Source organism: Phytobacter sp. MRY16-398 (assembly GCF_003925915.1).
Classification (GTDB): Bacteria; Pseudomonadota; Gammaproteobacteria; order Enterobacterales; family Enterobacteriaceae; genus Phytobacter; species Phytobacter diazotrophicus.
Genome location: NZ_AP018756.1, coordinates 1,780,288 through 1,895,630, shown reverse-complemented (window position 1 = coordinate 1,895,630; position 115,343 = coordinate 1,780,288). Strand labels below are relative to the sequence as shown.

At 53.4% G+C, this 115,343-nt stretch carries 106 protein-coding genes, 1 tRNA gene, 1 pseudogene and 1 riboswitch (1 of these 109 running past the window's edge); of the genes and pseudogenes, 54 read left to right on the top strand and 54 right to left on the bottom strand.

The annotated features are described in order from the left end of the window. Positions 1-156, bottom strand: the 5' portion of a protein-coding gene (locus tag MRY16398_RS09035; protein WP_125124195.1) for a hypothetical protein. Its footprint begins 48 nt before the window's first position; 156 of the gene's 204 nt are visible here — the first part of the coding sequence; the start codon lies at positions 154-156; the stop codon falls past the left edge of the window. A 25-nt stretch (positions 157-181) separates the two neighbouring features. Between MRY16398_RS09035 and MRY16398_RS09030 the strand changes: the two genes are divergently transcribed. The 10 genes from MRY16398_RS09030 to yegS all read left to right on the top strand — a co-directional run bounded on the left by MRY16398_RS09030 (position 182) and on the right by yegS (position 16,666). Then, on the top strand, positions 182-1,270 hold the full coding sequence (locus tag MRY16398_RS09030) for a fimbrial protein (protein ID WP_079496314.1): 1,089 nt from the start codon (positions 182-184) through the stop codon (positions 1,268-1,270). 194 nt (positions 1,271-1,464) lie between these two features. Beyond that, a complete protein-coding gene (locus tag MRY16398_RS09025; RefSeq protein ID WP_125124194.1) occupies positions 1,465-2,706 on the top strand; it encodes an MdtA/MuxA family multidrug efflux RND transporter periplasmic adaptor subunit in 1,242 nt (413 codons plus the stop codon). Then, entirely contained in the window at positions 2,706-5,828 is a 3,123-nt protein-coding gene (locus MRY16398_RS09020; RefSeq protein WP_108700967.1) for an MdtB/MuxB family multidrug efflux RND transporter permease subunit, read from the top strand. The genes MRY16398_RS09025 and MRY16398_RS09020 overlap by 1 nt, the downstream gene beginning before the upstream one ends. Then, positions 5,829-8,906, top strand: a complete 3,078-nt coding sequence (gene mdtC / locus MRY16398_RS09015; protein WP_079496311.1) for a multidrug efflux RND transporter permease subunit MdtC — start codon at positions 5,829-5,831, stop codon at positions 8,904-8,906. Next, entirely contained in the window at positions 8,903-10,318 is a 1,416-nt protein-coding gene (mdtD, locus tag MRY16398_RS09010) for an MFS transporter (RefSeq protein ID WP_041851987.1), read from the top strand. Before mdtC ends, mdtD begins: the two co-directional genes overlap by 4 nt. Beyond that, a complete protein-coding gene (baeS, locus tag MRY16398_RS09005) occupies positions 10,315-11,796 on the top strand; it encodes an envelope stress sensor histidine kinase BaeS (protein ID WP_125124193.1) in 1,482 nt (493 codons plus the stop codon). The genes mdtD and baeS overlap by 4 nt, the downstream gene beginning before the upstream one ends. Further along, on the top strand, positions 11,793-12,515 hold the full coding sequence (baeR, locus tag MRY16398_RS09000) for an envelope stress response regulator BaeR (protein ID WP_071195733.1): 723 nt from the start codon (positions 11,793-11,795) through the stop codon (positions 12,513-12,515). Before baeS ends, baeR begins: the two co-directional genes overlap by 4 nt. Further along, a complete protein-coding gene (locus tag MRY16398_RS08995; protein ID WP_125124192.1) occupies positions 12,512-14,017 on the top strand; it encodes a HEAT repeat domain-containing protein in 1,506 nt (501 codons plus the stop codon). Before baeR ends, MRY16398_RS08995 begins: the two co-directional genes overlap by 4 nt. 133 nt (positions 14,018-14,150) lie before the next feature. After that, positions 14,151-15,512, top strand: a complete 1,362-nt coding sequence (gene trhP, locus MRY16398_RS08990) for a prephenate-dependent tRNA uridine(34) hydroxylase TrhP (protein WP_125124191.1) — start codon at positions 14,151-14,153, stop codon at positions 15,510-15,512. Between the two features lie 254 nt (positions 15,513-15,766). After that, positions 15,767-16,666 (top strand): lipid kinase YegS, encoded by a 900-nt coding sequence (yegS, locus tag MRY16398_RS08980; RefSeq protein WP_041851991.1) that lies wholly within the window; start codon positions 15,767-15,769, stop codon positions 16,664-16,666. A 136-nt stretch (positions 16,667-16,802) separates the two neighbouring features. Here yegS and fbaB read toward each other — a convergent pair whose 3' ends face one another. The 3 genes from fbaB to thiM all read right to left on the bottom strand — a co-directional run bounded on the left by fbaB (position 16,803) and on the right by thiM (position 19,691). Further along, a complete protein-coding gene (fbaB, locus tag MRY16398_RS08975) occupies positions 16,803-17,855 on the bottom strand; it encodes a class I fructose-bisphosphate aldolase (RefSeq protein ID WP_041851992.1) in 1,053 nt (350 codons plus the stop codon). 250 nt (positions 17,856-18,105) lie between these two features. Further along, the gene (gene thiD / locus MRY16398_RS08970) at positions 18,106-18,906 is read right to left on the bottom strand and encodes a bifunctional hydroxymethylpyrimidine kinase/phosphomethylpyrimidine kinase (RefSeq protein ID WP_041851993.1); all 801 of its coding nucleotides are present in this window, start codon (positions 18,904-18,906) and stop codon (positions 18,106-18,108) included. Then, positions 18,903-19,691, bottom strand: coding sequence for a hydroxyethylthiazole kinase (gene thiM / locus MRY16398_RS08965; protein ID WP_125124190.1), 789 nt, complete (start codon positions 19,689-19,691; stop codon positions 18,903-18,905). The genes thiD and thiM overlap by 4 nt, the downstream gene beginning before the upstream one ends. A gap of 34 nt (positions 19,692-19,725) precedes the next feature. Beyond that, a riboswitch (TPP riboswitch) is annotated at positions 19,726-19,823 on the bottom strand. A gap of 1,007 nt (positions 19,824-20,830) precedes the next feature. On the opposite strand from thiM, the gene MRY16398_RS08960 reads away from it, so the two are divergent. After that, entirely contained in the window at positions 20,831-21,163 is a 333-nt protein-coding gene (locus tag MRY16398_RS08960) for a hypothetical protein (RefSeq protein ID WP_041851995.1), read from the top strand. Positions 21,164-21,349: 186 nt separating this feature from the next. Next, positions 21,350-21,763 carry a hypothetical protein gene (locus MRY16398_RS08955; protein WP_125124189.1) on the top strand — a complete coding sequence of 138 codons (414 nt, stop codon included), beginning with the start codon at positions 21,350-21,352 and terminating at the stop codon, positions 21,761-21,763. Positions 21,764-21,945: 182 nt separating this feature from the next. Here MRY16398_RS08955 and MRY16398_RS08950 read toward each other — a convergent pair whose 3' ends face one another. Next, positions 21,946-22,191, bottom strand: a complete 246-nt coding sequence (locus tag MRY16398_RS08950) for a hypothetical protein (RefSeq protein WP_041851996.1) — start codon at positions 22,189-22,191, stop codon at positions 21,946-21,948. A 382-nt stretch (positions 22,192-22,573) separates the two neighbouring features. Between MRY16398_RS08950 and MRY16398_RS08945 the strand changes: the two genes are divergently transcribed. The 3 genes from MRY16398_RS08945 (at position 22,574) to MRY16398_RS08935 (ending at position 24,576) form a co-directional block, all read left to right on the top strand. Beyond that, the gene (locus MRY16398_RS08945; protein WP_041851997.1) at positions 22,574-23,590 is read left to right on the top strand and encodes a zinc-binding alcohol dehydrogenase family protein; all 1,017 of its coding nucleotides are present in this window, start codon (positions 22,574-22,576) and stop codon (positions 23,588-23,590) included. A 212-nt stretch (positions 23,591-23,802) separates the two neighbouring features. Continuing rightward, positions 23,803-24,135, top strand: coding sequence for an RcnB family protein (locus MRY16398_RS08940; RefSeq protein ID WP_071195711.1), 333 nt, complete (start codon positions 23,803-23,805; stop codon positions 24,133-24,135). 15 nt (positions 24,136-24,150) lie between these two features. Continuing rightward, entirely contained in the window at positions 24,151-24,576 is a 426-nt protein-coding gene (locus MRY16398_RS08935; RefSeq protein WP_041851999.1) for a GNAT family N-acetyltransferase, read from the top strand. Positions 24,577-24,593: 17 nt separating this feature from the next. Here the strand turns inward: MRY16398_RS08935 and apbC are convergent, their stop codons facing one another. Continuing rightward, positions 24,594-25,703: an iron-sulfur cluster carrier protein ApbC gene (apbC, locus tag MRY16398_RS08930; protein WP_071195710.1), complete on the bottom strand. Its 1,110-nt coding sequence runs from the start codon at positions 25,701-25,703 to the stop codon at positions 24,594-24,596. Positions 25,704-25,879: 176 nt separating this feature from the next. Here apbC and metG point away from each other — a divergent pair, with 176 nt between their 5' ends. Together metG and MRY16398_RS08920 are read left to right on the top strand one after the other, a co-directional pair. Next, positions 25,880-27,910, top strand: a complete 2,031-nt coding sequence (gene metG, locus MRY16398_RS08925; RefSeq protein ID WP_071195709.1) for a methionine--tRNA ligase — start codon at positions 25,880-25,882, stop codon at positions 27,908-27,910. An 86-nt stretch (positions 27,911-27,996) separates the two neighbouring features. Next, the gene (locus tag MRY16398_RS08920) at positions 27,997-28,455 is read left to right on the top strand and encodes a YehR family lipoprotein (RefSeq protein ID WP_041852002.1); all 459 of its coding nucleotides are present in this window, start codon (positions 27,997-27,999) and stop codon (positions 28,453-28,455) included. A 39-nt stretch (positions 28,456-28,494) separates the two neighbouring features. Here MRY16398_RS08920 and MRY16398_RS08915 read toward each other — a convergent pair whose 3' ends face one another. The 5 genes from MRY16398_RS08915 to MRY16398_RS08895 all read right to left on the bottom strand — a co-directional run bounded on the left by MRY16398_RS08915 (position 28,495) and on the right by MRY16398_RS08895 (position 32,243). Continuing rightward, positions 28,495-28,971 carry a YehS family protein gene (locus MRY16398_RS08915; RefSeq protein ID WP_125124188.1) on the bottom strand — a complete coding sequence of 159 codons (477 nt, stop codon included), beginning with the start codon at positions 28,969-28,971 and terminating at the stop codon, positions 28,495-28,497. A gap of 82 nt (positions 28,972-29,053) precedes the next feature. Then, positions 29,054-29,398 (bottom strand): helix-turn-helix domain-containing protein, encoded by a 345-nt coding sequence (locus tag MRY16398_RS08910; protein WP_071195707.1) that lies wholly within the window; start codon positions 29,396-29,398, stop codon positions 29,054-29,056. After that, complete coding sequence (locus MRY16398_RS08905; RefSeq protein WP_125124187.1) at positions 29,395-29,736, bottom strand: type II toxin-antitoxin system RelE/ParE family toxin; 342 nt, start codon at positions 29,734-29,736, stop codon at positions 29,395-29,397. The genes MRY16398_RS08910 and MRY16398_RS08905 overlap by 4 nt, the downstream gene beginning before the upstream one ends. A gap of 105 nt (positions 29,737-29,841) precedes the next feature. Further along, entirely contained in the window at positions 29,842-30,561 is a 720-nt protein-coding gene (btsR, locus tag MRY16398_RS08900) for a two-component system response regulator BtsR (protein ID WP_041852006.1), read from the bottom strand. After that, positions 30,555-32,243 (bottom strand): sensor histidine kinase, encoded by a 1,689-nt coding sequence (locus tag MRY16398_RS08895; protein WP_041852007.1) that lies wholly within the window; start codon positions 32,241-32,243, stop codon positions 30,555-30,557. Before MRY16398_RS08895 ends, btsR begins: the two co-directional genes overlap by 7 nt. Positions 32,244-32,463: 220 nt before the next feature. Here MRY16398_RS08895 and mlrA point away from each other — a divergent pair, with 220 nt between their 5' ends. Then, positions 32,464-33,195: an HTH-type transcriptional regulator MlrA gene (gene mlrA / locus MRY16398_RS08890; RefSeq protein WP_041852008.1), complete on the top strand. Its 732-nt coding sequence runs from the start codon at positions 32,464-32,466 to the stop codon at positions 33,193-33,195. A 58-nt stretch (positions 33,196-33,253) separates the two neighbouring features. Then, positions 33,254-33,367: a protein YohO gene (locus MRY16398_RS08885; RefSeq protein WP_075203650.1), complete on the top strand. Its 114-nt coding sequence runs from the start codon at positions 33,254-33,256 to the stop codon at positions 33,365-33,367. Here MRY16398_RS08885 and MRY16398_RS08880 read toward each other — a convergent pair. The 5 genes from MRY16398_RS08880 to bglX all read right to left on the bottom strand — a co-directional run bounded on the left by MRY16398_RS08880 (position 33,342) and on the right by bglX (position 39,545). Then, positions 33,342-34,079: an ABC transporter permease gene (locus MRY16398_RS08880; protein WP_041852009.1), complete on the bottom strand. Its 738-nt coding sequence runs from the start codon at positions 34,077-34,079 to the stop codon at positions 33,342-33,344. The two genes, MRY16398_RS08885 and MRY16398_RS08880, sit on opposite strands and share 26 nt — an antisense overlap. After that, complete coding sequence (locus MRY16398_RS08875; RefSeq protein WP_041852010.1) at positions 34,063-35,010, bottom strand: ABC transporter ATP-binding protein; 948 nt, start codon at positions 35,008-35,010, stop codon at positions 34,063-34,065. Before MRY16398_RS08875 ends, MRY16398_RS08880 begins: the two co-directional genes overlap by 17 nt. After that, on the bottom strand, positions 35,007-36,161 hold the full coding sequence (locus tag MRY16398_RS08870; protein WP_125124186.1) for an ABC transporter permease: 1,155 nt from the start codon (positions 36,159-36,161) through the stop codon (positions 35,007-35,009). Before MRY16398_RS08870 ends, MRY16398_RS08875 begins: the two co-directional genes overlap by 4 nt. Before the next feature lie 2 nt (positions 36,162-36,163). Beyond that, positions 36,164-37,075, bottom strand: coding sequence for a glycine betaine ABC transporter substrate-binding protein OsmF (gene osmF / locus MRY16398_RS08865; RefSeq protein WP_041852012.1), 912 nt, complete (start codon positions 37,073-37,075; stop codon positions 36,164-36,166). A 172-nt stretch (positions 37,076-37,247) separates the two neighbouring features. Next, entirely contained in the window at positions 37,248-39,545 is a 2,298-nt protein-coding gene (gene bglX / locus MRY16398_RS08860; RefSeq protein ID WP_041852013.1) for a beta-glucosidase BglX, read from the bottom strand. Between the two features lie 174 nt (positions 39,546-39,719). On the opposite strand from bglX, the gene dld reads away from it, so the two are divergent. Then, positions 39,720-41,426 carry a D-lactate dehydrogenase gene (gene dld, locus MRY16398_RS08855; RefSeq protein WP_125124185.1) on the top strand — a complete coding sequence of 569 codons (1,707 nt, stop codon included), beginning with the start codon at positions 39,720-39,722 and terminating at the stop codon, positions 41,424-41,426. Between the two features lie 137 nt (positions 41,427-41,563). Continuing rightward, positions 41,564-42,118 (top strand): GNAT family N-acetyltransferase, encoded by a 555-nt coding sequence (locus tag MRY16398_RS08850; protein WP_041852015.1) that lies wholly within the window; start codon positions 41,564-41,566, stop codon positions 42,116-42,118. Here the strand turns inward: MRY16398_RS08850 and pbpG are convergent, their stop codons facing one another. Beyond that, on the bottom strand, positions 42,119-43,057 hold the full coding sequence (gene pbpG / locus MRY16398_RS08845) for a D-alanyl-D-alanine endopeptidase (RefSeq protein WP_071195698.1): 939 nt from the start codon (positions 43,055-43,057) through the stop codon (positions 42,119-42,121). 171 nt (positions 43,058-43,228) lie between these two features. Further along, positions 43,229-43,816, bottom strand: a complete 588-nt coding sequence (locus MRY16398_RS08840) for a Yip1 family protein (protein ID WP_041852017.1) — start codon at positions 43,814-43,816, stop codon at positions 43,229-43,231. A 179-nt stretch (positions 43,817-43,995) separates the two neighbouring features. Between MRY16398_RS08840 and MRY16398_RS08835 the strand changes: the two genes are divergently transcribed. Beyond that, a complete protein-coding gene (locus tag MRY16398_RS08835) occupies positions 43,996-44,577 on the top strand; it encodes a DedA family protein (RefSeq protein ID WP_041852018.1) in 582 nt (193 codons plus the stop codon). On the opposite strand, the gene MRY16398_RS08830 is transcribed toward MRY16398_RS08835, so the two are convergent. Continuing rightward, the gene (locus MRY16398_RS08830; RefSeq protein ID WP_172600700.1) at positions 44,578-45,345 is read right to left on the bottom strand and encodes an SDR family oxidoreductase; all 768 of its coding nucleotides are present in this window, start codon (positions 45,343-45,345) and stop codon (positions 44,578-44,580) included. It abuts the gene before it with no gap. A gap of 115 nt (positions 45,346-45,460) precedes the next feature. Here MRY16398_RS08830 and MRY16398_RS31380 point away from each other — a divergent pair, with 115 nt between their 5' ends. Next, positions 45,461-45,544: a small membrane protein YohP gene (locus MRY16398_RS31380; protein WP_090085588.1), complete on the top strand. Its 84-nt coding sequence runs from the start codon at positions 45,461-45,463 to the stop codon at positions 45,542-45,544. Between the two features lie 56 nt (positions 45,545-45,600). Here the strand turns inward: MRY16398_RS31380 and MRY16398_RS08825 are convergent, their stop codons facing one another. The 5 genes from MRY16398_RS08825 to MRY16398_RS08805 all read right to left on the bottom strand — a co-directional run bounded on the left by MRY16398_RS08825 (position 45,601) and on the right by MRY16398_RS08805 (position 51,558). After that, positions 45,601-46,995, bottom strand: a complete 1,395-nt coding sequence (locus MRY16398_RS08825; protein ID WP_041852020.1) for a glycoside hydrolase family 1 protein — start codon at positions 46,993-46,995, stop codon at positions 45,601-45,603. A gap of 15 nt (positions 46,996-47,010) precedes the next feature. Next, a complete protein-coding gene (gene bglF / locus MRY16398_RS08820; RefSeq protein WP_125124184.1) occupies positions 47,011-48,870 on the bottom strand; it encodes a PTS beta-glucoside transporter subunit IIABC in 1,860 nt (619 codons plus the stop codon). A gap of 141 nt (positions 48,871-49,011) precedes the next feature. Further along, positions 49,012-49,845, bottom strand: coding sequence for a transcriptional antiterminator BglG (bglG, locus tag MRY16398_RS08815; protein ID WP_041852022.1), 834 nt, complete (start codon positions 49,843-49,845; stop codon positions 49,012-49,014). A gap of 152 nt (positions 49,846-49,997) precedes the next feature. After that, positions 49,998-50,936, bottom strand: a complete 939-nt coding sequence (dusC, locus tag MRY16398_RS08810; protein ID WP_125124183.1) for a tRNA dihydrouridine(16) synthase DusC — start codon at positions 50,934-50,936, stop codon at positions 49,998-50,000. A gap of 79 nt (positions 50,937-51,015) precedes the next feature. Beyond that, a complete protein-coding gene (locus MRY16398_RS08805) occupies positions 51,016-51,558 on the bottom strand; it encodes a GNAT family N-acetyltransferase (RefSeq protein WP_108700953.1) in 543 nt (180 codons plus the stop codon). A gap of 95 nt (positions 51,559-51,653) precedes the next feature. Here MRY16398_RS08805 and MRY16398_RS08800 point away from each other — a divergent pair, with 95 nt between their 5' ends. The 5 genes from MRY16398_RS08800 to sanA all read left to right on the top strand — a co-directional run bounded on the left by MRY16398_RS08800 (position 51,654) and on the right by sanA (position 55,635). Then, a complete protein-coding gene (locus MRY16398_RS08800; RefSeq protein WP_041852025.1) occupies positions 51,654-52,550 on the top strand; it encodes a LysR family transcriptional regulator in 897 nt (298 codons plus the stop codon). 137 nt (positions 52,551-52,687) lie between these two features. Beyond that, a complete protein-coding gene (locus tag MRY16398_RS08795) occupies positions 52,688-53,086 on the top strand; it encodes a CidA/LrgA family protein (RefSeq protein ID WP_125124182.1) in 399 nt (132 codons plus the stop codon). After that, positions 53,083-53,778, top strand: a complete 696-nt coding sequence (locus MRY16398_RS08790; RefSeq protein WP_041852027.1) for a CidB/LrgB family autolysis modulator — start codon at positions 53,083-53,085, stop codon at positions 53,776-53,778. Before MRY16398_RS08795 ends, MRY16398_RS08790 begins: the two co-directional genes overlap by 4 nt. A gap of 129 nt (positions 53,779-53,907) precedes the next feature. Next, positions 53,908-54,792, top strand: coding sequence for a cytidine deaminase (gene cdd, locus MRY16398_RS08785; protein WP_041852028.1), 885 nt, complete (start codon positions 53,908-53,910; stop codon positions 54,790-54,792). Positions 54,793-54,918: 126 nt separating this feature from the next. Further along, a complete protein-coding gene (gene sanA / locus MRY16398_RS08780) occupies positions 54,919-55,635 on the top strand; it encodes an outer membrane permeability protein SanA (RefSeq protein WP_041852029.1) in 717 nt (238 codons plus the stop codon). Between the two features lie 18 nt (positions 55,636-55,653). Here the strand turns inward: sanA and MRY16398_RS08775 are convergent, their stop codons facing one another. Together MRY16398_RS08775 and MRY16398_RS08770 are read right to left on the bottom strand one after the other, a co-directional pair. Beyond that, positions 55,654-56,079: a hypothetical protein gene (locus MRY16398_RS08775; RefSeq protein WP_041852030.1), complete on the bottom strand. Its 426-nt coding sequence runs from the start codon at positions 56,077-56,079 to the stop codon at positions 55,654-55,656. A gap of 227 nt (positions 56,080-56,306) precedes the next feature. After that, entirely contained in the window at positions 56,307-56,534 is a 228-nt protein-coding gene (locus MRY16398_RS08770) for a phage domain protein (protein ID WP_041852031.1), read from the bottom strand. Positions 56,535-56,954: 420 nt separating this feature from the next. Between MRY16398_RS08770 and MRY16398_RS08765 the strand changes: the two genes are divergently transcribed. The 3 genes from MRY16398_RS08765 (at position 56,955) to MRY16398_RS08755 (ending at position 61,100) form a co-directional block, all read left to right on the top strand. After that, on the top strand, positions 56,955-57,839 hold the full coding sequence (locus MRY16398_RS08765; protein ID WP_041852032.1) for an SDR family oxidoreductase: 885 nt from the start codon (positions 56,955-56,957) through the stop codon (positions 57,837-57,839). Between the two features lie 220 nt (positions 57,840-58,059). Beyond that, positions 58,060-59,175 carry a fimbrial protein gene (locus MRY16398_RS08760; RefSeq protein WP_125124181.1) on the top strand — a complete coding sequence of 372 codons (1,116 nt, stop codon included), beginning with the start codon at positions 58,060-58,062 and terminating at the stop codon, positions 59,173-59,175. Positions 59,176-59,294: 119 nt separating this feature from the next. Then, positions 59,295-61,100: a glycoside hydrolase family 15 protein gene (locus MRY16398_RS08755; RefSeq protein ID WP_125124180.1), complete on the top strand. Its 1,806-nt coding sequence runs from the start codon at positions 59,295-59,297 to the stop codon at positions 61,098-61,100. Positions 61,101-61,697: 597 nt separating this feature from the next. Here MRY16398_RS08755 and mglC read toward each other — a convergent pair. The 7 genes from mglC to MRY16398_RS08720 form a co-directional block, all read right to left on the bottom strand. Continuing rightward, positions 61,698-62,708, bottom strand: a complete 1,011-nt coding sequence (mglC, locus tag MRY16398_RS08750) for a galactose/methyl galactoside ABC transporter permease MglC (protein ID WP_039079977.1) — start codon at positions 62,706-62,708, stop codon at positions 61,698-61,700. 15 nt (positions 62,709-62,723) lie between these two features. Next, positions 62,724-64,244, bottom strand: a complete 1,521-nt coding sequence (gene mglA / locus MRY16398_RS08745; RefSeq protein ID WP_039079976.1) for a galactose/methyl galactoside ABC transporter ATP-binding protein MglA — start codon at positions 64,242-64,244, stop codon at positions 62,724-62,726. 84 nt (positions 64,245-64,328) lie between these two features. Next, positions 64,329-65,327 (bottom strand): galactose/glucose ABC transporter substrate-binding protein MglB, encoded by a 999-nt coding sequence (gene mglB / locus MRY16398_RS08740; protein WP_039079975.1) that lies wholly within the window; start codon positions 65,325-65,327, stop codon positions 64,329-64,331. Between the two features lie 291 nt (positions 65,328-65,618). Further along, positions 65,619-66,644, bottom strand: a complete 1,026-nt coding sequence (galS, locus tag MRY16398_RS08735; RefSeq protein ID WP_125124179.1) for an HTH-type transcriptional regulator GalS — start codon at positions 66,642-66,644, stop codon at positions 65,619-65,621. Between the two features lie 154 nt (positions 66,645-66,798). After that, positions 66,799-67,959: a DUF418 domain-containing protein YeiB gene (gene yeiB / locus MRY16398_RS08730; RefSeq protein ID WP_103245454.1), complete on the bottom strand. Its 1,161-nt coding sequence runs from the start codon at positions 67,957-67,959 to the stop codon at positions 66,799-66,801. A 21-nt stretch (positions 67,960-67,980) separates the two neighbouring features. Continuing rightward, entirely contained in the window at positions 67,981-68,646 is a 666-nt protein-coding gene (folE, locus tag MRY16398_RS08725) for a GTP cyclohydrolase I FolE (protein ID WP_039079972.1), read from the bottom strand. A gap of 124 nt (positions 68,647-68,770) precedes the next feature. After that, positions 68,771-69,898: a YbfB/YjiJ family MFS transporter gene (locus MRY16398_RS08720; protein WP_079496542.1), complete on the bottom strand. Its 1,128-nt coding sequence runs from the start codon at positions 69,896-69,898 to the stop codon at positions 68,771-68,773. 149 nt (positions 69,899-70,047) lie between these two features. Here MRY16398_RS08720 and fghA point away from each other — a divergent pair, with 149 nt between their 5' ends. Continuing rightward, on the top strand, positions 70,048-70,884 hold the full coding sequence (gene fghA, locus MRY16398_RS08715; protein ID WP_039079971.1) for an S-formylglutathione hydrolase: 837 nt from the start codon (positions 70,048-70,050) through the stop codon (positions 70,882-70,884). A 248-nt stretch (positions 70,885-71,132) separates the two neighbouring features. Next, positions 71,133-73,118, top strand: coding sequence for a ligand-gated channel protein (locus MRY16398_RS08710; RefSeq protein ID WP_125124178.1), 1,986 nt, complete (start codon positions 71,133-71,135; stop codon positions 73,116-73,118). Between the two features lie 71 nt (positions 73,119-73,189). Here the strand turns inward: MRY16398_RS08710 and MRY16398_RS08705 are convergent, their stop codons facing one another. The 6 genes from MRY16398_RS08705 to yieE form a co-directional block, all read right to left on the bottom strand. Further along, positions 73,190-74,659, bottom strand: coding sequence for an amino acid permease (locus MRY16398_RS08705; RefSeq protein WP_125124177.1), 1,470 nt, complete (start codon positions 74,657-74,659; stop codon positions 73,190-73,192). Between the two features lie 242 nt (positions 74,660-74,901). Next, the gene (locus tag MRY16398_RS08700; RefSeq protein ID WP_107223796.1) at positions 74,902-75,639 is read right to left on the bottom strand and encodes an amino acid ABC transporter ATP-binding protein; all 738 of its coding nucleotides are present in this window, start codon (positions 75,637-75,639) and stop codon (positions 74,902-74,904) included. Then, positions 75,620-76,276, bottom strand: a complete 657-nt coding sequence (locus tag MRY16398_RS08695; RefSeq protein WP_039079967.1) for an amino acid ABC transporter permease — start codon at positions 76,274-76,276, stop codon at positions 75,620-75,622. The genes MRY16398_RS08700 and MRY16398_RS08695 overlap by 20 nt, the downstream gene beginning before the upstream one ends. Then, complete coding sequence (locus MRY16398_RS08690; RefSeq protein ID WP_039079966.1) at positions 76,276-76,941, bottom strand: amino acid ABC transporter permease; 666 nt, start codon at positions 76,939-76,941, stop codon at positions 76,276-76,278. Before MRY16398_RS08690 ends, MRY16398_RS08695 begins: the two co-directional genes overlap by 1 nt. A 9-nt stretch (positions 76,942-76,950) precedes the next feature. Continuing rightward, positions 76,951-77,736 carry a transporter substrate-binding domain-containing protein gene (locus MRY16398_RS08685; RefSeq protein ID WP_039079965.1) on the bottom strand — a complete coding sequence of 262 codons (786 nt, stop codon included), beginning with the start codon at positions 77,734-77,736 and terminating at the stop codon, positions 76,951-76,953. A 177-nt stretch (positions 77,737-77,913) separates the two neighbouring features. Further along, positions 77,914-78,780 (bottom strand): DNA-binding transcriptional regulator YeiE, encoded by an 867-nt coding sequence (gene yieE / locus MRY16398_RS08680; RefSeq protein ID WP_125124176.1) that lies wholly within the window; start codon positions 78,778-78,780, stop codon positions 77,914-77,916. A gap of 120 nt (positions 78,781-78,900) precedes the next feature. Between yieE and MRY16398_RS08675 the strand changes: the two genes are divergently transcribed. The 3 genes from MRY16398_RS08675 (at position 78,901) to MRY16398_RS08665 (ending at position 82,095) form a co-directional block, all read left to right on the top strand. Continuing rightward, the gene (locus tag MRY16398_RS08675) at positions 78,901-79,953 is read left to right on the top strand and encodes a YeiH family protein (protein WP_108700948.1); all 1,053 of its coding nucleotides are present in this window, start codon (positions 78,901-78,903) and stop codon (positions 79,951-79,953) included. Between the two features lie 183 nt (positions 79,954-80,136). Then, positions 80,137-80,994: a deoxyribonuclease IV gene (nfo, locus tag MRY16398_RS08670; protein ID WP_125124175.1), complete on the top strand. Its 858-nt coding sequence runs from the start codon at positions 80,137-80,139 to the stop codon at positions 80,992-80,994. Then, entirely contained in the window at positions 80,995-82,095 is a 1,101-nt protein-coding gene (locus tag MRY16398_RS08665; protein ID WP_125124174.1) for a sugar kinase, read from the top strand. Between the two features lie 34 nt (positions 82,096-82,129). Here the strand turns inward: MRY16398_RS08665 and MRY16398_RS08660 are convergent, their stop codons facing one another. The 6 genes from MRY16398_RS08660 to fruB form a co-directional block, all read right to left on the bottom strand. Further along, positions 82,130-83,380 carry a NupC/NupG family nucleoside CNT transporter gene (locus MRY16398_RS08660; protein WP_039079960.1) on the bottom strand — a complete coding sequence of 417 codons (1,251 nt, stop codon included), beginning with the start codon at positions 83,378-83,380 and terminating at the stop codon, positions 82,130-82,132. A 96-nt stretch (positions 83,381-83,476) separates the two neighbouring features. Beyond that, positions 83,477-84,412: a pseudouridine-5'-phosphate glycosidase gene (locus tag MRY16398_RS08655; protein ID WP_071195680.1), complete on the bottom strand. Its 936-nt coding sequence runs from the start codon at positions 84,410-84,412 to the stop codon at positions 83,477-83,479. Beyond that, the gene (locus tag MRY16398_RS08650; protein ID WP_039079958.1) at positions 84,405-85,340 is read right to left on the bottom strand and encodes a pseudouridine kinase; all 936 of its coding nucleotides are present in this window, start codon (positions 85,338-85,340) and stop codon (positions 84,405-84,407) included. Before MRY16398_RS08650 ends, MRY16398_RS08655 begins: the two co-directional genes overlap by 8 nt. Positions 85,341-85,639: 299 nt before the next feature. Continuing rightward, on the bottom strand, positions 85,640-87,328 hold the full coding sequence (gene fruA / locus MRY16398_RS08645; RefSeq protein ID WP_071195679.1) for a PTS fructose transporter subunit IIBC: 1,689 nt from the start codon (positions 87,326-87,328) through the stop codon (positions 85,640-85,642). A 15-nt stretch (positions 87,329-87,343) separates the two neighbouring features. Beyond that, positions 87,344-88,282: a 1-phosphofructokinase gene (fruK, locus tag MRY16398_RS08640; RefSeq protein ID WP_039079956.1), complete on the bottom strand. Its 939-nt coding sequence runs from the start codon at positions 88,280-88,282 to the stop codon at positions 87,344-87,346. Then, entirely contained in the window at positions 88,282-89,412 is a 1,131-nt protein-coding gene (gene fruB, locus MRY16398_RS08635; RefSeq protein WP_039079955.1) for a fused PTS fructose transporter subunit IIA/HPr protein, read from the bottom strand. The genes fruK and fruB overlap by 1 nt, the downstream gene beginning before the upstream one ends. 381 nt (positions 89,413-89,793) lie before the next feature. Here fruB and MRY16398_RS08630 point away from each other — a divergent pair, with 381 nt between their 5' ends. Both MRY16398_RS08630 and MRY16398_RS08625 read left to right on the top strand, forming a co-directional pair. Next, positions 89,794-90,180: an isocitrate lyase/phosphoenolpyruvate mutase family protein gene (locus MRY16398_RS08630; protein WP_232034389.1), complete on the top strand. Its 387-nt coding sequence runs from the start codon at positions 89,794-89,796 to the stop codon at positions 90,178-90,180. Positions 90,181-90,229: 49 nt separating this feature from the next. Further along, positions 90,230-90,367: pseudogene (locus MRY16398_RS08625) on the top strand (MGMT family protein); the annotation flags it as partial. On the opposite strand, the gene MRY16398_RS08620 reads toward MRY16398_RS08625, so the two are convergent. Then, positions 90,364-90,618 carry a YkgJ family cysteine cluster protein gene (locus MRY16398_RS08620; protein ID WP_071195677.1) on the bottom strand — a complete coding sequence of 85 codons (255 nt, stop codon included), beginning with the start codon at positions 90,616-90,618 and terminating at the stop codon, positions 90,364-90,366. The pseudogene MRY16398_RS08625 and the gene MRY16398_RS08620 overlap by 4 nt on opposite strands. A 145-nt stretch (positions 90,619-90,763) precedes the next feature. Between MRY16398_RS08620 and yeiP the strand changes: the two genes are divergently transcribed. Next, positions 90,764-91,336: an elongation factor P-like protein YeiP gene (gene yeiP, locus MRY16398_RS08615; protein ID WP_039079953.1), complete on the top strand. Its 573-nt coding sequence runs from the start codon at positions 90,764-90,766 to the stop codon at positions 91,334-91,336. Between the two features lie 68 nt (positions 91,337-91,404). On the opposite strand, the gene uxuA is transcribed toward yeiP, so the two are convergent. Continuing rightward, positions 91,405-92,595: a mannonate dehydratase gene (gene uxuA / locus MRY16398_RS08610; RefSeq protein ID WP_039079952.1), complete on the bottom strand. Its 1,191-nt coding sequence runs from the start codon at positions 92,593-92,595 to the stop codon at positions 91,405-91,407. Positions 92,596-92,798: 203 nt separating this feature from the next. On the opposite strand from uxuA, the gene MRY16398_RS08605 reads away from it, so the two are divergent. The 9 genes from MRY16398_RS08605 to yejF all read left to right on the top strand — a co-directional run bounded on the left by MRY16398_RS08605 (position 92,799) and on the right by yejF (position 104,471). After that, a complete protein-coding gene (locus MRY16398_RS08605; RefSeq protein WP_125124173.1) occupies positions 92,799-94,265 on the top strand; it encodes a mannitol dehydrogenase family protein in 1,467 nt (488 codons plus the stop codon). 115 nt (positions 94,266-94,380) lie between these two features. Next, on the top strand, positions 94,381-95,358 hold the full coding sequence (locus tag MRY16398_RS08600; protein WP_107223799.1) for a CobW family GTP-binding protein: 978 nt from the start codon (positions 94,381-94,383) through the stop codon (positions 95,356-95,358). 42 nt (positions 95,359-95,400) lie between these two features. Beyond that, positions 95,401-96,093, top strand: a complete 693-nt coding sequence (locus tag MRY16398_RS08595; RefSeq protein ID WP_039079950.1) for a phosphatase PAP2 family protein — start codon at positions 95,401-95,403, stop codon at positions 96,091-96,093. Positions 96,094-96,527: 434 nt separating this feature from the next. Beyond that, the gene (mepS, locus tag MRY16398_RS08590; RefSeq protein WP_039079949.1) at positions 96,528-97,091 is read left to right on the top strand and encodes a bifunctional murein DD-endopeptidase/murein LD-carboxypeptidase; all 564 of its coding nucleotides are present in this window, start codon (positions 96,528-96,530) and stop codon (positions 97,089-97,091) included. Positions 97,092-97,284: 193 nt separating this feature from the next. After that, positions 97,285-98,841, top strand: coding sequence for a cyclic di-GMP phosphodiesterase (locus MRY16398_RS08585; protein WP_125124172.1), 1,557 nt, complete (start codon positions 97,285-97,287; stop codon positions 98,839-98,841). Positions 98,842-98,936: 95 nt separating this feature from the next. Then, entirely contained in the window at positions 98,937-100,745 is a 1,809-nt protein-coding gene (locus MRY16398_RS08580) for an extracellular solute-binding protein (protein ID WP_125124171.1), read from the top strand. A 9-nt stretch (positions 100,746-100,754) separates the two neighbouring features. Next, a complete protein-coding gene (locus tag MRY16398_RS08575) occupies positions 100,755-101,855 on the top strand; it encodes a microcin C ABC transporter permease YejB (protein WP_039079946.1) in 1,101 nt (366 codons plus the stop codon). Then, a complete protein-coding gene (locus tag MRY16398_RS08570) occupies positions 101,855-102,880 on the top strand; it encodes a microcin C ABC transporter permease (protein ID WP_125124170.1) in 1,026 nt (341 codons plus the stop codon). Before MRY16398_RS08575 ends, MRY16398_RS08570 begins: the two co-directional genes overlap by 1 nt. A 1-nt stretch (position 102,881) precedes the next feature. Further along, positions 102,882-104,471, top strand: coding sequence for a microcin C ABC transporter ATP-binding protein YejF (yejF, locus tag MRY16398_RS08565; RefSeq protein ID WP_107223790.1), 1,590 nt, complete (start codon positions 102,882-102,884; stop codon positions 104,469-104,471). A 3-nt stretch (positions 104,472-104,474) separates the two neighbouring features. Here yejF and MRY16398_RS08560 read toward each other — a convergent pair whose 3' ends face one another. The 3 genes from MRY16398_RS08560 to rsuA all read right to left on the bottom strand — a co-directional run bounded on the left by MRY16398_RS08560 (position 104,475) and on the right by rsuA (position 107,073). Then, complete coding sequence (locus tag MRY16398_RS08560; protein WP_039079943.1) at positions 104,475-104,819, bottom strand: YejG family protein; 345 nt, start codon at positions 104,817-104,819, stop codon at positions 104,475-104,477. Positions 104,820-105,155: 336 nt separating this feature from the next. After that, complete coding sequence (locus MRY16398_RS08555; protein WP_125124169.1) at positions 105,156-106,349, bottom strand: Bcr/CflA family multidrug efflux MFS transporter; 1,194 nt, start codon at positions 106,347-106,349, stop codon at positions 105,156-105,158. A 16-nt stretch (positions 106,350-106,365) separates the two neighbouring features. Continuing rightward, on the bottom strand, positions 106,366-107,073 hold the full coding sequence (gene rsuA, locus MRY16398_RS08550; RefSeq protein ID WP_039079941.1) for a 16S rRNA pseudouridine(516) synthase RsuA: 708 nt from the start codon (positions 107,071-107,073) through the stop codon (positions 106,366-106,368). A gap of 154 nt (positions 107,074-107,227) precedes the next feature. On the opposite strand from rsuA, the gene MRY16398_RS08545 reads away from it, so the two are divergent. Both MRY16398_RS08545 and rplY read left to right on the top strand, forming a co-directional pair. Next, the gene (locus MRY16398_RS08545) at positions 107,228-108,988 is read left to right on the top strand and encodes a DEAD/DEAH box helicase (protein ID WP_125124168.1); all 1,761 of its coding nucleotides are present in this window, start codon (positions 107,228-107,230) and stop codon (positions 108,986-108,988) included. Between the two features lie 127 nt (positions 108,989-109,115). Continuing rightward, positions 109,116-109,400, top strand: coding sequence for a 50S ribosomal protein L25 (rplY, locus tag MRY16398_RS08540; protein ID WP_039079939.1), 285 nt, complete (start codon positions 109,116-109,118; stop codon positions 109,398-109,400). Between the two features lie 266 nt (positions 109,401-109,666). Here rplY and yejK read toward each other — a convergent pair whose 3' ends face one another. After that, on the bottom strand, positions 109,667-110,671 hold the full coding sequence (yejK, locus tag MRY16398_RS08535; RefSeq protein ID WP_039079938.1) for a nucleoid-associated protein YejK: 1,005 nt from the start codon (positions 110,669-110,671) through the stop codon (positions 109,667-109,669). A 132-nt stretch (positions 110,672-110,803) separates the two neighbouring features. Between yejK and MRY16398_RS08530 the strand changes: the two genes are divergently transcribed. The 4 genes from MRY16398_RS08530 to iraP all read left to right on the top strand — a co-directional run bounded on the left by MRY16398_RS08530 (position 110,804) and on the right by iraP (position 113,637). Further along, positions 110,804-111,031: a YejL family protein gene (locus MRY16398_RS08530; protein ID WP_039079937.1), complete on the top strand. Its 228-nt coding sequence runs from the start codon at positions 110,804-110,806 to the stop codon at positions 111,029-111,031. Positions 111,032-111,049: 18 nt separating this feature from the next. Further along, positions 111,050-112,810 (top strand): LPS biosynthesis-modulating metalloenzyme YejM, encoded by a 1,761-nt coding sequence (gene yejM, locus MRY16398_RS08525; RefSeq protein WP_125124167.1) that lies wholly within the window; start codon positions 111,050-111,052, stop codon positions 112,808-112,810. A 76-nt stretch (positions 112,811-112,886) separates the two neighbouring features. After that, positions 112,887-112,963 (top strand) — tRNA-Pro (locus MRY16398_RS08520). A 326-nt stretch (positions 112,964-113,289) separates the two neighbouring features. Beyond that, positions 113,290-113,637 (top strand): anti-adapter protein IraP, encoded by a 348-nt coding sequence (gene iraP / locus MRY16398_RS08515; RefSeq protein WP_039079935.1) that lies wholly within the window; start codon positions 113,290-113,292, stop codon positions 113,635-113,637. Positions 113,638-113,658: 21 nt separating this feature from the next. On the opposite strand, the gene MRY16398_RS08510 is transcribed toward iraP, so the two are convergent. The 3 genes from MRY16398_RS08510 to MRY16398_RS08500 form a co-directional block, all read right to left on the bottom strand. After that, positions 113,659-114,222 (bottom strand): hypothetical protein, encoded by a 564-nt coding sequence (locus tag MRY16398_RS08510; protein WP_125124166.1) that lies wholly within the window; start codon positions 114,220-114,222, stop codon positions 113,659-113,661. Continuing rightward, positions 114,219-114,620, bottom strand: a complete 402-nt coding sequence (locus MRY16398_RS08505) for a septal ring lytic transglycosylase RlpA family protein (RefSeq protein WP_079496270.1) — start codon at positions 114,618-114,620, stop codon at positions 114,219-114,221. Before MRY16398_RS08505 ends, MRY16398_RS08510 begins: the two co-directional genes overlap by 4 nt. A 291-nt stretch (positions 114,621-114,911) precedes the next feature. Next, a complete protein-coding gene (locus tag MRY16398_RS08500; protein WP_125124165.1) occupies positions 114,912-115,163 on the bottom strand; it encodes a hypothetical protein in 252 nt (83 codons plus the stop codon). Between the last annotated feature and the right edge of the window lie 180 nt (positions 115,164-115,343).

Sequence of the window (115,343 nt, the reverse complement as noted above, 5' to 3'; positions counted from 1 at the left end):
AACCAAAGGCAGTTTTTTTGCCGATACAATATCTATCCGAGACCCCATAGTAGCGCATAATCCCATAAGCTTTTCATTCCAGTTCATATCACTACCCGGCCATATATTCATATTAAAAATAATACCATACCTGTTACGGCTGAATTTAATTGCCATAAATATTATCGCTTAAGGAGAAGTAATGATAATACGAACGTGGTTTTTTATGATTGTAGTCAGCCTGTTTGTTTTTTGTTCCAATACGCTAGCGGCGTGTTATTTTTATGGCGTTGGCACAATGTCCGGAACACAAAAATTCACTGTCCCCGTCTCGCTGACGTTATCGGTCCCCCCCGGCATTCAAAATGGGCAAACTATTTATCAGCAAAATATTAACCTGCAAAACATCAGAGAATTAATGATTAAGTGTGATACCAGTGGGCAATTTTTGTTTGATTATGATTATCTGGCAACCCCGAAACCCGCCTCGACTTTGAACAGTAAAATTTACGAAACGGGTGTTCCAGGAATTGGGATAAAATTTTCGGCATCCGGCCAGGACTTTCCCTCAACGCAGAACAATACGGATTGTAGCAATACGAACTTATGCAAATACCGTTATGGCTGGAATGCCATATCCTCATTTTCTTTAGTTAAAATCGCCGACAATATCGCCGCGGGTGTCATCACCGGAAGCAATCTGCCGACCGTCAGCTATAACTTTGGGCAAGAAGGCAACCTGGTCAACATCTATCAATTCTCGTTCACCGGGAATATCCATATTTCTGTTCCTACCTGCGATATTTCGCTTGCCAGTCAACATATGACGGTGCAAATGGGCAAACACTATAAAGGCAATTTTGCCGGGGTCGGCACTGGAACAGACTGGAAAGACGCCAGTATTATTCTGATTAACTGTACACAATTTTACGGTAATAGCAGTGCAGGCGACAGCGGCGCCACTTTTAATGGGACCAGCACCACCTACTCTATTGCGCCAAACAGAGCGGAGTTGACACTTAAGGTTCTGAGCGGAATCGAAGACGCAGCCAATGGCATTATGAAAATTGACGAACATCCACAAAAAGCGACAGGGGTTGGCATTCAGCTTTCCACCACACGTAGCACAAGCGGCAAGGTGGATCTCAATAATCCGCTCATCTATCCGCTACCACAGGACGGCTCTTCCACGATCGCTATCCCGCTCTATGCTCGCTACGTTCAGACCAAAAATAAGGTACAAGGCGGTGTCGCCAACGGCAGACTCGAATATACCATCACTTATCAATAATCGGCGACCTGGCGAGAACGACGTCAGGTTTCGAATTTCCCCGTTTTTTTCATCGGAAAAACACCCTAACGCAAATTAAACTCTCAGAAAGACGTTTCCAGACAGTACTTCATATTATCTCCATTTTTCTGACGCCTGCCCTCACTAAACTAGTATTATTTCAGGCAATGTTTCTGGATGAGATACGAATAAAGATGAAAGGCAGAAAGTCTTCCCGCCTGGTGATAGCAGCAGTGGTGGTCATTGCGGGCATTGCCGCTATTTGGTACGGGTTCAGCCATAAGGAAACAACGCCTGCAGCCGGGGCAACAAACGGGCAAACGCAGCGTCCGGGAGCGGGCGGTGGTCGTCATGGTATGCGTGGTGGTGCGCTGCCACCGGTACAGGCAGCAACGGCAACGCAGCAGGCAGTCCCGCAATATCTTACGGGCCTTGGGACGGTAACGGCCGCCAACACGGTAACTGTGCGCAGCCGCGTGTCCGGGCAGTTACAGGCCATTCATTTCCAGGAAGGCCAGCAGGTGAAAGCTGGCGACCTCCTTGCGGAAATTGACCCGAGCGCTTTTAAAGTCGCACTGGCACAGGCCGAGGGGCAGTTAGCGAAAGACAAAGCCACCCTTGCCAATGCCCAACGCGATCTCGCCCGTTATCAGCAACTGGTTAAAACCAATCTGGTCTCTCGTCAGGATCTGGATACCCAGCAGGCGTTAGTCAGCGAAACCCAGGGCACCATCAAAGCCGATGAAGCATCTGTTGCCAGCGCCCAACTCCAGCTCGACTGGAGCCGCATTGTCGCCCCTATCGACGGACGCGTCGGCCTCAAACAGGTGGATATCGGCAACCAGATCTCCAGCAGCGATACCACCGGCATTGTGGTGCTGACCCAGACGCACCCCATTGATCTGGTGTTCACCCTGCCGGAAAACGACATCGCCACCGTTATCAAGGCGCAAAAAGCCGGGCAAACGTTAAGTGTCGAAGCCTGGGACCGTACGAACAAACAGAAACTTACCACCGGCACGCTATTAAGCCTCGATAACCAGATTGATGCCACCACAGGGACTATCAAGCTGAAAGCCCGCTTTGATAACCAGGATGACACCCTTTTCCCGAACCAATTTGTGAATGCGCGCATGCTCGTCTCTACCCAGCAAAACGCGGTTGTCATCCCGACGGCCGCCCTGCAGATGGGTAACGAAGGGAATTTCGTCTGGGTGCTCAACGATAAAAACCAGGTCAGCAAACACACGGTGACGCCGGGTATTCAGGACAGTCAAAAAGTGGTGATCGCCGCGGGGCTTTCCGCCGGTGACCGCGTGGTGACGGATGGGCTCGATCGCCTGACCGAAGGGGCGACAGTGGAAGTGGTCGACGCCAAAAACGCTGACCAGATGCCCGCCAAACGCGAGCGTCCGTCGAAAGGAGCGCAGTCCTGATGCAACTGCTTCCGCCAGGCAGAACCGGCGGCCCGTCGCGCCTGTTCATTATGCGCCCTGTCGCCACCACCCTTTTAATGGTGGCGATTTTGCTCGCCGGGATCATCGGCTACCGCTTCCTGCCTGTCTCCGCGTTGCCGGAAGTGGACTACCCCACCATTCAGGTCGTGACGCTCTACCCCGGCGCAAGCCCGGATGTGGTGACGTCTGCGATTACCGCCCCGCTGGAACGTCAGTTTGGTCAGATGTCGGGCCTCAAGCAGATGTCATCGCAAAGCTCCGGCGGCGCATCGGTAATTACGCTCCAGTTCCAGTTAACGCTGCCGCTTGATGTCGCCGAGCAGGAAGTGCAGGCGGCAATGAACGCCGCTAACAGCCTGCTGCCCTCTGACCTGCCTAACCCACCGGTGTACAGCAAGGTAAACCCAGCGGACCCGCCGATCATGACCCTGGCCGTCACCTCCTCCGCCATGCCGATGACGCAGGTTGAAGATATGGTGGAAACCCGCGTGGCGCAGAAAATCTCGCAGGTCTCGGGCGTCGGCCTCGTCACGCTTGCCGGGGGGCAGCGCCCTGCCGTGCGTGTCAAACTCAATGCGCAGGCGGTGGCGGCCCTTGGGTTGACCAGCGAAACGGTCCGCACCGCGATCAGCAACGCGAACGTGAATTCCGCTAAAGGGAGCCTCGATGGCCCGGCCCGCGCCGTCACCCTGTCCGCGAATGACCAGATGCAATCCGCCGAGGAGTACCGGCGACTGATTGTGGCGTATCAGAATGGTGCCCCCATCCGCTTAGGCGACATCGCAACCGTTGAACAGGGGGCGGAAAATAGCTGGCTTGGGGCGTGGGCCAACAAACAGCAGGCGATTGTCATGAACGTTCAGCGCCAGCCGGGCGCAAACATCATCAACACCGCCGACAGTATCCGCGCCATGCTGCCGCAACTGACCAGCAGCCTGCCGAAATCGGTTGAGGTGAAAGTGCTGTCAGACCGCACCACCAATATCCGCGCCTCGGTCTCCGATACCCAGTACGAACTGATGCTGGCTATCGCGCTGGTGGTCATGATCATCTATCTGTTTCTGCGTAATGTCCCGGCCACGATCATTCCGGGCGTCGCCGTGCCGCTCTCGCTGATAGGCACCTTCGCGGTCATGGTATTCCTGGATTTCTCCATCAATAACCTGACGCTGATGGCGCTCACCATCGCCACCGGTTTTGTGGTGGATGACGCCATCGTGGTCATTGAGAACATATCGCGCTATATCGAAAAAGGCGAGAAGCCGCTGGCTGCCGCTCTTAAAGGGGCTGGCGAGATCGGCTTTACCATCATCTCGCTGACCTTCTCGCTGATTGCCGTACTGATCCCACTGCTGTTTATGGGCGATATCGTCGGGCGACTGTTCCGCGAATTTGCCGTTACCCTGGCGGTGGCGATTTTAATCTCGGCAATTGTCTCGCTAACTCTGACACCGATGATGTGCGCACGCATGTTGAGCGCGGAATCGTTGCGTAAACAGAACCGTTTTTCCCGCGCGTCGGAGCGTTTTTTCGAACGGGTGATTGCCGCTTACGGTCGGCTGCTCGCCAAAGTGCTCAACCATCCATGGCTGACGCTGAGTGTCGCTATAACAACCCTGCTACTGTCCGTTTTGCTGTGGATAGTGATCCCAAAAGGCTTCTTCCCGGTGCAGGATAACGGCATCATCCAGGGGACGTTACAGGCACCGCAGTCGGCGTCGTTTGCCAGCATGGCGGAGCGCCAGCGCCAGGTCTCGGATATCGTGCTCAAGGATCCGGCAGTGCAAAGCCTTACCACCTTTGTCGGTGTGGATGGCACCAATCCGGCGCTCAACAGCGCGCGTCTTCAGATCAACCTTAAACCGCTCAGCGAACGTGACGATCGCGTGCCGGTGGTGATTGAACGTTTACAGCAGTCGGTGGCGAAAATCCCCGGCGCAGCGCTCTATCTGCAGCCAACGCAGGATTTGACCATTGATACCACGGTCAGCCGCACGCAATATCAGTTTACCCTGCAGGCAAACTCACTGACGGCCCTGAGCGAATGGGTGCCACAGTTGATGGACAAATTGCAGGCATTGCCACAGCTCGCTGATGTCAGCAGTGACTGGCAGGATCAGGGGTTGGTGGCGTATGTCAATGTGGATCGCGACAGCGCCAGCCGCCTTGGTATCAGCATGTCCGATGTGGACAATGCCCTGTACAACGCCTTCGGTCAGCGTCTTATTTCCACGATCTATACCCAGGCGAATCAGTATCGCGTGGTGCTGGAACACAACACCACGCAAACGCCGGGGCTGGCGGCGCTGGATAATATCCGCCTTGCCAGTAGCAGCGGCGGTACCGTGCCACTGAGCTCGATAGCCAAAATCGAGCAGCGTTTCGCACCACTGTCGATTAACCACCTGGATCAGTTCCCCTCCACCACCATCTCCTTTAACGTGGCGGAAGGTCACTCTCTGGGCGAAGCAGTGCAATCGATTATCGACAGCGAGAAGACGCTCAACCTGCCGACCGACATCACCACCCAGTTCCAGGGCAGTACCCTGGCGTTCCAGGCCGCGCTCGGCAGCACCGTCTGGCTGGTGGTTGCCGCCGTGGTGGCGATGTATATCGTGCTGGGCGTGTTGTATGAGAGCTTTATTCACCCGGTCACCATTTTGTCTACCCTGCCAACCGCAGGGGTCGGAGCTCTGCTGGCGCTGATGATTGCCGGGAGCGAACTGGACGTTATCGCCATCATCGGTATCATTTTGCTGATTGGTATCGTCAAGAAAAACGCCATCATGATGATTGACTTCGCCCTCGCCGCCGAACGTGAAGAGGGGATGTCGCCACGCGATGCCATCTTCCAGGCCTGTCTGTTGCGTTTTCGTCCGATCCTGATGACCACGCTGGCAGCGTTGCTGGGCGCGCTGCCGCTGATGCTGAGTACCGGCGTTGGGGCGGAACTGCGCCGTCCGTTGGGGATTGGCATGGTGGGCGGTTTGATGGTGAGCCAGGTGCTGACGCTGTTCACCACCCCGGTTATCTATCTGCTTTTTGACCGACTCGCGCTCTCTCTGCGTCGCCGCTTCCCGCGCCGTGAAGAGGAGGCGTAAATGAAGTTTTTCGCCCTCTTCATTTACCGCCCGGTGGCAACGATACTGATCTCCGTTGCCATTACGCTCTGCGGCGTTCTGGGTTTCCGGCTGTTGCCGGTAGCCCCGCTGCCGCAGGTGGATTTCCCGGTCATCATGGTCAGCGCCTCCCTGCCTGGAGCCTCGCCGGAAACCATGGCCTCGTCGGTTGCGACCCCGCTGGAGCGTTCGCTTGGGCGTATCGCCGGGGTCAACGAAATGACGTCGTCCAGTTCGCTTGGCAGCACGCGTATCATTCTGGAGTTTAACTTTAACCGCGATATCAACGGCGCAGCGCGTGATGTCCAGGCGGCGCTGAACGCGGCGCAAAACCTGTTGCCGAGCGGTATGCCAAGCCGTCCGACCTATCGCAAAGCCAACCCGTCTGCCGCACCGATTATGATCCTGACGCTCACCTCCGATACCTATTCGCAGGGTGAGCTGTATGATTTCGCCTCTACGCAACTGGCGCAAACCATCTCGCAGATCGACGGCGTCGGAGATGTCGATATCGGTGGGAGTTCGCTGCCCGCCGTGCGCGTTGGCTTAAACCCGCAGGCGCTGTTTAACCAGGGTGTCTCGCTGGATGCGGTGCGCACCGCCATTACCCAAGCCAACGTTCGTCGCCCACAAGGGGCGATTGAAGACGCAACCCACCGCTGGCAGGTGCAGACCAATGACGCGCTGAAAACCGCTGCCGCTTACCAGCCGTTAATCATCCATTACAAAAATGGCGCAGCCGTCCGTCTGAGTGATGTCGCGTCGGTGACTGACTCGGTTCAGGATATTCGTAACGCCGGGATGACCAACGCTAAACCCGCCATTTTGCTGATGATCCGCAAACTGCCGGAAGCCAACATCATTCAGACGGTGGACAGCATCCGCGCTCGCCTGCCGGAATTGCAAAAGACCATTCCGGCGGCGATTGACCTGCAGATTGCCCAGGACCGCTCGCCGACTATCCGTGCCTCCCTCGCGGAAGTAGAACAGTCGCTGGTGATCTCGGTCGCGCTGGTTATCCTGGTGGTCTTCCTGTTTCTGCGTTCCGGCCGGGCGACGCTGATTCCCGCAGTGGCAGTCCCGGTGTCGCTGATCGGTACTTTCGCCGCCATGTACCTGTGCGGTTTTAGCCTTAATAACCTCTCGCTGATGGCGCTGACCATCGCCACCGGTTTCGTGGTCGATGACGCCATCGTGGTTCTGGAGAATATTTCCCGTCACCTGGAAGCGGGCATGAAACCGCTGCAGGCGGCACTGCAGGGAACGCGGGAAGTCGGCTTTACGGTGCTCTCGATGAGTATATCGCTGGTCGCGGTGTTCTTGCCGCTCTTGCTGATGGAAGGGCTGCCGGGGCGCCTGCTGCGGGAGTTTGCCGTCACCCTTTCGGTTGCTATCGGCATTTCACTGGCTATCTCGCTCACTCTGACGCCGATGATGTGCGGTTGGTTGCTGCGTAGCCGCAAAACCCCGACCGCCACGCGCAACAAGGGCATTGGTCGCCTGCTTCTCGGCCTACAGCGTGCCTATGCAAAATCACTCAAATGGGTGTTAAACCACGCGCGCCTGGTGGGGCTGGTTCTGATTGGCACCATCGCGCTGAATATTTGGATGTATATCAGCATTCCAAAAACCTTCTTCCCGGAGCAGGACACCGGCATCCTGATGGGCGGTATTCAGGCGGATCAGAGTATTTCGTTCCAGGCGATGCGCATTAAGTTGCAGGACTTTATGAAAATCATCCGCGACGATCCCGCCGTCGATAACGTGACGGGCTTTACCGGCGGTTCGCGGGTCAACAGCGGCATGATGTTTATTACCCTTAAGGCACGCAGTGTACGCAATGAAACCGCCCAACAGGTTATCGACCGTCTGCGAGGAAAGCTCGCCAAAGAGCCGGGGGCCAGTCTGTTTTTGGTGGCGGTTCAGGATATCCGCGTGGGTGGACGGCAATCCAATGCCAGTTATCAGTACACGCTGCTCTCCGACGATCTTAGCGCCCTGCGTGAGTGGGAGCCGAAAATCCGCAAAGCGCTCGCCTCGCTGCCGGAGCTGGCGGACGTGAACTCCGACCAGCAGGATAACGGCGCGGAGATGAACCTGACTTATGATCGCGAAAGCATGTCACGCCTGGGGATCAACGTACAAGAGGCCAACAGTCTGCTGAACAACGCCTTCGGCCAGCGGCAAATTTCCACCATCTACCAGCCGCTTAACCAGTACAAAGTGGTGATGGAAGTCGATCGACGCTATACCCAGGACATTAGCGCGCTGGATAAGATGTTTGTCATTAATAGCGAGGGCAAACCTATTCCGCTGTCCTATTTTGCCCGCTGGCAACCGGCGAACGCCCCACTGGCGGTCAACCATCAGGGGCTATCGGCGGCGTCCACGATTTCGTTCAACCTGCCCACAGGGATGTCGCTATCCGAAGCGAGTGACGCAATTGACCGCGCCATGACCCAACTGGGAGTGCCTTCGACGGTGCGCGGCAGTTTCGCCGGAACTGCGCAAGTCTTTCAGCAAACTATGAATTCGCAGGTGATCCTGATTATCGCCGCCATCGCGACGGTCTATATCGTGCTGGGTATTCTCTATGAGAGTTACGTACATCCGTTGACGATCCTCTCGACCCTGCCCTCAGCGGGTGTCGGGGCGCTACTGGCGCTGGAGCTGTTTGGCGCGCCCTTTAGTCTGATTGCGTTGATAGGCATTATGCTATTGATTGGTATAGTGAAAAAGAATGCCATCATGATGGTGGATTTTGCGCTTGAAGCCCAACGGAAGGGAAATCTGAACGCGGAAGAGGCGATTTTCCAGGCCTGTCTGCTGCGTTTCAGACCCATAATGATGACCACACTGGCGGCGCTGTTTGGCGCGCTTCCGCTGGTGATTTCGGGTGGCGACGGTTCCGAACTGCGCCAGCCGCTGGGGATAACCATTGTTGGCGGTCTGGTAATGAGTCAATTGCTGACACTGTATACCACCCCGGTGGTGTACCTGTTCTTTGACCGCCTGCAACGCCGATTTGCCCGTAAACGCAGAGAGCCTGTAACAGAGTGACAGAACTACCCAAAAATGTGCGTTGGCAATTGTGGATTGTGGCGTTTGGCTTCTTTATGCAGTCGCTGGACACCACGATTGTCAACACCGCCCTGCCCTCAATGGCGCGAAGTCTGGGAGAAAGCCCGCTGCATATGCATATGGTGGTGGTCTCCTACGTGCTGACCGTTGCTATCATGCTGCCTGCCAGTGGCTGGCTGGCAGATCGCGTCGGGGTGCGTAATATCTTCTTTACCGCCATCGTTCTCTTTACCCTGGGTTCGCTGTTTTGCGCCCAGGCCAACACGCTCAATGAACTGGTAATGGCCCGTATATTACAAGGCGTTGGCGGCGCGATGATGGTGCCCGTCGGCAGGCTGACGGTGATGAAAATTGTCCCACGTGACCAATACATGGCGGCAATGACCTTCGTCACCCTGCCCGGCCAGGTAGGGCCACTGCTCGGCCCGGCGTTAGGTGGCATTCTGGTGGAATATGCCTCCTGGCACTGGATCTTCCTGATTAACCTGCCCGTTGGCGTGGTGGGGGCGATAGCCACCCTGTGGTTAATGCCCAACTACACCTTACAAACCCGTCGTTTTGATCTCTTTGGCTTTTTGCTGCTGGCGTCGGGGATGGCAACGTTGACGCTGGCGCTCGACGGGCAAAAGGGGCTCGGAATTTCACCACTGCTGCTCGGCCTTCTGGTGGCGGGCGGCGTGCTGGCGATTGTTATCTATCTGCTGCATGCCAAAGGCAATGCGGGAGCGCTGTTTAATCTGCGCCTGTTTCGTACGCCGTCATTCTCCCTTGGTCTGTGCGGCAGTTTCGCCGGGCGCATAGGCAGCGGCATGCTGCCCTTTATGACGCCGGTCTTTTTGCAGATTGGTCTGGGTTTTTCGCCGTTTCATGCCGGGCTAATGATGATTCCGATGGTCATCGGCAGTATGGGAATGAAACGGATTGTCGTTCAGTTAGTCAACCGCTTTGGCTACCGTCGCGCGCTGGTGTGTTCAACGCTGGGTCTGGCGGCCGTCAGTCTGCTGTTTATGGGAACGGCGCTGATGGGCTGGTACGCTCTGCTGCCCTTTGTACTGTTCGCGCAGGGCATGATCAACTCCATGCGTTTTTCCTCCATGAACACCCTGACACTGAAAGACCTGCCCGATGAACTGGCAAGCGGCGGCAACAGCCTGTTATCAATGATCATGCAGCTTTCTATGAGTATCGGCGTCACCGTCGCCGGGCTGCTACTGGGGCTGTTCGGCCAGCACAATCTGTCCGCCGACAGCGGCGTTGCCCATCACGTCTTTCTTTATACCTACCTGTGCATGGCGTTCATTATCGCCCTGCCCGCTTTTATCTTTGCCCGAGTCCCGAATGATGTCAGTCAGAACGTGGTCATTTCCCGGCGCAACAGGAGTCAATCATGAAAATCTGGCGACCCGGTATTACCGCTAAGCTCTTTCTGGCTATTTTCGCCACCTGTATCGTGCTGCTTATTAGTATGCACTGGGCCGTGCGCATCAGCTTCGAACGGGGTTTTATCGACTACATTAAACGCGGCAACGAACAGCGTCTGCAGTTGCTCAGCGATGCCCTGAGTGAGCAATACGCCCAGCATGGAGACTGGGGCTTTTTACGCAATAACGACCGCTTTATCTTCCAGATCCTGCGTTCATTCGAGCGAGACAACGAGCGTGAGGGTGGGCCAGGTGGCCCTGGGCCAGGGCCGGAACATGGTGATAATCATGAGCATGAGCCGCCGCCAGGCCCTCCGCCAGAACCCGGTAATGGCATGCCGCCACACGGCTGGCGGACACAATTTTGGGTGACTGACGCATCGGCGGAAGTGCTTGTTGGGCCACGTAGCCCGGTACCGCCCGACGGGACACGGCGAGCCATTACGGTTAATGGTCAGCCTGTCGGCTGGGTGATCGCCTCGCCGGTGGAGCGCCTGACGCGCAATACCGATATTAACTTTGACCGTCAGCAGCGGCGCACAAGCTGGATGATTGTCGCGCTCTCGACCCTGCTGGCCGCGCTGGCCACCTTCCCACTGGCCCGCGGCCTGCTCGCGCCGGTCAAACGGCTGGTTGACGGTACGCATAAGCTGGCCGCCGGGGATTTCTCCACCCGCGTTAACCCAGGCAGCCAGGATGAGTTGGGCAAGCTGGCGCAGGACTTTAATCAGCTCGCCAGTACGCTGGAGAAAAATCAGCAGATGCGCCGTGATTTTATGGCGGATATCTCCCACGAGTTGCGTACACCACTGGCGGTACTGCGCGGCGAACTGGAGGCCATTCAGGATGGGGTACGGCAATTTACACCGGAGTCGGTGACGTCTTTACAGGCGGAAGTCGCCACCTTAACCAAGCTGGTGGACGATTTGCATCAGTTGTCCATGTCAGATGAAGGCGCGCTGGCTTACCAGAAAAGGCCGGTGGATGTCATTTCATTACTGGAGGTGGCAGCCGGAGCGTTTCGTGAACGTTACGCCAGTCGCAATCTGACTATCGACATGACGCTACCGGAGCACGCCGTGGTTTTTGGCGACCCGGATCGTCTGATGCAACTGTTCAATAATCTGCTGGAAAACAGTCTGCGCTACACCGATAGCGGCGGCGGTATGCACATCTCCGCAATGACAGAGGGCAATATGCTTACCCTCGATTTTGCCGATAGCGCGCCCGGAGTCAGCGATCTGCAGTTAGGCCGATTATTTGAACGCTTTTATCGCACCGAAGGTTCGCGCAACCGCGCCAGCGGCGGCTCCGGCTTAGGTCTGGCAATCTGCCTGAATATTATCGAAGCCCACGGCGGCAAGGTCCGCGCCGCGCATTCGCCTTTTGGTGGGGTTAGCATTAAAGTTGAATTACCCCTGGAACGGGACACAGCGAGAAACGTATGACTGAGTTACCTATTGATGAAAACACCCCACGCATTTTGATCGTGGAAGACGAGCCAAAGCTGGGTCAGTTGCTGATTGATTATCTGCGTGCGGCAAGTTACGCGCCATCGCTGATTAACCATGGCGATCAGGTACTGTCGTATGTGCGCCAGACGCCGCCGGACCTGATCCTGCTTGATCTGATGCTCCCCGGCACCGACGGGCTGACACTGTGCCGTGAAATCCGTCGTTTCTCCAATATTCCCATCATTATGGTGACGGCAAAAATCGAAGAGATTGACCGTCTGCTGGGACTGGAGATCGGTGCTGATGACTATATCTGCAAACCCTACAGTCCGCGCGAAGTGGTGGCGAGGGTGAAAACGATCCTGCGCCGCTGTAAGCCGCAGCGTGAAATACAGGCGCTGGACGCAGAAAGCCCGCTTATCGTTGATGAAGGTCGCTTCCAGGCAAGCTGGCGCAGCAAGCTGCTGGATTTAACGCCAGCGGAATTTCGTCTGCTGAAAACCCTCTCCAGCGAACCGGGGAAGGTATTCTCGCGCGAACAGTTGCTCAATAACCTCTATGACGATTACCGCGTGGTGACTGACCGCACTATCGACAGCCATATCAAGAACTTGCGTCGTAAACTGGAGTCGCTGGATGAAGAACAGTCCTTCATCCGCGCCGTCTATGGCGTGGGTTATCGCTGGGAAGCTGATGCCTGCCGACTGGCATGATCTTCATCCGCTCCCTGATGGCATTTCATTCATCGACGCCGTGGATTGTGCATCACATCCCGGCATCGGTGGCACATATCTGCAACCGACTCTTTCATGCAGGAAGCATGCTGACGATCATGAGCGATAAATCTTTTCTAAAGCGCTGGTTCTCCTCATTCACCGAGCCACCTCCTGATGAAGAAACAGAAATTTATCAAGAAATTAGAATGCTGCTCAACGAGCCGCGTAATGGCAACTATTTGCTAAAAAATAGCGATATCCGCAGTGTCGAGAGTCTTTGCCAGCTCGCCCATCACCACAACGGTTTCTTGCGTGAAAAAGCCGTAATGGCGCTCTCTTTAAAAGGCGACATCGCCGCCCTGCGGGAACTCCTGATTTGCGCTAATGACTGGGTTAAGCCGATTCACCGCCTCGCCACCCAGGAAGTGATGGCGCTGATGACGGCGGAAAATGCGCCCGCCTTTATTGCCCATCTTGCGCAGGTCAGACAGTTGCTGACCTGCAGACGCTACAACCACGCGCCTTTAGTGGAGTTGATAAGCCACTTTTTGGCCTCGCAGGCCCATATAGCCGACTTAAGGCAGGCGCTCTATTCCCCTGATCGCGAACTGCGCCATGCCGTGTTGCATACGCTTATCGAGCAGGAGCAGTTGCACGATGAAGCCGCGCTGGCCTTTGTACTGGATACCGGTGATACCTATTTGCGGGGCATTGCGGTTACCTACTGGCTGGCACGCGCGCCGAAACTGTCTGAGTCACTGATGACACGCCTGCTACGCGATCCCTGGCCGCGTATCCGTCGCGATACCCTCTTTTATCTTGATGAACATGGGCAAGCGCTGCCCGAACCATTGCACAGGGAGTTACTGCTGGATAAGAACAGCCTGATCCGCCAGCGCGCCCGTCACATGCTATCTGAAACCGTTGATGCTACCGCGTTTTGGCGCGACGTTATCACTTCGCCGGCCTGTTCGATAACTCAGCGCCGTTCCGCGCTCTATGGTCTGAAAGAGGCACGCGATCCCGCACTGCATTCACTGGCGCTGTGGGGCTGTTCGCAGCCTGAAAACGGTATTCGCCAGGCGGCGCTGCATATCTTATTGACGCTTGAAGGTGAAGAGGCGAAACCCCGCATCCTGGCCGCCTTAGCCGACCCGAGCCTGTCTTTCGCTATGGCGGCAATGAAATCACTGGCACACCACCCGCTTTCTTTTTCACGAAGCGAGCTTGAGGCACTGCTGACGCATACGCCCTCGGAGAAGCACACCCTGTTGTACTGGCGGTTGGTACACCAGATAAACAAATGGGACTGGCTCATCGTGCTGCTACGCCATTTCCCTTTCCTGTCGCCGTCACAGCAGGCAGAAGAACTGGCGAGCTGGAAAGGGAAATACAATCAGGCGGGGATTAACCCCACGTCTGGTCAGCAGGAAATCCTGACCTGTTTGCTGGCGCAGGCGCCCGAAATACGCCGGTCGCTACAACACTACCTGGTATAATGCCCCGCTTACATACTGTGTGGGTTTACTCCCTTTCCCGCCAGCGCTACAATTCCCGCCCTAAATTTATGGGATCTCCCCAGCCGCCTCACCTGGTGAGGCGAATCTGACCTGTCATCAGAACGAGAACATCATGTTTAAACCGGAACTCCTTTCCCCGGCGGGAACGCTGAAAAATATGCGTTACGCTTTCGCTTATGGCGCGGACGCCGTTTATGCGGGCCAGCCACGTTATTCACTGCGCGTGCGCAATAACGAATTCAACCACGAGAATTTGCAAAAAGGCATTAACGAGGCCCATGACCTCGGCAAAAAATTCTACGTCGTGGTGAATATCGCGCCGCACAACGCCAAGCTGAAAACGTTTATTCGCGATTTAAAACCCGTGGTGGATATGGGGCCGGATGCGCTGATTATGTCCGATCCGGGTTTGATTATGCTGGTGCGCGAAAACTTCCCGGAGATGGATATTCACCTGTCCGTACAGGCTAACGCCGTAAACTGGGCGACGGTGAAGTTCTGGAAACAGATGGGGCTGACCCGCGTGATACTCTCTCGCGAACTGTCGCTTGATGAAATCGCCGAAATCCGCGCTCAGGTGCCGGACATGGAAATTGAAATTTTCGTCCACGGCGCGCTGTGTATGGCCTATTCCGGCCGCTGCCTGCTCTCTGGCTATATCAACAAGCGCGACCCGAACCAGGGAACCTGCACCAACGCCTGTCGCTGGGAATATAACGTCCAGGAAGGTAAAGAAGATGACGTCGGCAATATCGTGCACAAATACGAGCCGATTGCCGTGCAAAACGTTGAGCCAACGCTGGGTATCGGCGCGCCAACGGATAAGGTATTTATGATTGAAGAGGCCCAGCGTCCGGGCGAGTACATGACCGCGTTCGAAGATGAGCACGGCACCTACATCATGAACTCCAAAGACTTGCGCGCGATCGCCCACGTTGAGCGTCTGACACAAATGGGTGTGCACTCGCTGAAAATTGAAGGCCGCACCAAATCCTTCTACTACTGTGCCCGCACCGCGCAGGTCTACCGTAAGGCCATTGACGATGCCGCCGCAGGCAAACCGTTTGACACCAGTCTGTTAGAGACCCTTGAAGGGCTGGCACACCGCGGCTATACCGAAGGCTTCCTGCGTCGCCACACTCATGACGATTACCAGAACTACGAGTATGGTTACTCCGTCTCTGAGCGTCAGCAGTTTGTCGGCGAGTTTACCGGTGAGCGTAAAGGCGAGCTGGCGGCCGCGGCGGTGAAAAATAAGTTTATCGTCGGCGATAGCCTTGAGCTAATGACCCCGCAGGGCAACGTTAACTTCACGCTGGAACATATGGAAAACGCCAAAGGCGAGGCAATGGAGGTTGCACCGGGAGACGGTTATACCGTCTGGATGCCGGTTCCCCAGGATGTGATGCTGGAGTATGCCCTGTTGATGCGTAATTTTACTGGACAGACCACGCGTAATCCGCACGCTAAGTAATTAACCGGGGTTATTTTTTCACTCGACAAGAATCTTAGAATCGGATCACATACCGTTGCGGTCATTATGGGTATTATCCTCATCGCTGAAAAACATAACCCATAAATGCTAGCTGTACCAGGAACCACCTCCTTAGCCTGCGTAATCTCCCTTACGCAGGCTGATTTTTTTATCTCCCCTTTTACCTTCCTTCCAGGCGCGCTTTCCGGTCGTGAGATACACTTTGCTCATGGTATTTTCGAAGAGCGAAAAGGATGAGCAATTTTCCAGGCAGTTTATTGATCCTCAACGGTAAAAGTGCAGGCGACGACATGTTGCGCGAGGCCATTACCCTCCTGCGCAACGAAGGGATGGACATTCAGGTGCGCGTCACATGGGAAAAAGGCGATGCAGAGCGCTATGTGGCAGAAGCCATCAAACTCGGCGTCGAAACCGTGATTGCGGGCGGTGGCGATGGCACCATTAATGAAGTCGCCAGCGCGCTGGTGCACAGTGATAGCGACAACCCACCTGTATTGGGGATTTTGCCTTTAGGCACCGCGAATGATTTTGCCACCAGCGCCGATATCCCGGAGCCACTGGATAAAGCGCTACAGCTCGCTATCGTGGGTAAAGCGGTGCCTATCGACATTGCCGAAGTGAACGGCAAAACCTGCTTTATCAATATGGCCACCGGCGGGTTTGGTACCCGTATTACCACCGAAACGCCAGAGAAACTGAAAGCCGCGTTGGGCGGTGTCTCCTACATCATTCATGGTCTGATGCGCATGGATACGCTTAAGCCGGACCGCTGCGAAATCAAGGGGGAAGATTTCCACTGGCAGGGCGACGCGCTGGTCATCGGCATCGGTAACGGACGCCAGGCAGGCGGCGGGCAACAGCTATGCCCTGGTGCGCTCATTAACGACGGCCTGTTGCAACTGCGTATTTTTACCGGCGATGAGATCCTGCCCGCCCTGTTCACCACCCTGACCCAGCCGGAAGATAATCCGCATATTATTGACGGTAAATCCGCCTGGTTTGAGGTGAGCGCGCCGCACGATATCACCTTTAACCTGGACGGCGAGCCACTAACCGGGCAGCATTTCAGTATTAACATTCTGCCCGGCGCGCTGAAATGCCGTCTGCCGCCTGACTGCCCGCTACTGCGTTAAGCCTTACAGTAGATTGAAGCCGGTCGACGGGTGAAAAAGAGCCAGTGGTTGCCGTAAGAGGAGATCTGCCAGAAGAGAATTGAAAAGCGCATCTCTCCCCGCATGGCGAAGAGAGATGCGTTATTTATGCGGGTATTTAAGCGATAGTCACTTTCTTATCGAGATAAACATCCTGAACGGCATTAATTAATTTCACGCCGTCGGCCATAGACTTTTTAAACGCCTTACGGCCAAGAATCAGCCCCATGCCACCTGCACGCTTATTAATAACCGCCGTGCGCACAGCATCGCTTAAATCGGTTTCACCACCGGCTGCGCCGCCAGAGTTAATTAAGCCTGCACGCCCCATATAGCAGTTTGCCAGTTGGTAGCGCACCAGATCGATAGGGTTGTCACTGGTCAACTTGCTGTAGACGCGTTCATCGGTATAGCCGAAGTTTACCGCTTTGTAACCGCCGTTGTTTTCCGCCATTTTCTGTTTGACGATATCAGCACCGATGGTTGCCGCAATATGGTTTGCCTGGCCGGTCAGGTCGGCGGAAACATGATAATCCACGCCATCTTTTTTAAATGCCGGGTTTCGCAGATAAGCCCACAGCACCGTTACCATCCCCAGCTCATGAGCGCGTTCAAATGCGGCAGAAATTTCTTCAATCTGCCGACGTGACTCCTCAGAGCCAAAATAGATGGTCGCGCCAACAGCGACGGCCCCCATGTTGAACGCTTGCTCTACGCTTGCATAGAGCGTCTGGTCATATTCCGTGGGGTAGCTCAGGGTTTCATTGTGATTAAGCTTGACCAGGAATGGAATACGGTGCGCGTAGCGGCGCGCCACAGAAGCCAGCACCCCATAGGTGGACGCCACACAGTTACAGCCGGCTTCAATCGCCAGCTCAACGATGTTTTTGGGATCGAAATAGAGCGGGTTAGCAGCAAACGAGGCCCCGGCGGAATGTTCGATACCCTGATCAACCGGCAAAATCGACAGATAACCCGTTTTGGCAAGTCGGCCAGTGTTATACAACGTCTGCATGTTACGCAGAACCGCTGGCGGACGGTTGTTATCCATCATCACACGGGTGACGTAATCCTCTCCCGGCAGGTAGAGTTGGTCGGCCGCTATGGTCGTGCAACGGTGTTGTAAAAGGGTGTCGGCATCGTTGCCTAGTAACTGCACAATATCAGTCATCGCTATACTCCCGTAAGCTCCGCACAAGGGCGGATATGGTTTGTCCTGACCCGATGAATGGGCAGAATAAGCCTGGTACCGTTTGTCGAGGCTTGCCACCATGTCGCCGTTTTTCAGCATTTTCTGGTGGCACGTTTCGGCTAGTGGTTTACCGCTGTGCGAAGCTTACTATTTTGCCCCCGATTCCCCACCCGGCTGGCGCTACGCTAAGCCGGGCTACGTATTACGTGTAGCGCCATTCGGGGCCCCCTCACCACCACGCATGAAAATGGTGTACCGGGCCGATGCCATGTCCCACCTCCAGCGTGTCTGCCTGGGCCAGCGCCGCTGACAGCCAGCGCTTGGCCTCATTGACCGTTGAAGCCCAGTCCGCGTGACGTGGACGCAGTGCCGCCAGGGCGGCCGACAGCGTACAGCCCGTGCCGTGGGTATTTTTGGTTTTTATTCGGGGGGCGGTAAAACGTTCAGTGCCATTACGGGTAAACAGCCAGTCCGGGCTTTCATCGTTATCCAGATGCCCGCCTTTGATTAATACCGCTTCGCATCCCAGCGCCAGCAACGCCTGTCCCTGCTCATGCATCTCACGTTCGTTGCGGGCGTGAGGGGCATCCAGCAGCGCGGCGGCCTCGGGCAGATTGGGAGTAATCAGTGATACCTGTGGCAACAGATGTTGTCGCAGCGCCATTACCGCCGAGGAGGAAAGCAGCGGGTCACCGCTTTTTGCCAGCATGACGGTATCGAGCACCACATTTTGCACCTGATAGCGGCGCAAGCGCTCCGCCACCGCTTCAACAATATCGGTTTCCGCCAGCATGCCGATTTTGGTCGTATCAATGCGTACATCGCTGAACACCGAATCCAGTTGCGCGGCAACAAAATCAGGTTCAATGCGATAAACCGACTGTACGCCGCGGGTATTTTGCGCCACCAGCGCGGTAATGACCGAACAGCCGTAGGCACCCAGCGCCGAAAAAGTTTTCAAATCGGCCTGAATACCCGCCCCGCCGCTGGGATCCGTTCCGGCAATGGTCAGTGCGTTGATCCGTTTCATACCAGCACCTCCCCCTGAAGCGCATAGAGGGCATCGAGAAACGCCGGGATAAAGCTGCCAGGCCCGCGCGTGGTCGCCACGGCCAGACTGCCTGCCTGTGCCATAAAGGCGCAGGCCGCCGCCACGTTATACAGGCGATCGCCGGGTAATGCGCAGCAGGCGGCTACCACCGCAGACAGTGCGCAGCCTGTTCCCACCACTCGGGTCATCAGCGGGTCGCCCCCCGTAACGCGCAGGGTGCGAAGACCATCGGTGATGTAATCCACCTCACCGGTTACCGCAACAGTAGCCCCCGTCTGGCGTGCCAGCGCCTGGGCCGCAGGCAGCGCGGCAATGGCGGTATCGGTAGTGTCGACACCGCGCCCTCCGGCACTCATCCCGGCAAGCGCCATAATTTCCGAAGCGTTACCGCGTATGGCGGCTGGCTGCAAAGTCAAAAGCTCACGACAAAAATCGCTGCGGAAGGTTAATGCCCCAACGGCAACCGGATCCAGCGTCCAGGGTTTACGGGCGGCATTAGCGCTCAAGATGGCCGCGTGCATCGCATCGGCGCGTTCCCGGGTCAGTGTGCCGACATTAATCAGCAGCACGTCAGCAATGGCGGCAAATTGCTGCGCTTCGTCGCGGTCAATCACCATCGCCGGGGACGCCCCCAACGCCAGCAGAACATTGGCCGTAAAGGTCTGCACCACATCGTTGGTCATGCAGTGGACAAGCGGCTTACATTGACGGAATTGCTGAAGAATTTGCGCGATTTGCGCACGGTGAAGCAGGTCAGGTTGCATCGATTCGCTCCTGCCCGGCGTGAAGAAGGGATGCCGGGCAGGCATCTGACTTCCCTACGCTGGCATTATCCAGATCAGGTGGTACGGGTATTTCTCAGCCCTTTGTAAAAAGGGGCACCCCGAGTCATTCAATTAGGTCTCTTTTAAGAGGAAGCCAGCGTAAAGGAAGTGGCTTGTCGTTGCAAGCTTGCCTGTCAGACCATTACTTTGGCATCTGGAGGAACGAGAGCGCTATGTTATTTTTATACCAATTTTATCGCAGTCAATACCACATCGGATGGTCAAGCCCATGGTGATAAAAAACGAGATGTCTTTACGATTTTGTCTCTAAATATATCCTTACTACTTTACTGGCTCGAACCAGACGGTTTTCACAGCAATAAGTGTTATCTACTTTCACTTTCCGGTGCCGATTTAGCCCCCCTGCTACGTAACTCAGTTTATCGCAATAATTGAAAAGGCACTTACAAAAATTCCTCGCGTTGGTATCTGGTAAAAGTTAAATATTTTACTTATTAAATATAATGTGCGAATGTGTTTTTGAGTTTCGTGTGAGTAATTTAATTTAACATATAAATTACTTTTTTATATCACACACTGCGAATGCTAAGAGTTATTAATGTCAGGACAGACAATATAGCGCTATTGGCTGCTGCATCACTACAGGTTCGGCGGAAGAGAAGAAGAAAGAAATTTTATTGTACACAGACGATATAGAGAACACATCCCTCCTTCTTAAGACACGGAAATAAAGAACACTATGACAAGTTACAACCTGACGGTAAAGGCTAAAAATTTTTGAAAAGCACCAGTACCCAAGGGTAAATATGTAAAATTAAAACGCAGCATTAGTCTTAATCATCGATATTTTTTATTTAATATTTATTAATTAGCCAGCTATTAGTTCCACCATAAAACATCAAGTTTAATTCACCCTTCCTGCATTGACGCACTTTTTTTTCGCTACGTAAGATAAATTTACTTTTTTCACCTTTCAAAATAACAAGAATATTCTTAATGCTTTTTTATGTTTTATATTTTCCTACAAACAGCATTTTGTATGTTTATCGTTTACATCAGCTACCGGTAAACAGGCTCGAAAAAGCTTTATCAGGAGCATTAGTTTAGAAAGTATTACTTTGGAAAATAACTTATTAGGGTTAATGATGAAGGCTAATGTCTGTATTTTTATTCTCTCTCTTGTGCTTACCGGTTGCATTGCTGATCACTCACAAAGCTCCGTTGATTACAGCTCTGCATCACCTGCTGCATTATGTGCTGCTTTAGGTAGTGTTAAGGCTAAGCATGACGAATATCAGTTTAAGCGTCTGCAAGATTTAGTAAGCGCGCGTATAGAAGCTAATACCTTCTCAATTAGCGCTGAGCAATGCCAGGATTTAGCGATAAAAGGGATGATTGCTACAAGCTTAAATGAGGAGCTAAGCAAAGCGAATTGCGCTGATGTCGCATAATGCAAGAAGCAATAAGTATTTTTATTTACCTTTCTGAAATATTCATTGTTTTTATTCTACTCGAGTTAATGAAGGGGATAAACAGGAAGTGAAGAAATTCCTTCTCTATGTTGCTGGTTTTATAGTTTTCATCGTCTTAGCGATATGTACTGCGGGTTATATTAAATTTAATGTATTTGGGGATCTATGAAAAAGAGTGTTTTAGCAGGCGTAGTGGTTTGTTTACTTTCCGGTTGTGTTATGGCTAATCCTGCTCATGAAGTTAGCGCCAGAGAAGTACATGCTAAAGAGCGTAGTCATAAAAGCGACGTTGAAAAAGTGGAACAAGTAGCCGCCTCAGGTGTACCTGACAGGCTCCATGCCATTAAATTACGCGGTAATGATAGTGGCTATTTCACTGTTGTGATCGGCAATGGTTACACCTTGGCAATGGTTAAAGATGAACCAGCAAAGATCACGCGTAAAAATGAAAATTATTACGAAGTAACAAACAAAGCTTATGTGATTGGTGTTTATCTTGATGAGAACGGCTTTAGCTCCGCCAGTTGGAATCGTCATAAAGGCAGAGATCACGGCGATTTTGTATTAATCACTGACTAACAGGAACAAAAAGAATGCAGCACAACACACCATCAACACGCGATTTTGTTTGTCCTGTCTTTGGTACAGTTCGTTAATTTGCAATAACCCCTTTCATCATGGGTTATACAGAAAAGCAGGCAAATTGTGACGAGTGGCCTGCTTTTCTATGCCCGTTTTGCATCATTGGATGCCTGGATGCCTTACTCAGCCACACCAACGACATAGCGGCCATCTTTATTCTTGATCGTGTACCTGTGCGAATCATCACAAATCACAATCAGAGAACCGCCGAACGCGGAAGGATAAACGCCTTCCACCTTGTTGCATTCATGTCCAGCCTCGCGAATCAGCCTCTGGCTTTCCAGTTTCAGTTGCGGGGATCCCGAATCAGCAAGAGCGCCAGCGCATATGCCAACGCCCAACATCACAATAAGAATCCGTTTCAAAGCAACCTCCTTCGCCGGGTAATTAACAGTACCATCGGCAAAAAGTTAAAAGAAATTAATCAATTCAGTCGATAGAAAAGGCAATATTGAGTTTAAAAATAAATAGTAACAGCCCCACTGGCTGCAATATCAGGAGGTCGTAACTGAAATCATTGAACCCGTTGAGCTCTGCTGCTCAGCCCAAAATACCGTGTACAGCACTCTGCCATACTGAGTAGCGCTCTGTCACTGCTCACCGCAAGGAACTTTCAGCGTTGAGGCATCGCACGCTATTTTCACTTCTGGAGGATAAGTGCTCCCCTCCCGCGCGGGTTTTTCACCTGCCCCCAAGCGAACTAGCATTAACACATCCCCTGACGAATACTGAAATCACGGAGTGTTTATGAAAGCTATTGCTATTACTCAGGCCGCACAGAACGGCAGCAACATTGACTTTTTAACCGACATTGAATTACCAACACCGAAAGCCGAAGGTCATGATGTGCTGGTCGAAGTGAAAGCCATCTCTGTTAACCCGGTGGATACCAAAGTCCGCGCCGGGTTTAACGCCGATAAACCCCGCGTACTGGGCTGGGACGCGACCGGTGTGGTTACCGCCGTTGGCGACAAGGTCACGTTATTTAAGCCCGGCGACGAAGTCTGGTATGCCGGGGCATTGACCCGTCCTGGCAGTAACAGCGAATTTCAACTGGTGGATGAGCGCATTGCCGCCCACAAACCTGACTCGCTGGATTTCGCCTCTGCCGCGGCCCTCCCGCTAACCGCCATCACTGCCTGGGAAATGTTGTTTGACCGTTTAGGGGTACGTGAAGAGGGCAACGAAGGCGACGTGCTGTTGATTGTCGGTGCCGCAGGCGGCGTAGGCTCCATTCTGACGCAACTGGCGCGTAAATTGACCCGTCTGACGGTGATTGGCACGGCATCCCGCCCGCAAAGCCAGCAGTGGGTTAGCGAGTTGGGCGCGCACCATGTTATCGATCATAGCAAACCGTTAACCGAGGAGCTGGCGCGCATTGGCATTAAGCAGGTCAGCCACGTTGCCAGCCTCAACAACACGGAGCAGCACTATCAGCAGTTGATCAACGCCCTGCAACCACAAGGTAAACTGGCCCTGATTGACGATCCGCAATCACTTGACGCTGTGCCCTTAAAAGTGAAAAGCATTTCTTTGCACTGGGAATTTATGTTTACCCGCTCCATGTTCGGGACCGCCGATATCGCGGAGCAACACCGTTTACTGGCGCGTGTCGCCGCACTTATTGATGATGGGGTTATCAAAACCACGCTGGGAGAACACTTCGGCGCCATCAACGCACAAAATCTGCGTAAAGCGCACCAGTTGCTTGAAACGCACCGTGCGGTAGGCAAAATCGTGCTGGAAGGATTTTCTGCGCACTAACGCATTGAAATATAGCCAGGATTTCTCTTAAAAACACTTTTATACTCAGGCGGATAGCGAAAAAAGCGTTCCGCCTCTCCTGCTGTTCTCTTCTTTTGCTTACACTTTTTACCAAAGCATTATTTTCATAACATTTTCGCGGTTGCGACGTCGCCAGACAGTAGTCGATGATAAGCCCCGCAAAATGAAAACCCACGACACCTGGAGAGATTATGGGTAAAACAAAAATGTTGCTTCTGGGAACATTATTGGCAACGGCCAGTGCGACTTTTGCTGCACCGCAAACCCCTGCCGCGACAGGCGGAACCCAGTCTTATGAAGTGAAGGATTTTGTTGCCGATTTTACTAAATTCACCATCGGCGATACGGTGCCCGAAATGTACCGTAGCGAAGAGTACAACATTAAGCAGTGGAATCTGCGCAATTTGCCTGCGCCTGATCCGGGTAGCCACTGGACCTATATGGGTGGAAATTACGTGCTTATCACGGACGCCGACGGTAAAATTTTGAAAGCCTACAATGGCGACATCTTTTACCACCGTTAATTTCAGGAAATCCTATTGATTATTCGCCCCTGGCAAGAGAACGACCGCCCTTTTCTGCGTACATTGTTCCTGCATTCCCGCAGGGCAAACTGGACATGGCTGGACGGTAGCGACTGGCAACTGGAAGATTTTGACGCCGTTACCCGTGATGAAACCATCTGGGTGGCGGAAGAAGACGGGCACCGGCTTGGTTTTGCCGCCGTGTATGTGAACGACAATTTTCTGCATAGCCTGTTTGTTGACCCGAATGCACAAGGCAAAGGGGTCGGCAGCGCGCTGCTGAAAAAAGTGCAGTCTGAATTTACCAGTACAGGTTCACTGAAATGTCTGGTGCAAAACCACCACGCGCTGGCGTTTTATCAGCACCATGGCTGGCACGTTGAAGCGGAAGGCACATCGCCGGACGGGAACTATCTGCTCATGCATTATCGGCTGCCCTGACGGGCAGCCTTATCCATTTATACCGCGCGAAACGCGATATCACCGGGAATCACTTCACCCTGCCAGTAGAGTTGCGCCGCAACGCGCCCCGCCAGCTTGCGATACAAACCGGTGAACTCGCTGTCCGGACGGCTGACAACCGTCGGCTGCCCCCGGTCGAGATCTTCACGCAGGCTAATGTGCAATGGCAGTTGCCCCAGCAGTTGCGTGTGGTACTGCCCGGCCAGTTTCTCTGCCCCGCCGGTACCGAAAATCGGCTCGTGATGACCACAGTTGCTGCAAATATGCATGCTCATGTTTTCCACGATACCCAGCACCGGTACTTCCACTTTCTCGAACATCACAATGCCTTTTTTGGCATCAATCAGCGCGATATCCTGCGGCGTGGTCACCACCACCGCGCCGGTAACCGGAATATTCTGCGCCAGCGTAAGCTGGATGTCGCCAGTGCCCGGCGGCATGTCGAGTACCAGATAGTCAAGATCGGGCCACATAGATTCTTGCAGCAGTTGCAGGAGCGCCTTGCTGGCCATTGGACCGCGCCACACCATGGCATTATCGTCAGTCACCAGATAGCCAATGGAGTTGGTCGCCAGTCCGTGCGCCATAATCGGCGCCATATGAGTGCCATCCGGCGAGGTCGGGCGTTCACCTTCCGCCCCCAGCATCATCGGGATTGACGGGCCGTAGATATCCGCATCCAGAATACCGACTTTTGCCCCTTCCGCCGCCAGCGCCAACGCCAGATTGACGGCGGTAGAGGATTTTCCTACCCCGCCTTTACCGGAGCTGACGGCAATGATGTTCTTTACACCGTTCACGCCAGGCTGATTTTTCACCCGCTTTAAGGTGGCGACATTGTGGGAGAGCTTCCAGTCAATCGCTCGCGCGCCCGTAAGTCGCAGTAGTTCGGCACTGCATTGCTCTTTCAACTCTTCAAACGCACTGCGCCAGACAAAGGGCATCAGCAGCTCAATATGGACGGTGTCATCCAGCCAGGCAACATGATGAACCGCCTTAAGCGCGGTAAGATTATGCTTGAGGGTTGGGTGCTGAAAATTGGCCAGCGTTCCGGCGACGAGCGCACGCAAGGCTTCTGGGGATTTGGCCTGGGATTGAGAGTTCATCCCGACTCCTTGTTATGTTGTTCTAAAAAGACATTGTTAAGGTTCAAGTTTACTCCACTGTCACCCATTTTTCATTTCTCAATAGTGCCCAATCCAGGGCGGGCTTTTATGGCACAACTTTTCCCTTTCAGGTAACATCAAAACCCCTTTTTACTAAAGAAGAAGTAATACCCACTATGACTCAAGTCGCGAAGAAAATTCTGGTAACGTGCGCATTGCCGTACGCCAACGGCTCAATCCACCTCGGCCATATGCTGGAGCACATCCAGGCTGATGTCTGGGTCCGTTACCAGCGAATGCGCGGCCACAATGTCAACTTCATCTGCGCGGACGATGCTCACGGCACGCCGATTATGCTCAAAGCGCAACAAATGGGCATCACCCCGGAGCAGATGATTGGTGACATGAGTCAGGAACACCAGACGGATTTCGCTGGCTTTAATATCAGCTATGACAACTACCACTCTACGCACAGCGAAGAGAACCGCGAGCTGTCGGAGCTGATCTACACTCGCCTGAAAGAGAACGGTTTTATTAAAAACCGCACTATCTCTCAGCTTTACGACCCGGAAAAAGGGATGTTCTTGCCGGATCGTTTTGTGAAAGGCACCTGCCCGAAATGTAAGTCTCCGGATCAGTACGGCGATAACTGTGAAGTGTGCGGCGCGACCTACAGCCCGACCGAACTTATCGACCCGAAATCCGTGGTGTCCGGCGCAACGCCTGAAATGCGTGATTCCGAACACTTCTTCTTCGACCTGCCTTCGTTCAGTGAAATGCTGCAGGCGTGGACCCGTAGCGGTGCGCTGCAGGAGCAGGTGGCCAACAAAATGCAGGAGTGGTTCGACGCCGGCCTGCAGCAGTGGGATATCTCCCGTGACGCACCCTATTTCGGTTTCGAAATCCCCAACGCGCCGGGCAAATATTTCTACGTTTGGCTGGATGCGCCTATCGGCTACATGGGCTCCTTCAAGAACCTGTGCGATAAACGCAGCGACCTGAACTTTGACGATTGGTGGAAAAAAGAGTCTGATGCCGAGCTGTATCACTTTATCGGTAAAGACATCGTCTATTTCCACAGCCTGTTCTGGCCAGCGATGCTGGAAGGCAGCAATTTCCGCAAGCCGACCAATCTGTTCGTGCACGGTTACGTGACAGTGAACGGTGCGAAGATGTCCAAATCGCGCGGCACCTTTATTAAGGCCAGCACCTGGCTGAACCACTTTGATGCGGACAGCCTGCGTTACTACTACGCGGCGAAGCTTTCTTCCCGTATCGATGACATCGACCTGAATCTGGAAGATTTCGTTCAGCGCGTTAACGCTGATATCGTCAACAAAGTGGTGAATCTGGCGTCCCGTTGTGCAGGCTTTATCGCCAAACGTTTCGATGGTGTACTGGCGGCTGAGCTGGCGGATCCGGCACTGTATAAAACCTTTACCGATGCGTCGGCCACCATTGCTGATGCGTGGGAGAGCCGTGAATTCGGCAAAGCGATTCGTGAAATCATGGCGCTGGCTGACGTGGCTAACCGTTATGTTGACGAGCAGGCACCGTGGGTTGTCGCGAAACAGGAAGGTCGCGATGCTGATCTGCAGGCGATTTGCTCCATGGGTATCAACCTGTTCCGCGTGCTGATGACCTGGCTGAAACCGGTTCTGCCGACCCTGAGCGAACGTGTCGAGGCGTTCCTGAACACCACACTGGTTTGGGATGCTATCGAACAGCCGCTGCTTGGCCACAAAGTGAATACCTTTAAGGCGTTGTATAACCGCATTGAGATGAAACAGGTCGAAGCGCTGGTTGAGGCGTCAAAAGAGGAAGTGAAAGCCGCTGCCGCACCGGTCACCGGTCCGCTGGCAGATGACCCGATTGCCGAAACCATCAGTTTTGACGATTTCGCTAAAGTCGACCTGCGCGTGGCGCTGATTGAAAACGCGGAGTTTGTCGAAGGTTCTGACAAGCTGCTGCGCCTGACGCTGGATCTGGGCGGTCAGAAACGCAATGTCTTCTCCGGCATTCGTTCCGCCTACCCGGACCCGCAGGTGCTGATCGGTCGCCTGACGGTGATGGTCGCTAACCTGGCGCCGCGCAAAATGCGCTTCGGTATTTCAGAAGGTATGGTGATGGCCGCAGGCCCTGGCGGGAAAGATATCTTCCTGTTAAGCCCTGATGAGGGTGCAAAACCTGGCCAACAGGTAAAATAAATCGCTGAAAGGCGCTGTGAAAACAGCGCCTTTTTTTTATTGCACTATTCTTCAATGGACAGGATTTTTCTAACAAAAGGGGCTTTATGAATATGTTTAAAAAAATGATCGCCATCGCACTGACTACTCTGGTCTTATTTGCCGTCAGCGGCTGTGGTGACAAAGAACAGAGTAAGACATTTAACTGGACGGATGGCAAAACAGAAATTTCTCTGACCTATTACTATAAAGACGATGTGGTATTACGTCAGACGGCAAAGAATAAGATTCAGTACGCAAGCGTTGGGGCCGCAAATAAAGAGGCAGCTATGCAACGTCTGGGGCCGATCAGTGAGAAATACAAATCGATTCAGGGCGTAACGGAAAGTATCGATTATCAGGACACTTACGCGACAGAAACATTGACTGTCGACTATACCAAAGCCGATCGTAACGCATTGCAGCAGATACAGGGCGCGGCGTTCACCGGTGATGTGAAAGATGGCGTCAGCATGACGAAATCACAACAGCTTCTGGAATCACATGGTTTTAAAGAAGTGAAATAATCAACGTGCCAGCGCGTTTGTCACGCGCTGGCATTGCCTTTACTGAGCAGCAGGCTTCGCGTGCTCACGCACCGCCAGTCCACGCAGGAAATAACGTAAGAACTGATCGCCGCATTCACGGAAATTTTTATGCTCGGTCGCCCGCATCATGGCGGTAATCTCCGGCATGGAGACGCGGAATTTCTGCTCGGTGAGGATCGCCAGAATATCGTCCGTTTTCAGCGAAAAGGCGATGCGTAATTTTTTAAGGATGATGTTGTTTGTCATCTTACGCTCGGTCACCAGCGCAGGCTGAGATTCATTTTTACCACGGCGTTCATAAATCAGGCCGTTGAGGAAGACAGACATCATAATGTCCGGACAGCGCTGAAAGCCCTCTTCATCTTCTTTGTGCAACCAGCCGACAAGCTGCTCGTCGCTCACCGGGGCGTCTGCCAGCGCAAACACGCGCTTGAGGTCGCCATTATTCATTTTCAGTGCGTAGCGTAAGCTACGTAAGATATCGTTATTGAGCATAAAGCCTTCGAAAAAATCATCGTAAGCGCGCAGTCTACCATCAAAAGCTACAACCCCAGCGCTTCTTTTAGATTGCAGCCGGTTAAACCTTATCAATAACCAGTTGCACACGTTTTCCAATCAGTGTTGCCATACCGACCAATGTATCAATGGTGAATTTTTCTGTTTTCTGGTTAACGACATCGGACACGCGGGGGCGAGAGACATGGAGAACTTTGGCGGCATCGACCTGTTTAAGACCGTTGTGTTTCATCCAGTCGGTGATTTCCATCATCAGTTGCTTCTTTAATTCATCGGCTCTTGCCATCTCTTCTCTGGACGCAGCCAGCAGTTGCGATGCCTCCTGCGGGGCAAACCCAAGGTCAGAAAAAATGTTGCCACTGGCTTTTGTGATGTGACGAACCTTTGTATCCACTTTATGCGTCATTTTTTCTGTCTCCATTCGTCTCGTGCTGCTTTATATCGTGCTTTGATGATGGCGATATCCCGCTGGCTCGTTTTTTGTGTTTTCTTTTGAAAACAATGCAGGACACAAACGACATCGGAAAACCTGGCGACATACACCACACGATACTCACCGTCTTCACCATGCAGGCGAATCTCAATGACGCCCATCCCCCACTCATTAATCGGCTTCCAGTCCGTCGGTTCCTTGCCATGCTGAACTTTGTGGAGTTCGAAACCTGCGATACGCCTTATCGCCTGCGGGAAAGTGATGAGATCGTCGAGTGTAGAGCCTCGCCAGTTGATATCCTTTGCATACATTACTGCGCATCCTTACTGTGTGTGGATGCGTATAAAATTATATACCAGGCTTGTTCACAATAGCAGCGATGCTTTCTTGCGAAAAAGTTCGCGTTTTATTAGCGGCTACAACCCCAGCGCTTCTTTTAAGTTCTTAAGATAGCGACGGCTAACCGGCACAGTCTGTCCGTCGCGCAGCAGCAACTCCGCCTGGCCGTTATCTTCCAGACGGATCTCTTTCAGATGTGCCATATTCACCAGATACTGCCGATGGCAGCGCAGCAACGGCGTACGGCTCTCCAGCGTGCGCAGGGTCAGTTCGGTGAAGCCCTCTTTGCCGTCGTGGCTGGTGACATAGACGCCGCTCATGCGGCTACTCACAAACGCAACCTCATCCATCTGCAACAGATAAATGCGGCTATGCCCGGTACAGGGAATAAATTTCAGCGAGGCCTGATTTTCCGGCAGCACCGATACGTCCTGGACATTGCGCTCCTGGCGCAGCCGGGTGAGGGTTTTCTCCAGGCGGCGCGCCTCTATCGGTTTTAGCAGATAGTCAAAGGCATGTTCCTCAAACGCCTTCACCGCGTATTCATCAAAAGCGGTAAGAAAAACCACATAGGGTCGGTGTTCCGGGTCGAGCATCCCCACCATTTCCAGCCCGCTAATGCGCGGCATCTGGATATCAAGAAACAGCACGTCCGGGCGCAATTTATGCACCGCGCCGATGCCCTCAACCGCGTTGGCGCATTCGCCCACAATCTCAATGTCGTTCTCTTCCTGCAGTAAAATACGCAGATTTTCACGCGCCAACGGTTCATCATCAACAATCAGCACTTTTAACATGCGCTTTCCTCCAGCGGGAGTCGTAGGGTAATTCGGGTAAAGATATCAGGCTCGCAGGCAACCGAAATGCCGCATCCATCACCAAAGCGCGCCCGCAGGCGCTTATCCACCAGACTCATCCCTAAACCACTGGCATCCGTTTTGGGCTGATACAGCCCGGCATTATCTTCAATATCCAACACCAGATGGTCACCGTCCTGGCTGGCGTTAATGGTGATTTCCCCTACGCCAAGCAGTTGTGAGGTGCCATGTTTAATGGCATTTTCCACAATCGGTTGCAGGGTAAAAGCGGGCAGATGGAGATGCGAAAGCGCATCCGGTACGTGCAGTTGTACCTGTAGGCGGGACTGAAAGCGCGCCTTTTCAATTTGCAGATACGCATTAACGTGTTCAAGCTCATCGGCCAGGGTGACGATTTCCGACGGTCGCTTAAGGTTTTTGCGAAAGAATGTCGACAGATATTGCACCAGCAGACCGGCCTGATCGCTGTCGCGGCGGATCACCGCCATTAGCGTATTTAGGGCATTGAACAGAAAATGGGGATTGACCTGCGCATGCAGTAATTTGATTTCCGACTGGGTCAGCAACGCTTTTTGCCGCTCATACTGTCCGGCAAGGATTTGCGCCGACAGCAACTGCGCAATCCCCTCTCCCAGGGTGCGGTTGATGGAGCTAAAGAGCCGGTTTTTTGCTTCATACAGTTTGATGGTGCCCACAACGCGCTGGTTTTCACCGCGTAATGGAATGACCAGCGTTGAACCCAGTTTGCACTGTGGATGCAGCGAGCAGCGGTACGGCACCTCATTACCATCGGCATACACCACTTCGCCACTTTCGATGGCTTTTTGCGTCCAGACGGACGAGATAGGCCTGCCGGGAAGATGATGGTCGTCCCCCGTGCCGGTAAACGCCAGTAGCTTCTCGCGATCGGTAATCGCCACCGCACCGATATCCAGCTCTTTATAGAGAACCTGGGCAACTTTCATGCTGTTTTCTTCGTTGAAGCCCTGACGCAAGATCCCTTCGGTCGATGCGGCGACTTTGAGGGCCGTGGCAGAAAACGCCGAGGTGTATTTTTCAAACATGGCGCGCTTGTCGAGCAGGATACGCATAAACAGCGCCGCGCCCACGGTATTGGTCACCATCATTGGGGCAGCAATACTTTGCACCAGATGCAGCGCGCTCTCATACGGTCGGGCGATAAGCAGGATGATCAGCATCTGTGTCAGCTCCGCTACACAGGTAATGGCCCCGGCGGTAAGCGGATTAAAGACCCTGTCGGTGCGGCCACGCTTGATTAAAATACTGTGTACCAGCCCACCGAGCAGCCCTTCCACAATGGTGGAAATCATACAGCTCAACGCGGTCATGCCGCCCATTGAGTAACGGTGTAACCCCCCCGTTAACCCCACCAGCCCGCCCACCAGCGGGCCGCCGAGCAACCCGCCCATCACCGCACCAATAGCGCGGGTATTGGCAATAGAATCTTCAATATGCAAACCGAAATAGGTACCCAGAATGCAGAAAATCGAAAAGGTGACATAACAGAGCAATTTATGCGGCAGACGTACCGTGACTTGCATCAGCGGAATAAAAAGACGTGTTTTGCTCATCAGCCAGGCGATAACCAAAAACACACACATTTGCTGGAGCAGCAGCAACACCAGATTAAATTCGTACATACCCGCAGCACCGCGTTGACTGAAAGCGCGTACCTTACATGGAGTCGCGCAGAGATTCTTTGAGGGTTTCCAAAAAAATGTTAATTCGTGCTCGTTATCACAATCCTGAAAGCATAATGATACGAAATGGATACATATCGAACATTAAACAAACAATTCAACCTGGTTTAAGTAAGAACGGCTAAAGTTAAAGTGGGGGATTTCTTGCAAAGGTGAAACCATGGCGCTTTACACGATTGGTGAAGTGGCGATGTTATGCGATATCAATCCCGTGACTTTGCGGGCATGGCAGCGACGCTACGGATTGTTCAAACCACAGCGCACGGAAGGCGGTCATCGGTTGTTTACCGATGCCGACATCGACCGAATTCGTGAAATAAAACGCTGGATCGATACCGGGGTCCAGGTCAGTAAAGTACAGACCCTGCTCAATAATGAACCCGAACATGAACGTAATGGCTGGCGCGCGCAACAGGAAGCAGTATTGCAGATTCTGCAAAGCGGCAACCTGCAGCGGCTGCGTCTGTGGATCAAAGAGCGCAGCCACGACTATCCGGCAGAGACCCTGATAACCCACCTGTTTATCCCTCTTCGTCGCCGTCTGCAATCCCAGCAGCCTGCCCTCACGGTGATGCTCAGTCTGCTTGATGGGGTGTTGATTAACTATATTTGCGGTTGCCTGAATACCGCGCGCAAGAAAAACGGGCGTGACGCGCTGGTTGTCGGCTGGAATGTGCAGGATACTACCCGAATCTGGCTGGAGGGCTGGATGGCAAGCCAGCAAGGCTGGCGGGTCGACGTGCTGGCGCACTCGTTGAGTTATCTGCGCCCGGAGATGTTTGAAGGCCAGACATTACTGGTGTGGTGTGGCGAGGCCCCCTCCTCATCACAGCAAAAACAGATGCATGACTGGCAGCAAAACGGACATGCCATTTTTCCCCTGGGCATTTAATGGTTCATTAACAGCCCCGCTTCCTCGTATAATACTTTTCTTAACAAAGGAGCGAAAAATGAACCTGTCCAAACTTACCGTCATTGCGATTTTTCTGCTGATGGCGATCGGCGGCATCGGTGGCGTGATGCTCGCTGGCTACTCTTTTATTGTTCGCGGCGGTGCAGGCTGAATAAGCGGGCAAGACGCTCAAATCCTCTATCAACAATGATAGCGGCCAGCGCAACCAGAACGGCCCCTTGCACGACGTAAGCCGTATTAAACCCGCTCAGACCGATAATGATCGGCGTTCCCAGCGTGCTGGCGCCGACCGTAGACGCAATGGTCGCCGTACCGATGTTAATAATCACGGACGTGCGGATCCCGGCGATAATGACCGGCGCCGCCAGCGGCAGTTCAACCCTGAAAAGTTGTTGCATACTGCTCATCCCCATCCCTTTTGCCACGCTGTGTACGCTCTCCGGCACGGCGGCAATGCCCGCCAGCGTTCCCTGTAATATCGGCAAGACCCCATAGAGGATCAGCGCGATAATGGCAGGTTCGCGGCCAAATCCCATAACCGGTACCGCAATGGCCAGTACCGCCACCGGTGGAAAGGTCTGTCCTACTGCGGCAATGGTCTCCACCAGCGGGCGAAATTCGCGGCCCCACGGGCGCGTCACTGCAATTCCCGCCCCCAGCCCAATGACAATCGCCAGCAGACTCGACACCCCCACCAGCCAGAAATGGGCAAGCGTCAGGGAGACAAAACTTTCCTGCTGATAAACCGGTCGCGGCAACTGGGGAAATAGCGTGCCAAAGAGTGCGCCGCTGTAGGGCATCGCCACCAGCAGTGCGACAAACACGGCGATAAGCCAGAGTAACGGGTCACGCAGAAGTCTCACTGAGCGCCTCCGTTCTGAGCAGGTCGCGAAAATGCAGCGTACCGCAGGGCACGCCTTGCGCATCAGCGACGGGGAGCACATCACACTGGCGGGCGACAAACAGCGATAAGGCTTCGCGCAAGGTCATATCCTCTCGCAGTGGTTCCCCGGCCACCGTTTCGCCCGGCCGCATCCAGGCGCTGACATGGCGCAATGAAAGCAGACGAACTCCCAACTCGCTGCGACCAAAAAAGTCGCGGACAAACGGGGTTGCCGGGCGGGTTAACATCTCCAGCGGTGTCCCCTGCTGCACAATCGCCCCACTGTCCATTAAGACCAGGTGATCCGCCAACTGTAACGCCTCATCAATATCATGGGTGACCAGCACAATGGTGCGGCCCAGCAGACGGTGGATACGAATCATCTCCTGCTGGAGCGCACCGCGCGTGACCGGATCCAGCGCACCGAAGGGTTCATCCATCAGCAACACCTCCGGGTCTGCCGCCAGCGCGCGGGCTACACCAACACGCTGCTGCTGACCGCCGGAAAGTTGATGGGGAAAACGGTCGCGCAGGCTCTCATCCAGCCCCAGTAAAGCCATCAGTTCATCTACTCGCGCGGCGATTTTCCCTCGCGACCATTTTTGCAGTTGCAACACGGTGGCGATGTTGTGGGCCACCGTCCAGTGCGGAAACAGGCCTATCGACTGAATGGCGTAACCCATCCGCCGACGCAGTTCCAGTACCGGCAGGCTGCGAATCTCTTCACCGGCAAACAAAATGGTGCCTTCATCATGTTCTACCAGGCGGTTGATCATTTTCAGGGTGGTGGACTTCCCGGATCCTGATGTACCAATCAACACGGAAAACGCGCCGGTTTTACATTCAAGATTCAGATCGCTCACCGCCTGTTGCCCGGCGAAGGATTTGCTGACATGCCTGAATTCAATCATGGCTGTTTTACCTCCAACAGCGCGATACCCAGCGCAAACAGTGCGTCCACGACCACTGCCAAAGCAATAACCGGGATCACACCCAATAACACAAGATCCAGTGCGCTACTTAAAAGCCCCTGAAACACCAGTGCGCCAAAGCCGCCTGCGCCAATCAGCGCCGCAATCACCGCCATGCCCACCGTCTGTACCGTGACCACCCGCAGGCTACGCAGCAAAATGGGTAACGCCAGCGGCAGACGTATATGCAAAAACCGCTGACGGGCGCTCATGCCCATCCCTTTGGCGCTTTCAAGCACATCTACCGGCACCTGGTTTAAGCCCGCCACCACACCGCGAACCAGCGGTAACAACGCATAGAGAACCAGCGCAATCAGCGCAGGTGTGATACCGGTCCCCGCCACGCCGAGCGAACCCAGCCAGGGGAACTGCGCCACCAGCCCTGCCAGTGGTGCGATCAGCAGACCAAATAGCGCAACGGACGGCACGGTCTGAATCACATTCAATACGGCAAACACCGGTTGTTGACGCGACGGATGGCGATAACACCACAGGCCGATACCTACCCCCAGCGCCAGCGCCGGTAGCAGCGTACCAAACAGCAGTTTGAGATGTTGCGCCAGCGCATCGTTAAAGACGTCCTGCCGATTCGCGTACTCCTTAAGCAAAGAGAGCGAATCCAGTTGCCCACAGAGCAGCAGCCACAGGGGCAGTAGCCAGATTTGCGCATGCAGCAGCCAGCGCCAGACCGGATTGTCCGTTAGCCGTCGGATTGCATCACTACTGGCCAGTAACGACAGCGCCAGCCACAGCCATAAGCCGCTGCCGGGGGAGGTGCGGGCAAGTGCGCTGCCAGATTGCGCCAGATCGGTGGCCGCCCTGCCCGCGCACCAGACTAAGGCGCAAAATGACGCTTCGGTAAGCAGTAACGTTGCCAGACTGGCAATGCGATGCGGGAGAAAGCTCAAAAGCAGTAGCCCTGCCGGTACAAGCAGTCCCCAGGCGGCATATGCGGGCCAGACCTGCCAGATTGCACGACTTTCCCCGGAGACCAGGCGGTTAGGGGCGTAACTCACGAAGGGCAGTGTTATTGCCGCCAGTGCCAGTAACACCAGCAGCAACAACACGCGGTTATGACAACGTCGCTCCACGTTTATTTAATCAGTCCCTTTCCTTTCAGGTAATCGGCGGCCACTTTTTTGGCGTCGAGACCTTCCACTGCAATGCTGGCATTCAGTTTCTGCAGCGTTTTTTCATCCAGGCTGGCAAATACCGGTTTCAGCCACTCATCCAGTTGCGGGTAAGCTTTCAGCACCGCTTCGCGCACAACCGGGGCAGGCGCATAAATGGGCTGAACGCCTTTCGGGTCGGTCAGGGTTTGCAGCCCCAGCGCCGCAACCGGCCCATCTGTGCCGTAGGCCATCGCCGCGTTCACGCCTGATGTTTGCTGTGCAGCGGCTTTGATGGTCACTGCCGTATCACCCCCCGCCAGCGACAGCAACTGCTGCTGGTTGAGCTTGAAGTTATAGGCTTTTTCGAAGGCCGGTAAGGCATCGGTACGCTCGATAAACTCGGCGGAAGCGGCAAGTTTAAAGGTACCGCCCTCTTTCAGATAGCGGCTGAGATCGTCAAGGGAGACCAGCTTGTTTTTCTGCGCTACATCCTGGCGTACCGCGATAGTCCAGGTATTATTGGCAGGCGCTGGCGTCAGCCAGACCAGTTTGTTTTTCTCCGCATCCAGCTTTTTGACTTTGTCATAGCCTTGCTGCGCATTTTTCCACGCCGGATCGTTCTCCTCCTTAAAGAAAAACGCGCCATTGCCGGTATATTCCGGGTAGATATCCAGTTCACCCGAGGTGATCGCCCCGCGCACCACCGGGGTGGTACCCAACTGGACTTTATTGACGGTTTTCACGCCATGGCTTTCCAGGACCTGCAAAATGATATTGCCCAGCAGCGCGCCTTCGGTATCAATCTTGGAACCCACTTTAACCGGCTCAGCCGCCTGTGCGCCTGCGGCCAGCATCAATAACCCTGCAGCGCTCCATTGCGAAAATGATTTCATGCTCTTACCTCTTTTTTTGTGGTGCCTGGATTTCCGGCTGTGCAAAAAGCGTAGTAGAGAATCGACCTGGAATAAATCAGTCGTTCAGATTTTGATGTTTCTGATTAGACGAAGCGGTTATAACGCAAGGGGTTTAAAGATGAAAGGCCGCTAAAAAGCGGCCTTTGCGGGGTTACTGGAGGGTAAATTCACCCTGTTTAACACGGGCTGAATCCAGACCGATAAAGACATTGAATTTGCCGGGTTCTGCATCGTATTTCATGCGTTGATTCCAGAACTTAAGCGCCTCGATATCAATCGGGAAGCTGACGGTTTTGGTTTCCCCGGCTTTGAGATCCACTTTTTCGAAACCACGCAGTTGTTCTACCGGACGACTCATGGACGCCGTCACATCCTGCAGGTACATCTGGACAACCGTCGCACCGTCGCGTTTGCCGGTATTGGTAACATCGACGCTGGCCGTCACTTTGCCGTCACGGGTCATGGTCGGCGCCGACATTTTCACATCGGAGACGTTAAACGTGGTGTAACTCAGGCCGTAACCGAACGGATACAGCGGACCATTGGCCTCGTCGAAGTAGCGTGACGTGTACTTGTTCGGTTTATCGGCATTATACGGACGCCCGGTGTTCAGGTGACTGTAATAGACCGGGATCTGCCCGACGGAGCGCGGGAAAGACATCGGCAGCTTGCCGGACGGGTTGTAATCACCAAACAGCACATCTGCGATGGCATTACCGCCTTCGGTACCGGCAAACCAGGTTTCCAGGATCGCATCGGCCTGCTGATCTTCTTTCACCAGCGCCAGCGGACGACCGTTCATCAGCACCAGCACCAGCGGTTTACCGGTTGCTTTTAGCGCGGCAATCAAATCACGCTGGCTTTGTGGGATGGTCAGATCCGTACGGCTTGACGCTTCGTGCGCCATCCCCTGGGCCTCACCGACGACCGCTACGACGACATCCGATTTCTTCGCCACGGTCACGGCTTCATCAATCATCTCCTGCGGGCTGCGTTTGTCCTGCACTACGGCTGGCTCATACAGATTGAGGAAATCGACAATGCCTTTATCGTCAGTGATATTCGAACCGCGAGCGTAGAGGATAGTGCCTTTAGGCCCCACTGCGTTGCGGATACCTGTCAGCACGGTTACGGATTGCCCCGCCACACCGGCTGCCGACCAGCTTCCCATCATGTCACGCTTGCTGTCCGCCAGCGCACCGACCACCGCGATGGTCGCGTCTTTTTTCAGCGGCAGTGTGTCGAGACGGTTTTTCAGCAGGACCAGACTTTCGCGCGCCACTTCTCGTGCTTCTTTACGATGCAGACGACTTTCCGCATTGGTGTCTTTCGGATCTGAATCTTTCGGCCCCAGGTGACTGTACGGGTCGTTGAACAGACCCATGTCATATTTCACGTTCAGCACGTGGCGGGTCGCATCGTCGAGTTCCGCCATGGTGACCTTACCGGATTTGATAAGCCCCGGCAGGTACTTGCTGTAGTACTCGTCGCTCATGCTCATGTTAATACCGGCTTTGAGCGCCACGCGTACCGCATCTTCCGGGTCAGCGGCCACGCCGTGTTTGATCAATTCTTTGATTGCGCCATGGTCCGAAACGGTGATGCCTTTAAAGCCCCACTCATCGCGCAGGACATCTTTAAGCAGCCAGGAATCGGAAGTTGCCGGCGTGCCGTTGAGAGAGTTCAGCGCCACCATGACCGCACCGCTGCCTGCCTCCAGCCCGGCTTTGTACGGCGGCAAATAGTCGTTGAACAGACGCTGTGGGCTCATATCAACGGTATTGTATTCCTTGCCCCCTTCAACCGCGCCATAGGCGGCGAAGTGCTTGACGCTGGTCATAACTGAATAGCGATCCGCCGGGCTTTTGCCCTGCATGGATTTCACCATCGCGCGGCCCATTTCCGTGGTCAGGTAGGTATCTTCACCAAAGCCTTCAGAGCCACGGCCCCAGCGCGGATCGCGGGATACATCCACCATTGGCGCCCAGGTCATGTTCAGGCCGTCATCCGCCGCTTCATAAGCGGAAACGCGCCCGACGGTTTTCACCGCATCAAGATTGAAGCTGGAGGCCAGACCCAGGCTAATCGGGAAGACGGTCCGTTGACCGTGGACCACATCGTAGGCAAAAAACAGAGGAATTTTCAGGCGGCTAAGCTGCATGACCTGATCCTGCATCGCGCGGATATCCGGGCGGGTCACGGTATTAAAGATGGCGCCGACCTGGTTTTTGGCAATCATGTCACGGATGGCTTCTTTCGGATTGTCCGGCCCGACGCTAATCAGTCGCAGTTGCCCAATTTTTTCATCCACCGTCATTTTTTTTAGTAATTCAGTGACAAACGCATCCCTTGCTTGCGGCGTCAGAGGATGGTTACCAAACATCTCTTCTGCCATCACCGGTTGCAGCGCAAGGCTGACGGCGACACCTACCGAACATAGCCATTTCATGTCGTTCACTCTCTCGTTTATACAGCCACTCACGGGCCTGACCATGAAAAAAACGCAGTGTGCCATAATCGTAGTCCGGCTTGCAGAGTTATTCTCTGATTTTTCTGAGAATTCCTCACTTTCAGACACTATGCTTTAAAGCGAGAACGCTGTTCCACCACCAGGGAGAGGAAAATGTCTTCTACAACTTCCCAACACCATATCGCTTTTATCCGTGAACTCGAACGCCTCACTGGAGCTTCACATGTCCTGACCGACCCGGCCAAAACGGCACGCTACCGTAAGGGGTTTCGTTCCGGGCAGGGTGATGCGCTCGCCGTCGTCTTTCCCGGCACACTGCTTGAATTATGGCGTGTACTCAGCGCCTGTGTGAACGCCGATAAGATCATCCTGATGCAGGCGGCAAATACCGGCCTGACCGAAGGCTCAACGCCAAACGGTAATGACTACGACCGCGACATTATTATCATCAGCACCTTGCGGCTCGATAAACTGCATCTTATCGATAACGGTGAGCAGGTACTGGCTTATCCGGGCACAACCCTTTATTCGCTGGAAAAAGCGCTAAAACCGCTTGGCCGCGAGCCGCATTCCGTCATCGGTTCATCCTGTATCGGGGCATCGGTCATCGGCGGGATTTGCAATAACTCCGGCGGCGCGCTGGTGCAGCGCGGCCCGGCATACACCGAAATGTCGCTGTATGCGCGAATTGACGAAACCGGCAGACTCCAGTTGGTTAACCACTTAGGCATTGAGCTTGGCAGTACGCCGGAGCAAATCTTAAGTAAACTTGATGACGAACGGGTGACCGACGCCGATGTGCGCCACGATGGGCGTCACGGGCACGATCAGGATTATGTCACCCGCGTGCGCGATGTGGATGCGGATACACCGGCACGCTACAATGCCGACCCGGATCGTCTGTTTGAATCCTCCGGCTGTGCCGGGAAACTGGCCGTCTTCGCCGTCCGGCTGGACACCTTTGTCGCCCCCACCCATCAGCAGGTGTTTTATATCGGCACCAACCAGCCGCAGGTACTGAGCGCGCTTCGCCGCCATATTCTTAGCGAGTTCACCCATTTGCCGGTGGCGGGGGAGTATATGCATCGCGATATTTACGATATCGCCGAGCGCTACGGGAAAGACACCTTCCTGATGATCGACAAGCTCGGCACCGACAAAATGCCTTTCTTTTTTACCCTGAAAGGCCGCACCGATGCCCTGCTGGCAAAAGCCTCCCTATTTAAGCCGCACTTTACCGACCGGGCAATGCAAAAGCTGGGGCACCTGTTCCCCTCTCACCTGCCACCGCGAATGAAAAGCTGGCGGGACAAGTATGAACACCATCTGCTACTGAAAATGTCGGGTGACGGTATCGCTGAGGCGCAACGCTGGCTGACCGAGTACTTTAAGACGGCAGAAGGCGGGTTCTTCGCCTGTACATCAGAAGAAGGGAACAAAGCCTTTCTTCACCGCTTCGCCGCAGCGGGGGCGGCAATTCGTTATCAGGCGGTACATGCCGATGAAGTAGAAGACATTCTGGCGCTGGATATTGCCCTGCGCCGCAATGACGATGACTGGTTCGAACACCTGCCGCCGGAGATTGACAGCCAGTTAACCTGGAAGCTCTATTACGGCCATTTCTTCTGCCATGTTTTCCATCAGGATTATATTGTGAAGAAAGGCGTTGATACGCACGCGCTCAAAGAACAGATGCTGGAATTATTGCGCCAGCGCGGCGCGCAATACCCGGCTGAACACAACGTGGGGCATTTATATGAAGCGCCCGATGATTTAAAACGTTTTTACCTGGAAAATGACCCAACAAACAGCATGAACCCTGGGATCGGTAAAACAAGCAAGAGAAAAAACTGGCAATAGGCTATTACGTTAGTGGTTCGTCGCAGTCTAACTGCGATATATGTTTAAGCCAGGCTGTATTGTACTCTTCATTCGTACTAAAGTAGCAGGCCAGAGAAACGTTTCTCTGGCCTGCTACATTGAGGAGTTACTCCATCATGTCTGCCGTTGATGTCCTGTCCGAAAACGCACTCGTGGTGCGTGATGCCACGCTTGATGATGTTCATGCGATTTCATCTCTCTATGCCTGGCACGTGCTGCATGGCCGCGCCTCCTTCGAAGAAGTGCCGCCCACTATCGACGAAATGCGCCAACGCATGCACAAAATCGCCAATGACGGGCTTCCCTGGATGGTCGCGCTCTACCACGGCATCGTGGTGGGGTATTGCTATGCAAGCCCTTACCGTCCGCGCCAGGCCTACCGCTATACTCTGGAAGAGTCTATCTATGTTGACGCCAGTATGACCGGACGCGGTATTGGCAGTATGCTGATGGATGCGCTGATCGCAAGGTGTGAAGAAGGTCCGTGGCGGCAGATGATCGCGGTGATCGGCGATGGGCAAAATAATGCCGGATCGCTACGCCTGCACAAAAAACACGGCTTCGAAATTGTCGGGCAGTTACGCAGCGTGGGCTACAAGAAGGGTGACTGGCGGGATACGGTTATCATGCAGCGCCCACTCAACGATGGTGACTGGACGCTGCCGGAATAATTAGTCGTTTTGCGCGGTTTGTGCGCCGTGGTTTTCCACCATCTGCGCCGCTTTCTGACGTTTGTAGCTTAATGCGGAAGCGGGTACAGGCTGTGCTTTCCCGGTTTCAATCCAGGTCCGTAAACGGCTGGCATCCGCAAAGTGGGTATATTTCCCGAAAGCATCCATCACCACCAGTGCCACCGGCTTATTATTAATAACGGTACGCATCACCAGACAGTGACCCGCCGCATTGGTAAACCCGGTTTTGGTCAACTGAATATTCCAGTTATCGCGATACACCAGATGGTTGGTATTACGGAACGGCAACGTATACCCCGGATTACTGAACGTCGCCATGTCTTCCCGCGTGGTGCTCAACTGGCCCAGCAGCGGATACTGTTTGGTGGCCACCAGCAGTTTAATCAAGTCGCTCGCCGTGGACACATTGCTGATAGATAAGCCTGTCGGCTCGACATAACGGGTATGCGTCATGCCCAACGCCTTCGCTTTCGCATTCATCGCACGAATAAACGCGTCATATCCACCAGGATAATGGTGAGCAAGGCTCGCCGCCGCACGGTTTTCTGAGGACATCAGCGCCAGCAGCAGCATATCTTTGCGGCTGATTTCACTGTTCAGGCGTACGCGAGAGTAGATCCCTTTCATTTCCGGCGTATGGCTGATATCCACTTTTATTTTTTCATCCAGCGGCAGATGCGCATCCAGCACTACCATTGCCGTCATCAACTTAGTGATAGACGCGATGGGACGTACCAGATCCGGGTGGCTGGAATAGATAACCTGGTTGGTTTGTAAATCGACAATCATCGCGCTACCGGAGGCAATTTCAGGTTGCGCGGACGCCGTTGCCGCAGCAGTTTTTGCCAGCGCCTGCGGTGCGACGGGCACGGCAAACATAAGCGCGAGGCTTAATAAAGAAACTCGGATTTTCAGCATGGTGTGACTTCTGATGATTATTCATGCACGTGATTACGCACACCGCATCTGTTCAGGAAGTAAATAACAGAAGCTGGCCCTGGCATAATAGCCGCCACGCCCGCATGTCGCCACACAAGATTCATTGCAGAAGATTGCGTTGCTGGTACTTCAACCAGCAACGCAATGCGATTAGAACAGACGGTAGCCGTAACCCCAAAGAATGACCGTGAGCGCCAGTAGCACTTCAAGTACCAGCACCCCAATTGCCAGCGTCGAGCTGGAGAAACTCAGCCCTTCCTCTCGGTTGATATTGAGGAAGGTGGGTATCCCTACATAGAGCAGATAACCGGTATAGAAGAGTGCTACTGTCCCCACCAGCGCGCACAGCCAGACCAGCGGATAGAGCGCCACAATACCGCTCAAAAAGAGTGGTGTTGCGACATACCCGGCAAACACCATACAGCGCGCCAGAGAGGGACGCTGCGGGTAGCTCCTTGCCATCCACCAAATCACACGGCCCATCACCGCCACACCGGCCAGCATCAGCGCATAGAAAATGACAGCCAGATAAAACGCGGTAAACCAGTTCAACTGAACCACGCTTTCTTCGCCAAAATTCCAGCCTATTTGCGTCGTGCCAATAAAAGCACAGATAACGGGAATCGCCGCCATGAACAGTACATGGTGGGTGTAGTGATGCGAAACGGTTTCGTTTTCGCCCTTTATGACCTGCATTTCACGATCGGGATGGGAAAAAAGTCCCCAGACATGGTTCATAACGCCCCCTTGCTGAATGCCCGAATACAGACACCTTAAGTATAAGTCACTCTGCTGGTTATTTTGTGTTCAGATCAAAAAATACGTAGCGATAATCCGCGCAACGAAACCGTGGTTGTCGGCGCATTCAATTCATAGGGTGTATGCTTAAGGCGTTTAACGGGAGAATTGTTGGACCTATGGATATGAATCATCTTATCAGCCAGTACGGCTATGCCGCGCTGGTTGTTGGTAGTATTGCTGAGGGGGAAACCATCACCCTGCTGGGTGGCGTTGCCGCGCATCAGGGGTTGCTTAAGTTTCCGCTGGTGGTCATGGCCGTTGCGCTCGGTGGGATGATTGGAGACCAGTTGCTCTATTTACTGGGGCGCCGATATGGCATGAAGATCCTGCAACGCTTTTCCCGCCATCAGGACAAAATTAACCAGGCGCAACGCATGATTAACCGCCGTCCCTGGCTGTTTGTCATCGGTACGCGTTTTATGTACGGCTTTCGCATCATCGGGCCGCTACTGATCGGCGCCAGCCATCTGCCCCCAAAAATCTTCCTGCCACTGAATATTTTCGGTGCCATCGTCTGGGCATTGATTTTCACGACGTTAGGCTACCTGGGTGGGGAAGTTATCGGGCCGTGGTTACATCAGTTTGATCACCATCTTAAGAAGCTGATTTGGCTGGTACTGGCCGTGGTGGTGGTCTTTTCCGTGCGCTGGTGGCTGCGGCATCGGCAAAAGAAACGCCGCAACCCACCGTCTGAGTAGTTAATGGCGGCTGGCGTTAAACTGCGGATTCGCCAGCATAAAGCCGCCGTCGACAATGAACGACTGCCCGGTGGTATAACTGGCGTCATCAGAACAGAGCCAGGCCACCAGGCTCGCAATCTCCTGGGTTTTACCGGGCCTTGCCAGCGGGATGTTCGGCATAGAGCCCGGTTTAGCGTCATCATCGCTCATGTTATTCATCGGCGTGGCTATCGCACCGGGCGCCACCGCATTCACTAGTATGTTGTAACTAACAAGCTCCAGTGCCATGGATTTGGTTAATCCGCCCAACGCGTGTTTCGCCGCCGTATAGGCGCTGGCTTCGGGCAATGGGGTATGTTCATGCACAGAGGTGATATTCACAATACGTCCCCCCTGCCCCTGCTTAACCATATGACGCGCGGCAATTTGTGAACACAACATCGCCCCTTCAACATCCACGGTAAAAATCTTCCGCCACGCTTCCAGACTGACATCCAAAAACGGTGCTTTGGTCATTGCGCCGGCATTATTGACCAGCGCATCAACACGGCCGAACGCGTTAATCAGCGTCTCGATAGCCTGAGCGCCGTCCGGCAGATGGCTTAAGTCGAGCTGGATGGTACGGGCCTGTCTGCCGCGCGCTTCTACCTGTTGAACAGTATCGCGCGCCCCGCTGTCATCCGAGTGCCAGGTGATACCAATATCAAACCCTTTTTCCGCCAGCATTAGCGCGCAGGCTTTACCAATACCCGAATCCGCTGCGGTCACAATAGCGACTTTCTGCATGGTCATTTTCCCCTCCGGTCGTGAGGCCAAACCTTCAGTATAGAGAAAAGGCATATTTCTGAACGGTTGCTACACTTTGCGGTGAGTAAAACGCATCAAGGGAGAGAAACGCATGTTGAAAGTATTGCTGTGGGTTATTTTGATTATCTTTTTGATTGGGCTGTTGGTGGTCACCGGCGTATTTAAGATGATTTTCTAAAAACTCCCCCTCACCTCCGTGGAAGTGAGGGGGTATTGCGAATGACAGCCGTTAGCTTATCGCTTAAGCGATGCTCCTTTGCTGGCGATGACTTCCTGATACCACCAGAAACTTTTCTTACGGCTGCGCGCCAGCGTACCGTTACCGGCATCATCACGATCAACGTAGATAAAGCCATAGCGTTTGGAAATCTCCGCTTTTGACGCGCTCACCAGATCGATTGGCCCCCAACTGGTATACCCCATCACCTCCACCCCGTCTTCAATGGCTTCGCGTACCTGCACAAGGTGATCGTTAAGATAGCTGATGCGGTAATCGTCATTGATGCTGCCATCCGCTTCCGGTTTGTCTTTCGCACCCAGACCGTTTTCCACGATAAATAACGGTTTCTGCCAGCGATCCCACATGACGTTCAGCAGCGTGCGCAGGCCAACCGGGTCAATCTGCCAGCCCCATTCTGAGCTTGCAAGGTGCGGGTTCGGTACCATGCTGAGTATGTTGCCGCGCGCTTTCTGGTTCAGCTCTTCATCGGTCGTCACACAGCCGGTCATATAGTAGCTAAACGAGATAAAATCGATGGTGGTGCGCAGCGCGTCACGATCCGCATCGCTAATGTTGAGATTAATGCCGTTTTCGCGGAAGAAACGCAGCATATAACCCGGATATTCGCCACGGCACTGCACGTCGCCAAAGAACTGCCAGGTACGGTTTTGCTGCAGCGTTTCCAGCACGTCTTCCGGTTTGCAGCTCAGCGGATACATCAGGCCGCCGAGGATCATGTTGCCGATTTTGGCATCGGGGATAATCTCGTGGCAGGCTTTTACCGCCAGCGCGCTCGCCACAAGCTGATGGTGGATAGCCTGGAAGATCTCCGCTTTGCTGCTACCTTCCGGCAGGCCGACACCCGTCATCGGGGCATGCAGCGACATGTTGATCTCGTTAAAAGTCAGCCACAGCTTCACTTTGTTCTTATAACGTTCAAATACCGTGCGGGCATAACGCTCAAAGAAGGTAATGGTTTGACGGCTGCCCCAGCCACCGTAACCTTTCACCAGCCCCCATGGCATTTCGTAATGCGATAACGTCACCAGCGGCGTCATCCCTTTGCTGATCATCTCATCAAACAGTTTGTCGTAGAACGCCAGCCCCGCTTCGTTGGGCGTGGTTTCATCCCCGTTGGGGAAAATACGCGTCCAGGCAATGGACACCCGCAGGCAGCTAAAGCCCATTTCTGCAAACAGGGCGATATCTTCCGGGTAGCGGTGATAGAAATCGATAGCGACATCTTTCAGGCCGCTGTCACCTGCCACGCGCTCGACCACGTCACCGAATACGCCTTTTGGTTGCACATCCGAGGTGGAAAGGCCTTTGCCGTCTTCCAGATAAGCGCCTTCCACCTGGTTTGCAGCGATAGCGCCGCCCCATAAGAAGTCATTCGGGAATGTATTCATTGATATCTCCTTTGATTAACGATTGACGGCCAGTAGCGGCATACCGGATTCCACCGATGTCGATGCCACGGTCGTCACAGCGCGATAGTCGTCACTATTGCTGATGATAATGGGCGTTGCCAGATCGTATCCGGCTGAGAGGATCGCATCGCGATCAAACTCGAGCAGTAAATCGCCAGGCTGAACCTTATCGCCAACGCTGACATGCGCGGTAAAGGGCTTGCCCTCCAGCTTGACGGTATCAATGCCCACGTGAATCAGCACCTCAATGCCGCTGTCGCTTAATAAGCCGATGGCATGTTTTGTCTGAAAGAGTGAGGCCACTTCACCGGCAAAGGGCGCAATCACTTTATTGTCTGAAGGGATAATCGCCGCCCCCTGGCCGAGCAACCCGGCGGCAAAGGTGCTGTCCGGCACCTGTTCAAGCGCCAGTACGGTTCCGGTCATTGGTGAGAGGATGTCGTTTTCGCCCGGCACAACGGCAATCGGTTTTGTCACCGCAGTCGTTTTCGGCATCCCCGCCACAAAGGTCAGGATGCATGCCAGCACCAGTGAAACAACGGTGCCCAGAATCCCGCCCCACAGGGTGGCATCCACGCCGCCCGGCGGGATCATCTGCGCCAGAGTAAAGACATTGGCAAAACCAAACGAGTAGACGTGACTGTCGCTAAAACCAACAATCGCCCCGCCGATAGCCCCGGAAACGCAGCCAAAAATAAACGGACGGCGCAGCGGTAGCGTCAGACCATAGACCGCTGGTTCAGTAATACCGAAGATACCCGCCGTCGCCGCCGAACCGGCCAGTATTTTCTGACGAGGGTCGCGGGTACGCAGGAAAATCCCCAGTACCGCCCCCACCTGGCCCAGTACCGCAGGCAGTAAAATGGGCAGCATCGTGTCCTGGCCGAACACGGTCAGGTTATTGATCATGAGCGGCACCAGCCCCCAGTGCAGACCGAAAATCACGCACACCTGCCACAGCGCACCCAACGCTGCGCCAGCAAGCCAGGGGGCAAAGAGGTAGATGGCCTGATAGCCGTGCGCCAGCCCCTGGCTCAGCAAGGTCGCCAGCGGACCGATCGCCAGGAAGGTCAGCGGCACAATCACCGCGATACAGATCAGCGGACTAAAAAAGTTCTTCACTGCCGAGTGCAGGAATTTATTACATTGCTTTTCCAGCCAGCAGCTTGCCCAGGCGGCAATGATGATCGGAATAACCGAGCCGCTGTAATTGATAAAAGTTATCGGAATACCCAAAAACGTTTCGCTGACCGCCCCTGGTGCCTGGCTTGCTTCAAAGGCTTTTATCATCATCGGGTGGGTCAGCGCGCCGCCAATCGCGAGGGTTACAAAGGCGTTACCGCCAAATTTCTTCCCGGCGGTGTAACCGAGAATCAGCGGGAAGAAGAAGAACAGCGCGTCGCTGGCGGCAAACCAGATTTGATATGTTCCGCTGTTTGTCGTCAACCAGCCGCAGACCACGGCCAGCGCCAGCAGCCCTTTCAGGATCCCTGATGCTGCCATAATACCGATAAAAGGGGTAAAAATGCCGGAGACGACGTCGATCACGCGACCAACAAGAGAGACTTTTTCTCCTTGTTCCGGCTCAGCAACCGGTGTGTCATCCGTGAGCCCGGCTTCATCACGCACCGCCTGCCAGACGTCATGAACGTGGTTACCGACCACTACCTGAAACTGCCCGCCGCTTTCGACCACCATAATGATGCCTGGATTGGCTTTCAGCCCTTCGCCATCAGCTTTCTTGTTATCTTTGAGCTTAAAGCGTAACCGGGTGGCGCAGTGCACCAGGCTGGTAATGTTCTCCTTGCCCCCAACGTGGCTGAGAATATCTTTCGCCAGCGCTTGATATTCCATGCTTTTTCCTTACTTCTTATGCCCGAAGGCTGTGACTGAGATAAAAAAAAACCTGAGTCCAGCACCTCGCGGGCCGGGCTCAGGTTTTGCCTGCGAGATGCAGTAACAATCCTGTTTTACACTTCGTTCTTCACGCTATTTTTAGCGTTTATCTTTTCGTACACGCTCAATATGAATCGCAAGGAACATAATCTCTTCTGTGGTGAGGTTCCGCTGATAATTTTGTTCCAGATGGCGGGCCACCTTTTCCGCACAACGCCAGGCGCTGGCATAGTTCTCTTTAACCGCCTGGTGCAGCGACAAATCGTCATCCTCGACCACCGTGCGGGTTAACATCCGCTGCGAGAAAAATTTCAGGTGCGTGACGAACCGATGATAGCTGAGCGACTCTTCGTTATAGTCGAGTTTCAACTGGTACTTCACGATATGCAGGATCTCCTGCATCACTTTGGTGATATGCATAACATCCGGCATATCACTGTTAAGCTGGGCGGTAACCAGGTGCAGCGCGATAAATCCGGCTTCATCTTCTGGTAATTCCACGCCCAGGCGTTTTGCGATGATTGCCCGTGCCTCTTGCCCAATCTGGAACTCTTTGGGATAGAGACGGCGTATCTCCCACAACAGAACATTGCGAATCACCTGCCCTGTTTTCAGCCGTTCAATGGCAAAAAAACAGTGGTCTGTCAGGGTGATATAGAGGCTATCCTGCAACTTCCCCAGCCGACCACGCGCCAGTTCAATAATGCGATCGCAGGCGGTCATCACCTCAAGCGGGATCTGATTGAGCAACTCGCTTAAGCGCCTGACCAGTTCGTCACTTTGCAGGGCAAAAATCTTCTCGATTTTGCTGTCATCCAGCTCATCGCCGGTACGTTTCTGGAACGCGAGCCCCCGGCCCATAACGACCTGCTCGCGTTGTTGTTCATCCAGCACGACCACCACATTATTATTAAGTATTTTGGCGATTTTCATTCGAACCCCAGAAACAAAAAAACCTGACTTCCGGCAAATGCCAGAACATCAGGTTTAGCCTGCTTACGCAGTAACAATCCGCAGGAAACTTTATCAGGTTGGTTCATTCACTCAATCAATGCCACACAAAAACGTGACTATGATCGCAGAGTTTACGCTTTCAGTGCCTGAATCGCGCGGGCTATGTCCGGCGAACTCTTGAGGGTACGAATCTGCTCGAACAGCGTAGTCGCTTCGGCGTACTCTTTGCGCAGATAGCCCAGCCACTGTTTGATTCGCGCCACATGATACATCCCGGTATCGCCCTGCTTTTCCAGCCGCGTGTATTTTTGCAACAGCGCAACAACCTCGGGCCAGGGCATACGCGGCGCGTTTTCTTTGACGACCCGGCTCAGGTTGGGGACGTTCAGCGCGCCACGACCAATCATTACCGCATCGCAGCCGGTGGCTGCCATGCAGTCCTGCGCGCTCTGCCAGCCCCAGATCTCGCCATTCGCGACAACCGGAATGCTAAGACGCTGGCGAATTTCACCAATGGCCTGCCAGTTAATACGCTCCGCTTTATAGCCGTCTTCTTTTGTTCGCCCGTGAACCACCAGCTCAGACGCGCCGGCCTGCTGAACGGCATCGGCAATTTCAAACTGTCGTGCGCCGCTATCCCACCCCAGACGCACTTTTACCGTTACCGGCAGATGAGCGGGCACGGCTTCGCGCATGGCTTTCGCCCCGCGATAAATCAGCTCAGGGTCTTTGAGCAGCGTTGCCCCGCCGCCGCTGCCATTCACCAGCTTCGACGGACAGCCGCAGTTGAGATCGACGCCCCACGAACCTAACTCCACCGCACGAGCCGCGTTTTCCGCCAGCCACTCGGGGTATTGCCCCAGTAGTTGTACGCGAACCAGCGTGCCGGAGGGGGTGCGACTTTGATGATGCAGTTCAGGGCAGATGCGGTAAAACGATTTTGCCGGCAACAGTTGGTCGACCACCCGCACAAACTCGGTGATACAGTGATCGTAGTCGTTAACCTCGGTCAGCAGCTCGCGCACCAGCGAATCGAGCACACCTTCCATCGGCGCCAGTAATACACGCATACATTGCCCCTGAAAAAATGAGGCGACATAGTAGCGCCTCTGACACAGGGAAGAAAGTGTGTTTCAAAACGCTACTGCATCAGGCCGAGCGTCGGTAAGCGTCCACAGCCGGAAGGGTCGAACTCCCCTCACCCAGCGTGCGCTGCATAATAACAATATCCAGCCAGCGACCATGCTTAAAACCGACATTGTTCAGCGTCCCTGTCAGGATAAAACCTGCCTGCTGATGCAGGCGCAACGACCCCACATTTTCACTGTTGCCAACAACGGCAATAAGCTGGCGATAGCCGTGATTTTCCGCCCATTCAATGGCTTTCGCCAGTAACGCTTTGCCCGCACCGCGCTGGCGAAATTGTTCATCAATATAGATAGAATCCTCCAGCGTGTAGCGGTAGGCATAACGCGTGCGATAGTGCGAAAGGTAGCAATAGCCTTTCACGATCCCCTCTTCGAGAATGACAAACCACGGCAATCCGGCGCTGCGAGTCTTGTTCAAACGCGCCAGCATTTCCTCTCTGTCAGGCGCAGCGGTTTCAAATGAGGCGCTGCCATTCACCACGTGCCAGGCGTATATTTGCTGCATTGCGCTAATATGTTGTTCTTCTGCTTCGATAATTTCCATTGTCCGGCTCCTGCTCAGGTCTGTTGACAGGCTAGCCGTAACGCATAAGTACAGACATAGTGCTGCGCTTATTACCTGTATAAGGAAAACTTTGGATGGCACACCTCAGTCTCGATCAATTGACGACCTACAGGCTGGTCATCAGCCGGCGCAGCTTTACCGCTGCCGCCGAAGCGCTGGGGATCTCGCAGCCTGCGGTCAGTCTCCAGATGCGCCAGTTGGAGACCGCGCTGCAAACCCGCCTAATTGAACGCACCGGTCGCGGCGTTCGCCCGACACCGGCAGGGCTGACATTACTGGCCCACTGCGAAGAAATCGAAAAAGCCGTTAGTGCTGCCGTGCAATCTGTTGCTATGCATAAACTCGATATCAGCGGCACGGTTACGCTTGGCACTGGCGCCACGGTTTGTATTCATTTATTACCTGCCATATTGCAACAGCTTCGTAAAGACTATCCTCAGCTCTCGGTTGGCGTCAGAACTGGCAATACGCAGGATATTGTCCGGGGGGTTGAGGAAAACAGTATCGACATCGGTCTTGTTACCCTGCCCGCCATCAGCAGGAATCTGGATGTTACGCCGGTCCTGGTCGATGAATTCGTCTCTATCACGGCAAAACCGTCCGAGGGCGAGTCTGGCGTTGAGACGGAGCAACTGCCGCTGATTGTTTTTGCCGCCGGGAGCAGCACACGACAGCTTATTGACGGCTGGTTCCAGCGTGCCGGTAAGAATGCCTCGCCAGTGATGGAACTTGGCAGTATTGAGGCGATAAAACGGATGGTGCGCGCAGGGCTCGGTTACAGCATTGTGCCGCGGATGTCGGTTACGCAGGCAGAAGATTGTGCTGGCTTAACTGTTCAGCCACTGGTCCCTGCGCTGCATCGCACGCTTGGGCTGATTATGCGCCAGGACAAAGTCGTGAATCGCGCAATGCGCGAAGTGATCCACAGCATTCAGGCGATCCCCTCAGCAGAGCGTAAAGACAGCGCGTAATCCAGGAACAACAATCTTGTGGTAATGCCCGACGTTCCAGAATGGAATGTTTGGTATGCTCAGAATTCATGATGTGATCGGTAGCACATTTCCGGCTTTAATTGTATGATGAATGCGTTTCATCAAGGGTATACACCATGAGTAAATCACTGAACATTGTCTGGCAGTACCTTCGCGCATTTGTCCTGATATATGCTTGTTTATACGCAGGAATTTATATTTCATCACTGCTGCCTATTACGATTCCCGGCAGCATTATTGGCATGTTAATCATGTTCGTCCTGCTGGCACTGCAAATCCTGCCCGCCAAATGGGTCAATCCCGGCTGCTACGTGCTGATCCGCTACATGGCGCTCCTGTTTGTGCCTATCGGCGTGGGCGTAATGCAGTATTACGACATTCTGCGCGCGCAGTTTGGGCCAATAGTCGTCTCCTGTGCCGTCAGTACGGTGATTGTCTTTCTTGTGGTGAGCTGGAGTACCCATCTGGTACATGGCGAGCGTAAAGTCGTTGGCGAGAAGGAAAGTGAAAAATGATGGCATATATCTGGTGGTCGCTTCCGCTCACACTGGCGGTCTTTTTTGCAGCGCGTAAGCTCTCCGCGCGCTTCAAGATGGCGCTGCTAAATCCTTTGCTGATTGCGATGGTGGTCATTATCCCGTTCCTGCTGGTCACCGGTATCCCCTATGACCACTACTTCCAGGGCAGCAAAATCCTTAACGATTTATTGCAACCTGCCGTGGTCGCCCTGGCGTTTCCACTTTATGAGCAGTTGCACCAGATCCGTGCGCGCTGGAAATCCATCATCACTATCTGCTTTTTTGGCAGTATTGTGGCGATGGCGAGCGGCGCCGGTATTGCACTGATGATGGGGGCATCGCCAGAGATTGCCGCCTCTATTCTGCCTAAATCGGTCACCACGCCGATTGCCATGGCGGTTGGCGGCAGCATTGGCGGCATTCCGGCAATTAGCGCAGTCTGTGTGATTTTTGTCGGCGTCCTGGGCGCAGTCTTCGGTCATACCCTGCTGAATGCCATGCGTATCCACACAAAATCAGCACGTGGCCTGGCAATGGGCACCGCGTCGCACGCTCTGGGTACCGCGCGTTGTGCAGAGCTGGATTATCAGGAAGGGGCCTTTAGCTCACTGGCGCTGGTTATTTGTGGGATTATTACGTCACTGATTGCGCCATTTCTGTTCCCGGTGATCCTCGCGATAGCGGGCTAAAATTTGCGATGCGTCGCGCATTTTTAATTTGAATTGCATACGTTGCATATACAGTGAGACGCTGATCACATATAAAGGCTAAAGCGGCCCTTACACTACGATCCCAATACATTGTTATGAGGCAACGCCATGCATTCACGTTTTCACACTGCGTTTCCGACCCTTGCGGAGAATTTACAGGCCGCACTGGCGCCGCTGTTGGCGGACGCGGATTTTCCCGCGATGTTAAGCGCAGAACAGGTAGCGGCTCTGCTTAACGCCACAGGGATGGACGAAGACGCGTTGGCTTTCGCTCTGTTACCGTTAGCAGCAGCCTGCGCACGTACTGAGCTTTCACACTTTAACGTCGGCGCGATTGCCCGCGGCGTCAGCGGCACCTGGTATTTCGGCAGCAATATGGAATTCCTTGGTGCCACCATGCAGCAAACCGTCCATGCAGAGCAAAGCGCCATTAGCCACGCCTGGCAGCGCGGTGAAAAAGCGCTGGCCTCCATCACCGTTAATTACACCCCCTGCGGTCACTGTCGTCAGTTTATGAATGAACTGAACAGCGGCCTGACGCTGCGTATTAACTTACCGGGGCGTGCGCCGCATACCCTTGGCGATTATCTGCCTGACGCATTCGGTCCTAAAGACCTTGAGATTAAAACCCTGCTACTTGATGCTCAGGACCACGGGTTTGCCCTCAGCGGAGATGCGCTTTCTCAGGCGGCTATCGCAGCGGCCAACAAAAGCCATACGCCGTATACACAGTCACCGTCTGGTGTGGCTATTGAGTGTCGCAATGGGCGTATTTTCAGCGGCAGCTATGCGGAAAATGCCGCATTCAACCCGACACTGCCACCACTCCAGGGCGCGCTGAATCTGATGAGCCTGGCCGGGTTCGACTATCCGGATATGCAGCGCGCGGTACTCGCAGAAAAAGCCGATGCCCCTCTCACCCAATGGGACGCAACTGTCGCCACGTTGCGCGCTCTGGGCTGCCAGAACGTTGAGCGTGTTTTGCTCGACTAACCAGCCAACTGCGGGCATTTTGCCCGCAGTGATGAAAAACCCCGCAATTGAACGCCCGTTTCTTGCGATTGCCGGACGGGTAAAGTAGCCTTGAGTGAAATTTAATCCTGTATCGAGTTTGTCCGCATGCTAAAGCGCTTTGTATACAGCCTGTTGGTCCTTATCGGCTTACTGCTGTTGACTGCGCTCGGCTTAGACCGCTGGATAAGCTGGAAAACCGCCCCCTACATCTACGATGACCTGCAGGATTTACCCTGGCGTCAGGTGGGAGTGGTACTGGGCACCGCAAAATATTACCGCACTGGCGTGATTAATCAGTATTACCGCTATCGTATTCAGGGTGCGCTGAATGCCTACAACAGCGGCAAAGTGAATTACCTGCTGTTAAGCGGCGATAACGCTCTGCAAAGTTATAATGAGCCGATGACCATGCGTAAGGACCTGATTGCCGCTGGCGTTGACCCTTCTGATATCGTGCTGGACTACGCAGGCTTTCGCACACTCGACTCGATTGTGCGTACTCGTAAGGTTTTCGATACCAACGATTTTATTATTATCACCCAGCGCTTTCATTGCGAACGTGCACTTTTTATTGCCCAGCATATGGGCATCCAGGCGCAATGCTATGCCGTCCCTTCGCCGAAAAATATGTGGAGCGTACGTATACGCGAATTTGGCGCACGTCTGGGGACGCTCGCTGATTTATATCTGTTCAAACGTGAGCCCCGTTTCTTAGGCCCGCTGGAACCTATTCCTTCATTGCAGGAAGTACCCGACGATGCACAGGGCTACCCGGCGGTCACCGTCGAGCAGTTACTTGATTTAGACAAGAAAAATAACTAGATACCTCTCTACCCCACATCAAAACACGGATACACCACGCGCGGGTATTTTGGCAGGACGAATTAGCGAATAATTGCGCGCCATAAATTCTTGATGGTCGATATAGACTTGTCCTTGCTTATTCAGCGTCCAAAGCCCTGAGAGGGCGTTAAATGGCAATGTGATTTCGCCTCCGGGCGTTGAGACAATATACTCGCCAGTCCGTAAGTAACCTGCATAACATTCAATACGCAATTGCGATCTATTTTGCATTGAAAATTCAATTTTACTGAATCCAGTGGGTATAACGGTATAAAACCAGGCAGGCAAATTGGTTATTTTCAGGTCACCAAGATCGGCAACAACAGCATTATCCCGTAGTAGCTGCACGGATTTTAAATAGTAGTGAACAGTGGTTTGTCTTTCGTGCGGCGGGTGATCAACTTTAAAATACACAACATTCATAGGCGCTCCAGTTCAGCATCACAATGGATTGCTCACCTATAATATATAGCGTAAGAAGCAGGCAATACGCCAACATTAAGAATTGGCTTAAGTGTTAACGTAGCGGCACTTAACTATTATGTAGTACGATTAACGAAATAAAATAGTAAGGTACCTAACAATAATAGGCAGCAGACTGCAATGAGCCACAGCTGCTGCAATGTTAATCATTCATAAACTGAGGGGTATCAGGCAACTTTTTCTTCATACTTATGCAGACTAACCTGGAGGTCGTAAATGAGGCTTTTAACCTTCTCCGGCGTCAGACTAAAAAACTGCGACTCGAACGTTGAACCGCCCGGCGCATAAGGGGAAGTACTGTAACCAAAACGAATAACCACGCCATTCAAATCTTCCACTGCTCCCACCTGCCATCCATTAACGGGAAATGCAGGAAATGCTGATTCATTGTTCATCCTAATCTCCTTGTGAATGTTGTGACTCAAAGAGCGTAGCACCGAAATGAAAAAATTAACAACAGAGAATAGGTGAACTTTTAACGCAAAAGTGAATTTGTTATTCCATCCGCAATATCACCGCGTTTATTAATTACCAACCTAAGTAAATTCTGAATATATGTTATTCAACAGAGGGTTATCAGTTAACAATTTGTTACCTTCATGTTCAAAAAAAGGACAACCGGAAGATATATCCTTGACGAAACGCTTAAGAGAAATAGCCGCTTCGCTAGTTTTAGCTTTCACAAAAAATAAGAAAAATGGCGCGCTCCGTTTGTATAAAAATTAAAAAAAACGTTTCGTTATTTCTGTTCTGATAGCGCGAATGAATATTAAGGTCTACCTTAAAATTCTGGTTTACAAAAGAGGAAAATAATTATGTCACCTGCGGATAAGAAACATCTTCATTACCCACGGCCTCCTTTTCCGGCGCAGCCACAGCAGCCGCCGGGGTTGGCTTCCGAGATGAAACCTATTCCCGATCATGGGGAAACAAGTTATATCGGATCGGGAAGGCTGGCAGGTAAACGCGCATTAATTACCGGTGGTGATTCAGGTATCGGCCGTGCCGTTGCTATCGCTTTTGCCCGTGAAGGGGCAGACGTGGCGATTAATTATTTACCTGAGGAGCAATCCGATGCCGAAGCGGTGATCGCCTTAATCACCGCGGAAGGACGAAAAGCAGTCGCGTTACCTGGCGATGTCCGCGACGAAGCATTTTGCCAGCAACTCGTCGCAAGCGCCGTCCGGGAACTGGGAGGACTGGAGATTCTGGTCAACAATGCCGGACGCCAACAGTACTGCGAATCCATTGAGGATCTCACCACCGAAGCGTTTGATGCCACCTTCAAAACGAATGTGTATGCGCCGTTCTGGATAACCAAAGCAGCCATCCCTCATTTGCAGGAAGGGGCGGTGATTATCAATACCACCTCGGTTCAGGCTTATCAGCCCAGCCCTATTCTGCTGGACTACGCGCAGACAAAAGCCTGTGGGGTCGCATTTACCAAAGCGCTGGCGCAGCAACTTGGCTCAAAAGGTATTCGCGTCAACGCCGTTGCGCCAGGGCCATACTGGACCGTGCTGCAATCAAGCGGCGGTCAACCCGAGGAAAAAGTGAAACAATTTGGTGCATCCGCGCCGCTTGGCCGCCCGGGCCAACCCGTGGAAATTGCCCCCTTGTATGTGCTCTTTGCCTCCGATGAGAGTTCCTATTCCTCTGGTCAGGTCTGGTGTTCTGACGGTGGAACCGGGACGCTGTAACTTATCCGGGCAGGTTTCGGCCTGCCCGTATTCCAGCTATATGTATTAATAAAGTGGTAACGAAGTAATATTTCGCGACTGTTTTCTTATTGCATATTCCATTAATATTTGGTCTTATCGTAGATAAGAATTTTCCCACCAAGATATAATTTCTAATCCTTGCGAGCGTTGCGTTTTATCCTGCTTAATTAGTCAGGCACTGAATTTAAGGGATGAAGTGATGTATCATAAAGGAAAATTAATTCTATCCGTTTTGCTGTTATGCCTATTTAGCGCTAATGCTATAGCAGCCTGTGCATTTGCCCCCACCGCTGATTATCCAGCCAATAGTATCAAAAAAATGACCGTCCCACTGGCCATCAGCTCGATTTCTGTTCCGCCGGGAACCGCGGTGGGTGCAACGGTGTATCGCCAGCGTATAACCATTAGATCCGGTGCCGATAAATTGCGGATTGGCTGTGACAAGGACGGATTATTTGTTTATAAACGTGAATATAAAACTTTACCAATGGGAGAAACGTCAACTGGCTCGAAGATCTATAAAACGGGTATCAATGGGCTTGGTATCGTTTTCTTGAATGCAGCAGATAAAGCTAAGTTTCCTACCATCACCCCCACAACAGGATGTACAGACGCTAGAAATTGCTATATGTCATCGGCCACAGGGCTATGGGGTGCCGACTCATTTTTTCAATTGGTCAAAACCGCGGATTCGGTCACCGGGGGAACGATTTCGGCGTCAAATCTTCCTACTGCGTTATATAGCTTGGGGCAGGAAGGCAGCATGGTCGGGATATACGAGATCAATATCAGCGGCAGTCTGAAGGTGACAACACCCACCTGCAATATCACCACGGGCAGCCAGTCAATGACGGTGAATATGGGGTCATACCATACTTCCGATTTTTCGGGCCCTGGCACAGGCACCGCCTGGAAAGATGCCAGTATACACCTTAACAACTGTGGCTGGTTTTACGGTAACACTACAACGTCCGTTGCCACCTTCAATGGTACGGAAAATGTGCCAGTTAAAGCATTAACCAGTAATGCAGCAGATATTACCCTTACCCCACTCGACGGCAAACTCAATGCTGCCGAAGGCATTATGTCTATTGCCAGCGGCACATCTGCTGCCACCGGCATAGGTATTCAGCTTTCTCGCAGCGAAGCGGACAGCGGTAAAATTAACCTCGATTCTGCATACTCTTACAGCTTGCCCAACGATGGTTCGAGCACTATTACCGTGCCTCTTTACGCCCGTTATATACAAACTGAAAACACCATCACTGGAGGCAATGCCATCGGTAAACTGGAGTACACCATCAGCTATCATTAATCAGCCTGATGAAAAGACAGGTAATTCCCCGGCGATCCTGTTATTCCTGGTTACGCTTAATCCTGATGCTCAATTTCATGGCGGCACGTTAGCGCCATAGCTGAAAGCCAGGAGAAAAGATGAAGAACGAGTCGTACTCTCATCCGCCGCGTCATGATGGCTATGCGGGACTGGGCGATTACGCCGCCATTGGCGATGGCCGCTCGGTGGCGTTAATCGCCCCCGACGGCGCAATTGACTGGTGGTGCGCCCCCAATATGGACTCCCCGCCGCTCTTCGATCGCATTCTTGACGCCGCCAACGGCGGTTATTTCCAGATTGAGCCCACCGGCGATTATCGTGTTGATCGCCGCTACCGGGAAAACAGCAATGTGCTGGAAACCTTCTATGAGACAGCATCCGGTAGCGTGGTGTTGACCGAATCCCTCAACAGCAATTACGCCGGACGCCTGCCCTGGTGTGAACTGGCAAGACGTATCGAAGGCATTAAAGGCGAAGTTGAACTGCGGGTGATATTTGTGCCGGGTACAGCGGCCTGTACCCGCTCTCCCTGGATTCAGGACACAGACAAAGGCCAGGTTATCCATATTGGCGATTTAATGGCGATGCTGCGGACATCTAGTGATGTCACCGTCACCCATTTCGACGACCACGCGATAGAGGGAACCTTTGTCGCCCACGAAGGTGTGCGTTCACTGGTGGCGTTGCTGGTCAGCCATAAAGAGCCGCTCGCCGTACCCTCTCTTGAAAAAATTGACGGCCATATTGATATCTCCGACCACGTCTGGCAGTTATGGTGCGAAAGCCTGACCTATAAAGGTATGTTCCCTGAGCACGTGACACGTTCGGCGCTGGCGCTAAAGTTCCTGCTCTATTCCCCGACCGGCGCTCTGGCGGCGGCACCGACCACATCGCTGCCGGAAGGCATCGGCGGCGAGAAAAACTATGACTACCGTTACGCCTGGACACGAGATGCCTGCATGATCATTCGTGCTTTTACCGTTATCGGTGCGCTGGAGGAGTGCAAGGCGGCCTTCTCGTGGCTTACCAACACCATCCTGCGCCATGACGGCAAAGTCCGTGTTTGTTATACCCTTGATGGTGGTATCGTTCCGGCGGAAAGCTACCCGCCATTAAGCGGCTATAAGAACTCACGCCCGGTGCGCATAGGCAACAACGCACGTGACCAGCAACAACTCAGTATGTATGGCGATCTGCTGGCTACCGCTCTGCTGTTTGTCCGCGCCGGACACGTCCTGGATCTCACCACCGCCCGGCTGCTCGCCTCGCTGGCGAATACCTGCGCCGATATCTGGAAGCAGGCGGACTCCGGCATCTGGGAACTGCACGATCTGCAACACTATACTCACTCTAAAATCACCTGCTGGATAACACTGGATATTGCCGCCCATCTGGCGCGCGAGGGGCATCTGGAGGCAACCTGGGTGGCCCGTTGGGATCGCGAAAAAGCGCGTATTCAGGCGTGGGTCGAGGCGCATTGCTGGTCGGAGAAAAAGCAAGCGTATACCTTTTATGCCGGTAGCGATCGGCTCGACGCCTCACTCTGTCTTGCCTGGCATTATGGTCAGCACTGTAATCCGCAGCGCATGCGTTCAACCCTCAACGCCATTATGGACGAACTGGGGCATGGCGAACCCATGCTCTATCGCTACAGCGGTGTCGAGCAGGAGGAGAGCACCTTTGTCGCCTGCTCGTTCTGGATGGTGGAGGCGCTGGCGGAGATGGGAGATAAACCCCGCGCCCGGCACTGTATGGACACCATTCTTGAGACGCTCTGCGATAAGGGCAATGTGGAGACGTTTAATGAGATGTTCGATGTGCGCAGCGGCGAATGGCGCGGCAACGTGCCGCAGGGGTTGAGCCATCTGGCACTGATTTGCGCCGCCGATGCGCTATCAAGGTAAGGCAATCCCGGATTCGGCATTAAAACACCTTATCCGGATTTGCTGCAAAAAGTAGATACTGTGAACGTCTTCAACCTTGTTAACCATGGCTGACTCGTTTTCCCGCATGACAACCACAGCGACATCTTTGTGCCCCCCTGGCGCAGAGCGTGCAGCGAGGGGGTTGAGTCCCCGCTGAAATCGGTGAGCCGAAGACCCGATGGCAAGGTCAGGCCGCCAGGGATGGCGGACTGAGGTTTGTCGAGACAGGACAAAATCGTCCGGAACGATTTTGAACAACGCAACGCGTTGGCCCGAAGGGCGAGCCCCAGGGATGGGGCGAGTAACTCGAGTCAAACCGACCGCTGGCAGCGGGGCGGGAGGCGAACGCAGTGCGAAGCACCGATTTTTTGCGGGGCCGCGGGGATTGTAAAGGGGAACGCGGTGTTCCCCTTTACCCGTTCACGTGTCCGGAGGCGACATTTCGCCATGAACATAAGGTGAACGGAACCCACCTTCCGAGCCGCATATTCCCCTCACCCCAACCCTCTCCCAGGGGGAGAGGGAGAAAACCGGTGGTAGCCCGGATACGGCAACGCCGTATCCGGGCTATGATTGTTATTTCTTACGCGCGTATTTCAGAGAGTCCAGCGCCACCGCGAAGATGATGATGCCGCCCTTAATGATGTACTGCCAGTACGGGTTGATACCGATATAGGTCAGACCGTAGTTGATAACGGTGAAGATGATTACACCGGTCACCACGCCCAGAACCGTACCTACCCCGCCGCTAAAGGAGACGCCGCCAACCACGCACGCTGCGATAGCATCAAGTTCGTACATAAAGCCGAGGTTGTTGGTTGCCGAGCCGATACGACCGGCTTCCAGCATCCCACCGAACGCATAGAACACACCAGACAGGGCATAAATCATCAGCAAGTTCAGCGCAACGTTAACACCAGACACTTTCGCCGCTTCCGGGTTACCACCGATAGCGAAAATGTTTTTGCCAAAGCGGGTTTTGTTCCACAACACCCAAACGAAGGCGACGGCAATCAGCGCATAGAAAGTGATGTAGGACAGGCGGAAAGAGCCTAACGCGATGAAGCCCTGCGTGAAAGTGGAGAAGCCGCTGTCAAAGCCGGAAATCGGCGATGCACCCACGAAGTCGTAGTACAGGGAGTTGATACCGTACACGATGATCATGGTACCCAATGTGGTGATAAAAGGCGTCACGTTGAGGTAAGCGATGATAATACCGTTCACCAGGCCGATGACCGCACCGATCACACAGACAATGCCGATGACCGCGATGATTGGCATCGTGTGCATTTCCGGGAACACTTTGTTGACGTTTTCCATCGACTGCAACAAGGTCGCCGCCACTACCGCCGCCAGGCCCACCTGGCGCCCTGCGGACAGGTCAGTACCCTGTGTCACAATCAGCCCGGCTACGCCCAGTGCGATGATAATACGCACGGAAGACTGGGTCAGAATGTTACTTAAGTTCAGCAGACTTAAGAACGTAGGATCCTGGAAAATAATAATCGCCAGTAACACTAAAAGAACAACGTAAATACCGCCGTCTTTCAGATAAGTGAGAAAAGTTTTTTTATTTAACGCACTCATGAGGAGCCCCTGATCTTAAAGGTGCAAAGACGCAAGACGGAGTATTTCGTTTTGCGTTGTCGTTTTAGTGTCAACAATTCCGGCAACGAGACCATTGCTCATAACCAGAATACGGTCAGTGATACCCAACAATTCAGGCATTTCAGAGGAGATAATAATAATCCCCTTGTTTTTCTTCGCCAGCTCCGCAATCAGCTGATATATCTCGAACTTCGCCCCAACGTCAATACCACGAGTGGGTTCGTCAAGCATTAAGATTTCTGGTTGGGTTAACAACCAGCGACCAATAATCACTTTTTGTTGGTTACCACCGGAAAGCGATCCAATTTGGGTACGGTGGCCGGGTGTTTTCACGCGCATGGAGTCAATAACCCACTGGGTATCGCTTTTCATACGGGAATTATCCAGCAGACCGACTTTATTTTTATAGTTCTGAATATTGGAAATAAGCGAGTTAAATCCGATATCCAGGTAAGCGTAAATCCCGGTAGAGCGACGCTCTTCGGTAACCAGTGCGAAACCATTATTGATGGCTTCATTCGCATTGTGGTTATTAATATTTTTGCCGTGTAGCTTAATTGTACCCGTGGCTTTTTCACGAATACCAAATAATGTTTCTACGATATCGGTACGCTTCGCCCCAACCAGACCAGCAATACCAAGAATCTCACCTTTACGCAGATCAAAGGAGATATCGCGGATTGACGGCTGACGCAATGAGGTCAGATTACGCACTTCGAGAATCGTCTCACCCGGCGTGTTCTGGCGATCCGGGAAACGTTGGTTGAGCGAACGCCCCACCATCATCGCAATGATCTTGTCCATATCCAGCCCTTCGAGCGGCTGGGTCGCAATCCACTGACCATCACGCAGGATCGTAATTTCATCGCACAGTTGGAAGATTTCTTCCATCTTATGGGAAATATAAACAATACCGCAGCCGCGATCTTTCAGCTTACGGATAATTTTGAAAAGATGATTAACTTCTTTTTCGGTCAGCGAAGAAGTTGGTTCGTCCATGATGACAATTTTGGCATCGTATGAGAACGCTTTTGCAATTTCGATCATCTGCATTTGCGAAACAGATAATGTACCGACACGCGCACGCGGATCAATATCAATATCCAGCTCATCAAAGATGGCTTTTGTATCACGGTACATTTTGTCCTGATCGACAAACACGCCTTTGGTTGGGTAGCGACCTAACCACATGTTGTCCATTACAGAACGTTGCAACACCAGGTTAAGTTCCTGGTGAACCATTGAGATACCATTTTCCAGCGCTTCTTTAGCAGAATGGAAATCGATTTCTTTTCCCTGAAAAAGAATGCTACCGGAATCTTTCTGGTATATCCCAAAAAGGCATTTTAATAATGTCGATTTACCGGCGCCATTTTCACCCATTAATGCATGGATTGAGTGCGGACGCACTTTTAAATTAACATTATCGAGAGCCTTTACCCCTGGAAAAGACTTGTTGATATTGCTCATTTCCAACAAGAATTCACCGGACGACTGAGTATTATTGCTGACCATAATTGTACCTTGTTGGCCTGGCATATCGTATTATAAGGGCGCAACTATTATTGTTGCGCCCGGTGAGAACATGCTTAAAACGAATTATTTACCGATGAACTGAGACAGATTGCCCTGATCTACACCAACGTAAGGAATACGAACAATTTTGTTCTCAATTTTCCAGTTGGTGCCGTCAGCTGCGCCTTTACCATCTGCCAGGTTTTTCGCCAGATCGAAGGTTGCTTTCGCCTGGTTGTTGGCATCGTTCAGCACGGTACCGGCCATTGCGCCAGATTTAACCAGTGCCAGTGCTTCTGGCAGCGCATCCACGCCGAATACCGGGATAGAAGATTTGTTGTGCGCTTTCAGCGCTTCAACCGCACCCATCGCCATCGCATCGTTGTTCGCGATCACGACTTCAATTTTATTGGCGTTCGGGCCGGACAGCCATGCGTCCATTTTGTCTTTCGCCTGAGCGGTATCCCACATTGCGGTATCTAACTGCAGTTGCTCAGTTTTGATGCCTTTGTCATTCAGCTCTTTGATAACGTAAGTGGTACGTGCTTCAGCATCCGGGTGACCTGGTTCGCCTTTCAGCAGAACGTACTGAATTTGACCGTCTTTGTTCAGGTCCCAGTTTTTATTGTCAGCCCAGTGTTTGGCAATCAGGTCGCCCTGAATGATGCCGGATTCTTTGGAGTCGGTACCCACATAATAAGCTTTGTCGTAACTATCCAGCGCTTTGCGAGAAGGCTCTTTGTTGAAGAACACAACCGGAATGTTCTGACCACGTGCTTTTTCGATAACGGTGCCTGCAGCAGCCGGGTCAACCAGGTTGATTGCCAGGGCTTTAACGCCTTTCGCCAGCAGAACGTCAATCTGGTCGTTCTGTTTGGACTGGTCGTTCTGGGAGTCGTTCATCAGCAGCTGTACGCCAGAAGCTTCTTTGGCGTCTTTCTCGATGGCTTTACGGACAACTGACATGAAGTTGTCGTCATATTTATAGATGGTCACACCAATACGGGTATCAGCTGCATGTGCGGCTGCGCCAAAAAGCATGCTTGCCATAACAGCAGACAGAGTCAACACCTTCTTATTCATGGTATCTCCGGTTTTTTTATGCAGGGTAGTTCATGCGAATAATGGTCGGCGGGGCAGCAAGTTAATGAAACGTTACTGTTCGCCGAAGTTCACTCAAAAAATTCGTTCTTCCGTGTTCGGTAACGCTCCAATAATGCGCTTTCTTCGATGCTTCAGGCTGAATGACTCAGTGAAAATGAATAATCACCGTTACATCGTGTTTCAGCTTCTAAAACGCTGACATCATAGTCACCGCCTTGTTAAGATACTGTGAATTTACTCACAGATTGAAAACGGTTACATCAACAAACATCATAAGTTAGTGATCGTTGCCACAGATTGACGTGAAGCGACAGAATGACGGCGTACCAGCGTTGGCATAAAGCAGTGTGTAGCGTCAGGATCGAGTTTGCCCGCAGCCCCCATCAGCGCCAGTTCCGTAGCCAGACGGGCCATTGACGCAATCGGATATCGCACCGTCGTCAATTGCGGATCGGTATAACGGGCAATCGGGATATCATCGAAACCAATGAGAGAAAGATGCGGTGGCACCGCAATGCCATTATCTTTCAGCGCGGTTAACGCCCCGGCGGCCATGCTGTCGTTATAGGCAAACACCGCCGTAAGCTGCTGATTGCGGCTCAGGAGTTCCACCATAGCCGCTTCCCCGCCCTGCATATCCGGTGAACCCATACCCACCCAGGCATCCGGCGCGGCAATGCCCTGCTCCGCAAGCGCTTTAACCCAGCCCTCACGGCGCATGTCGTTATCTTCAATCTGATGGCTGGAGGCGAGATAGCCTATGCGTTGATGTCCGTGATTGAGCAGCATGCGGGTGGCCATCACCGCACCGCTGACGTTATCGAGTGAGACACAACGGTGGACGTAACCCGGCACCACGCGATTGATCACCACCATGCCAGGGATCTGTTCCATAAACCCGGCGAGTTCTTCATCGCTTAGCGCTTTTGAGTGAACAATCAATGCGTTACATCGTTGACGTATCAGCACCTCAATAGCGTGGCGCTCTTTTTCCGCTTCGTGGTAACTGTTGCCGATGAGCACATATTTCTGATGCTGCTGCGCCACGGTATCCACCGCTTTCACCAGCGCGCCAAAGAAGGCGTCGGAGACGTCCATCACCACCACGCCGATGGTGTCGCTGATCTGCGTGGCCAGTGCCTGGGCGTTGGCATTCGGGCGATAGCCCAGTTGCGCCACCGCCTTCATCACAGCCTCCCGCGTTTCCTGACTGACCAGCGCACTGTTATTTAGCACACGGGAAACCGTCGCGACGGAAACGCCCGCCTGACGGGCCACATCACGAATGGTGATCATATTGACCAACCTTTATGTTGATTACGGCAGCTCACAGATACCCCCTGTTTAGCAAGGAGGCTATTCTCTCAGTCGGCGAGAAGTTGCTGCGTGAGTGGCATCACATCAATGGAAACGGTTACATCCATTTTGTTAATGATTGTGATCCAGATCGTTATCTGGATGTGCGCGGCAATGATGTCCCCGCAGCACGCGCGGTTAATTGCCGCCACAACCACTCCATCGGCCCCTGACGGAACTGGCGCAGCCAGAGAACAGAGAAGAGAATATTGACGGCCCAGACCGGTGGGACGAAAGCCAGCAGTTGCAAGCGATCAAACTTCATCACCAGGCCGAAACGATAAAACAGCGTGGTACAAATGAGCGTTTGCAGCAGGTAATTGCTCAGTGCCATCCGCCCAACGCAGGCCACAGCATTAACCAGTCTCCAGCGGCACAGTTGCGGCCAGAAACCAAAGATAAGCGCGGTATAACCCAGCACCTGTATGGGTGCGCCCAGCTCACGCGGCGCTTGCAGGATAAACGCGCACCAGCGATATGCCCAGTCAAGTTGCCATTGGGCAATAATAGCCGGCAGGTTTATCGCTACGCCAAGCGCTATCAAAAAGCATCCCGTACGGCGATAGTGCCCCAGACTGAACTGCCCTTTCAGCCAGCCGCTACGCATCAGCGCTGCGCCCAGCAACATCAGCCCGGCCAACTCCCAGCCATACTGCGCCCCCAGCGCCAGCAGACCGCTAGAGAGCATATCAGCACGATTACTGATGGCCTCCATCACGCTGCCCGTTGTTTTCCACCAGACTTCATACTGGATATTGGCCGGTCCAGGTAGCCATGAACGGTTGGGCGCGCTACCGGAGATAACCCCCAGCAACAGCAACACCACAATGCCAATCAAATACAGCGCCAGCCCGGTGTTAAACAACGCTTTTACACTTTGCGCATCGCGAATCATGCGCCAACTGATAAGCCCAATCAGCCCATAAGCCAGCAAAATATCGCCATCCCAGAAGACCAGCGCATGAATAAAACCCAGCAGCACCAGTAACGTTAAGCGTGACTGGATCCAGCGCTTGCCGCGTGGCAAGAGCATTTGCAGGCCCGCGCCAAAGAGAAGCGCAAACAGGGAGAGGAATTTCACCTGCGCAAACAGGTCGAGCAGCGCCCATGTCCAGGCATCGCTTAAGGTGATGCTGCCAGCCCAGGCGGGATTAAGATAGGCCGCTTTTGGCAGTCCAAAAGCGGTGATATTCAGAAGCAGGATACCTAGAATGGCAATGCCACGAACAAAATCCAGCGTGACATTTCTCTCCATGTATCCAGCTCTCCGGGCTAATTAGTTATGGTGACGTACTGCGCGCAGGAACTCCTGGCGAGTGTTCTGGCTGGACTTAAACAGCCCGCCCAGTGACGTCGTGGTAGTAGCGCTGGTAGCATCACGAATGCCACGTGCTTTCACACAGTAATGTACCGCGTCAATGGACACCGCCACATTATTGGTACCCAGCAGCGTTTGCAGCGCCGTCAGGATCTGCTGCGTCAAACGTTCCTGCACCTGTGGACGTTGGGCAAAGAACTGCACAATACGGTTAATTTTCGACAGACCAATCACCGACTCTTTGGGAATATAAGCGACGGTCGCTTTCCCATCGATAGTGACAAAGTGGTGTTCACAGGTGCTGGTCAGCGTAATATCACGCACCGTCACCATCTCATCCACTTTCATTTTATTTTCGATGACGGTAATTTTCGGGAAATTGGCATAATCCAGTCCCGAGAAAATTTCATCAACGTACATTTTGGCGATGCGATGTGGAGTTTCCATCAGGCTGTCATCATTCAGATCGAGATTAAGGAGCTGCATAATCTCGGTCATATGACCGGCTATCAGGCGTTTACGGGTTTCGTTATCCATGTCGACAGGCGGGCGCAACGGGGTTTCAAGGCCACGGGCAACCAGGGCCTCATGAACGAGAGCCGCTTCTTTACTGAGTGATGACATTTTTTATTCTCCTGCAGGTGTGGCATCTTCGCCGTGCGACGGGCGAAGCGAGCAATCATTGTGCGTGAGGTCGCGCACAGAATCCAGTATTCACGGTGATAATTAATGAAATTGCTCGTACCTTTCACGCCGAACGTTTCCAGACCAAAATCCCGCCGAGCAGCAGCGCCAGCCCGGCCAGCACTAGTGCGGGTTCCAGCCGCTGCGTAAGCCAGGTGGAGAGCGCAGACGTCATCGGCCCAATCAATTGCCCGACGGCATAGCCGGTGGTGAGCAAACCCGCCATATACCGGGTATGATTCGGCGCCAGTTCGCGGCCATACAGCAGCGATAACTGCACCGCACACAGAAAACCCCCGCCGACCAATAGCGCGCCCATGACCAGTCCCCCCATCCCCGGCAATACGCAAGAGGCCACCACACCCAACCCTTGTAGCCACAGCACAATCGCCAGCCGCTGATGGCTATGGCCCACATGACGCAGGGCAATACTCAGCCCAATCCCGACGACTGCGGCAGCACCAAATACTGGCCAGACAAACTGCGCAAAGAGGCTACCGGGAAAGCGCAGCGCCGCCATTTGCGAAAGAAAGGTCGCAGGTAAGATGTAGCCAAACCCCGCCAGGCTATAGCTCCAGACCAGTCGTTTCAGATCCGTTGTCAAATGCAGCGGTTCTGGCTGAACGCCGGAGCGATGTAACTGACCCGGATGCGGCAAATAGCGGGCGATCAATACCACCAGCACCAGAGCCAGTACGCCGTAGACCTGCCAGGCTGCCGTTGAGGAGAGCGCGCGCGACTGAATAACCACCGCCAGCAGGCCGCTCAGGGCGATGCCCGCCCCCGGCCCGGCAAATACGGCGGCACTCAAACCCGGACGGGCGTAATGCGCCAGACGCTCGTTCGTCCAGGCTGCGGTAAGCACCATCGCCCAGCCGCTCATCGCACCAATCACCAGACGCAGCGCGCCGTGTGCAATGGCGTTATCCGCCAGCGCAGAAAGAAAGGTCAGCGCAACAGCCCCCGCAACGCCAAGATACAGACGCATCTCGATATGTTTACTGGCGCGCATCGCATCCCACGCTCCCAGTAAATAACCGAGGTAATTCATCGCGGCGACCAGTCCGGCACTGGTTAACGTCAGTTGTCCATCGCGAATCATCAGCGGCACCTGGGGCGTGAAGGCAAAGCGCCCTATTCCCATTGCCACCACCAGTACGATAAAGCCACAGAGCGCAATGCGTAGCGCCATGAAAACCTCTAACGTTAAAAAAAAGTAAAATTTATGATGCATTATGATGCAGCGAGGTGAAAGTGAAAGTTACTCACAGGCGCATGAATTATCTGTATTATGAGTGATCGTCACGCTTTAACTGTTAACAAATAATCAAGGAGCCTTGCATGGAATTGCTTGAAGAGCACCGCTGTTTTGAGGGGCGCCAACAACGCTGGCGGCACGACTCCACCGTGCTGAATTGCACCATGACATTTAGCATTTTTTTACCGCCCACGAAGACAACAACTCCCCCTCCGGTGCTGTACTGGCTGTCGGGCCTGACCTGTACCGATGAAAACTTCACCACCAAAGCCGGCGCGCAACGCGTTGCGGCTGAGCTGGGGATTGTTCTGGTAATGCCGGATACCAGTCCGCGCGGCGATGACGTTGCCGACGCCGATGGCTATGATCTGGGCAAAGGCGCGGGCTTTTATCTCAACGCCACCGAACAACCGTGGGCGGCGCATTACCGCATGTATGACTATCTGCGCGATGAACTGCCCGCGTTAATTCAATCACAATTTACCGTCAGCGAACGTTGCGCCATCAGCGGTCATTCGATGGGCGGCCATGGCGCACTGATCATGGCACTGAAAAACCCGGGGCGCTTTACCAGCGTTTCTGCGTTTGCGCCGATTGTAAACCCGGCACAGGTCCCCTGGGGACAGAAAGCCTTTAGCGCTTATCTGGGCAACGACATCTCAACCTGGCAGGCCTGGGATAGCTGCGCGCTGATGCTGGCCAGTCAAAATAAAGATGCGATCCCGACGCTTATCGATCAGGGAGATGCCGATCAATTCCTCGCAGAACAGCTACAGCCCGCCCGTCTGGCTGAAGCCGCCCGCCAGACCGGCTGGCCGCTCACGCTTCGTGTTCAGCCTGGCTATGATCACAGCTATTACTTTATGGCCTCGTTTATTGAAGACCACCTGCGTTTCCACGCGCAATATCTGCTGAAATAATCACCGGAGGGCGATGCCCTCCTCTTTACGATTCCTTACATTTTCCGCTATCCCGCTGAAAAAACTAGATTTCCCCTCATTTAAAACAACAAATGCAAATGATTTCAATTATCAGTTGTATTTACATAAATTCACTTTTTATCCACAATCCTTCCGCTTCTCCATCACCAGAGTTCTTAAAAGACAAACACTTATAGTCTTCATGGTATTGCCCGATGGAGCTTTATTCATTTAAACGGAATGACAAAATGACTTTACCTCGCGCTAAATTGCTGGCAGTTGCCGTCTGCGCTGCCACCTTCCCCCCGGCACTCCTTGCGGCTGAAGAAGACACCGTCGTCGTCTCCGCTACCGGGTTTGAACAGAAAATCCAGAACGCCCCAGCTTCTATTTCGGTTATTTCTAAACAGCAGCTTGAAGATAAAGCGTACCGGGATGTCACCGACGCGTTGAAAGATGTTCCGGGTGTGGTGGTGACCGGCGGTGGCAGCAGCAGTGATATCAGCATTCGTGGCATGGCTTCGCAATACACCCTCTTTTTGGTCGATGGCAAACGAATCAGCACACGCGGTACGCGCCCCAACAGTGATAATGCCGGTATCGAACAGGGCTGGCTGCCGCCACTGGAATCCATTGAGCGTATTGAAGTGATCCGCGGCCCGATGTCATCACTGTACGGTTCTGACGCAATGGGCGGTGTGATTAACGTCATCACCAAAAAAGTGTCCAATACCAAAGGCTGGACAGGCTCAGTGCATGGCGATGCCACTTTCCAGGAAAACAGTGATTCCGGCGATCTCTTCCAGACCAACGCTTCCGCTTCCGGCCCGCTGATTGACGGGCTACTGGGCGCGAAAGTGAGCGGGCTATTATCCCGTCGCGCGGAAGATAAAATCCTCAACGGCTATAACGAGCAGCGCCTGCGCAACGGTGGCGTGACGTTCAATTTCACCCCGGATGATAAAAACGATTTCGACCTGGATATTGCCCGCGAATTGCAGGATCGCAACAGTACGCCTGGTATGTCGTCGGCGGCGGAGACCTGCCGTGGCAACGTTTGTACGCCCAACAGCAAAAGTGACAGCCGCTACGAGCACACCACTTACTCGTTAACCCACAGCGGTTATTACAGCGACTTCAACACATCCAGCTACATTCAGCAGGAAGAGACCAATAACCCAGGTCGCCAGATGAAGTCGTATAACACCATCGTCAACAACCAGAACCAGATCTTCCTTGGCAGCCATACCATGACGGTCGGCGGGCAGTATCGCTATGAGAAACTGCGCGATAACGGCAATCAACTGGAAGCGGCGGACGGGCTGAATAAACTCACCCGCTGGAGCTGGGCGTTATTTGCAGAAGATGAATGGGCGGTGCTCGACAGCGTGACGCTGACTGGCGGCTTGCGCATGGACAAAGATGAAAACTACGGCACCAACTGGACACCGCGCGGCTACGGCGTGTGGCATCTGACCGACCAGTGGACGATTAAAGGCGGCGTGTCGGCAGGTTATCGCGCCCCGGATCTGCGTCAGTCTTCCGCAAGCTGGGGACAGGCGACAGGCGGTGGCCGCATGAATGGCATGATTGTCGGCAACCCCGACCTGAAACCGGAAAAAAGCCTGAGCGAAGAAATCGCCCTGCTGTGGGATAACAATGACACCCTCAACGCGGGCATTACGCTGTTCAACACCGACTTCAAGGATAAAATCACCGAAGTACGTCGGTGCAACAGCAGCGCCGATCCGGCCTGTACGATCGGCAGCGTCAGTTACGATTTTGTCAGCGATCGCGTTAACGTTGATAAAGCCAATATGCGCGGCGTCGAATCCACCTTCGGCTGGAACATCACGCGCGACCTTAACCTGACGGCCAACTACACCTTTACCGAGTCAGAACAGAAAAGCGGTCAGTTCTCCGGCAAGCCGCTTAACAAAATGCCGAAACACATGATCAACACCACGCTGGACTGGCAGGCCACGCAGGATGTGGGTCTTTGGGGTCGCCTGAACTTCCGTGGCAAAACCTCGGAATACTTAAGCCGCACCTCAATGTCGCAGGGTACGCCATCTTACAGTCAGGTGGATGTGGGTCTGCGTTACAACGCGAATAAGAATTTGCTGGTCTCCGCCGGGATTTACAACGTGCTGGATAAGCAGATTGATTACGACACCTATGACACGGTCCTTGATGGCCGCCGTTATACCGTTGGCTTAACCTATAACTTCTGATAACGCTTAACAAAAAACGCCCCGGTAATTTGCCGGGGCGTTTTTATTGGTCATCGCAGAACAACTGCCGGTTATTTCTTAAAGCGCTCCGGGAACACCATATCTTTGTAGCTTACAAAGTGGGTGCCTTTCGACAGTTTGTAACCAAACCAGATGATCAGGAACAGTGGAATACCAATATAGGTTGCCGCTACGGCGCCCCAGTCAATGGTATCCGCCAGGAAAGCCTGATAGTTCTGGCCCAGGGTGATGATCAGGCACAGCACAAAAGCGAAGATCGGCCCCAGCGGGAAGAAACCTGAACGGTACGGCAGGTTGTTCAGATCGTGCCCCTGCATGACATAACCACGACGGAAGCGGTAATGGCTGATAGCAATACCCAACCAGGCGATAAAACCGGTCATGCCGGAGGTGTTCAGCAGCCACAGGTAAACAGTCTGGTTGCCAAACATCGACGTCAGGAAGCACAGACCCGCAATCACGGTGGTGGCATACAAGGCGTTACGCGGCACACCGCCTTTCGACAGTTTAGCGAAAATGCGCGGCGCTTTGCCATCGCAGGCCAGCGTGTAGAGCATACGGGTAGACGCGTACATACCGGAGTTACCCGCCGACAGTACCGCCGTGAGGATAACGGCATTCATCACCGCTGCCGCAGACAACAGACCCGCATGTTCAAATACCAGGGTAAACGGGCTGACGCTGATGTCTTTCACATCATTACGCAGCAGGCTCGGATCGGTATAAGGAATGATCAGGCTGATGACCAGGATAGCGAACACATAAAACAGCAGAATACGCCAGAATACCTGACGCACCGCGCGCGGAATGTTCTTCTCCGGGTCTTCGGACTCACCTGCCGCAATACCAATCAGCTCGGTACCCTGGAAGGAGAAGCCGACAATCATCGCCACGCCAATCATCGCCGATAGCCCGCCCGCAAAGGGTGCGTCGCCTACCTGCCAGTTGCTCCAGCCAGCCGGCTGGTCGCCTTTGAAAATGCCGACGATCATCAGTACGCCAACGATGATAAAGATGATAACGGTGGTCACTTTGATAAGCGAAAACCAGTATTCCGCTTCGCCAAAGCCTTTAACGGAGATGTAGTTGAGCAAGAAGATCACGCACAGGAATACGGCGCTCCAGATCCAGCCGGGCGTATCCGGGAACCACCAGGTCATCACCAGTTGCGAAGCCACCAGGTCAACGGCGATGGTCACCGCCCAGTTGTACCAATAGTTCCAGCCCAGCGCGAAGCCAAAGCCTTCTTCAACGTATTGCTGGCCGTAAGTCGCGAAGGAGCCGGACACTGGCATATACGCCGCCAGCTCGCCAAGGCTGGTCATCAGGAAATAGACCATCAGACCAATAAGAATATAGGAGAACAGCGCGCCGCCCGGGCCCGCCTGAGAAATCGTCGCCCCTGATGCGACAAACAACCCTGTACCGATCGATCCGCCAATGGCGATCATCGTCAGGTGACGCGCCTTGAGTTCACGGCGAAGCGTGGGCGCTTGTGTGGTTTTAGTTTCGGAAACCATAAGAAAATGCTATCCATCTAAAAAATGAGGCGCGATTGTAGCAAACGAAAGGGCATCCTTCCGGCACAATCAACGTTTTATTAGAGACCTTCATGATCGCCAGTGGATTATAAGTAAAGCAGTGGAATCGACATCTGGCGAGCGAGGGGGAAAAGAGGCTGAAAGCTCACGCAGAGCGGCGTAACTGCAACCTCCCCTCTCCTTTTGGAGAGAGGGTTAGGTGAGGGGAAAAACGCAAAGACCTAACTCAGTCCACGCACTGAGGCGATAAATTGCTGCAATTCCGGGGTACGCGGCTGGCTAAAGAACGACTTACTTTCGCCCTGCTCCCATACTTTTCCCTGATGCATAAACACCACCCGGTCGCCCACTTCGCGGGCAAAACTCATCTCGTGAGTCACCAGAATCAGGGTCATCCCTTCGGCGGCAAGCTGTTCCAGCACACGTAACACCTCGCCCACCAGCTCCGGATCCAGCGCCGAAGTTATCTCATCGCAGAGCAATACTTTGGGTTTCATCGCCAGCGCACGGGCAATCGCCACGCGTTGCTGCTGCCCGCCTGACAAATTCGACGGGTAATAATCGATGCGCTCACCGAGACCGACCTTCTCCAGCATCTCAATCGCCAGCTTGCGGCACTCATCCGCCGGCAATTTCAGCACCCGACGCGGCGCCAGCATCACGTTCTCCAGCGCGGTCATGTGTGGAAACAGGTTAAAACTCTGAAACACCATCCCCACCGAGCGACTGATTTCCCGCGCCTGCGACTCCCGGTCGGTTACCGTCATCCCACCGAGTTTAATACTGCCGTCCTGGTAGCCCTCAAGCCCATTCATGCAGCGTAACAAGGTGCTTTTCCCGGAACCGCTGCGCCCGATAATCGACACCACTTCGCCCATTTCGATATCCAGGCTTACGCCTTTGAGCACATGGTTCTCGCCATAGTATTTTTGCACGTCATTAATGGTGATGAGCGGCATGGAATTTCTTCTCCAGATAACGGCTGTAACGCGACAGCGGGTAACACATCAGGAAATAGCCCAGGGCAACCAGGCCAAACACTTTAAAAGGGGCGAAGGTGACATTATTCAGCATGGTGCCCGCTTTGGTCAGTTCGACAAAGCCGATGATCGAGGCCAACGCCGTCCCTTTAATCACCTGTACGGAAAAGCCGACCGTCGGGGCAATGGCAATACGAATAGCCTGTGGCGCAATCACCCGAAACAGTGTCTGACCAAAACTCAACCCCAGACAGCGACAGGCCTCCCACTGCCCTTTCGGCAAAGCCTTAATACTGCCGTACCAGATATCCAGCAGGAACGCGCTGGTAAAAAGCGTCAGCGCCAGCGTTGCCGCCGTCCACGGGCTAACATCGATACCGAACAAGGCAATACCGAAGAAAGCCAGAAAGAGCTGCATCAGTAGCGGGGTACCCTGAAAAAGCGCGGCATAGGCGCTGATCAGACGTTTCGGCCAGTGCCAGCGGCTGATGCGTAATACCAGCAGCGGCAATGTCACCAGCGTGCCGCAGATAAACGCGATCAGTGACAGCAGCAAGGTCCAGCGCGCCGCCAGCAACAGGTTGCGCAGAATATCCCAGTCGGTAAATGTACTCATCAACTCTCGCTCCCCAACCACTTCCGTCCCGCCGCCATCAAAACCTGACGCATCAACAGTGAAAGCGCCAGATACAGCAATGTGGTGACCAGATAAACTTCAAAACTTAAAAACGTACGCGACTGGATCAGGTTTGCCGCAAACGTCAGCTCTTCATAGGACACCTGCGAGACCACCGACGATCCGAGCATCACGATAATGCACTGGCTGACCAGGGCCGGATAAATACGCCGCAGCGACGGCGGCAGGATCACGCGAATAAAGGTCTGCGTTTTCGTTAGCCCCAGCACGCGCGCCGCTTCCCACTGTCCTTTTGGCGCCACCTGGATCCCGGCGCGGATAATCTCCGTACTGTAAGCCCCAAGGTTAACCAGCATGGCGATTAACGCCGCCTCGCCTGCCGTTAATTTCAGCCCCAGACCAGGCAGACCGAAAACGATAAAAAAAAGCTGCACCACGAACGGCGTATTACGAATAAGCTCGACATACGCGCCCCAGATATGGCTCGCCAGCGTGGGCTTGCCGCTACGTAGCGCCGCGCCCAGGATGCCAAGAGACACACCGCCGATGGTTGCCAGAATAGTTAAGGTTACCGTGGTCCAAAGCCCCGCGAGTAGCTGCGGCCAGAACGGCCACAGCGCGGCAAAATCAAGCGTTGTCGTCATGCCAGACCCTTACACGCCCAGGGTGGCGGGCAGCGGCGCCTGCATCCATTTCTGCGAGAAGTTGTTGAGCGTGCCGTCTTTCAGTGCCTGTTCAATCAGCTTGTCCACTTCGGCTTTCAGCGCAGGCTCATTTTTCTTAAGCCCGATAAAGCAGGGGGAATCTTTAAGCATAAATTTGCTGACCGGCGCTTTTTCCGGGTTCTGGCGGGCAATCGCAGCCACCACCACATTACCCGTCGCCATATACTGCACCTGGCCGGAAAGATAAGCAGAGATGGTGGTGTTGTTATCTTCGTAACGTTTGACCTCGGCATCTTTCGGGGCCAGATCGCTTAATACCATGTCTTCCACCGCCCCACGGGTGACGCCGACCGACTTACCGCTCAGCGCGGCAGCGTCTGCCAGAGTGGCGTCTTTCGGTCCAAATACGCCGAGGAAGAACGGGGCATAGGCGCGGCTAAAGTCGATCACTTTTTCGCGCTCCGCATTCTTACCGAGGCTGGAGATGACCAGATCAACTTTATTGGTTTGCAGATAAGGGACGCGGTTAGCGCTGGTTACCGGCACCAGTTCTACCTTCACTTTCATCTCTTTGGCCAGATACTCCGCCATGTCGATATCGTAGCCCTGCGGCTTGAGATCGGTTCCCACGGAGCCAAACGGCGGGAAGTCCTGCGGTACCGCCACGCGTAGCACGCCGCGCTTTTGAATATCCTGGAGCTGATCGGCCATCGCCTGCCCTGCACAGGACACTATTAATGCCGCACCCGCTGCTGCCATCATCCACTTCTTCATTCTCGTCACCTCATCGCTCATGAAACAAAAGATTCTTTGAATCACTTTTTGCAACTAATGTGCCAACGAGATAAAAACGCGAGCGGGCCCGCTATAGCGGCAGTTAAGCGGTCATAAAGAGGAGATAAAGCAGGCAGTCGCACACCAGAATGGTGCAACTGCCTGTTACTGGTGCAATCAAATGTCGCAATAACGCAAAAAGCGATTCAGTGCACTGGAAAGATGCTTTTGACGGTGGTGAATGCGCCACAGGGTGCGTACCAGGCGAGGCAAGGGAACATGGACTTCGACCAACGAACCCGCTTCAAGCTGTTCGGCGATCACGCGCCGCGACAGGCAACTGATGCCAAGCCCGTGGCGCACGGCATGTTTGATAGCTTCTGAATTGCCAAGCTCCATGCCGAGATGAAACTCAGGCAGATGGGACAGCAGCAGATAATCGACAATCTCACGGGTACCGGAGCCGCGCTCACGCAGGATCCACGGCGCAGCGGCCAGGCGCGCCAGCGTGACCTCCCCTTGCAACAACGGTGAGTCTGGCGGCGCGAACACCACCAGTTCATCCTCAAGCCAGGGTTCAGCGATGATCTCAGCCGTATGGCAAGGCCCTTCAATCAGACCTATATCGACACGAAAATCGGCCACCGCATTGATAACGTCCTGGCTGTTGCCCACGCTCATATCCAGCGGCAACTGGGGAAAATCCCGTCGATAGTGGGCAATGATCTCCGGCAGGATGTAATTGCCAATCGTACTGCTGGCGTACACGCGAATTGCGCCATTTTCTTCACGAAACAGTTGCTCAATTTCCGTCGCCTGCTCCAGCAGCGCCAGCGCCCTGGGATAGAGCAAACGGCCATGCTCATTTACCACCAGCCGTTTACCGACGCGATCGAAAAGCTGAACGCTGAGTTGACCTTCGAGGTCGGTCAGCGCAGCACTGACCGCCGACTGCGATAAAGACAGCATTTGCGAAGCCTGGGTCGTGGAACCGCTCTTGAGCACCTCGGCGAAAACTTCGAGCTGCCGTAATGTGATATGCATAAATTTTCACCGTCGGGGTAAGGGTTACTTACCACTTATAAAGATTAATTATAAATATATAATCAATTTTACCTTTAAGCCAGAGCGCCGTAACCTTTTACCCGGAGAAAGGAGAAGGTTATGACTGAAATCACACATCATGTTCCACGCAAGAACTACGTCGCGTTGTTCGCACCGGGTCTGTTACTCAGTGCGGTCATTGCCGGGCTGGCATTGTGGCTGGGTAATATTCCTTCGGTCGCGGGTGCAGGCTTTAGCGCGCTAACGCTGGCTATCTTATTTGGTATTGTCGCAGGCAACACACTTTACCCGCGCATCCACGCTCACTGTGATGCGGGCGTATTATGGTCAAAACAGTATTTGTTGCGACTCGGTATTATTCTTTATGGCTTGCGCCTGACATTTTCGCAAATTGCTGAGGTAGGCGTCAGCGGCATCGCTATCGATGTGTTGATGCTCTCCAGCACCTTTATGCTGGCCTGTTTACTCGGTCAAAAGGTCTTTGGGCTGGACAGAAAAACCAGTTGGCTGATTGGTGCAGGCAGCAGTATTTGCGGCGCTGCCGCCGTGCTGGCAACCGAACCGGTGGTCAAAGCGGAGTCCAGCAAAGTCGCCGTTGCCGTCGCCACCGTGGTGATTTACGGAACGCTCGCCATTTTTATCTACCCGGCCATGTATCCGCTGCTGGCGCACTGGTTCACCCCGGAAGCGTACGGCATCTATATGGGTTCAACCATGCATGAAGTGGCGCAGGTGGTGGCCGCAGGCCATGCCGTCAGCCCGGATGCCGAGAATGCGGCGGTTATTGCCAAAATGCTGCGCGTGATGATGCTGGCACCGTTCCTGATCCTGCTTGCTTCGCGGGTTAAACAACTCTCCCCGGCGGCAGAAGGCGAAAAAAGCAAGATTACCATTCCGTGGTTTGCGGTGTTGTTTATCCTGGTGGCCGTATTTAACTCGTTCCATCTGCTGCCAAAAGGTGTGGTTGATGTCCTGATTACCGTTGATACCGTTTTGCTGGCGATGGCGATGGCCGCACTGGGATTAACCACCCATATCAGCGCACTGAAAAAGGCAGGAGCGAAGCCGCTACTGATGGCGCTGGCGCTGTTTGTCTGGCTGATTGTCGGTGGCGGTGCAATTAACCTGCTGGTGCACCATGTAATGGCATAAAACCTTACGTCTGTTCCCTGTTAACCCGCTATTATTGGAGAATATTTATTTAATTACGCAAAATCCTTCGCGTTGCATCAAGGCGGCAAATGAAAGCATCCCCGGCGCGGGGTGAGTGAATGAAGCCAACAACGATGCAGCGTGAAGGATGACGCGTATTGCGGGTTTAACAGGAGTCATTACATGAAATACATCGGAGCGCATGTCAGCGCCGCCGGCGGTCTGGCCAATGCCGCCATTCGCGCAGCAGAAATCGAAGCCACTGCGTTTGCCCTGTTCACAAAAAATCAGCGTCAATGGCGTGCCGCGCCGCTCACCAGCGAGACGATTGATGAATTCAAAGCCGCCTGCGAAAAATACCACTATCAGCCGGGACAAATTCTGCCCCACGACAGTTATCTGATTAATCTGGGTCACCCGGTTGAAGAGGCGCTGGAGAAATCCCGCGATGCCTTTCTCGATGAAGTGCAACGCTGCGAACAACTGGGGCTGACGCTGCTGAACTTCCACCCCGGCAGCCATCTGATGCAAATCGATGAAGATAAGTGCCTGGCGCGCATTGCCGAATCCATTAACATTGTGCTCGCACAAACCAAAGGCGTCACGGCGGTTATCGAAAACACCGCAGGCCAGGGCAGCAACCTCGGCTTTCGCTTTGAGCATCTGGCCGCCATTATCGATGGTGTCGAAGACAAATCCCGCGTCGGCGTGTGTATCGATACCTGCCATGCGTTTGCCGCCGGGTACGACCTGCGCACCACTGAAAGCACCGCGAAAGTGTTCGCCGAATTTGAACGCGTAGTGGGGTTCAACTACCTGCGCGGTATGCACCTCAATGATGCCAAAAGCGCATTCGGCAGCCGTGTCGACCGCCATCACAGCCTGGGCGAAGGCAATATTGGTCATGATGCCTTCCGCTGGATCATGCAAGACGATCGCTTCGACGGTATTCCGATGATTCTGGAAACCATAAACCAGGACATCTGGGCAGAAGAGATTGCCTGGCTGAAAGCCCAACAAAATGAAGAGGCCGTGGCGTAAATGAACGACAGGGAAAAACAGATATTACAAATCCTGCGCAGCAACCCACTTATTCAGCAAAATGAGATAGGCGATATTTTACAAATCAGCCGTTCACGCGTCGCCGCCCATATTATGGATTTGATGCGTAAAGGGCTTATTAAAGGCAAAGGCTACATTCTGACCGAGCAGGATTACTGCGTGGTGTTTGGCGCCATTAATATGGATATTCGCGGCGTGGCGGATATCCATTACCCGCAGTCCGCCTCCAACCCCGGTAATATCCAGTGCTCCGCAGGCGGCGTAGGGCGTAATGTTGCCCATAACCTCGCCCTGCTGGGCCGCGATGTGCACCTTATCTCTGCCGTGGGGGATGATTTTTACGGCGAAACGTTACTGGAACAGACCCGGCAGGCCGGGGTGAACGTGCAAAGCTGTATTCGTCTGCACGGGCACAACACCTCTACCTATCTGTCGGTTGCCAATCAGCAGGAAGAGACAGTACTGGCCATCAACGATACCCATATTCTGCAGCAATTGACGCCGCAGTTGCTCAACGCCTCACGCGATCTGGTGATGCATGCGGGTGTGGTGCTCGCCGATTGCAACCTGACCGAAGAGGCATTGCAGTGGGTCTTCACCATGGCGGGGAATATTCCGGTCTTCGTCGATACGGTTTCCGAGTTCAAAGCCGATAAGATTCGCCCCTGGCTTTCGCGCATTCACACGCTGAAACCCACGTTACAAGAGCTGCAAATCTTATGGGGTCAGCCGATTCGTCGTGAAGCAGACAAAATTACGGCGGTGAATTCACTCCATGAACAAGGGGTGCAACGCATCTTCGTGTATCTGGACGATGATTCCGTGTTCTGCTCTAAACATGATGGCGAGCAGCTTCTGCTGACCTCGCCGGATCACACCTTCACCGACCGCTTCGGGGCCGATGACGGATTTATGGCGGGGCTATTATATAGCTTCCTGGAAGGGGGAAATTTTACTGAGAGCGCCCACTTTGCCATGGCCTGTGCGGCGATTTCCCGCGCCAGCGTGAGCATCAACAACCCTGCACTCTCAGCAGAAAATGCGATGGCGTTACTCAATACAAGCAAAGCTGAAGCGTAAGAATGCACGCCAGTGACACTGGCGTGCCGTTGACTCAGGCAAGACCGATAAAGAACCCGGCGATGGTGGCACTCATCAGGTTAGAGAGCGTTGCCGCCGCCAGCGCCCGCATCCCAAGCTGGGCGATTTCCGGCGCGCGTTGGGGGGCAATCGCGGAAAACGCGCCAACCACCACGCCAATGGAACCGAAGTTGGCAAACCCACACAGCGCAAACGAAATAATGGCGATGGTTTTGACATCCAGCGTGCCGCCCGCTTGCAGATAAGGGGAGAAATTGAGATAGGCAACGAACTCATTGATCGCCAGTTTCTGCCCGATCAGGCTGCCAGCCAGGGTCGCATCGTGCCAGTCCACGCCCATGATCCACGCCAGCGGTGCCAGCGCATAACCAAAGATCCCTTCAAGCGTCGCGTTGCCGAAACCGAACCAGCCGCCCACACCGCCAATAATGCCGTTCAGCAGCGCGATGATCGCCACAAATGCCATCACCACCGTCGCCACACCGGCGGCAATTTTTAGCCCGGTCATCGCGCCGCTTGCCGCCGCTTCGATAATGCTTTTTGGCGGTGTTTCGGTAAACGAAAGATTTTCAAACGTGACCTGTGAGTCTTCGGTGGCCGGGCTCAGCATACGGGCAAACAGGATACCGCCCGGAATTGCCATGAGTGACGCGGCCAGCAGGTAATCAATCGGCACCCCCATTCCGGCGTAGCCGATCATCATCGACCCGGCAATTGACGCCATCCCGCTACAGATAGCGGTAAACAGTTCGTTGCGATTGAGCTTATGAATAAACGGCTTCACGATAGCCGGGATTTCATTCTGCCCGAGGAAAATCGTGGTCACGGCGACAAAGGATTCGATTTTGCTGATCTTAAGCGCTTTCTGGAAAATCCCACCCAGAATGCGGATCAACAGCCCCATCACGCCAATATAGTAAAGCAGGCTGATTAAGGCGGTAACGAAGATGATCGCAGGCAGCACGCGGAAGGCAAAAATAAACCCGGCGCCGTCAAACAGCACATCCATTTTCGGCCCGACCAGCGACCCAAAGATAAAGGCGCTGCCCGCGTCGCTGTAGGACATCACTTTATGTACGCCCAGCGCCGCCTGCTCAACCAGCCATTTGCCCGGCGGGAAATAGAGCATAATCCCGCCGATAGCGATTTGCAGCAGCAGCGCCGCGCCAACCGTGCGTAAACTAATGCGTTTTTTATTTACTGACAGCAGAAAAGCGATGGCCAGTAATACCACCATACCCAGAAAACTTCTCATTATATCCATAATGATTTTCCCTTCATGCCAGGAAACCCGGCGTAAACGCCAGGTTTTGGTATGTCTGATATCCCTGCGGGCGACCGCTCACTGCCCGCGCCCGGTTTATGCGAGACGTTGGTACTCTTTTGCGATTTCACATGCCAGCACGGCGTTGTTGAACACCAGCTGAATATTTGACTTCAGGCTATCGCCGCCGGTTAGCTCGGCTACACGAGCCAGCAGGAACGGCGTGCTATCTTTACCGACCACGCCCTGCTCTTCGGCCTCTTTCACCGCCCGATCAATAGCGGCGTTGATTTTCTCTTCCGCCATCGCAAACTGTTCAGGAATCGGGTTAGCTACCACCAGGCCACCGTTAAGGCCGGTTTGCCACTTCACCGCCATCGCACGGGCGATCTCTTTTGCGCTGTCCAGACGAATGCTGACCTCAAACGGGCTGGTACGGCAGAAAAACGCCGGCAATGATTTGGTCTGATAACCAATTAACGGTACACCGAAGGTTTCCAGATATTCGGTGGTCAGGCCGAGGTCGAGAATAGATTTCGCCCCTGCGCAAACGACCGTGACATTAGTGTGCGCCAGCTCCTGCAAATCAGCGGAAATATCAAATGTATGTTCGGCGCCACGGTGAACGCCGCCAATGCCCCCGGTCGCAAAAACTTTAATACCGGCCAGCGCGGCAATAATCATGGTGGATGCCACCGTGGTTGCACCATTTAATCCAGCGGCGACCACAAAAGGTAAATCCCGGCGACTGACTTTTGCGACGCTATGCCCTTCACGGCCTAATAATTCAATTTCCTCTTTCGTCAGACCAACTTTCATGACGCCTTTAATAATGGCGATAGTTGCCGGCACCGCACCGTGCTTACGAATAGTCTCTTCGACTTCAATTGCCGTTTGCGCATTTTGCGGGAAGGGCATACCGTGAGAAATAATTGTCGATTCCAGCGCTACAACCGGTTTATTATTTTCGAGCGCTTCTTTTACTTCCGCAGAGATATGCAGTAATTCAGGGGAAATCGTTAATTCAGACATCTTGTTTCTCCACTAGCGATGTGACTTTTGAAAAAGATAAGTCAGGATTATTGGTATATTCGGACGCCAGAGCCATAGACGAACACCCTTGCGCAAAACGGACCGAATCGATAAATGAAAAACCTTCTACCCAACAGGCCGCCAGACCCGCCATCATGGCGTCACCCGCCCCGGTGACATTAACGACCTGGGTTTTAATCGGAGGTGACCACCCACTTACGCCATCGCGCTCGCTGTAATAAACGCCGTCGCCGCCCATGCTCAGTACCAGCCGTCGCAGACCGCGAGCATGAAACCATTCGGCAACCTTTCCTACATCGTCGCGCCCGGAAAGCGTAATGCCACTGAGCGTTTCGGCCTCAAGGCGGTTGGGTTTCAGCGTATGAATCTGTCCCAGCCAGTCGCGTATTTTGACGCATTTCCAGGCGGATACCGGGTCGATGAAAACAGGCGTATCTCCCGCATGTGTCAGCAGCCAGGCGAGCGCGTCTTCACTGATATTGCAGTCGGCAACAATTACGCTGGCGTCGCGAATAAAATCGATATGTTTTGCCAGGAAATCCGCAGACAAATGATCGGTAATATTCATATCGTTAATGGCCACCAGCATTTCGCCGGTATTATCCAGGAGCGATAAATAACTCGAGGTATTTTCACCTGCAACAATAAGACATTTTTCTATTCGGACACCGGACTGACTGGTTTGATTTAAGAGAGACTGGCCATAAAAATCATCGCCCACCACGGTGAGTAGCCATGACTCAGTTCCCAGCAATGCCAGATTCTGTGAAATATTACGCCCCACACCGCCCGGCGTGAATTTTATTTTCCCCGGGTTGGAATCCGCGTAATTCAATACACCATGTGAATAGCCCGCCACGTCCATATTGGCGGAACCAATAGTGATTATATAATCCTTTTTACGCATAAAACGCCCTCTGGCAAAAAATGCCATATTAATGAGATCGTCGAGACAACAATTCGTTTATCGTCTGGATGCGAAACCTTATTAGAGCACATGTTTATTTTTGAACATGTGTTTATCGTAAGCCGAATTTGCGTAAAGTAAATACGCCCCCACGAGCGAAGGTGAATAGATATGAAGGTCATCACAAATTTATAGGGATTGAGATTAAAACACGTTACAGAAATGAGATGCGGGGCACAGAAGGCGGGGAATAAAAAAAGGGCCGGTTTCCCGGCCCCTTTATGACTCAGTCAATCATATTATGCGGCTTTGGCAACAGCTTCGGTTTCCGGGCGTTTCAGGAACGCATAGACCAGACCTGCCAGCAGGGTACCTGCCACGATAGAGAGCAGATAACCCACAACCGGGGTGATTGCACCTGGAATCAGCAGAACGAACAGGCCACCGTGCGGTGCCATCAGTTTCGCGCCAATCGCCATGGAGATAGCCCCCGTCAGCGCGCCACCGGCGATACAGCATGGCAGAACACGCATCGGGTCTCGTGCCGCGAACGGAATCGCACCTTCGGAGATAAAGCACAGGCCCAGAACCAGCGCCGCTTTGCCCCCTTCCTGCTGCCCTTTATCGAATTTCTTACGGGCAACAATGGTCGCCAGACCCATCGCCAGCGGCGGCACCATACCGGCAGCCATGATGGCGGCCATCGGTGCGTAAGTCTGCGTACTCAACAGACCAACACCAAAGGCGTAGGCCGCTTTGTTCACCGGACCACCCATGTCGGTACACATCATGCCACCGAGGATTGCACCCAGCAGGACAGCATTCGCCGTACCCATGGATTGCAGCCATGACGTCAGACCTGCAAGGATACCCGCAACCGGTTTACCGATAAGGTAGATCATCGCCAGACCAACAATCAGGCTTGAGAACAGCGGAATGATCAGGATCGGTTTCAGCGCTTCCATGCTTGGCGGCAACTTAACGCCTTTACTGATGGCTTTCGCCAGATAACCCGCAAGGAAACCGGCAATAATACCGCCGATAAAGCCAGAGCCGGTACTTACTGCCAGCATACCGCCAATAAGACCCGGCGTCAGACCCGGACGGTCAGCGATGGAGAAGGCAATGTAACCGGCCAGCACCGGCACCATCAGAGCAAACGCAGACCCACCACCGATTTGCATCAGCGCGGCAGCCAGCGTATCCGGCGTTTTAAATGCGGTAATACCGAAGGCAAAGGACAGTGCGATACACAGACCACCGGCAACAACCATCGGCAGCATGTAAGAAACACCGGTCAGCAGGTGGCGATAGGCGCCCGCACTCTCTTTTTTACCTTCACTGCTCGCAGCTTGCGTACCGCCGCTCGGCTGATACGTTTTCGCTTCGGCTTGCGCTTTGTCTAATTCCTGCGCCGTTTTCTTCAGTGCCAGGCCTGTAGTCGTGCGATACATCGGTTTGCCAGCGAATTTCGCCAGATCCACTTCGATGTCAGCGGCGACGATCACCAGATCGGCTTGTGCCACTTCTTCCGGCGTGATGGCGTTACCCGCGCCAACAGAGCCGCGTGTTTCCACTTTCACCCACCAGCCGCGTTTTTTCGCTTCGGTTTCAATGGCCTCTGCCGCCATAAAGGTGTGCGCAACACCCGTCGGGCAGGCGGTGATAGCCACGATACGTTTCGGACCACTGTTGGACGTCACCGGTGTCGCCGCCGGAGCCGTGTACGGAGAAGCGTGGTTCTTTGCTTCACTTAAAAACAGTTCCGGATGAGCCACAGCGCGATTGATGTCGCCCAACCAGACTTTCTTGCCGCTCAGCGCGCTGTCAGCCGGCACGCGGGAGCCCAGAACGATCGCCAGTTCAGCTTCACCGGGGTTGTCGATAAACTGCAAATTCGCTTTTTGTGCCGCTGCGCCTAACAGGCTTTTCGCCATATATGCGCGAGCTTGACCGAGTTCAGAATCAATTATCAGCAGCGTTTTCATTATGCTCTCCTGCTGTTAGTTAAAGGGTTTTAAGTCAACACGCGCCATCATCGCGGCTAACTGGGTACGATCGGTAATACCTACATTGCTCTGGCTAACGGCCAGTGCTGCCACGGCAGTGGCCAGGCGCAATGTATGTTCACTGGACTCTCGCATTAACAGGCCATAAATCAGACCGCCAACCATTGAATCCCCTGCGCCAACGGTGCTTACCACCTCCATTGACGGCGGTTTGGCGATCCATTCGCCCGAAGCGTTAACCCACAACGCCCCTTCCGCGCCCAGTGAAATAACCACATGGGCAATTCCTTGTTCACGAAGCGCATGCGCCGCGTCGATCACATCTTTCAATTCCGGTAATTTGCGACCAGCCCAAATTTCGAGTTCGCGACGGTTAGGTTTAACCAGCCACGGCGCAGCTTTCAGACCAGCAACCAGCGCATCGCGGCTGCTGTCGAAAATGATGCATGGGCACTGGCTGCGCAGGCGCGTCATCCAGTCGGTAAAGGCTTCCGGGCTCACACCCGATGGCAAGCTGCCGCTGACACAAACCATGTCGAACTGACCCAGCCAGGTCAGCGAGTCTGCAACAAAACGTTCCCAGTCTGCCGGCGTCACTTCGAAGCCGGAGAAGTTGAAGTCAGTGACTTCGCTGTCTTTTTCCGTCAACTTCACGTTGATACGGGTACGACCCTGGACAATCTGGAAGCGGTTAGCAATGCCCAGTTCGCTGAACAATTGCTGGAAACCGTCCTGGTTGTCTTTACCCAGGAAACCGCCAACGGTCACGTCGATGCCCAGATCTTTCAGCACTTTCGCCACGTTGATACCTTTACCCGCAGCATGCAGGCCGGTAGTGCGAACCAGGTTCACTTCACCGCGTTCAATTTCCGGGGTATACCCGACCAGATCATAGGCAGGGTTAAGGGTAATAGTAGCGACACGTCTGCTCATTATGCGCCCTCCCCCAGACCGGCAGCGATGGCTTCGCCAATCGCTTTCAGCGCCTGTTCAGCATCATCGCCCTGTGCGGTGAAGCGCAGACGGTGACCTTTCTTCACGCCCAGCGCGACCACTTTCATCAGGCTACGACCATTGGCGGATTTACCGGTACCGTCGAGGTTTGCGACAGTCACTTCACTATTAAATTGTTTGATGGTATTCACCAGCATGGTGCCCGGACGGGCATGAAGGCCATGTTCATTGCGTACAACAAACTCGGCGGTCAGCAGGTTGTCAGCAATAGCGTCATCGCTGGTCAACAGTGCCAGCAGGGTAGCGGCATCTGCGCTCAGAAGACGGTCAGCTTTATTGTCGAGCAGAAGATTGCTCAGACGTTTAAGTACAGCAACCGGCTGGTCATCAGCCATTGCTACGCTGACCAGCAGCGCAACGCTTTCACCGTTCACATCAAATGCTTTTGCAGCACGGCTGACAGCCACCGCGCTCGCCAGATTGCCCTGTGCGCTGTCGTTCAGCCAGATCCCCTGACCGAGATTCAGCGGTTGTTCGTTAATCGCGCGTGCCACATAGACAGCATCAACCGCGCCCGCTTCTTTCAGCCGCGCAGCGTTCAGCGCCTGCAGCGTCACCAGGTCGCTGGCGACAACGTCAAGGCTCAGGGTATCGTTATCCAGTTTCAGCGACGCCACTTGCTGTTCACCCATCAGCAACGCACGCAGTTCTTCTGCTGTGGTCGCCGATTGCAGTTGTGCAGCAACGGAATCATCGCTCAGGACGTGGGTTAGCTGACGCAGCAGGCCCAGGTGTTCATCAGAACTGGCGGCAATACCGATAGCCACATAGGCGACCTGGCCTTCCCCCCAGAGAATGCCTTGCGGGAACTGGAACACTTTGACGCCGGTTTTCAACACCTGGTCGCGGGTATCAGTCGTCCCGTGAGGAATGGCGATCCCGTTGCCAAGGAACGTCGACGTCTGCTGCTCACGCGCCAGCATGCCATCAACATAACCACCGGCGACGTTGCCTGCTTCTGCCAGTGCGGCAGCAATCTGACGAATCGCCTCTTCTTTCGTCCCGGCCTGCTGGCCCGGATGGATGTCCTGAACGGATAACTGGAACATGTAAATCCTCTCCTGCTGAACTGAATCGTTTCAGCTAACTTGAGAAATAATGCGCCACCCTGAAATGTGTTGAAAACAAGATGACGCTGAAACGTTTCGAGAAGTCTTGACTTTTCCGCTTCAGCAATCAAGAAAAGTCTCGTTTTTGATTGCAAAATTACGATCTACTGCACATTTCACTCCCTGGCATCCCATTTTTGCTGAACAAAGCTGACCGTCTTTTTAGGTCACATTCAGCACCCATCAGCACAGCAGTATCGTTGAAATGTTGTTCCGTTTTTGTGAGCAAAAAAGAGAGGGGAAAAATACCTGTCCGTTTTTCGGTTGTTGCTCGTCACGCCTTATCGGTACCGTTAAGCGGCCATTCAACAGAGGATCGTGATGATGAATTTTGCCCTTTTACATCAACAAGACGGCCCGTTACTGATAGCAAATGTCTGGGATGTCTCCAGCGCCAGAACCGCACAGGCCGCGGGTTATCAGGCAATGGGGACCTCCAGTGCCGCCATTGCCGCGACGTATGGCTATGACGATGGCGACGGCATCACCTTCGCAGAACTCCACCACCTGCTCGTCCGTTTACGGGCTTGCTGCCCTCTCCCGCTGACCGTTGATATGGAGTATGGCTATGGTGAAAGTCCTGAGCAGATTATCGACAACCTGCTCACGCTGGCTGAACTCGGTGTCGCCGGTGCTAATCTCGAAGACAGCCGCGTTCAGCAAGGAAAGCGGATGTTGAGGATTCTGCTGAATTTGCATCACTACTGAACGCCATCCGCCAGCGCCTTGCTGATGAACAACACAGTCTGTTCATTATCGTATTGCGATTGTCATCCCCTGCCACCGGATCCCTGGCAAGGACGGTGCAATGACCGGCCACGGCGGCGGTATTGCGCGCAAGAAATGGTTACTGGAGCATGAAGCGAAATATCAGTACAGCGCGGAGTCGCCTTAAGGTGCGGTCGCGGCTTCCAGATTAATCAGGAAGGTCATGGCCGCCTCCCGATCGCTGAAACACATGCCAGCGCTCGGTTGCAGGCTGGCGCAGACCGCTGGACGTAGCGGGGAGCCGAAAATTTTACACGTGTTGTCATCCGCCAGTTGGATACAACGCGTGTTGGCCGGCTTGCCCTGTGGCATACCGGGGATAGGACTTGAAATCGAAGGGGCGATACAGCACGCTCCGCAATCCGTACGGCATTCCATAATCACGACTCTCTGTTGGGCTGGCCGCCAAACTACCTGTTTTCCCCGTCAAACGCAAAACTCAGCGATTCCACTTGCCTGTAAAGGCCCTCGCGGGTACTTTGTCGCGATATTTTCGTTATTTTTATTTTACAGGATCCCACTGATGCCAAGAGCGAACGAAATCAAGAAAGGTATGGTGCTGAACTACAACGGCAAGCTGCTGATTGTAAAGAATATTGATATTCAGTCACCGAGCGCCCGCGGCGCCGCAACCCTCTATAAAATGCGTTTCTCCGATGTGCGCACCGGCCTGAAAGTCGAAGAACGTTTCAAAGGTGACGATATCGTCGATACCGTGACCCTGACCCGCCGTTTCGTTGACTTCTCCTATGTTGATGGCAACGAATACGTGTTTATGGATAAAGAAGATTACACGCCGTACACCTTCACAAAAGAGCAGATCGAAGAAGAACTGCTGTTTATCCCGGAAGGCGGAATGCCGGATATGCAGGTGCTGACCTGGGATGGCCAACTGCTGGCGCTGGAATTGCCGCAGACCGTTGATCTGGAAATTGTTGAAACCGCACCGGGCATCAAAGGCGCGTCAGCCAGTTCACGTACCAAACCGGCAACCATGAGCACGGGTCTGGTGATTCAGGTTCCGGAATACCTGACCACCGGCGAGAAAATCCGCATTCATATTGAAGAAAGCCGTTATATGGGCCGTGCGGACTAAGCCAGCCTGTAAAAGTAAAAAAGGACAGTGAAAACTGTCCTTTTTTATTTCAGAGCGAAGCTAGCGGATTACAACAGGTCGCGGAACAGCGTTTTCTTAAGCGCCAGCTCCACGCCGCGCACTTCCGCCATCCCTTTCAGACGACCAATCGCCGAATAGCCTGGGTTGGTTTTCTTACGCAGGTCATCGAGCATCTGATGACCGTGATCCGGACGGAACGGAATCGGGCGCAGGTCGCCGGCTTTCTTGCGGCGTTGCTCTTCACTCAGGATCGCCGCCACAACCGAAACCATATCCACATCGCCCTGCAGGTGCGCAGCTTCATGGAACGTTTTAGGGTTATCTTCACGGCAGGTAGAACGCAGGTGCGTGAAGTGAATACGGTCGCCGAACGTCTCAATCATGTTCACCAGATCGTTATCGGCGCGTACACCATAGGAACCCGTGCACATGGTGAAACCGTTATTGATGCTGTCGACCGCGTTTTTCAGCCAGTGCATGTCCTCAATGGTCGAGACAATACGCGGCAGGCCAAGGATGGGACGCGGCGGATCGTCCGGGTGCACCGCCAGACGCACGCCGACTTCTTCAGCCACGGCAACAATCGCGCGCAGGAAATAAGCCATATTTTCGCGCAACTGATCTTTGTTGATGCCATCGTATTCCGCCAGACGGGCACGGAACTGATCCAGCGTGTACCCCTCTTCCGCACCCGGCAGACCAGCAATAATATTGCGCGTCAGTTTTTCAATTTCCGCTGCGCTCATCGCTTCAAAATAGGCCTGCGCCTGCTGCTGTTCTTCTTCGGTGTAATCAGCCTGCGCACCGTCGCGTTTGAGGATATAAAGTTCAAACGCAGCAAAAGCAATCTGATCAAAACGCAGCGCTTTAGAGCCGTCCGGCAGTTCGTATTCCAGATCGGTACGCGTCCAGTCGAGGATCGGCATAAAGTTGTAGCACACGGTATCGATGCCACAGGCTGCCAGGTTGCGGATGCTTTGCTGATAGTTAGCAATCCAGGTGTCATACTGTCCACTGTGCGTTTTGATATCTTCATGCACAGGAATACTTTCCACCACCGACCAGGTCAGCCCTTTTTCAGCCAGCAATGCCTGACGCTGTTTGATTTCTTCTACCGGCCAGACCTGACCGTTGGGAATATGGTGCAGTGCCGTCACAACACCTGTTGCGCCAGCCTGACGCACATCATCTAATGAAACCGGATCGTTCGGTCCGTACCAACGCCAGGTTTGTTCCATCGCCTCATCCTCAAAGTTGTTATACCAATACCGCAAAGCCTATGACGACTACCATACATGTTTAACGGAGAGGGTCAAACGCCGCCGCAAGAATGATTGATCCAGCTCACATTACCCGGATATTTCAGGCACACCAATTCAATTTGCTGTCATATAACTTTACACTGCATATTGTTAATTAATGGTTAAACAGGTGTATTTCAATGCAAACAATTGCCTCCGTAACGCTGCCAGAAACGGTGCAGTTACCTCAATATGATCGCCGTTCATTGCGTTCGCGCATTGTTCACTTCGGTTTTGGCGCCTTTCACCGCGCGCATCAGGCACTATTGACTGACCGTGTGCTGAACGCGCTGGGGGGCGACTGGGGCATATGCGAGATTAGCCTGTTCAGCGGCGACCAGCTTATGGCGCAGTTGCGCGCGCAGGATCATCTGTACACCGTGCTGGAGAAAGGGGCTGAAGGGAATAAAGCCTACGTTGTTGGCGCGGTTAACGAATGTCTGAATGCCAAACTGGACTCACTGGCGGCCATCATTGAAAAATTTTGCGAACCGCAGGTAGCCATTGTTTCCCTGACCATCACCGAGAAAGGCTATTGCATCGACCCGGCAACCGGCAAACTGGACCTCACTCAACCGCGCATTGCCCATGATCTGCAGGAGCCTGGCGAACCGCATTCCGCACCAGGCATTCTGGTTGAAGCGCTCGCCCGTCGACGTGAGCGCGGCCTGCCCGCCTTTACGGTGCTGTCTTGCGACAATATTCCGGATAATGGTCACATCGTGAAAAACGCGGTACTGGGTATGGCGCAAACCCGTTCCTCCGAGCTGGCGCAGTGGATTGATACGCATGTCAGTTTCCCCTCAACCATGGTGGACCGTATCGTGCCGGCCGCTACTGACGAATCCCTGGCGGAAATTGCCGCTGAATTGGGGGTTGCCGATCCCTGTGCCATCAGTTGCGAGCCTTATATTCAGTGGGTCATTGAAGACAACTTTGTTGCCGGTCGTCCGCAATGGGAAGTGGCAGGGGTGCAACTGGTACAAGACGTTCGCCCGTGGGAACAGATGAAGCTGCGTATGCTGAACGGTAGCCATTCGTTCCTCGCGTACCTGGGGTATCTGGCCGGGTTTGCCCATATCAGCGATTGTATGCAGGATGAGGTTTTTCGCCGTGCCGCACATCAGTTGATGCTAGGTGAACAGGCCCCTACGCTTGCTATTACCGGCGTGGACCTCAACGCATATGCAGACAATCTGATTGCCCGTTTTTCTAACCCGGCGCTTAAACATCGCACCTGGCAGATAGCGATGGACGGTAGCCAGAAACTGCCGCAGCGTATGCTGGATAGCGTTCGCGTGCATTTACAGCGTGAAAGCCACTGGCCGTTGCTGGCACTCGGCGTGGCAGGCTGGATGCGCTATGTCAGCGGAACGGATGACGCAGGCGAGGCCATTGATGTGCGCGATCCTCTGGTCGATAAGTTACGGGCTATCGTCGAGACCAGCAGTGAAAGGGAGCGCGTTGGGGCGTTGCTGGCGCTCAGTGAAATCTTCGGTACAGATTTACCCACCGACCCGCGTTTTGTGAATGCCATCGACAGTGCATGGCAACAGTTGCGCACGCAAGGGGCGCACCAGGCGGTGCGTAACGCCCTGCAGATTTAACATTTTCTGCCATTAAAAGGGGCGGAAAGTGCTTTCTCCGCTCCTGCCCTTCTCTTTTTTGCCAATTTTCGCCAGGATTGTCGCACTTATTATTGTGCGTAATGCTGGAGTAAACGTGACGAAAACAAATCTGATTACTGGCTTTCTTGGCAGCGGGAAGACGACGTCCATTCTCCATATGCTGGCAAATAAAGACCCCAAAGAAAAATGGGCCGTTCTGGTCAATGAATTTGGCGAAGTGGGCATCGATGGCGCATTACTGGCGGACAGCGGGGCCTTATTAAAAGAGATCCCCGGCGGATGCATGTGCTGCGTGAACGGCCTGCCAATGCAGGTTGGCCTTAATACGCTATTACGTCAGGGTAAACCCGATCGTTTACTGATTGAGCCTACCGGCCTGGGCCATCCAAAACAGATTCTCGATATGCTCACTGCCCCGGTCTATGAACCCTGGATCGATTTGCGCGCGACCTTGTGCCTTATCGACCCACGTCAGTTGCTGGACGAAAAAGTGACGGGTAATGAAAACTTCCGCGACCAGCTTGCGGCGGCTGACATCATTGTCGCTAATAAAGAAGACCGCGCCAGCGTCGAGAGCCAACAGGCACTGGAAGTATGGTGGCAGCAACATGGCGGCGACCGTCTGCGTATCAACGCCACACAGGGAAATATTCCCGTGTCGCTGCTGGATAACCCACGCCGCAATCTGCGCGCACTTCCCACCAGTGCCGAACATCATCACCACACCGGCGAAAGAAAAGGACTGGCGGCGCTAAGCTTGCCTGAACATCAACGCTGGCGACGCAGCCTGAATAGTGGCCAGGGTCATCATGCGTGCGGTTGGATTTTTGACGCAGATACGCAGTTTGACACCATTGGTTTACTTGAGTGGGCGCGCCTTGCGCCAGTCGAACGCGTCAAGGGTGTAATGCGTATTCCCGAAGGGCTGGTGCGTATTAATCGCCAGGGGCTGGATCTGCATATTGAGACGCAAAATGTCGCGCCGCCGGACAGCCGTATTGAATTAATTACCGCCTCCGAAGCGGACTGGAATGCCTTGCAGGCCAGTTTGTTGAAGCTTCGTTTAAGTTAAGGACACTACTGTTTTGCCCGTATTGTTCAAAAATGGATAAAGATGAAGACTCGTTTACCGCTTATTTTTTTGCTTAATGTCGCTGGTTTTGCGCTGTTCCTGTCCTGGTATTTACCGGTTAATCATGGATTCTGGTTTCCGCTGGACGCGGCAATTTTCCACTTCTTCAATAACGGCCTCGTTGAGAACCGTGCCTTCCTGTGGCTGGTCGCGCTGACCAACAACCGCGCCTTTGACGCCTGCTCGCTCATTGCCATGGGTTGCCTGATGCTGTCGTTCTGGTTGCGTGAAGACAGCGCCGGACGTCGCCGGATCGTCATTATTGGCCTGACTATGTTGCTGTTTGCGGTGGCTATTAATCAGCTCGCGCAATTGCTTATTCCCGTTAAACGCGAAAGCCCGACACTCTTTTTTAGCGGCATTCATCGGGTCAGTGAATTACTGGATTTCCCGACCAAGGATGCCTCCAAAGACAGTTTCCCGGGCGATCATGGCATGATGTTGCTTATTTTTTCTTCTATCATGCTGCGTTATTTCGGTAAAAAAGCGTTCGCCATTGCCCTGATTATTTTTGTGGTTTTCGCATTCCCACGCGTGATGATTGGCGCCCACTGGTTTACCGATATTGCTGTTGGCTCTCTTTCTGTGGTGCTGATTGGCCTGCCGTGGTGTCTGATGACACCACTTAGCGACAAAATAATTAGCCTGTTTAATCGTTACCTACCGGGAAAATAAACAATTTTTATACAATTTAATAACATGGATGTACGCTAATCATCAGGGATCGTTTTCGATCCCTGATGCAAATTTGTCAAAACTTCGCCTTTTCTGTCATCCCCCTGTCATAACAATCACTATTCAAATTAGCGATTTGCATGATTCTTAACCTAAATTGCCGCTTTTTTAGCCATTCCTGATAATTAACTTTCTGTATCATAATTTCTTATAAAAAATCGCAGAAAAGCGCTCGCAATGCCCGTAGTGATAGGGTAATCTCGGGTCTGCTTTGAGCTAATGAGCAATTATTCTCATAACAAATAAATTTGTGCGTTCATCCACAGATTTGACCACGGGTAATTGTCTCATTGCATACAGCTAATTACTCTCGCTGCGTTGGCATTTTTTATAACGATATTTATCGTTAAGGACTTCAAGGGAAAATAATTAACATGGTCAAATCTCAGCCGATTTTGAGATATATCTTGCGGGCGATTCCCGCGGTAGCAGTGGCGGTTCTGTTATCAGCTTGTTCAACAAATACCGCGAAAAACATGCATTCTGAGACGCATGCTGTGGGCGAAGATATCTCTTCACTGCAAGCCTCTCAGGATGAATTTGAAAATATGGTGCGTAATCTGGATGTGAAAAATCGCATCCTCGATCAATATGCTGACTGGAAAGGTGTACGTTACCGCTTAGGCGGCGACACCAAGAAAGGTATTGATTGTTCCGGCTTCGTCCAGCGCACTTTCCGTGAGCAGTTTGGTTTAGAATTACCGCGTTCAACCTACGAACAGCAGGAAATGGGTAAGTCGGTATCACGCACCAGTTTGCGTACCGGTGACCTGGTGTTGTTCAGAGCAGGGTCAACGGGTCGCCATGTAGGCATCTACATTGGCAATAACCAGTTTGTCCATGCTTCGACAAGTAGTGGTGTGGTGATTTCCAGTATGGATGAACCTTACTGGAAGAAGCGCTACAACGAAGCGCGCCGCATATTGTCCCGCAGCTAACGCATGTTTTCGCCGGTTATCCCTTGGCTGGCGCGAAACGATAAAAGAACACTGCTTCGGCGGTGTTTTTTTATACCTTTTTTCTTGCCTGTTTATATGTCTCATTAACACTTTCCAGGCTATATTCCAGGAAATCAAATAGAGCAATCGCCTGGCTTTTTTTCGCTCAAACTCGCAGATATGGATATAAGTGATGTTGACCCGCAACTTTTCCGCCAGCCGGAAAATTCTTCTGTTTAGCCTTCTGGTCGGTCTCTTCGCGGCTATTGCCGTTAGCGGGATTCATTTTTTAGTTGTTCAGAAGAAACATGAACAAAAGATGAATGCCGTACTCGCGGGCATGCAGCACTGGCTCACAGACTATTTTAGCGATATCAAAACCACCGCTGAGACGCTCCAGCCGCTAACGCTCAATGAGTGCGCTGATGTCGCCAGTGAGCTGACCTCGCGCGCCGCTTTTAGCACCAATGTTCGCGCATTTTTATTAGTCAAAAACGATAACGCATTTTGTTCTTCCGCTACGGGCGTGATGCACGTACCGATGAAGGATCTCCTGCCGGAAATTGATCTGCACAAAGACTTTGATATGGTCATTTTGCACGGCACGCCAATGTTGCCGGACAAACCGGCGATTGCAATGTGGTTCCGCAGCCCCTTGCTTGATGACCGTGGCGTTTTTGTATCTCTCAATGTCAACCTCACCCCTTTCCTGCTTTATACCTCACAGCAACAAGAACTGACCGGTATTGCACTCGGGATCGGCCACAACGCGATCTCCACTTTTTCGACGGGTCTTGTTGATCTACGTACCCTGAAAGCCACACCGTTTCGCACAGCGCATCTTGCTGGCTTTCCGCTGACCATTAATCTTTATACCAAAACCTGGGAACCCGAAGACGTACAGCTTGCCCTGCTGTTTGGCGGCATGGTGGGCACGCTTGCGGGTTTACTGACGGCCTGGTATCTCTATATCCGAATGCGTCCAGGCAAAGAGATCCTTACCGCCATTAAACAGAATCAGTTTTATGTGGTGTACCAGCCAGTGGTTGATGCCAGTGAATTACGGGTGCGCGGTGTCGAGGTGCTGATGCGCTGGAAGCACCCCACTGCCGGCGAGATCCCACCAGATGCGTTTATCCAGTATGCCGAGGCGCAACAGCTAATCGTGCCGCTGACGCTGCACCTGTTTAAGCTTATTGCCCACGATGCGCCAGTCTTGCAAACACTGCTGCCACAGGGGGCCAAACTGGGTATTAATATCTCGCCCGGCCATTTGCATGTCGAAAGTTTTGCCAGGGATATTCGCCAGTTTACCCATTCCCTTCCGGCCGACTATTTCCGCCTGGTGCTGGAAATCACCGAGCGGGATATGTTGCGCCAGAATGAGGCGGTGAAATTATTCCAGTGGCTGCGTGATGAAGGCTATGAAATTGCCATTGATGATTTCGGCACCGGTCACAGCGCACTTATCTATCTTGAACGTTTCACCGTTGATTATCTTAAAATTGATCGTGGCTTTGTGAATGCCATTGGTACTGAAACCGTCACGTCACCGGTGCTTGATGCAGTGCTGACGCTGGCGAAACGTCTGAATATGGCCACCGTGGCAGAAGGTGTCGAAACACCAGAGCAGGCTCGCTGGCTGCGGGAACATGGCGTTAATTTTATGCAGGGTTACTATTTCAGCCGCCCAATGACACTTGAGCAATTCACAATGTGGCATCCCCCGCAGTTTTCATCACGACTTTAGGCCGTTAACTATTTCACAACGGGCGCCCCCTCCCTTATTATTCAATGAGAAAACGTTGGTGCGCCCGGAGCGCCACAGGTAAAGGATCCCGCCCGATGAAGTTTGTGCGCCTGTTTATTTTGAGTTTGCTGCTGGTAGGCACCGTTAGCCATGCACAAACCATTAAAGAGAATTACGCGTTTGCCGTTATCGGCGAGCCCAAATATGCCATCAATTTCTCACATTTTGACTATGTGAATCCCGCTGCGCCTAAAGGCGGCAATATTACGCTTTCCTATATCGGTACGTTCGATAGCTTCAACCGCTTTGCACTGCGCGGTAACGCCGCCGTGCGCACCGAGTCGCTCTATGACAGCCTGTTTACCACCTCTGATGATGAACCGGGCAGCTACTATCCGCTGATTGCTGAGGTGGCCCGCTACGCCGATGATTATTCATGGGTCGAGGTCTCGATCAATCCGCGCGCCACCTTCCACGACGGCTCACCTATTCGGGCCAGCGATGTGGCATTCACCTTCCATAAATTCATGACCGAAGGGGTGCCGCAGTTCCGCCTGATCTATAAAGGCACCACGGTAAAAGCGATCTCCCCGTTAACCGTGCGTATCGAACTGGGTGAACCGGGCAAAGAGAACATGCTTAGCCTCTTCTCACTGCCGGTTATGCCTGAGAAATTCTGGAAAGATCATAAACTCAGCGACCCGCTATCGTCCCCTCCCCTCGGGAGCGGCCCTTATCGCATCACCGGTTGGCGGATGGGACAGTACGTGACCTACTCGCGCGTGAAGGACTACTGGGGCGCGACGCTGCCGGTCAATCGCGGGCGCTGGAATTTCGACAGTATTCGCTATGACTATTATCTGGACGACAATGTCGCCTTTGAGGCCTTTAAAGCTGGCGCGTTCGATATGCGCACCGAGGGCAGTGCAAAAAATTGGGCGACGCGCTATATTGGCAGCAATTTTGACCGTGGCTATATCATTAAAGATGAGCAGCCAAACACCTCCGCGCAGGATACCCGTTGGCTGGCATTCAATATCCAGCGACCAGTGTTTACCGACCGTCGGGTACGTGAAGCTGTCTCGCTGGCCTTTGATTTTGAGTGGATGAACAAGGCGCTGTTTTATAACGCCTACAGCCGCACCAACAGCTATTTCCAGAACACGGAATATGCCGCACGCAATTATCCGGATGCCGCGGAGCTGACGCTACTGGCGCCGATGAAAGCCGACCTGCCGCCGGAGGTTTTCACCTCTATTTATACTCCACCCGTCTCCAAAGGCGACGGCTATGACCGGGAGAACCTGCTGAAAGCGAGTGAGCTACTCAAGCAGGCAGGCTGGGAAATGAAAGACCAGAAGCTGGTGAACTCCCAGACCGGCAAACCGTTCGTTTTCGAGATGCTGCTGCCTTCTGGCGGGAACAACCAGTGGGTGTTGCCGTTTCAGCACAACCTGGCGCGGCTGGGTATTACGATGGAAGTCCGCCAGGTCGATAACTCGCAGATAACCAATCGTCTGCGCACCCGCGATTACGACATGATGCCGCGCGTGTGGCGGGCAATGCCGTGGCCCAGTTCCGATCTGCAAATCTCCTGGAGTTCGCAATACATCGATTCAACCTATAACTCCCCCGGCGTGAAAAGCCCGGTACTGGATAAACTGATCGCGCAAATTATCCAGGCGCAGGGAGATAAGCAAAAACTGCTGCCGCTGGGGCGGGCGCTCGACCGGGTGCTGACGTGGAATTACTACATGTTGCCTATGTGGTATATGGCAGCCGATCAGGTGGCCTACTGGGACAAGTTCTCGATGCCAGGCATTCGCCCCGTCTATTCACTCGGTTTCGACACCTGGTGGTATGACGTGAACAAAGCGGCAAAACTGCCCGCAGACAGACGCTAAGGAGACAGGATGGGCGCCTATTTTATTCGACGCTTATTGCTGATCATTCCCACCTTGTGGGCGATTATCACTATTAACTTTTTCATCGTACAGATTGCCCCGGGAGGGCCGGTCGATCAGGCCATTGCGGCGATTGAGTTCGGTAACCAGAGTGGTTTACCGGGAACGACGGTCGAAGGCGGCGGTGCCACACACGCCCGAACCGGTGTCGGCAGCGCTACCAGCAACGATAGCCACTATCGCGGCGGGCGTGGGCTTGATCCGGAAGTGATTGCTGAAATCACCAAACGCTACGGCTTCGACAAACCGATTCATGAGCGTTATTTCAAAATGCTCTGGGACTATGTCCGTTTCGACTTCGGCAATAGCCTGTTTCGCAGCGCCTCAGTGCTACAACTGATCAAAGAGAGCCTGCCGGTTTCCGTCACGCTTGGGCTATGGGGGACGCTGATTATCTATCTTGTGTCGATTCCCCTGGGGATCCGCAAAGCGGTCTATAACGGCAGCCGGTTCGACGTCTGGAGCAGCGCTTTTATTATTATCGGCTACGCGATCCCCGCATTTCTGTTCGCTATTTTGCTGATCGTCTTTTTTGCGGGCGGCAGCTACTACGATATCTTCCCGCTGCGTGGGCTGGTTTCGTCGAACTTCGATACCCTGCCCTGGTACGCTAAGGTAACCGACTACCTGTGGCACATCACCCTGCCCGTGCTGGCAACCGTCATTGGCGGCTTTGCGGCCCTGACCATGCTGACGAAAAACTCCTTTATGGATGAGATCAGAAAGCAGTATGTGGTGACCGCGCGCGCAAAAGGCGTCAGCGAAGGCAATATTATGCGCAAGCATGTGTTTCGTAATGCGATGTTACTGGTGATCGCAGGCTTTCCTGCCACCTTTATCAGCATGTTTTTTACCGGCTCACTGCTCATTGAAGTGATCTTCTCGCTTAATGGGCTGGGGCTGCTGGGCTACGAGGCCACCGTCTCGCGCGATTATCCGGTGATGTTTGGCACGCTTTATATTTTCACGCTTATCGGCCTGTTGCTGAATATTCTCAGCGACATGACTTATACGCTGGTCGACCCGCGCATCGATTTCGAGGGACGCTGATGTTTAAATTAAGCTACGTCAACCAGACTCGCTGGGCGCGTTTTCGCCATAATCGCCGCGGTTTTTGGTCGCTGTGGATTTTTCTGCTGATTTTTTTATTCAGCCTGTTTGCCGAACTGATCGCCAACGATAAACCGCTGCTGGTGCGTTACCAGGGTCACTGGTACGCGCCGGTGATTTTCAACTATAGCGAGAGCGAATTTGGCGGTCCGTTTGCCACGCCTGCGGATTATCAGGATCCCTGGCTGCAGCAGCAAATCGCTCAGCATGGCTGGATGATTCATGCCCCCATCCGCTTTGGCGCGCGCAGTATCAACTACTCCACCACTCAGCCTTTCCCCTCGCCGCCCTCAAAGCAGAACTGGTTAGGTACCGATGCCAACGGCGGGGATGTGCTGGCGCGTATTCTCTACGGGACGCGTATCTCATTGCTGTTTGGCTTAATGTTGACGCTCTGCTCCTGCGTTATCGGCGTGATCGCAGGCGCACTACAGGGCTATTACGGCGGGAAAATCGATCTGTGGGGCCAGCGCTTTATTGAGGTCTGGTCAGGCATGCCAACGCTGTTCCTGATTATTCTGCTCTCCAGCGTCGTACAGCCTGGATTCTGGTGGTTGCTGGCCATTACGGTACTGTTCGGCTGGATGAGTCTGGTGGGCGTGGTGCGCGCTGAGTTTCTGCGCACGCGAAATTTCGACTACATCCGTGCGGCGCAGGCGCTGGGGGTGAACGACCGCAGCATTATGCTGCGCCATATGCTGCCCAATGCGATGGTCGCCACGCTGACCTTCCTGCCGTTTATTTTATGCAGCTCGATTTCCACCCTGACCTCGCTGGATTTCCTCGGCTTCGGTTTGCCACTGGGTTCACCGTCGCTTGGCGAATTATTACTGCAAGGGAAGAATAATCTGCAGGCGCCCTGGCTGGGTATCGCGGCGTTTTTGTCTGTGGCGGTCTTACTGTCGCTGTTAATTTTTATTGGTGAAGCGGTGCGCGACGCCTTCGATCCCAACAAGGCGGTATAAGATGATCCCTCCCCTGTTACGCATTGATTCCCTGTCTATCGCTTTTCGTCAGCAGGAGACACAACGCACGGTGGTGGATTCGCTTTCGCTGCAAATTGAGGCGGGCGAAACACTGGCGCTGGTCGGCGAATCCGGCTCGGGTAAAAGCGTGAGCGCATTGTCGATCCTTCGCCTGCTCCCCACGCCACCCGCTGTCTATCCGCAGGGCGATATCCTCTTTCATGGCGAAAGCCTGCTGCATGCCAGCGAGAAAACCTTGCGCCAGGTGCGCGGCAATAAAATTGCGATGATTTTTCAGGAACCGATGGTGTCGCTCAATCCACTGCATAGCGTGGAAAAGCAGCTCTACGAGGTCTTATCGCTCCACCGGGGGATGCGCCGGGAGGCCGCCCGCGCCGAGATCCTGACCTGTCTTGACCGGGTGGGTATCCGCAATGCCCGCCAGCGCCTGGGGGATTTCCCCCACCAGCTTTCTGGCGGCGAACGCCAGCGCGTGATGATTGCCATGGCGCTGCTCACTCGTCCGGAATTATTGATTGCGGACGAACCCACCACCGCGCTGGATGTGACGGTGCAGGCGCAAATCCTGACGCTGCTGCGCGAACTGCGTCAGGAGCTGAACATGGGGCTTCTGTTTATCACGCACAACCTGAGTATTGTGCGCAAACTGGCAGATAACGTTGCCGTGATGCAAAACGGTCTGTGCGTCGAGCAGAACAGCGCCAGCGCCCTGTTTGCCGCGCCAACGCACCCTTATACCCAGCGCCTGTTGAACAGCGAGCCCGCAGGAGATCCGGTTCCTCTGGCCCCGGAGACACCGCCACTGCTGCGCGTCGAAAATCTCGGCGTCAGTTTTCCGATCCGCAAAGGTATCTTTAAACGCGTGGTGGGCGAAAACCGGGTGGTCAATAACATCAGCTTCACCCTGCGCGCAGGGGAAACGCTGGGGCTGGTTGGGGAGTCTGGCTCCGGGAAGAGTACCACCGGGCTGGCTCTGCTGCGCCTGATTGCTTCGCAGGGCACCATTACCTTTGGCGATAGCCCCCTTCACGCATGGAATCGCAAACAGATGCTACCGGTGCGCCACCGCATCCAGGTGGTATTTCAGGATCCGAACTCTTCGCTGAATCCACGACTGAACGTGCAGCAGATTATCGAAGAGGGATTACTGGTGCATCAGCCGACGTTGACGCGCGAAGCGCGGGAGGCAGAGGTCATCAGAGTCATGAACGAGGTTGGTCTGGATCCGGAAACCCGCCGACGTTTCCCGGGTGAGTTTTCTGGCGGTCAGCGCCAGCGTATTGCCATTGCCCGGGCACTGATACTGAAACCGGAGCTGATCATACTGGATGAACCCACCTCCTCTCTTGATCGCACAGTACAGGCGCAGATCCTCGCCTTACTGAAATCGCTCCAGCAGACGCACCATCTGGCTTATATTTTTATCAGTCATGATTTGCAGGTGGTACGCGCGTTATGCCATCAGGTGATTGTGCTGAAACAGGGAGAGGTGGTTGAGCAGGGAGAGTGTCACCGCGTGTTTAGCGCGCCGCAGCAGGACTACACGCGTCAGCTTTTATCATTAAGCTGACGCTCAGAAAGGGTTCTGAGTGGTGAAGGGTTCAGCGATCGCGACGCCAAAGTTTTTCAGGCGGCAGGTCGCTGCAAACTCATCCTGACAGTTCACGAACAGACAAGGTTCACCTTCGCATTCCACGACGGAACAATCTACTGCGATGTCACTCAGTGCCTGACTCAGCTTATGCATAACCGGCCAGGCGCTATCGCCATCCGGACTCAATAACTTCAGCGCCACAAGACTCCCTTCCGCGTCATCGTCATTTTGCGGAATCGGTTCAACCCTGGCGCCTGCAAAACCGTCAAGCCAGCGATAGCTCTGGGGTAAACGGTGGATGATGGAGAGTTGTAATGTATTCACTTTCTGTCCCCGGAAGTACCAATTACTTCACAAATATTTCACATTCATATTAACACATTATTGACAAACCGTCTCGTCAGCGACACATAAAACGTAAGACGCCGCGATCTGTGCGGGTTAGCGGTTCATTTATCAGGTTTTTATTGATGAACCCCGGCCCTTTTTTCGGCTATATGTACCCGTTTATGAGATCTAACTCAACTTATTTTACTACAAGGATGTGACTTTTTACACAAACGGATTTTACATAAAATAAACAAACACGTCCGAATGTATGTCAGGTTTGGTTGATGTGCATCAAAAAAGGGAGCGTTTCTGCCCCCTTCTGTTGAAAGGTTACGCCTGTTTTTTGCCGCGACTGGCGTAGAGATAGAACAGAATGGAACTGGTTGCGCAAAAGGTGATGGACCAAATCATTGGCCATGCGGAGTTGAACGCCGACATAGAAAGCAGCGTGCCGACAATTGCGCCAATACCAAAGCGGAACGTACCGGCCAGCGAGGAGGCGGTGCCTGCCATATGGGGAAACTCATCAAGAATAACCGCCATCGCGTTTGACGACACCAGCGAAACACAGCCGACAAAGGCGGCCACGCCCACCACCAGTGACCAGAAACCTACGCCAAGCAGTGCCGTGATAACCATCCATAGCGCCATCACAAACTGAACCCATAACCCACCACGGAACATCTTTAATGCGCCCACACGGCGGACGAAACGTCCATTGATGATGGTCATCAGGAACAGGAACACAATATTTAGCGCGAAGTAGTAGCCAAAATCCTGTGGCGAAACATGGTTGATTTCAATATAGACAAACGGCCCGGCGCTTAGAAAAGAGAACATTCCGGCAAAGCTAAAACCGCTTGCCAGCATATAGCTGAGCACGCGTTTATGACGAAACAGAGAGGCAAAATTGCCGACGGTCGTGCGCAGATGGAACGGCTGCCGACGTTCTGGCGGAAGCGTTTCATGTATAAAGAACGCAATCATCACCGAAACCAGCAAGCCCGCTACCGCCAGGATCCAGAAGATCATATGCCAGCTAAACCAAACCAGCACCGCGCCGCCGATCATCGGGGCAAGCAACGGCGCAATGGTGGTCACCAGCATGACAAACGACATCATCCGCGAAAACTCTTCGCGCGGATAAATATCGCGCATCAGGGCATTAATCACCACGCTGGCTGCGGCAGCCGCGAGACCATGAAAGAAGCGCATGGTAATCAGTTGATCGATACTCTGTGCCAGCGCGCAGGCCACGGCCGCCGCGGCGAAAATCAGCGTACCGCCAAGGATAACCGGCTTACGCCCGATGCTGTCCGCCATAGGGCCATAAAGCAGTTGCCCCAATGCAAAGCCCAGAATGTAGGTGCTTAACGTCATTTGCGCGCTGCCCGCCGGTACACCAAACTGCCCGGCAATTACCGGGAGCGCGGGCAGATACATATCAATAGATAACGGCATCAACATGGCCAGCAGGCCAAGAATAATCACAATACTCAGTGATGAGTGTGGCCTTTTGGTCACGAAAAGCTCCTCTAAGTTAACGCGCAGGCAAACCGACGCTGGCAATCTCTTCTTCTGTCAGTGCGCGGTACTCTCCCGGCGCCAGATCGTCGTCGAGGGTAATCGCGCCGATACGCTCACGATGCAGCCCGACAACGTGGTTGCCCACGGCGGCAAACATACGTTTTACCTGATGATAGCGCCCCTCGCTGATAGTTAAGCGTACCTGCGTCGGCGTGATCACCTCGAGCTGAGCCGGTTGGGTCAGGTCTTTCTCGTTATGTAACTGGACACCTTTGGCAAAGCGTTCCGCAGTGTCTTGCGCCACTGGCGATTCCAGGTCGACCAGATAGGTTTTCTCGCAGTGATGGCGCGGTGAGGTGATACGGTGCGACCACTGCCCATCGTCGGTCATCAGCACCAGCCCGGTAGTATCGATATCCAGGCGCCCCGCAGCATGGAGTTTGTGCGCTACAGGCTCATCCAGAAAATAGAGTACCGTCGGATGATCGGGATCGTCCGTTGAGCAAACATAGCCCTGCGGTTTATTGAGCATGAAATAGCGAGGGCCGGTTTGTTGAACCAGCGCGTTGCCCTCATACTCCACCTCGTGTTGCGGGAGCAATTTGAACGCGGCATCTCTGACAATTTCGCCGTCTACGGTAATGTGGCTGGCGCGGATTTGACGTCCGGCAATAGCACGGCTTACGCCGAGTTGCTGAGCGATAAACTTATCAAGTCGCATGAAGTTGTTTTGCCTGTATGGTGCTGGAAGCAGGACTTTCGTCCTTAAGAAGACTCAGGTGATTTACGCCTGTCAGTATAGCGGTCATTCTACGCCGCTCAAGGGAAAGATTCGTGGCATACTTGTGACATGATGTTGTCACACCATGAAGAGCATGACTTTTACCTTACGCCCTTATCAACGCGAAGCGGTAGACGCTACCCTCGCCCACTTTCGCCATCACGATGAACCTGCGGTGATTGTCCTGCCTACAGGCGCAGGCAAAAGCCTGGTCATTGCCGAACTGGCAAGGGTGGCGCGCGGGCGCGTACTGGTGCTCGCACACGTTAAAGAACTGGTCGCGCAAAACCATGCGAAATACCTCGCTCTGGGTCTGGAGGCGGATATCTACGCTGCGGGCCTCAAGAGTAAACAGAGTGAGGGCAAAGTGGTTTTCGGCAGCGTACAGTCCGTTGCCCGTAACCTTGACCATTTTCAGGGTGAGTTTTCACTGCTGATTGTCGATGAGTGCCACCGCATCAGCGACGATGGCGAAAGCCAATACCAGCAAATTTTACAGCACTTGCGCAAAGTGAATCCCCGCGTACGTTTGCTGGGACTCACCGCGACCCCTTTTCGTCTGGGGAAAGGCTGGATCTACCGTTTTCATTATCACGGTATGGTCCGGGGCGATGAAAAAGCGCTGTTCCGCGACTGCATTTATGAGTTGCCGCTGCGTTACATGATCAAGCATGGCTATCTGACACCACCGGAACGGCTGGATATGCCCGTGGTGCAGTACGATTTCAGCCGCCTGCAGGCGCAGAGTAATGGCCTGTTCAGCGAAGCGGATCTGAACCGTGAACTGAAAAAACAGCAGCGCGTCACGCCGCACATCATCAGCCAGATTGTTGAGTTCTCAGAAAGCCGCAAAGGCGTGATGATTTTTGCCGCGACCGTAGAACATGCCCATGAAATTACCGGGCTGTTGCCTGCGGGCGAAGCAGCGCTGATTACCGGCGAAACGCCAGGTCCACAGCGTGATGAGTTGATTGAGGCGTTTAAAGCGCAACGCTTTCGCTACCTGGTGAACGTGTCGGTGCTCACGACTGGCTTTGACGCGCCGCATGTGGATTTAATTGCCATCCTGCGCCCGACGGAATCCGTCAGCCTGTATCAGCAAATCGTCGGGCGCGGCCTGCGGCTGTTTCCCGGCAAGACCGATTGTCTCATCCTCGACTACGCCGGAAATCCGCACGATCTTTACGCGCCGGAAGTCGGTGCGCCGAAAGGAAAAAGCGATAACGTACCTGTGCAGGTGTTTTGCCCGGCCTGCGGCTTTGCCAATACCTTCTGGGGGAAAACCACGGCAGATGGCACCTTAATCGAACATTTTGGCCGCCGCTGTCAGGGCTGGTTTGAGGACGATGACGGCCAGCGGGAACAGTGTGACTATCGTTTCCGTTTTAAAAATTGCCCACAGTGTAATGCGGAAAACGACATTGCTGCCCGTCGTTGCCGGACCTGCGACACCATTCTGGTCGATCCGGACGATATGCTTAAAGCGGCGCTGAAACTCAAAGACGCGCTGGTCCTTCGCTGTAGCGGAATGGACTTACAGCACGGCGCGGATGACAAAGGCGAGTGGCTAAAAATTACCTACTACGATGAAGATGGCGCAGATGTCAGCGAACGCTACCGCCTGCATACCCCTGCTCAGCGTACCGCTTTTGAGCAGCTCTTTATCCGCCCACACACCCGCACGCCCGGCGTGCCATTACGCTGGATTGTCGCCGCCGATATCCTCTCCCGGCAGGCGCTGTTACGCCACCCTGATTTTGTCGTGGCGCGCAAAAAAGGCCAGTACTGGCAGGTGCGGGAAAAGGTGTTTGATTATGAAGGGCGCTTTCGCCGCGCCAATGAGTTACGCGGCTAAGCCATAGCGGTCCGACTTGTAACAGAGGGGGGATACGGGTATAATCCGCCCGCTTTTGCATCCGCAAAGCAGATCACTTGCCTGTTGCTGGGTCGCCTGTAGCAGGAACTATTTAAGAGAAATTGACATGTTTACTATCAACGCAGAAGTACGTAAAGAGCAGGGTAAGGGTGCGAGCCGCCGCCTGCGCGCAGCTAACAAATTCCCGGCTATCGTTTACGGTGGGAAAGAAGCTCCGGTTGCTATCGAACTGGACCACGACCAGCTGTGGAACATCCAGTCTAAAGCTGAATTCTATGATGAAGTTCAGACTCTGGTTATCGATGGCAAAGAAGTAAAAGTGAAAGTTCAGGCTGTACAGCGTCACGCTTACAAACCGAAACTGTCTCACATCGACTTCGTTCGCGCGTAATCGCTGACAAGTTGAAAAAACCCCGCTCTGCGGGGTTTTTTTATGTCTCAGCAAACTCGATTAACGGTCTACCCGTTCGCGGCAAAATGCGTATCGGGATGATTTGCCCCTCACTCAAGGCATCAAGCACCTTTTCGGTGCTCATCAGATCCGTACCCTGCCAGGTCTGACCATCAAACTGAAAGTCGAACCAGACCTTGAGGCCCGTCGCAGAAATGCAGCATCGACAGGGAATTTCTGGCGTATTCCTTTATGCCACAGTGCGGTCAGTTACCACCGGTTCTGCGTTGCAGTTGATCGCGCAGATTCGGCGGTGTGCCCTTAATGGTCAACGTATCCGTGGCCGGATCCCAAAAAATACGCTCGCCCAACAGCAAGGCATCAAAGTTAATGGTTAACCCGCCGCCGCTACCCGCATATTTAGTTAACTGGCGCAATGTGCTGCGATCCGCCGGAAAGCTCTCTTCCAGCTCATAGCCCTGCCCGGCAGTAAACTCTTCAAAGCTCACTTCGCTCACGCCCGCCAGCTCTTTTGAAAGTGACGCCAGTTCAATCTCTTCGCCTGCCTGCAACTGTTCATTACAGTAGGTGTAGACCTGCTGGCGAACATCCTGGCGCTCTGATTTATCGAGCTGCGCCTGGGCGGTAAAGTCATCCACCGCCTGCAACAATCCGCGGTTCTGCGCTTTGGCGTTTAATCCTTCGGTTGCACCGAGGAAATCCATGAAAAAGTCAGAGACCTTGCGCCCAACGCGCCCTCTGAGGAAGGTTAAATAACGCGTCGATTCCGGGTTAGTTTCCCACTCGGTTAAATCCACACGCGCCACGATATCCGCATGGTTAATGTCGAGATAATGCGTCGCGCTGATGTCCAGTTGCTCATTAACACGCATACTGCTTAAGTTATTGAGCACCGCGACCAGCAGGTATTCCACTGCCAGGTAGCGATAGTGGCAGAACAGCACAATGCCGCCGTCCGCAAAGGGATATTTTGCCAGTTCATCACGTAAGCGCCCCGTTGCCGCACGGCTGAACGCGAGAAAATCTTCCTCGCCCTGACGCTGGAGGCGTAATGCCTGCGCCAGTTCGCTGTCATCGTTAAACAGGCCGTAGGCTTTACTTTTCGCGCTGTAAACCCGGTGTAACTCGGCGACCATCTCCTCAACGGGAGCAGTCGGTTCCAGCAAAGATTCGCGCAACACCAGCTCAAGGTTTTGCTCATCGCGTTTGATAAGCTGGTGCAGGGCAATCTGGTTGATGTCCAGACTCATGATAAACTCTCCTTTTAGACCGGGCGGTATTCAACCACCACGCAAGCAACTGTGCAACTGCTGATAAAAAAGCAGAAAAAAAGCTGTTGCTACGGTAATATGTTGCCCTTTATGAATAACTGATTTCGATTTATGCCACAAATTTCCCGCTATAGTGATGAACACGTTGAACAACTGCTAAGTGAGCTGGCCAACGTGCTGGAAAAACACAAGTCTCCGACCGACCTTTCCCTGATGGTTCTGGGGAACATGGTGACGAACTTGATCAATACCAGCATCGCCCCTGCTCAACGCCAGGCCATCGCAAAATCTTTCGCCCAGGCATTGCAGTCGTCCGTTAATGACGATAAAGCGCATTAAGGTAAACAGCGACAAGTTATGGTGACTCATCGTCAGCCCTACCGTGAAAAAGTCTCCCAGATGGTAAGCTGGGGGCACTGGTTCGCCCTGTTCAATATTTTATTGTCCATTGTGGTCGGTAGTCGCTACCTGTTTGTCGCCGACTGGCCGACAACGCTTGCCGGGCGGATTTACTCTTACCTGAGCGTGGTCGGTCATTTCAGCTTTCTGGTGTTCGCCACCTACCTGCTGATTTTATTCCCCCTCACCTTTGTGGTGATGTCCCAACGCCTGATGCGGTCTCTGTCCGTTATTCTGGCGACCACGGGCATGACGCTGTTACTTATCGACAGCGAAGTTTTTACCCGTTTTCACCTGCATCTCAATCCCATCGTCTGGGAACTGGTGATCAACCCCGATCAGAATGAGACGGCGCGTGACTGGCAGCTCATGTTTATCGGTGTGCCGGTTATCCTGCTCATTGAGATGCTGTTCGCCACCTGGAGCTGGCAAAAACTTCGCAGCCTGACCCGGCGGCGGCGCTTTGCAAAACCCGTGGCAGGGTTCTTTTTCGTAGCCTTTATTGCCACCCACGTTATGTATATCTGGGCGGACGCAAACTTCTATCGCCCTATCACAATGCAGCGGGCGAACCTGCCTCTCTCCTACCCGATGACGGCACGCCGCTTCCTGGAGAAACATGGCCTGCTGGATGCGCAGGATTATCAGCGTCGCCTGATTGAACAGGGTAGCCCGGAAGCCGTTTCGGTACAGTATCCATTGAGCGATCTGCGCTATCTGGATATGGGGCCCGGGCAAAACGTTCTGCTGATTACCGTTGATGGCCTGAATTATTCAGGTTACGAAAAACAGATGCCGGCACTTGCCGCCTTTGCGCAACAGAACGTGACCTTCACGCAGCACATGAGTTCTGGCAACACGGCGGACAGCGGCTATTTTGGCCTGTTTTACGGTATTTCGCCGAGCTATATGGACGGGGTACTGTCGGCACGCGTGCCTGCTGCACTGATCTCTGCGCTCAATCAGCAAGGTTATCAGTTAGGTTTGTTCTCTTCTGACGGGTTCAGTAGCGCGTTGTATCGTCAGGCACTGCTTTCGGATTTCTCGCTGCCTGCGGCAAAAACGCAGACAGACGCGCAGACCGCCGATCAATGGATTGACTGGCTGGGTCATTATGCTCAGGACGATAACCGCTGGTTCTCCTGGGTGGCGTTGAACGGCACCAACCTGCCAGACAGCAATCAGCAGAATTTTGCCCGTCGCTATGGTCGCGCCGTTACCGATGTCGATACGCAGATCAACCGTTTATTGGATGCGCTGCGCGAATCGGGCAAGCTGGATGATACGGTTGTGATCATCACCGCGGGTCACGGCATGCCTGCCGATCGGTCAGCCACTGACTTTGCCTGGTCGCGCGATAATCTGCATGTGCCGCTGGTGATTCACTGGCCGGGCACACCTGCACAGCGCATCAATAAGCTGACCGACCACAAAGACGTGATGACGACGCTGATGCAGCGCCTGTTGCATGTCAGTACGCCAGCAAACGAGTATTCGCAGGGCCAGGATCTGTTTAACGCAACGCGACGCCATACCTGGGTCACCGCAGCAAGCGGCGATGCGCTGGCGATTACGACGCCACAGATGACGCTGGTGCTCAATCAGAACGGCAGCTATCAGACCTGGAATCCGCAGGGTGAAAAGATTCAGGATCAGAAACCGCAATTGAGTTTGCTGCTACAGGTCCTGACAGATGAAAAACGGTTTATCGCTAACTGATTGATTATTTATGAATCAGTTAGCTCTCCCCTCACTTGCAATCAGCGGTGAAAAGGGTACTATTACCGCCACAAATCGGCACGTAGCGCAGCCTGGTAGCGCACTGTCATGGGGTGTCAGGGGTCGGAGGTTCAAATCCTCTCGTGCCGACCAAATATTTCACCGGTAAGCTTTTACGCGACCGGTTACCCCTTAAGAACCCGCAATCTCTCTGAGTTTGCGGGTTTTTTAATGCCCGCAATACTCTCACGCCTTTAGCGTGCTCTCCCCTTATCGATGAAAAACAGTGCGGATAACGCGTTTGTGATCAGATGCCAGAGTGGTTTTCGCCTGATTCCTGATACAGATCTTTTCACATCTGTGTCCGGCTCAGCATTTTTCAACGCGTGAAATATCCTAAGCTCATTTAGGCTTACATAACGCCATGCTTACTTCTTGTAGATAGCCAAGACTCATGCGGATCAGAGGCAGGGAATCACATGAAAAACGTCATTATCAGTATGATCGCAAAGATTTCAAAGATGGATGCGGAGGCGAAACAGTTGACTGCTCGCGTAGAGGCACAGTCACTGTTACTTAGCGCCCTGGTGCTGACGCTGGGGAAAAACGGCGGCGTCCGCGAGATTATTGAAAACGTAAAGAAAGCCATCAACACGGCGGTGGATGTCTCCGACACGCCGCTTAAATCCGACGCCGAAATGCTGCTCAGTGAATTTACCGATCTGCTTTCCGTCACCCAGTTGCTGGATGACGCTGAATCAGAAATTGATTTCGAAACACTGAACGATCTTTTATCGAATACCGACGATAACCCCGAGCAGAAATGAGTACCGAAAGACCTGTCCCTGTCAATTACAAGACTGAGGCATCAATTTGTTGGTGTTTTCCCGCCAGCCATAACAGCTCGCTTTGAGCGCTGTCGGTTTAGGTTCATAAAGGACTAACAATCGCTGACCGGATTCATTGATTTTCCAACTGACGCTGGCTGCCGTCTTTTCTGCCAGTTTTATTGGTCGGTTTTGTGTATCCAGTCCATACAGTTCAACTTGCCCGGCTGCGGCACCAAATTGAAGCGTCACGGCCAAAAGAGCATTTCCTTGCCAGCGCCATTCAGGCAGAGGTTGCAACGCAGGTGACCAGGCGTCCGGCCAGCTTGTTGACCACACCGATGATGCAGCCCCTTTATCCTGCTTGAATAACGCCAGGTACGAAACGCTGGAATCTGCCCGCCCTTCCTGCCAGACGACCCAGCGCAATGCCCCCTGAGGATCGGCATCCATGAGACTCAAATTACGTACCGATTCCGCCATGATGCGATTAATCGCATCAGGCGTTTTGTTTTCCGCTGCCTGCACGGCAACACTGGTGATAAAACCCAGGGCAAAAAAAGGAATAGCAAATAGAGTCTTCATGGGGTTACAGGTCCCTGTAGCGTACTGGCTGGCACAACGATAATGGATTGTAAGGTAATCAAGCCTGCCGTTTTATCGGTAATAGCATTGATCGGCCGGCCACTCAGATAAGCAAACGCAGCTCGACTTAAATCAAGGACACGCGCCATTGAACCATCGCCAGCCCCACGATCATTCACTTTGACGATGACTGACCGCCCCTGGTATGTCAGTTTTAATTTTGTGCCAAGCGGTACGGCATGCCAGCGTTCACGTGGCAATAAAGCGGCGGTATACGCCGTATGGGTGTAAAGATCGCCGCTCGCAGTCATTTTATTGAGAAAGAAATCTGAATAAGTCGAAGCCACACCAGATACCGGAAGTCCCATTCTTTGCTCCGCAATGATGTTAATAAACATGCGCCCTTATTAAGGAAGAAGCTAATAATAAACCTAACTTTTTAGCCGCGTAACAATAGAAACAAACATTCAGCAATGACTCAGATTAATCTTAATCACATGCCGTTCAGATATTTTATGGCAGAAAAAGAAGGCGGCTGACGCGTTATTTTTGCGCCCGGAAGGTCAGCAAAATATCGACCAAAACAGCAACTATCAAGACCGCTATCCGACCGCAGGCAGCAAAGGTGGTCAGTAGGATTTCAGAGGGAATGATGGTTGTGATTTTGCTGCTGTTGCCGGCGGAACAGCTTATCCACCGATAAGGTATCGGGTACTCCTTTGTCCGGCGCTGCCGACGGCAAAATCAGTAGGTGGTTTTCGGCATCGATTATGGAGAGTTTGCAATGACTGACTGAGCGCCTGTTGTTGCTGCTGATAATTATGCTGTTCTTGCTGCTGACGTTGGACAATGGCGACGGCAAAGCTATCGCACTGCGCTTTTGTCGGTGGCGTTTTTTCTGCCGCTGCTGACATTTCATTGAATGTGGTCTGATAGAACACCGGGTCATAAGTCCAGCTATTTAAATCGCGCGCTGCGTAATTTTTCGATCCTGCTGCAATCTGATAATCCAGAAAGCCAGGCGAGACACATTTGTTTGCCGCGACATCGGCAAGAGCAATGCGTTAGTAATTGACATAAGGGATGGTGGGTTGTGGCGTAGCACAGCCAACAAGCACGGC

Excerpts from the sequence above, each read along its gene's own strand:
- MRY16398_RS09030 (WP_079496314.1), top strand. The coding sequence starts at position 182 with ATGATAATACGAACGTGGTTTTTTATGATTGTAGTCAGCCTGTTTGTT.
- MRY16398_RS09025 (WP_125124194.1), top strand. The coding sequence starts at position 1,465 with ATGAAAGGCAGAAAGTCTTCCCGCCTGGTGATAGCAGCAGTGGTGGTC.
- MRY16398_RS09020 (WP_108700967.1), top strand. The coding sequence starts at position 2,706 with ATGCAACTGCTTCCGCCAGGCAGAACCGGCGGCCCGTCGCGCCTGTTC.
- mdtC (WP_079496311.1), top strand. The coding sequence starts at position 5,829 with ATGAAGTTTTTCGCCCTCTTCATTTACCGCCCGGTGGCAACGATACTG.
- baeS (WP_125124193.1), top strand. The coding sequence starts at position 10,315 with ATGAAAATCTGGCGACCCGGTATTACCGCTAAGCTCTTTCTGGCTATT.
- baeR (WP_071195733.1), top strand. The coding sequence starts at position 11,793 with ATGACTGAGTTACCTATTGATGAAAACACCCCACGCATTTTGATCGTG.
- MRY16398_RS08995 (WP_125124192.1), top strand. The coding sequence starts at position 12,512 with ATGATCTTCATCCGCTCCCTGATGGCATTTCATTCATCGACGCCGTGG.
- trhP (WP_125124191.1), top strand. The coding sequence starts at position 14,151 with ATGTTTAAACCGGAACTCCTTTCCCCGGCGGGAACGCTGAAAAATATG.
- yegS (WP_041851991.1), top strand. The coding sequence starts at position 15,767 with ATGAGCAATTTTCCAGGCAGTTTATTGATCCTCAACGGTAAAAGTGCA.
- fbaB (WP_041851992.1), bottom strand. The coding sequence starts at position 17,855 with ATGACTGATATTGTGCAGTTACTAGGCAACGATGCCGACACCCTTTTA.
- thiD (WP_041851993.1), bottom strand. The coding sequence starts at position 18,906 with ATGAAACGGATCAACGCACTGACCATTGCCGGAACGGATCCCAGCGGC.
- thiM (WP_125124190.1), bottom strand. The coding sequence starts at position 19,691 with ATGCAACCTGACCTGCTTCACCGTGCGCAAATCGCGCAAATTCTTCAG.
- MRY16398_RS08955 (WP_125124189.1), top strand. The coding sequence starts at position 21,350 with ATGAAAAAGAGTGTTTTAGCAGGCGTAGTGGTTTGTTTACTTTCCGGT.
- MRY16398_RS08945 (WP_041851997.1), top strand. The coding sequence starts at position 22,574 with ATGAAAGCTATTGCTATTACTCAGGCCGCACAGAACGGCAGCAACATT.
- MRY16398_RS08940 (WP_071195711.1), top strand. The coding sequence starts at position 23,803 with ATGGGTAAAACAAAAATGTTGCTTCTGGGAACATTATTGGCAACGGCC.
- apbC (WP_071195710.1), bottom strand. The coding sequence starts at position 25,703 with ATGAACTCTCAATCCCAGGCCAAATCCCCAGAAGCCTTGCGTGCGCTC.
- metG (WP_071195709.1), top strand. The coding sequence starts at position 25,880 with ATGACTCAAGTCGCGAAGAAAATTCTGGTAACGTGCGCATTGCCGTAC.
- MRY16398_RS08920 (WP_041852002.1), top strand. The coding sequence starts at position 27,997 with ATGAATATGTTTAAAAAAATGATCGCCATCGCACTGACTACTCTGGTC.
- MRY16398_RS08915 (WP_125124188.1), bottom strand. The coding sequence starts at position 28,971 with ATGCTCAATAACGATATCTTACGTAGCTTACGCTACGCACTGAAAATG.
- MRY16398_RS08910 (WP_071195707.1), bottom strand. The coding sequence starts at position 29,398 with ATGACGCATAAAGTGGATACAAAGGTTCGTCACATCACAAAAGCCAGT.
- MRY16398_RS08905 (WP_125124187.1), bottom strand. The coding sequence starts at position 29,736 with ATGTATGCAAAGGATATCAACTGGCGAGGCTCTACACTCGACGATCTC.
- btsR (WP_041852006.1), bottom strand. The coding sequence starts at position 30,561 with ATGTTAAAAGTGCTGATTGTTGATGATGAACCGTTGGCGCGTGAAAAT.
- MRY16398_RS08895 (WP_041852007.1), bottom strand. The coding sequence starts at position 32,243 with ATGTACGAATTTAATCTGGTGTTGCTGCTGCTCCAGCAAATGTGTGTG.
- mlrA (WP_041852008.1), top strand. The coding sequence starts at position 32,464 with ATGGCGCTTTACACGATTGGTGAAGTGGCGATGTTATGCGATATCAAT.
- MRY16398_RS08885 (WP_075203650.1), top strand. The coding sequence starts at position 33,254 with ATGAACCTGTCCAAACTTACCGTCATTGCGATTTTTCTGCTGATGGCG.
- MRY16398_RS08875 (WP_041852010.1), bottom strand. The coding sequence starts at position 35,010 with ATGATTGAATTCAGGCATGTCAGCAAATCCTTCGCCGGGCAACAGGCG.
- osmF (WP_041852012.1), bottom strand. The coding sequence starts at position 37,075 with ATGAAATCATTTTCGCAATGGAGCGCTGCAGGGTTATTGATGCTGGCC.
- bglX (WP_041852013.1), bottom strand. The coding sequence starts at position 39,545 with ATGAAATGGCTATGTTCGGTAGGTGTCGCCGTCAGCCTTGCGCTGCAA.
- dld (WP_125124185.1), top strand. The coding sequence starts at position 39,720 with ATGTCTTCTACAACTTCCCAACACCATATCGCTTTTATCCGTGAACTC.
- MRY16398_RS08850 (WP_041852015.1), top strand. The coding sequence starts at position 41,564 with ATGTCTGCCGTTGATGTCCTGTCCGAAAACGCACTCGTGGTGCGTGAT.
- pbpG (WP_071195698.1), bottom strand. The coding sequence starts at position 43,057 with ATGCTGAAAATCCGAGTTTCTTTATTAAGCCTCGCGCTTATGTTTGCC.
- MRY16398_RS08840 (WP_041852017.1), bottom strand. The coding sequence starts at position 43,816 with ATGAACCATGTCTGGGGACTTTTTTCCCATCCCGATCGTGAAATGCAG.
- MRY16398_RS08835 (WP_041852018.1), top strand. The coding sequence starts at position 43,996 with ATGGATATGAATCATCTTATCAGCCAGTACGGCTATGCCGCGCTGGTT.
- MRY16398_RS08830 (WP_172600700.1), bottom strand. The coding sequence starts at position 45,345 with ATGCAGAAAGTCGCTATTGTGACCGCAGCGGATTCGGGTATTGGTAAA.
- MRY16398_RS08825 (WP_041852020.1), bottom strand. The coding sequence starts at position 46,995 with ATGAATACATTCCCGAATGACTTCTTATGGGGCGGCGCTATCGCTGCA.
- bglF (WP_125124184.1), bottom strand. The coding sequence starts at position 48,870 with ATGGAATATCAAGCGCTGGCGAAAGATATTCTCAGCCACGTTGGGGGC.
- bglG (WP_041852022.1), bottom strand. The coding sequence starts at position 49,845 with ATGAAAATCGCCAAAATACTTAATAATAATGTGGTGGTCGTGCTGGAT.
- dusC (WP_125124183.1), bottom strand. The coding sequence starts at position 50,936 with ATGCGTGTATTACTGGCGCCGATGGAAGGTGTGCTCGATTCGCTGGTG.
- MRY16398_RS08805 (WP_108700953.1), bottom strand. The coding sequence starts at position 51,558 with ATGGAAATTATCGAAGCAGAAGAACAACATATTAGCGCAATGCAGCAA.
- MRY16398_RS08800 (WP_041852025.1), top strand. The coding sequence starts at position 51,654 with ATGGCACACCTCAGTCTCGATCAATTGACGACCTACAGGCTGGTCATC.
- MRY16398_RS08795 (WP_125124182.1), top strand. The coding sequence starts at position 52,688 with ATGAGTAAATCACTGAACATTGTCTGGCAGTACCTTCGCGCATTTGTC.
- MRY16398_RS08790 (WP_041852027.1), top strand. The coding sequence starts at position 53,083 with ATGATGGCATATATCTGGTGGTCGCTTCCGCTCACACTGGCGGTCTTT.
- cdd (WP_041852028.1), top strand. The coding sequence starts at position 53,908 with ATGCATTCACGTTTTCACACTGCGTTTCCGACCCTTGCGGAGAATTTA.
- sanA (WP_041852029.1), top strand. The coding sequence starts at position 54,919 with ATGCTAAAGCGCTTTGTATACAGCCTGTTGGTCCTTATCGGCTTACTG.
- MRY16398_RS08775 (WP_041852030.1), bottom strand. The coding sequence starts at position 56,079 with ATGAATGTTGTGTATTTTAAAGTTGATCACCCGCCGCACGAAAGACAA.
- MRY16398_RS08770 (WP_041852031.1), bottom strand. The coding sequence starts at position 56,534 with ATGAACAATGAATCAGCATTTCCTGCATTTCCCGTTAATGGATGGCAG.
- MRY16398_RS08765 (WP_041852032.1), top strand. The coding sequence starts at position 56,955 with ATGTCACCTGCGGATAAGAAACATCTTCATTACCCACGGCCTCCTTTT.
- MRY16398_RS08760 (WP_125124181.1), top strand. The coding sequence starts at position 58,060 with ATGTATCATAAAGGAAAATTAATTCTATCCGTTTTGCTGTTATGCCTA.
- MRY16398_RS08755 (WP_125124180.1), top strand. The coding sequence starts at position 59,295 with ATGAAGAACGAGTCGTACTCTCATCCGCCGCGTCATGATGGCTATGCG.
- mglC (WP_039079977.1), bottom strand. The coding sequence starts at position 62,708 with ATGAGTGCGTTAAATAAAAAAACTTTTCTCACTTATCTGAAAGACGGC.
- mglA (WP_039079976.1), bottom strand. The coding sequence starts at position 64,244 with ATGGTCAGCAATAATACTCAGTCGTCCGGTGAATTCTTGTTGGAAATG.
- mglB (WP_039079975.1), bottom strand. The coding sequence starts at position 65,327 with ATGAATAAGAAGGTGTTGACTCTGTCTGCTGTTATGGCAAGCATGCTT.
- galS (WP_125124179.1), bottom strand. The coding sequence starts at position 66,644 with ATGATCACCATTCGTGATGTGGCCCGTCAGGCGGGCGTTTCCGTCGCG.
- yeiB (WP_103245454.1), bottom strand. The coding sequence starts at position 67,959 with ATGGAGAGAAATGTCACGCTGGATTTTGTTCGTGGCATTGCCATTCTA.
- folE (WP_039079972.1), bottom strand. The coding sequence starts at position 68,646 with ATGTCATCACTCAGTAAAGAAGCGGCTCTCGTTCATGAGGCCCTGGTT.
- MRY16398_RS08720 (WP_079496542.1), bottom strand. The coding sequence starts at position 69,898 with ATGGCGCTACGCATTGCGCTCTGTGGCTTTATCGTACTGGTGGTGGCA.
- fghA (WP_039079971.1), top strand. The coding sequence starts at position 70,048 with ATGGAATTGCTTGAAGAGCACCGCTGTTTTGAGGGGCGCCAACAACGC.
- MRY16398_RS08710 (WP_125124178.1), top strand. The coding sequence starts at position 71,133 with ATGACTTTACCTCGCGCTAAATTGCTGGCAGTTGCCGTCTGCGCTGCC.
- MRY16398_RS08705 (WP_125124177.1), bottom strand. The coding sequence starts at position 74,659 with ATGGTTTCCGAAACTAAAACCACACAAGCGCCCACGCTTCGCCGTGAA.
- MRY16398_RS08700 (WP_107223796.1), bottom strand. The coding sequence starts at position 75,639 with ATGCCGCTCATCACCATTAATGACGTGCAAAAATACTATGGCGAGAAC.
- MRY16398_RS08695 (WP_039079967.1), bottom strand. The coding sequence starts at position 76,276 with ATGAGTACATTTACCGACTGGGATATTCTGCGCAACCTGTTGCTGGCG.
- MRY16398_RS08690 (WP_039079966.1), bottom strand. The coding sequence starts at position 76,941 with ATGACGACAACGCTTGATTTTGCCGCGCTGTGGCCGTTCTGGCCGCAG.
- MRY16398_RS08685 (WP_039079965.1), bottom strand. The coding sequence starts at position 77,736 with ATGAAGAAGTGGATGATGGCAGCAGCGGGTGCGGCATTAATAGTGTCC.
- yieE (WP_125124176.1), bottom strand. The coding sequence starts at position 78,780 with ATGCATATCACATTACGGCAGCTCGAAGTTTTCGCCGAGGTGCTCAAG.
- MRY16398_RS08675 (WP_108700948.1), top strand. The coding sequence starts at position 78,901 with ATGACTGAAATCACACATCATGTTCCACGCAAGAACTACGTCGCGTTG.
- nfo (WP_125124175.1), top strand. The coding sequence starts at position 80,137 with ATGAAATACATCGGAGCGCATGTCAGCGCCGCCGGCGGTCTGGCCAAT.
- MRY16398_RS08665 (WP_125124174.1), top strand. The coding sequence starts at position 80,995 with ATGAACGACAGGGAAAAACAGATATTACAAATCCTGCGCAGCAACCCA.
- MRY16398_RS08660 (WP_039079960.1), bottom strand. The coding sequence starts at position 83,380 with ATGGATATAATGAGAAGTTTTCTGGGTATGGTGGTATTACTGGCCATC.
- MRY16398_RS08655 (WP_071195680.1), bottom strand. The coding sequence starts at position 84,412 with ATGTCTGAATTAACGATTTCCCCTGAATTACTGCATATCTCTGCGGAA.
- MRY16398_RS08650 (WP_039079958.1), bottom strand. The coding sequence starts at position 85,340 with ATGCGTAAAAAGGATTATATAATCACTATTGGTTCCGCCAATATGGAC.
- fruA (WP_071195679.1), bottom strand. The coding sequence starts at position 87,328 with ATGAAAACGCTGCTGATAATTGATTCTGAACTCGGTCAAGCTCGCGCA.
- fruK (WP_039079956.1), bottom strand. The coding sequence starts at position 88,282 with ATGAGCAGACGTGTCGCTACTATTACCCTTAACCCTGCCTATGATCTG.
- fruB (WP_039079955.1), bottom strand. The coding sequence starts at position 89,412 with ATGTTCCAGTTATCCGTTCAGGACATCCATCCGGGCCAGCAGGCCGGG.
- MRY16398_RS08630 (WP_232034389.1), top strand. The coding sequence starts at position 89,794 with ATGATGAATTTTGCCCTTTTACATCAACAAGACGGCCCGTTACTGATA.
- MRY16398_RS08620 (WP_071195677.1), bottom strand. The coding sequence starts at position 90,618 with ATGGAATGCCGTACGGATTGCGGAGCGTGCTGTATCGCCCCTTCGATT.
- yeiP (WP_039079953.1), top strand. The coding sequence starts at position 90,764 with ATGCCAAGAGCGAACGAAATCAAGAAAGGTATGGTGCTGAACTACAAC.
- uxuA (WP_039079952.1), bottom strand. The coding sequence starts at position 92,595 with ATGGAACAAACCTGGCGTTGGTACGGACCGAACGATCCGGTTTCATTA.
- MRY16398_RS08605 (WP_125124173.1), top strand. The coding sequence starts at position 92,799 with ATGCAAACAATTGCCTCCGTAACGCTGCCAGAAACGGTGCAGTTACCT.
- MRY16398_RS08595 (WP_039079950.1), top strand. The coding sequence starts at position 95,401 with ATGAAGACTCGTTTACCGCTTATTTTTTTGCTTAATGTCGCTGGTTTT.
- mepS (WP_039079949.1), top strand. The coding sequence starts at position 96,528 with ATGGTCAAATCTCAGCCGATTTTGAGATATATCTTGCGGGCGATTCCC.
- MRY16398_RS08585 (WP_125124172.1), top strand. The coding sequence starts at position 97,285 with ATGTTGACCCGCAACTTTTCCGCCAGCCGGAAAATTCTTCTGTTTAGC.
- MRY16398_RS08580 (WP_125124171.1), top strand. The coding sequence starts at position 98,937 with ATGAAGTTTGTGCGCCTGTTTATTTTGAGTTTGCTGCTGGTAGGCACC.
- MRY16398_RS08575 (WP_039079946.1), top strand. The coding sequence starts at position 100,755 with ATGGGCGCCTATTTTATTCGACGCTTATTGCTGATCATTCCCACCTTG.
- MRY16398_RS08570 (WP_125124170.1), top strand. The coding sequence starts at position 101,855 with ATGTTTAAATTAAGCTACGTCAACCAGACTCGCTGGGCGCGTTTTCGC.
- yejF (WP_107223790.1), top strand. The coding sequence starts at position 102,882 with ATGATCCCTCCCCTGTTACGCATTGATTCCCTGTCTATCGCTTTTCGT.
- rsuA (WP_039079941.1), bottom strand. The coding sequence starts at position 107,073 with ATGCGACTTGATAAGTTTATCGCTCAGCAACTCGGCGTAAGCCGTGCT.
- MRY16398_RS08545 (WP_125124168.1), top strand. The coding sequence starts at position 107,228 with ATGACTTTTACCTTACGCCCTTATCAACGCGAAGCGGTAGACGCTACC.
- rplY (WP_039079939.1), top strand. The coding sequence starts at position 109,116 with ATGTTTACTATCAACGCAGAAGTACGTAAAGAGCAGGGTAAGGGTGCG.
- yejK (WP_039079938.1), bottom strand. The coding sequence starts at position 110,671 with ATGAGTCTGGACATCAACCAGATTGCCCTGCACCAGCTTATCAAACGC.
- MRY16398_RS08530 (WP_039079937.1), top strand. The coding sequence starts at position 110,804 with ATGCCACAAATTTCCCGCTATAGTGATGAACACGTTGAACAACTGCTA.
- yejM (WP_125124167.1), top strand. The coding sequence starts at position 111,050 with ATGGTGACTCATCGTCAGCCCTACCGTGAAAAAGTCTCCCAGATGGTA.
- iraP (WP_039079935.1), top strand. The coding sequence starts at position 113,290 with ATGAAAAACGTCATTATCAGTATGATCGCAAAGATTTCAAAGATGGAT.
- MRY16398_RS08510 (WP_125124166.1), bottom strand. The coding sequence starts at position 114,222 with ATGAAGACTCTATTTGCTATTCCTTTTTTTGCCCTGGGTTTTATCACC.
- MRY16398_RS08505 (WP_079496270.1), bottom strand. The coding sequence starts at position 114,620 with ATGTTTATTAACATCATTGCGGAGCAAAGAATGGGACTTCCGGTATCT.